Source organism: uncultured Tenacibaculum sp., from assembly GCF_947495995.1.
GTDB lineage: Bacteria > Bacteroidota > Bacteroidia > Flavobacteriales > Flavobacteriaceae > Polaribacter.
This window is the reverse complement of the sequence record NZ_CANMAX010000002.1, coordinates 1-115,343: the sequence shown is the minus strand read 5'-3', so window position 1 is coordinate 115,343 and position 115,343 is coordinate 1. Positions and strand designations below refer to the sequence as shown.

Here is a 115,343-nt window from a genome sequence, read left to right as displayed (position 1 = left end):
TGAAAACTTATTCTCTTTCGATAAGAGTAAATATGAAAAAATGGGTTATTTAATAGACTAATCCAAAAGACATAAAAAAGTAAAAGCCTCATAATATTATGAGGCTTTTTTTTTGATTATGAAAATTCAAAAAAATACGAGTCCTCTCACTTAGCTTTTGAAAACCTATAGTTATTACCCCTAATAACTATAAAAATAGATCCCACTACCAAGCTTAAAACCAAGATTGAAGACTCATAATCATCAATTTTTTATAACATGAATTTGTTATATAGTTTTTCAGTTTTGGTATACCATTTAATACCGCTCAAATATATTCTTTGACAAGATTGATTTATCCCCTGAAAACAGTGATAAGTTTTTAATTTTTGAATTTCTTTAAATTCAATTTTAAGAATGATTAATAATAATTTGTGAAATTTTAATTTTTCAATTAACAAAAGTTTTTCTGTTTATTACAAGTAAGCTTGCTACATTTGCAATAGTGAAAAGATTAGATAGATACATATTAAAAAGTTTTCTAATTCCCTTTTTAGCGACCTTCTTCATTATACTATTCGTATTAGTAATGCAAGCTTTATGGTTGGCTTTTGATGATTTAGCAGGTAAAGGAATTAGCATGTTCATTATTTTAAAATTCCTTTGGTATACAACCCTAATTGTAGCTCCACAAGCACTTCCAATCGGAATTTTACTTTCATCTATTATGACACTTGGTAGTTTATCTGAAAATTATGAATTTGCTGCTGCCAAATCTGCTGGTGTTTCTTTACAGCGTATGGTAAGACCATTGGTTTTCTTTGCTGTATTTATGAGTGCTATTAATTTCGTGTTTCTCGATTATGTATATCCTTACGCAATTATGAAACAAATCAATTTAAAAATTAATATTCGTAAAAAACAACCAGCGTTAGCATTAGTTCCTGGAAGTTTTAATACTGAAATTCCGAACTATCAGATTAAATTCGACTCAAAGTATGGAAAAGACGATAAACTTCTTAAAAACGTCTTAATCTATGATTTATCAGCAAATAGAGGAAACAACAAAATAATTTCTGCTGAAAACGGAGAGTTCATTTCTGAAGAAGGTAGTAAGTATTTAACTTTAAAATTAAAAAACGGTCACTTCTTCGAACATCATGTAAAAAATAGAACAGCATATAAAGAACGTTTTCGAATGAAATCTTCCAATGCTGATTTTGATGAATATGTCATTAATATAGATATTTCTTCTTTTGCTGATGATGACATGGGGCAAACTAAACATAAAAATAATTTCAACATGTTAAGTTCGAGTCAACTGAAAGACACCTTACCTAAGTTGAAAATAGATTATGATCAATATGTAAAAGATAGAGCTCGAAGTTTGTATTTAAATACAAATGCAAAAAAACTATATGCATATCAAGATTCTGTTCGATTAAAAGATGTTGAGCCTAATATTCTTGATAATTTCGATTTAGATTCTAAACTTGGAATTATTAATGATGCCATGTCTAAAATTGACAGAACTATTAATAACTTCACGGCAAATAAAGGTCAGTTTAAACACCGAAGAAAAGTAATGAACCTTTACGATATTGAGTTTTATAATCGTTTTGCGTTTTCTTTATCTTGTTTATTACTATTCTTTATTGGAGCTCCTTTAGGATCTATTATTCGTAAAGGAGGAATGGGACTTCCCATGATTTTAGCAATTGCCATATATGTTACTTACTTCTTCTCTAATACTTTCGGAAGAAATATGGCAGAAGAAAGTTCAATATCTGCTATTGGAGGTTCTTGGTTAGCTGTTACATTAATGTTACCTTTGGCAATAATTTTAACAACAAGAGCAACACAAGATAAAGGCCTATTCGATATTAGTGGTTTATTTGCTAGAATAGGTAGATTCTTTAAAAAAGTCTTCTTACGAAAAGAAGAAAACTAACACACATGACAACAGACACCAAAACAACAATACAACTCGACAAAATTGAAGATGCAATACAAGATATAAGAGCTGGAAAAGTTATTATAGTTGTAGATGATGAAGACAGAGAAAATGAAGGTGATTTTGTAGCTGCTGCAGAAAAAGTTACTCCAGAGATGATTAACTTTATGGCTACTCACGGAAGAGGTTTAATTTGTACTCCTTTAACAGAAAATAGATGTAAAGAATTAGAATTAGGAATGATGGTAAATAATAATACCGATCCTATGGAAACTGCATTTACTGTATCTGTTGACTTAAGAGGAAACGGAGTTACTACAGGTATTTCTGCCTCTGATAGATCTAAAACTATTGAAGCTTTAATTAATAACGAAACTAAGCCTTTTGATTTAGCAAGACCAGGACATATTTTTCCTTTACGTGCTAAAGAAGGTGGTGTTTTAAGAAGAACTGGACATACAGAAGCTGCCATTGACTTTGCTCGTTTAGCTGGTTTACAACCTGCTGGAGTAATCGTTGAAATTATGAACGAAGATGGAACTATGGCTCGTTTACCTCAATTGATTGAAGTTGCGAAAAAGTTCGACCTAAAAATAGTTTCTATTGAAGATTTAGTGGCTTATAGAATGGAACACGATTCTCTTATTGAAAAGAAAGAGGATTTTACGATTCAAACTCGTTTTGGTGATTTTAGATTAAGAGCTTACCATCAAACAACAAACGATCAAGTACACATTGCTTTAACTAAAGGAACTTGGAGTAAAAATGAACCTATTTTAACTCGTGTAAATTCTAATTTAGTTAATAATGATATCTTAGGAACACTAACTAACGATGCTGAACATAAATTAGATCGTATGTTTAAAGTGATTAACGATGAAGGACGTGGTGCTATTTTATTTATAAATCAGCAAAGTCAATCTTTAAACTTATTAAATAGACTAAGAGGTTTAAAAGAAAATCAGGCAAATGGAGAAATGAAAGCTCCTAGAATTAGTTTAGACAATAAAGATTTCGGAATTGGAGCTCAAATTTTACATGATTTACATATTCATAAATTAAAATTAGTTTCTAACAGTAAACAAGAAAAACGTGTAGGTATGATTGGTTACGGTTTAGAAATTGTAGATTATGTAAATTTCTAAAGAAAATAAAAAGCATAAAGATAAAAAAGCTTAGAACTATAGTTCTAAGCTTTTTTTATGTCGTTACAGCGATATTAAAGACTTGTAAACTCAGTTTTTAATACTTCGTTATATTCTGTAATAATTTCATTTAAAACTTCTGCAGCAGGCTTTATTTCATGTATTAAACCAGCTATTTGTCCGATTTCTAATTCTCCTTCATCTAAATCACCTTCGAACATTCCACGTTTAGCTCTTGCTCTTCCTAATAATTCTTTTAAATCATCTATAGAAGGATCTTTTTGATATAATTCTTGTACATCGTTAAAAAACTTATTTCTAACTAAACGAACTGGCGCTAATTCTTTAAGGGTTACATAAGTATCTCCATCTTTGACTTTAACAATAGTATCTTTAAAATTGTCGTGAGCAGAAGATTCAATTGTTGCTGCAAATCTACTTCCAATTTGTACTCCATCTGCACCAAGAACTTTAGCAGCTAACATTCCTCTACCCGATCCTATTCCTCCAGCTGCAATTACAGGAATTTTTACCTGTTCTTTTACCATAGGAATTAAAGTAAATGTTGTTGTTTCTTCTCTACCATTGTGTCCTCCAGCTTCAAAACCTTCACAAACTACAGCATCTACACCGGCAGCTTCAGCTTTTAAAGCAAACTTAACTGAACTTACAACGTGAACAACAGTAATACCTTTTTCTTTTAAAAAGCTCGTCCATGTTTTTGGATTACCAGCAGAAGTAAATACAATCTTTACACCTTCTTCCACTATGATATCCATAATTTGTTCAATATCTGGATATAACATTGGCACATTTACACCAAAAGGTTTGTCTGTCGCTTTTTTACATTTTTGAATATGTTCTCTAAGCACTTCAGGATACATAGATCCTGCACCTATAAGTCCTAAACCTCCTGCATTAGAAACTGCTGAAGCTAATTTCCAGCCAGAAACCCATATCATTCCACCTTGAACAACTGGATATTTAATATTAAATAGTTCAGTGATGTTTTTTATCAAAATTTAATTATTTAGTTGATTAAATATAAAAAGAGTCCGAGAAAAGAAAGTGAAATGCAAAAGAATATTATGAAAGGAAATTTTGCGATTTTAAATGTAAAATCTATAAAACTTTCTAAGCTTCTCGAAGTTGCTATAATTGTTTTAATGTAAGATGTAAGAATCTTTTTATTGTCTTCTATAGGTTTATCTACATAATCCTCAATATTCTCTCCTTGAAATTCTAATTTATCAGAAACTAGCGTTAGCACACGTTTTACAACACTACTAGCTAAACTTCCAATGAAAGGCATTTTACTGGTTATTACTTCAGAAAATAAAGGAATAGTTACAACATGAATAATTCCTTTAAATAATAAGGATAATACATCTTTCTTGTTCTCTTCGGTAATTGTATTGTTGATTTTTGATACATCTTCAACAGACAATTTGAGAATATCTAATGAATAATCTACGATTTCCCAAATGTCTTTCTTCATTTTAAACATCAATGAAAGAAAACCAAATGCAATACCAAAAACTAAGAATAATACGAAACCAATAATAGCATATAATACATATTCTATATGTACTAAATCAAGAAAATAGAACCCAAAAAGATAAAGAAAAAGAGCAACTAAAATAGGCCGTATTACCCAAGAAACAATATAGGTTGGTATTAAAATTAGTTCAACAAAATTAGTAACTACTTCCTCGTTTTTGTATTTACTAACTTCTATTCCTAATTCTACCTTTATTTTCTCTTCAAGTTTCTTTACGTCTTTCTTAGTTCGTATTTTCATATAGCGCTAACTTAAGAAATTACTCCCGAACCTAAAAGCTCTTCCTTAAAATACCATGCTACAAATTGACCTTCTTGAATTGCTGATTGTGGATTACTAAACTCTACAAATAATCCGTTTCCTACTTTATATAATGTTGCTTTTTCTAATGCTTGACGATAACGAATTCTAGCTTCTACTTCCATTGTTTCTCCAACAGCTAAAGCTAAATCTTCTCTTACCCAATGTAATTCTTCATTTGAAACAAACAACACATTTCTATATAAACCTTTGTGTGCTTTACCTTCACCTGTATAAATTACATTCTGATCTACATCTGTTTCTATTACAAAAAGAGGTTCTTTTGTTCCTCCTACTGCTAAACCTTTACGCTGACCTTTAGTAAAGTAATGTGCTCCTTGATGTTTTCCTACAGTTTTACCATCAGACATTTCGTAACTAAACTTTTTAGATTTGTAATCTAGTTCAGCTATTTTATTATCAAACTCTGGTAAAGCTTCATTATATGCAGCAAAAGAATCTGGAATTTGAACAATAACACCTTCCTTTGGTTGTAATTTTTGCTGTAAAAAATCTGGTAACCTTACCTTCCCTATAAAACATAACCCTTGTGAATCTTTCTTCTCAGCTGTAATTAAATCAGCTTCTTTAGCGATTGCTCTTACTTCTGGTTTTGTAAGTTCTCCTATTGGAAATAATGCTTTTGATAATTGTTCTTGAGATAATTGACAAAGGAAATATGATTGATCTTTATTATTGTCTTTTCCAGCCAATAACTTATAAACCATTTTTCCATCAATCTCTTCTTCTTCTTTTCTACAATAATGACCTGTGGCTACATAATCTGCACCAAGACTTAAAGCGATATCCATAAAAACATCAAACTTTATTTCTCTGTTACAAAGTACATCTGGATTTGGAGTTCGACCTTTTTCATATTCATCGAACATATAATCTACAATACGCTCTTTGTATTGTTCACTTAAATCTACTGTTTGAAAAGGAATTCCTAATTTTTCAGCAACGATCATAGCATCATTACTGTCTTCTAACCACGGACATTCATCTGAAATAGTTACAGAATCGTCGTGCCAATTTTTCATAAACAAGCCTATAACATCATAACCTTGTTCTTTTAATAAGTAAGCCGTTACACTACTATCAACACCTCCAGAAAGCCCTACAACAACTCGTTTCATATCTTGCATAATTTAGGCTGCAAATTTACGAAATTGTTATGGATCTTAAGATTGATAAATTTGATGAGATTATAATAAGATCTTATTGATCTTTTTTCTTCTTTTTTATGCTGTAATCAGGTCTTCCCTTCTTAGAAATTTCTCCATCGATGTAAAACTCCCATTTTCCAACACGCTTTCCATCTTTATAGATTCCTTTCTCTTTAATTACACCATTTAAATCGTAGTATTTTGCTTCTCCTTCTAAAACACCATTAACATAAATTACATCTTCTATCATTTTACCTTCTTCGGTGTAAATTTTAGACGATCCATGTTGTTTTCCATTCTGATATTCCGAAGCTTCGGTAACATTACCATTCATATAGTAATTCTTAAGCAAACCATCTAGTTTACCGTCTGTGTAGTTTTCTTCTGAAAAAATAGTTTTTCCATCAGAGAAAAAGTAAGTCCACTTTCCTACTCTTTTCTTTCCAACCATTTTTCCTTGAGTTTTTACTCTAGTTTTGTTGTAAAACTTCACTACAGCTGTATCTGATGTAGCAGAAAATGTTTTTATAATTGAAGGATAAACTCCTCCTTCTTCAAAGAAATAAAATTTCCCTACTTCTTTTCCGTTTTTAAATTCTCCTTTATAGCGTATATCTCCGTTCTTATAATATTTACGCCAAATACCTGTTCTTTTTCCATTAGCATCTACTCTATTAATTTTCTTATTCTGAGCCGAAACAACTAATGTAAATAACATTGTAAATACAAAACTTAAAACAACATATTCTCTTGCTTTTACCATTGCTACCTCTTTTGTTTTTATATTTTAGTAAATATTTCTGTAAAAGTACATAAACCGTACCAATATGAATATAGATTTTTTAATTTCTACGCTTAATAACGTTGAAAACCCCAAAAGAGTAAATCGTAATAAAGCTGCAAATATTGTATTAGAACACCCTGAATTGGTAAAACATCTTGTAGATTTAACATTTAGAACTGATGATAAAATATCTATTAAAGCTTCTTGGATACTTGAATGGATATGTACTCACGACGGAATTCAACATATACTTCCTTATATTGATGTGTTTACTGAAAACATTAAAAATTTAAAATTTGATGGTGCATTAAGAACAAGTGCAAAAATTTGTGAGCATTTAGCTACTGATTACGATCGTAACCCTACATCTGAAACTAAAAAAAAACTTACTAACTCACATATTGATACTATTATAGAAACTGGTTTTGATTGGCTAATTACAGATCAAAAAATAGCTGTAAAAGCTTACACGATGACTACTTTGTTTCTTTTCGGAAAATATAGAGATTGGGTACATACTGAACTTGAACATATTATTAGAACAACAGTGATTCATGAAAGCAAAGGTTGTGAAGCTAGAGGAAAAAAAATTCTTACTTTGATTCATAAAAGGAATAATTCTTAGTTGATTTTTAATCAAACTTATAACACTTTCGAAAACTAAAATCTTCCGTTCGGAAATTATTAGTCTTAAATTTTATTGAATACCAATACATTCATGATGAATTAAAAATAATCAATCATGAAAACAAACATTTTAAATTTTGGTAAAGCTTTAAGTAAAAAAACTCAAAAAAGTATTTCTGGTGGTCAAGGTAGAAGAAACATTCCTTGTTTTGAATGGTGTGCTTTAGATTTACATACACAAAGTATTATTCCGAAGCCTCTTTTTTGTAATTGCAATACTGGTGGTACTGGTTCTGGAAATACAGGTGGTGGCGGTAACAACAACGGACCAATAGATAAAGTATAATCGTACCTCTATTAAATTCAATGTATTATGAAGCGAGCTAAATTTTAGTTCGCTTTAATTAAGCTCGTTGTATGCTAAATGATAGTTTCAGAAGTTAACATGTTCTTTTCAGAAAGATTGCGAGATATAGCTCAATAAATACTGATAACTTCAATCTGAATTTAAAACTATTATCCATGAAAAAACATCTGAACTGACATGTACCAATTATGTTGGTCCTTCTAAACTTATGAAAAATTAACCACCTCTATTAAAATTCAATAAATTATGAAAACAACAACAAGCAATATTTGATAATTCCTACACTGAATTGATCTAAATACTCGGAATTAAATCATTCAGTACTTCCTCTAAATACATAAGAATTCGTTTTTTTCCTTTTTAATTATCAAGAAAAAAACATAGTTAAACTAGTATAATTCCTAACAAAAAAATTTGTTAGCGAATATACATTGCAATCAAATTATTAATCAATAAAAACAGTAAACATGAAAAAAAGTATTTTAAACTTAAAAGGAGTGGAAAAAATTTCAACAAACGATCAAAAGAAAATCAACGGTGGCGGCGGTGGTCATGGATTTGGAAATCCTATTGACACTACTCCAATTGATCCTGTTGGACCAACTTTACCTAATTGGCAATGGATGTGTTATTCTTCGGGAACAAAACCTTATAACAAACCACAATTTTTTAAATCTGAAACTAACTTAAGCTTGACAGACTGGAGATACAAATGCTTCAAATTATAATTTCATAAAAAAACGAGCTTTTCAGCTCGTTTTTTGTTTTTATAATTCTTCTAAGTTTGTCGGTTTTCGATATCCTTGAAATGGTTGCTTTAATAATTCAACCAGATTAGAATTCTTTTCTTCATCAGGAAAAGTATCGACTCCATACACAATTTTATCTCTATCTAATTCCATATATGTACCTAATAATCTATCCCAAATAGAAAATATATTTCCATAATTAGAATCTGTATATGGTAATAAATTATGATGATGAACTTTATGCATATCTGGAGAAACAAATAAGTAACTAATTGCTTTATCTAATTTTCGTGGCATTTTTACATTTGCATGCGTAAGTTGTGTAAAAACTACTGATAACGATTGATATAACATAATGATATAAAAAGGTGTTCCAACAAAGAATACTCCAATTAACGTAAATGTGAATCTGATAACACTTTCTATTGGATGATGTCTGTTACCTGTAGTTGTATCTACCTTATGATCGGAATGATGCACTAAATGTACCATCCATAAAGGTTTAACTTTATGTTCTACTCGATGCGCTAAATAAGCTCCAAAGAAATCTAAGAAAAGAACTCCTACTATTATATAAGCCCACAGAGGCATTTCTGGTAACCAATTAATTAATCCGAATTGATTTTTTTCTACCCAAAAAGATGTTTTTAATAATAAAAATGCTAAAACAAAATTGATTACGATTGTTGTTGCTGTAAAAAACAAATTTGGCAAAGCATGTTTCCATTTGTTGTATTTAAAGTTAAATAACGGTAATCCACTCTCCAAAATCCAGAAAAAAGCAATACCTCCAACAAGCAATGCGCTTCTATGTAACGTTGGCATATTTGCAAAATATTCTTTTATAACCTCCATATTATCTAGTCTTTAATTGTTTACGATAACAATGTTACTAAAAAAAATAGGTTGGAAAATATACCTCTGTTAAGAAAACTACGAAATTGGTAATTTTCTTCACTAAAAATTACAATATACACACAATTACAAGTGTAAAATCAATAGAATATTAAATTCTTCTTAGTGCAAAATGTGATCTAAAGTATTTTGTTTCTCCTAAATTATTGGTGTATTCTACTAAATACCAATAATCATTTGAAGGTAATCTTTTACCATTATACATTCCGTTCCAAGAAGGTGACGATGGAGTTAAACGAGCTAATTCTTTTCCAAACCTATCATAGATATAAACAATATAATCGCATGAATTAAGCATTTCTAACGACCAACTGTCGTTATATCCATCATTATTTGGTGTAAAAAAGGTCTTCGTTTTAAAACATTCTATTTCATCAGGAACACAGATTATATTCAAATCTGGTAACGTTTTATTACAACCTGTATCAACATCCCTAATAAATACATTTTCGTAGATCCCTGACTTTAAACTAGAAATTAGAAGTTCTCCAAAATTATCAGACTGAATTCTTAAGTTTTCATTATTTCCTTCAAACTCAAAAGACACCTCAAAAAACTGATTGGCAGACAGATTAGAAAATACAATTGAACCATCGTTAACTTTACAAGATGAAGAATTTGTTGCGTAAACAGACGGAGAAAAAGATATGGTATTTAAATCTACAACTACTATTTCATCAGTACATGAATTAGCTATATCAGTTATTTGTATATTTTGATATCTACCTGATTCTAATGCTGAAAGTGTAATTTCTCCTACCGAATTTGAGCTGTAATTGTTATTAACCCGCACTCCGTCTTTTACATAAGAAATATTATATAAGGTATTTGATAATAATCTTGATATTGAAATAGTTCCATCTGATACTGCACATGAAGTAGGATCTGTTTTTTCAAATTCAATTTGAAAATTTGCTTGTTCTATTTCAACATTTCCTAACATTTTAGAACAACTAGCACCTCGTTGATTCACTTCTATGCTTTCATAATTACCAGATGATAAACCTATTAACTCAATTTCTCCCTGTGAATTCGATTGCTCTTCTACTGTAATATTATTAGTATTAAAGCTGTAATTAATTACATAAAAAGTATTTGGTGTTAAGTTAGCGATTTCTATTTGTCCATCGTTTAAACCACAAAAGGACTCATTCGAAGAAGTTACAGTCGCATTTAATTCAGTAGTTGTTAATTCCATAAGTCCCAAACCATCTGAACAAGGTGTGGTTGTACCAATGATCATGATACGCTCATATCTTCCTGATGATAATCCTGTTAAAAATACTTCTCCAGCAGAATTTGCTGTATAGTTATTACGAACTAAAACACTATTCAAATAATAATCAACTACATAAGTTTCATTAGGAGTTAGTTTTGATATTTCAATAACACCATCAGCAGTACCACACGAAGTTGGATCAGTTTTATTATATTCTGCAATAAAATCAGCATTATGTATCTCAATAGGATCTAAAGTACTTATACAAGTAAAACCTATTTGACTTATTTCGATATTTTCATATTTACCTGCTGATAGTCCAGTAATTTCAGTTTCTCCTTGTGAATTCGATTGCTGTTGAATTGTCGTTACTACACTATTTAAACTATAAGATATACTATAATTAGTATTCGCTAACAATTCAGAAATTGTAAAACTTCCGTCATTTAAACCACATAGCGAAGTATTTTCAAAAGAACTTTTATATTCTTTTTTATCGCCCAACTCTAAAATCCAAATCGCTCCTTTTCTTCCTCCATTTTCTCGATCTCTATATGCACCCACAGCAAAAGAAATATTTCCAGAGGTATTATTAAGTACAGATACAGAACCTCCGAAAAAATCTCCATCTTCTAAATTCCCTGTGAAGCAATTTTCTCCATATGTATATAAAAAATCTTCTGAGACAGTTCCATCTCTATTTAATTCTATAATATAAAAACCACCAGTTTGAGTAGATGAAACATTATTTCGTTCGCGCAATGCACCAACTATTATTTCTATTTTCCCATCATTATCAATATCAGTAACTCCATCTATCGACTCACCAAACAATGCATCTGCTGATACTGTATTAGACAAACCTCCACTTAAATTAGAAATCTTTGTGTGATTTTTTACTGTTCCATCTGTATTTAGAAAAAGAATATAAAAACTTCCTGAGTTTGTTGATAGATCATCATCTCTGTAAGCTCCAACTGCAATATCGGTAACTCCGTCACCATCTAAATCACCAATGTTAGCGACAGAACCTCCAAAGAAATCTTCAAATTGCAGTGTTCCAGAAAAATTACCTTGTGTACTACTAATTTTTTGAAAACCTTTTACAGTTAAATCAGCATTCATAAATAAAATCCAAACTGCTCCTCTTCTCGATCCTCCATCTCCATCTCTCCTAGATCCAACTGCTAAATCTTGTATTCCGTCACCATCTAAATCACCAATATTTTCTATATCAGTTCCAAAAATTGCATCTCCATTAATAAAACCAAGAAAATTACCTTGCGTATCACTTATCTTCCTATGCGAATTAACAGTTCCATCATTATTAAGACTTAAAATCCAAACAGCACCATGCCAAAATCCACCATCACCATCATAATCTGCGCCAACAGCTAATTCTATTAATCCGTCATTATTTATGTCTCCTAAATAAGATACAGCTCCACCAAATCTATCATCATTATCTAAAACACCTGTAAAACCTCCAGAAGTGTTACTAATTTTAGTATGAGAAATCACTTGATTATCTGCATCTAGAAATAAAACCCAAACAGCTCCTCTACTAGAACCTCCATCGTCATCACCAAATGCACCTACTGCAATATCATTAACACCATTTCCATCTAAATCACCAATATTGTCAATTGATATTCCCCAAGAATCGTCAATATCCAACATTCCTGTAAAACCTCCATTAACTTCATTTATTTTCTGAAACTTTGAAACAGAATATCCTTGAGCCTCTAAGAAAATAGCATGTACAAGTAATAGTAAAAAAAGTATTTTTTTAATTTTCATAGCATTTATAAAATTCATGTAATATCTAACTAAAAAGTTAAGACTGTGGTAACCTCTTCTTTAACTCTTCTAAAATTCTGTATGTAGCAGGACAAACTTCTGTGTTTTTTATGGTAATATTTGCTAATTGGATGAACTTTTTTCTATTGGTATGAGGATATTCTGCACAAGCTTTCGGGCGAACATCGTAAATAAAACAAGAATTATCATTTAAATCTAAAAACGGACAAGGAGAAGTTTGTAACACATGAAAATCATCTTCATCAATACGTAAATATTGTGCAACAAAATCAGCCACTTTCATCTTTAAATGCTTCGCTATTCGTTCAATGTCTTTATAAGTAAACATCGGACTTGTAGTTTTACAACAATTTCCACAATTCAAACAATCTGTACGTTCAAACTCTTCTTCATGTATCTCTTGAACAACTAAATCTAGACGTTTAGGAGTACGCTTTTTTAGTTTCTGAAAGTATTTTTTATTCTCTTGTAGCTTTTCTTGGGCTAATTCTCTAAGATTTTCAAGGTCTTTATCCATATTGCAAAACTACAGTAATATGACCAGAAATGAGCCAAATAAACCAATAAAATTATGTAATTTTGCTACTCGATTTAAAAGAAATAAGTCAACTAATGAGCATACAATCGTTACTAGAAGCGAAGGTTAAAGAAGGGTTTGAAAAATTATACGAAACTGAAATTCCATCTGTTGAATTTCAAGCAACCCGAAAAGATTTTGAAGGAGATATAACTGTAGTAGTTTTCCCTTTATTACGATACAAAAAAGGAAATCCGGTTCAAATTGGAAACGACTTAGGTAATTACTTGGTAGAAAACGTACAAGAAGTATCTAGTTTTAATGTTGTAAAAGGATTTTTAAACTTAGTTATTGATGATAGTTTTTACATCAATTTCTTTAACGAAATTGCTACTAACGAAAGGTATGGCTTTGTAACTTCTAGTACAGATGCTAGAATGGTTGAATATTCTTCACCAAACACTAATAAACCTTTACACTTAGGTCACGTTCGTAACGTATTGTTAGGATATTCTGTTTCTGAAATCTTAAAAGCTGCCGGACATAAAGTTTACAAAACTCAAATTATTAACGATAGAGGAATTCATATTTGTAAATCGATGTTAGCTTGGAAACGTTTTGGTAATGGTGAAACTCCAGTATCAACAGGTTTAAAAGGTGATAAGTTAGTTGGAAACTACTACGTAAAGTTCGATCAAGAATATAAAAAAGAAATTAGTGACTTAGTTGCTAATGGCATGAGTGAAGATGACGCTAAAAAACAAGCGCCTATTTTCTTAGAAGCTCAAGAAATGTTACGTAAATGGGAATCTGGTGATGAAGAAACTGTTGCACTTTGGAAAACAATGAACGGTTGGGTATATGAAGGTTTTGATGTAACATACAAAAACATTGGTGTCGATTTTGATAAATTATATTACGAAAGTGATACGTATTTATTAGGAAAAGATGTTATAGAACAGGGATTGAAAGATGGAGTGTTCTTTAAAAAAGAAGACGGTTCTGTTTGGTGTGATTTAACTGAAGATGGTTTAGATGAGAAATTGGTATTGCGTTCTGATGGAACTGCAGTATACATGACTCAAGATATTGGAACTGCAATTCAGCGTGCTAAAGATTTCACAGATTTAAACGGAATGGTTTATACGGTTGGTAACGAACAAGATTACCACTTTAAAGTACTGTTCTTAATCTTAAAGAAATTAGGCTATAACTGGGCAGATCAATTATATCACTTAAGTTACGGAATGGTTGATTTACCATCTGGAAAAATGAAATCTCGTGAAGGAACTGTTGTTGATGCTGATGATTTAATGAATGAAATGACGAACACAGCTCGTGATATTTCTCAAGAATTAGGAAAATTAGAAGGATACTCAAACGAAGAAAAAGAATCGCTATATAAAATTATCGGATTAGGAGCTTTAAAATATTTCATATTAAAAGTAGATCCTAAAAAGCGAATTTTATTCGATCCACAAGCTTCTGTAGATTTCCAAGGAAATACAGGTCCGTTTGTACAGTATACTTTTGCTAGAATCCAATCTATCTTAAGAAAAGCAGATTTTGATCATTCTAAAACTGTCTCAGGAATTGATTTACACGAGAAAGAAAAGGAATTAATCAAACAATTAGAGTTATATCCAGAAGTAATTCAGCAAGCAGCGAAGAATTATTCTCCTGCAGTAATTGCTAATTACACATATGACTTAGTTAAAGAGTTCAATTCTTTCTATCAAAATGTTTCTATTCTTGGAGAAGAAAATGAAGATAAAAAGATTTTTAGAGTACAGTTATCTAAGAAAGTTGCAGATACTATTGCCTCTGCATTCCGTTTATTAGGTATCGATGTTCCTGAAAGAATGTAATTCTAACGAATGAACGTTGTAACTAAAATAATTTTAAAAAGTATGCTAAAGCTTATACTTGGTGGATTACTTATTGGTTTTTTCCATCAGTATGATCTTATTTTAGCCATACTTTTAATTTTAAAAATTACACACTCATTCGTAAAAAACATAAGAAACAAAACATTTAATAGTAACCTAGTTTTTGGTTTTCTATTAACTGCTATTATCGGATATACTTGTGAATATTTTGGCACAAAATATCAATATTGGGAATATCACGATGTAGCTACAGAAATACCCAAATGGGTGTTTTTTGCATGGGGAGCAGCTTTTATTTTAATGTATCAAACAGAATTGGAAATCAATAAAAAAGCTTCACATATATCATCAAAAATAAAAAAATGGTTAGTGCTTTTTATGGTTGCCATCTTCCCTACTCTTGGTGAAATTATCACCATCAATTTAGGAACATGGAGTTACGATATGCCTTATAAAATTTTCGGCGTACCTTTAGCAGCTGTAATTGCATTAATTATCATCCACTATGCTGTAAACGCATTATTGGGTGTTACAAGTAAGAAATTCGGAATTAAAGACCTTGTTTTTAATCCTTAATTATAAATAAACAACTAATAGATAAAACACGAATTATGAAATATGATATCATAGTAATTGGATCTGGTCCTGGAGGTTATGTAACTGCCATTAGAGCTTCTCAATTAGGTTTTAAAACCGCTGTGGTTGAAAAGGAAAGTTTAGGTGGTATTTGTTTAAACTGGGGATGTATTCCTACCAAAGCTTTATTAAAATCGGCTCAGGTATACGATTACTTAAAACATGTTGACGAATACGGTTTAAAGGCTGAAGCTATTGACAAAGATTTTGATGCTGTAATTAAAAGAAGTCGTGGTGTTGCTGACGGAATGAGTAAAGGTGTTCAGTTCTTAATGAAGAAAAACAAAATCGATGTAATTAACGGCTTTGGAAAAATTAAAACTGGTAAGAAAGTAGATGTTACTGCTGAAGACGGAACTGTAACTGAATACTCCGCAGATCATATTGTAATTGCAACTGGAGCTCGCTCTCGTCAATTACCAAGTTTGCCTCAAGACGGTAAAAAAGTAATTGGATATAGAGAGGCAATGACATTACCTCAACAACCAAAATCTATGATTGTTGTTGGTTCTGGTGCTATTGGAGTTGAGTTTGCTCACTTTTACAATGCAATGGGTACAGAAGTAACTATTGTAGAATATATGCCAAATATTGTTCCTGTTGAAGATAAAGATGTTTCTAAACAAATGGAACGTTCTTTCAAAAAAGCTGGAATTAAAGTAATGACTAACTCTTCTGTTGAATCTGTTGATACTTCTGGTGATGGAGTAAAAGCTACAGTAAAAACTAAAAAAGGAGAGCAAGTTTTAGAAGCTGATATCGTTTTATCTGCTGTTGGTATTAAAACAAACATTGAAAACATCGGATTAGAAGATGTAGGAATTGTTACTGATAGAGATAAAATCTTAGTAAACGATTGGTACCAAACTAATATTCCTGGTTATTACGCTATTGGAGATGTAACTCCTGGTCCGGCTTTAGCACACGTTGCTTCTGCTGAAGGAATTACTTGTGTTGAAAAAATCGCAGGTTTACACACAGAAACTATCGATTACGGAAACATTCCTGGATGTACATATGCAACTCCAGAAATCGCTTCTGTTGGTTTAACTGAAGAAAAAGCTAAAGAACAAGGTTACGATATTAAAGTTGGTAAATTCCCATTCTCTGCTTCTGGTAAAGCGAAAGCTGCTGGAACTCCAGAAGGTTTCGTAAAAGTAATCTTCGATGCTAAATACGGAGAGTGGTTAGGTTGTCATATGATTGGTGCTGGTGTAACTGATATGATTGCTGAAGCTGTTTTAGGTAGAAAATTAGAAACTACCGGTCATGAAGTATTAAAAGCTATTCACCCTCACCCAACAATGAGTGAGGCTGTTATGGAAGCTGTTGCTGATGCTTATGACGAGGTAATTCACTTATAAAAAGATTTTATAACAATTTGATATAAAAAGACCTTGCATTTTTGCAAGGTTTTTTTTTATATTTAAGACAAATAAAATTTATCAAGATGAAAGCAAAATATCAAAGTGTTTTAAACTTAGGAGAACAATTAGAAATTAAAAACGGAGATGTTAAAGAAGAAAACGGTGTCTTACACATTTCTGGTACAGCAAAAAATCAATACGAAAAGAACCTTATTTGGGATGAAATTAAAAAGGCTGGTGGTGAATCACCTTCTGATATTGTTGCTGATATTTCTGTAGAAGATACTTCTGTATATGCTAATCACACTGTACAAAGTGGAGAAACTCTAGGTAAAATTGCTAAGCATTATTATGGAGATGCAATGAAATACAAAGAGATTTTTGAAGCGAATACTAATATCTTAAAGTCTGCTGATTTAATTCACCCAGGACAAGAATTAGTAATTCCTAATCTATAACAAAGTTTAAAACGACTGACTACTATATAAAAAACCTCGCTGTAAAGCGAGGTTTTCTTTTTATATAATCTAAACACAGATAGATTAAATTTATCAATTTACTTTAAATACTCAAATGTGTTAACCATTTTGTATTTCGGACTTCTACTCATAAAATCTCTAAAAAATGCAGTGTGACTTGCTCCCATTAAGATAAAAACTCTGTCTTCTTTTGTTAACTTAATTCTGTTTAAATTAGAATACATTCTTAAGTTTCTTTGGTAATATTTTGCAGCTTCATCGGCTCCTTCAAAACCATTTTTTGTTCCTGCATGTGTTAACATATCTGCATTCACAGTAATTAAGAAATCTAAATATAAATCGTGATTAGAAAGTTTTAACTGATTTAGTAAACTCAAATTATCTCTATCTACTTTAATGCTTGTATGATAAGGAATCGGATTTTGATAATATTTATACAACATTTCTTTATCGATCTCATTATTTATCTCTGCACCAATTTTATAGTTGTAACTCATTTTATGATCAATTCCATAAATTCTCTTTGTTCCAGATAGTCTTCCTAATTCATAAGCTAATAATTCTACTTCATTAGGGTTTTTAAACTTCATATCAGGATTCTTAACATATTGTTTGTATAACGATTGTAATTTTTCATCGTTCTCTGGTCTAGTTTCTACAAGAATAACAGTTGGTTTAAACTTTGCTAACATCTCAGCAATTTTATGAACCGCCTTTTGATTTTTTTTATCATTCTCATCAAACTCAGTTTTATTTTCATCAGAAGTTTCTCCCATATGAAATGTACCAAAGTTTAATACTTGTATTTTCTGTACTTTACTTTCTATCTCTTTTTTATCAGCTTCAAAATCGATTTGCTGACCAAATGCTAATGTTCCTAATAATAATTGACTAATGGTTAAAATTTTAAATAGTTTCATCTGTTGTATGTTTTTGTTTTTATGTTTTATTGTTTGATTAATTCTTCTAAAGTTGTCATGTTAAAATCTACTGAAGCATTTGCGAGAAAGTTTAATATTGGTAAATGTCCGGCTCCAATCAATACGAAAACTTTGTCTTTTCCTGGTGTATTTATATTCAACATGTTTTGAAATATTCTTAAGTTTCTGCTATACCACCATATGGCTTTGTCTGCGCCGTAGTAATCATTTTTCTCTCTTGCTCCCATCTTAAAATCACCAATTAAATAATGTCCGTGACTATGATTTACTACATCTTTATTATTAAGTACTCTAAAGAATTCTAATAAACTTACTTCTGTTTTTAACTTATCTTCTTTCTCATATAAACTGAAATAAGTTTTATCGATCGTCATTTCTCTTTGCAATACCTCTGCTCCTGCTCTATTGATAAATTCACCTTGTTTCTTTTTATGATCTTCTTTAGTCAAATCACTTTTAAAGTTTCTTGCTGAAGCATCGATAGCATATATTTTTTTGTGTCCTAGCAATTTTCCCAATCGGAAGCCTATTTGATATACTTCATTAGACTTTAACTCAAAATTTCCTTTTAAATACGCATTATATAAAGAATCTAATCGATTTTGTTTTGTTGCTTTCCATTCCACAGCAATTTTTGTTGGTGCAAACTTTTTAATCGTATTTATTACTTCTTTAAGCTCTGCTTGTTTCTCTTTAGAAAATATATTTACTGAATGTTTTTGCTTGTATGTATCTAATCCAGGATTAGCAAAATGAAAAGATCCTAAGATGAATACATCTGAAGTAGCAATTTCTTTAAAATGTTCATCGATTTCTTTTTTCTGACTGAATATGGTTTGACTTAACAAACAAACCGTAATAATGAAGATTCTGATATACATGACATTTGATTTTTTAAATTCAACACTTCAAAAGTAGTATCGATTCAAGCCTAATATTTTCAGATTCCACCAAGTGTAAATTCTAGATTACAAACACCTTGTTTTTTTATACTTTCTGTTTCGTTGTGTAGTTTTCGGTGTTTGTCCTAAAAAACAGGAATTAGATGGTAAACTCACTTTAAGGAGTAACTTTAATAGCTACATTTGAAGTATGGAAATAAAGAATAACTTAAAATATCACTTTCTCTTTGGTTTTGTTCTTGTGTTTATGAACATATTTAGAAAGTATGTTACTATGGGACACGAAATGTTTGTAAAACAGTTTAACATTTTTGGTGTTGTACTAACTACAACATACTTTATCACATTTTTTTGTGTTTATGCCTTGAATATAAAAGTGATTAGTCCAAAAACTTTAGCTAAGAAAAATCTAATTTATTTCTTTTTAGGTCAGATCTCTTTATTTTTTGTTTTTCCAGCAATACGATATTTTTTAGAGGAAGTTGTCGTGTATTCAATTTCTGGATATCATAACTATTCAGATAGCACTAGAACTTTCTGGTATTACATTTTCGATAATTCTTATTATAGTTTAAAGGTTATTCTTTTCAGTACATTCATATACTTACTCTTCGCTTTTTTAAAGAATAAGAATAAAATTCATAAGTTAGAATTAGAACAACAAAAAGCCGAATTAGGTGCCTTAAAAACACAATTAGAACCTCACTTTTTATTTAACACATTAAATGTTTTTTACTCAGAATTAGCAGAAACACAACCTAAAACAGCCAAAGGAATTCATAAACTATCAGAACTTTTGCGTTACCTAACTTACGAAGCTCAAAAAGATTACATGCCTTTACAAAGTGAAATTAAGTTTGTAAAAGACTATATGTATTTTTATGAAAAGCGCTTTGAAGATAATTTGTTTGTTGATTTAAAAATTGAGGGTGAAATTGGTATGCAAGAAATACCATCGTTAATGCTTATTCATTTTATAGAAAACATTTTTAAACACGGAATAGTTAACGATTCAAGTTTTCCTGCTGAAATACATATTCAAAGCACAGAAAATCATCTTATCTTAAAAACTAGAAATAAAATTTCACTAGTAAAAAACTATAGTTCTAAAGGTATCGGAAGAGAAAATTTAAAAAAGCGTTTATCTCTTTTATTTGATAATAATTATATTTTTGACTTCAATGAAAATGATGTTGAATACAGTACTCATTTACAAATACCTTTAAAGAAGTAACAGCTATGGAAAAATTAAGATGTTTATTGGTTGATGATGAAGCTCCTGCGATTAGATTATTAGAATCTTATGTAAAGAAAGTTCCGTTTTTAGATTTAGTGGCCGCAACAACAAATCCTATTGAAGCTTTAGGTATTATTGAAAAAGAGAATTTAGATGTTATATTTCTTGATATCCAAATGCCAACTATCACAGGAATTCAGTTATCAAAAATCATAAAAGATAAAGTAAGTGTTATTTTTACTACTGCTTATCCTCAATTTGCTATAGAAAGTTATGAGTTAAATGCTGTAGATTATCTTTTAAAGCCTTTTGAGTTTGAACGCTTTTACAATGCCATTTTAAAAGTTAAACCGAAAGAAAATACAACTCCTATAAGTAATAGTGATGAGTTTACGTTTATTAAAACTGATGGGAAAAATAACTTTGAACGAATTTACACAAAAGACATCATTTACATTGAGAGCTTAAAGAACTACGTTTCTATTCACACTAGAGAAAATCAAATCATTACCTATAATACCTTAAAACACTTTGAAAACGAACTATCAGAAAAGAAGTTTGTAAAAGTTCATAAATCATATATTGTAGCTTTAGAACATGTTGTTAAAACAGATTCTTTAACAGTGTACTTATCTAATGGTAATAATCTTCCTATCGGAGATACTTATAAAAAAAACTTCTTTGAAAGTATAAATAAATTTATGCTTTAAAAAACTCTTGTATCGAAACGATTTCAACCGTAAAAAACAAGATAACTATCTTTAAAAGTGATAATTAAACATTATCAACTTTATAGTGTTTTTTAATAAACAACATTGATTCTTTATTTTTTTAGCTTTTTTACAAGAAAAAAAATTATAAAATAGATTTTCGGCACCATTCTTGTTAACATATATTTAACTAAAAACTATATTACAATGGAAGTATCAACTACTATTAGTCTAGAGGGGGATATTGCTATGAAAAACTAAGAAAAAGATTAAGAAACTTAAAAACCGAAACATATGCTAGTGTTTCGGTTTTTTATTGATCCTAATTATATTTCTATCATAAAAAAACCACACTGGTTAAAGTGTGGCTTTATTCTATATCGTATTTAAAATTTATTTTATCTTCTACTTCTAACATTTCTAGATCTTGAAGTATTTCCTTTTGATCTGTTAGAACTTACACTTCTTGTAGCTCTTGTTTTTGATCTTGTAGATGTACTTCTTGATTTATATCTATTGTTTTTAGCTCTTTTTGTTGAACTCACCGATCTGTTAGAGTTCACTGATCTATTATTTCTAGAATAACTTCTTGTTTTTTGAGCCTGACTGATTCTTGAACCTCTATTATTATTAGCTGCTCTAGTATTAGATCTATTTACTGTAGCTCTATTTCTTGAATTTGCTTGTACTCTGTTTCTAGAAATATTTCTAGTTGCCGATCTATCTCTTGAAACTGTTCTCGTTGTTCTAGTAACCGTTCTAGTTCTATTAGCGTTTCTATTACTAGCTACTCTAGAACTACTTCTATTAATTCTACTGTAATTACGATCATTTCTTTGATACATTGTTCTTCTATTATCTCTAGATCTGTATCTTACATTTCTAGCACTAGCTACTCTTCTTCCTCTGTTAAAGTTTCTCACAGTAGCTCCTGGTCTACAATACGTACGGTTTCTGTATGATCTGTGATAATATCCGTTATAATAATTGTTTCTATATACAGAATAAGAAAATCTATAAGGAGAATAAAATCTTCTGTAAGGACGATCCCAAACAATACATCTATCTACTACTGGTACTGAGAAATACCTATGATATGGTCTGTATACATAACGTCTATTAAATCTATTAATATAACCTGAACAGTTTATGAAATTACCGTAACTATTATAGTGAACAAATAATCCTCCAACTCTAGAAACTCTTCCCCAGTGATTATATCTTATGAAAACATCACCTGCCTGAGTAATTCTTCCGAAGTGATCATAAAAGATTGGAATATCTTCAATTTGTACTACTGCTCCATAGTCATCATATTGTACAAACGGATCGTAATTAAAACCTGAATTAAAACTAATATTTACACCTGGTCCATTAATATTTACGTTTACACCCCTTCTTGGTCCGTCAAGGTAAAAATCGAATTGTCCGTCTGGATAAACTGAAAACTCTACACCACCTTCTGTAAAGATGAATGACTTACCATAGTTATAGTAACGTGCTGTTGCATTTGTACTTGTTGCCGATGCGTTAGCTGAAAAGGTAGCTAATAAAAGTCCTGTAAGTAGTAAAACAAATTTTTTCATACTATTTGATTTTAAATGCACATCATTTTTTTGATATACACTTAGATGTTTGCAAGTAGCGTGCCAAAAATTTTTAAGACGACTTTTAGAGCGTTAAAATAATACAGTTCAACATGACTATACTAAACAAAAAAGAAGAGTAAATTACTCTCTTTTTTTAAAAAATTATTTCTTCTGATTATCTGGAGGAATTCCTCCGTTATCACCATGATCCATTGGTGAAAAGTCAAATACTGATCTGCCCGAATTGTCAGCAGGAACACCTTGGCTATCGCCATGTAAACCTCCGTAAATATGTAATAGGTTATCTAACTTAAATTTTTTGAATTGTGCTATCATAATTTATTTTTTTGATTTTATTGAAATTATAATTAATCTTCATAAACTGGCGTTAATCGACGAATATTATCTAATGAAATATTCAAGGGTAAAGTATCTTTAACTTTAGCATTTGTTTCTAAATACGATTTTACTACTTGATGTAATACTTGTTTAAAGGATTGCATTGTAATACTATCTTCAAATTCAAATGAAAGTACTAAATCTCTTGGAGATGTTGAATAATTTTTAATCTTGTTATAATTCAATACATCTTTTTCATAAACTTCTTTAAGCTTATGTATTGCGTGTACTTCTTTAGCATATTGATATGCAAAAGGCTTAACAATGGAATCTTTATATATGTATAATGTGTTTTTATTTTTCAATGGATAGATAGATGAACATCGATCTCTTATACTTTCTAAATTAATTACGTATTCATGATCATCTATGAACAAAGACGTAAGAAATGCAAATTCATGTTTCTTAATTGTTTTATTTCTAGCTTCTCTAAATTCCCCTAAAGTCTTATACGTATTTAAATCGAAAATAGTATCAAAAGTTAAATCTATTGGATCATTAAAACTTGATTCAATTACGATACGTTTCTCCTTTGATTGATTACAACCTATCAATATTAGTAAAAATAGCAATGTGTAAATGGTATTTTTCATAGCATAAAAAAAGTCGAGAAAAATTCTCGACTTAAAAATTAATGTATTTTCTAAAAATTATTTCTTGAATAACTTTGTAACATCTTCAGCTGTTAATAAACGAGATACTTTTACATTTTCTTCAACATCTACAGGGTTATCACCGCTTGTCATTTGAATTTGTAAGAAAGCTTCTCCGTCTTCTCTAGAATACTTTAACCAAACAATTTGTCCGTTTGCTTTCATTTTTAATGGATCTCTTGGTACAGATTCAAAACCTCCCATTAACCCCATATATAACTTATCTAAGTCGTTATCTAAGTTTTTAAAACTAAAGCTTACATATTCGTGACCAATAGCATTTATATTCTTAAAAAAGAAGTTATAATCGTTTTCGCCTACTTTCTCTAAATACACATAACTAATTTTTCCAACAACTTCGCTTTGGCTTGTTTCGATAAATTCGATTTGTGAATACACAGATCCTGAAACTACTAACAATAATAACAATAAAGCTTTTCTCATAATTCTATTAATTTTAGGGATTCGTATTTTTAAATAATTACTTTAATAACGCCTAAAAATAGAATTATTATATCAATTTTACTATTTTTCGGCGAATTAAAAATGAATAATGAAAGTTTGTATCGCCGAAAAACCTAGTGTTGCAAGAGAAATCGCTAACATTTTGGGTGCCAATACGAAACATGATGGATATTTTGAAGGAAACGGTTATGCCGTTACTTATACTTTTGGTCATTTGTGTACACTTTTAGAACCAAAAGACTACAAACCGCACTGGAAAAGCTGGGATTTGAACAATTTACCCATGCTTCCAGATAAATTTGGTACCAAAGTAACAGCAGATTCTGGAATCCAAAAACAATTCAATATTGTAAAGTCATTATTCCAAAAAGCCGATGTGGTTATCAACTGTGGGGATGCCGGACAAGAAGGAGAATTGATTCAACGTTGGGTAATTAATCAAGCGTCATATAAAGGAAAGGTACAACGTTTATGGATTTCTTCTCTTACTGAAGAAGCTATAAAAGACGGTTTTAATAATCTTAAGGAAGAAGAAGATTATAACAATTTATATTATGCTGGCTATTCGAGAGCAATTGGAGATTGGTTATTAGGTCTAAATGCTACTCGTTTATATACCGTAAAGTTTGGTGGTTACAAACAAGTATTATCGATAGGAAGAGTACAAACTCCAACCCTAGCAATGCTTGTTAAACGTTATTTAGAGATTCAAAACTTTAAGCCTCAACCTTATTGGGAATTACAAACTACGTATAGAAATACTTTATTTAATTGTGAAGAAGGACGATTTCTAAAAAAAGAAGATGGTCAAGCTTTTGCCGATAAAGTAAAAACTGCTGATTTTGAAGTGGTATCTGTTACAAAAAAGAAAGGAAAAGATTACGCTCCTAAACTTTTTGATTTAACAGGTTTACAGGTTTATTGTAACAATAAATTTGGTTTTTCTGCTGATGAAACTTTAAAAATAGTTCAGAAATTATATGAAATGAAGGTGGTTACTTATCCTAGGGTTGATACTACTTTCTTACCAAACGATATTTATCCTAAAGTTGCAGGAATTCTAAAAAACTTAACTAATTATGCTGAAATTGCTCAGCCTTTATTAGGTAAGAAAATAAAGAAATCATCTCGTGTTTTTAACGATAAGAAAGTAACCGATCACCACGCGATAATTCCAACTGGAGTTCAAACGAATTTACAGTACAATCAACAACAAGTGTACGATATTATTGTGCGTCGTTTTATTGCTGTTTTTTATCCTGATAGTGATATTGCAAATACTGCTGTAATTGGAAAAGCAGATGATGTATCATTTAAAACCACAGGAAAAGAAATTTTGACCAAAGGATGGCGAGTAGTTTTTGAATTTAATGAAGAACCTAAAAAAGTAACTTCTGACCAAAGTTTACTTCCAAATTTTGAAAAAGGAGAAAAAGGTCCGCACGAACCTAGTTTCTTAGAAAAGGAAACAAAACCTCCTCGAAATTATACCGAAGCTAGTTTACTTCGTGCTATGGAAACAGCAGGTAAACAAGTTGATGATGATGAAATGCGTGAATTAATGAAGGAAAACGGAATTGGTCGTCCTTCTACACGTGCAAGTATTATTGAAACACTTTTTAAACGTAAATATATTGAACGTCAAAAAAAGCTAATTTTACCAACAAAAACAGGAATAGACCTTATTCAGTTAATTGATAATGAATTATTAAAATCTGCTGAATTAACAGGACTCTGGGAAAAGCGTTTGAAAGAAATTGAACGAGGAGAATATCATGCCAGTACATTCATTAAACAGATGAAACAAATGGTAGATCAATTGGTATATGAAGTTCGTTCTAGTAAAAAAACTGTGCGTCTTTCCGCAGAAAACAATAAGGAATTGACTCCTAAGAAAAGTCAGAAAAAAGCATCTAGTAAAAAAACTGTTACAGGAAAAGAATGCCCGAAATGTAAAAAAGGGAATTTATTAAAAGGTAGTACTGCTTACGGATGTTCTAATTATAAAAATGGTTGTGATTTTAAACTTCCATTCACTTTCCTTGACAAGAAAATTTCAGAAAATCAATTAATTCGATTATTAGATAAAGGTTGTACAACAAATTTAAAAGGTTGGAAAACTGATCAAGGAAAAGCAGAAGGTTTGGTTCGTTTTGATGATAATTTTAATTTGAAATTAGAAACTAAACAAGGTGGAACAACTAAAACTAAAACTATACCAGATAATATCACTTGTCCGAAATGTAAAAAAGGAACAATTCTAAAAGGTAAATCTGCTTATGGATGTTCTGAACATAAGAACGGTTGTACGTTTGTTTTTCCTTTTTCAAGAATTAAAGAACTCGCAAATGGAAAAGATATTACCAAAGCAATGGTGTATGATTTTTTAACTACGAAGTTTGAATAGTATAGTAAAAACCAAAGCTATTCACATAAATAATCAATAGGAATTAAATAATTTATTTAGGGGAAGGAAATAAACTTTGGTTTTTTAAATTAAACACAAATCCTAAAATTATCTTAGGATTTGTATTTTTTTATCCACTCTAAAGATTTCTCTGTTAAATCTTGAATTCTTTCATAATCGAACTCTCCTTTAGCATTTTTTACAATTAGTTTCGATCCCATTCCTAAACAAACAGCTCCGGCTTTAATCCATGATTTAATATTATCTTCATTTGGAGAAACTCCTCCTGTGGGCATAATGCTTGTCCATGAACACGGGCCTTTAATAGCTTTGATAAAACCTGGACCGTAAATACTTCCTGGAAATAATTTTACAATTTCACATCCAAGAGCTTCTGCTTTAGAAATTTCAGTAAGTGTTCCACAACCAGGAGACCATAATACTTTTCTTTTATTACAAGTAATTGCTATTTCTTCTTGAAATACTGGTGTCACTACAAAGTTTGCTCCTAATTGCATATATAAGGCCGCTTCTGCTCCGCTAGTTACAGAACCAACACCAAGAATCATATCACTATATTCTTTACTACAATATTTAGAAAGCTTACCGAAAACTTCATGTGCAAAATCTCCTCGTGCAGTAAACTCTAATAAACGAGCACCGCCTTTATATAAAGCATCTACAATCTTTTTACAGGTTTCTATGTCTTCATTATAAAAAAGAGGTACTAAACCCGTTCTATCCATTGCTATAATCACTTGTATTCGTGAAAACTTAGCCATAATATATCTTTTAAATCTATCTAGAAACTTTACCAGATGTGTTACCATCTACCATTTGTAAAACTTCTTCTTTAGTTGTTAAATTAAAATCTCCTGAAATCGTATGCTTCAAACAACAAGCTGCTACAGCAAAATTTAATGTTTTCTGTAAATCAAAATCAGGATTAATTAAACCATACAATAAACCGCCCATAAAAGCGTCACCACTTCCTACACGATCTACTACAGGAGTAACATCTCTAGTTTGTGCTTTCAAAACTTTTGTTTTATCATACAACACTCCTCCTATTTTTTGATGAGATGCACTAATAGAATAACGTAAAGTAGTAGCTATAATATCTAAGTTAGGACAACTTTCTACAACCAAATTATACTGATTTGCTAATGTATCTAGATTTTCATAATCTGGATTAACCTTCGTTTTCCCTAGCATGAAAAGTGCTGTATCGATGTCTCCTAATATGATATTACTATACTTTAATAATTCTGGCATAATATCTTTCGGATCTTTACCATATTTCCAAAGTTTAGAACGATAATTTAGATCTGAAGAAATTGTAATGCCTTTCTCATGAGCTTTTTTTACAGCTCGTAAACATTCATCTGCTGCATTCTGAGAAATAGCGGGAGTTACTCCACTCCAATGAAAATGCGTAGCATTTTCAAAAACTTCATCCCAATCAATCTGACCAGCTTGAATGTTGGCTATAGCACTATTTTCTCGATCATAAATTACCTTACTTCCTCTAGTACCAGCACCCGTTTCTAAAAAATAAATTCCAATTCTTTTTCCACCGAGTGCTATATGGTTAGATCCTACATTTCGTTGTCTGATTTTTTCTATGGCGCAATTACCAATATCATTATTTGGTAAACAGGTTACAAAATCTGAAGTAACACCATAGTTTGCTAGAGAAACCGCAACATTAAACTCTCCTCCTCCATAAGTTACATCGAAGAAATTTGCTTGAGAAAAACGTAGGTGTCTTTCGGTTGCTAAACGCATTAAAATTTCACCAAACGCTACAACTTTACTCATCTATTTTAGTTTAATGTGATTTTATACTATTTCTTATTAAATACCTAAAGCTTGTCCGCCTCCAATTTGTACAGTTTCAGCAGTTATAAAAGCTGCATCTTTACTAGCTAAGAAAGAAACCACACCTGCTACATCTTCTGGTTGACCTAATCTTCCTAACATAATGTTGTTTGCCCAAGAAGCAAATACTTCTGGTTTTGTAGACTTAATTTGTTTGTGAAAATCTGTATCAATAGTACCAGGAGAAACAGCATTTGCTCTAATTCCGTACTCAGCTAAATCTTTTGCTAAAGCTCTAGTTAACGTGTGTACAGCGGCTTTAGAAGTTCCGTAAATTCCAGCTCCTGGTCCACCTGCATTCCATCCTGCATTTGATGTATAATTGATGATTGATGGATTATCACTTTTCTTTAAAAATGGAATAGCTGCTCTAGATGCGAAAAATGCTGAATCTAAATTTAAAGCCATTACAAAACGATAAAAATCTGTAGTCATTTCTTCGAAACGTTGACGACCACCTAAACCTCCAGCATTGTTTACTAAAGTATCTATTTTACCGTATTTCTCTCCTATTTTAGTTATATTTTCAGTAACCGCTACTTCTTTAGTGACATCAAAACCATAATATTCGGCAGTGATTCCTTCAGCAGTTAACTCTTCTACTCTTTTAGCTCCCATGTCATCTTCAATACCATTTAAAATTACCGTATATCCATCTTGCCCTAACCTTCTTGCTACAGCAAAACCTATTCCTCCTGTTGCTCCTGTAATTACAGCTATTTTACTCATCGTTATTTGTATTTTTTAATTATTTGTTTCTTGTTTTATTTCTAGTTTTTTCTTCCTTGAATTCGTTCTATTTTCGGACATAAAACCCAAACACTTATTAAGGAAACTGTTGCTAAAATTGCTCCGATAATAAATACAAGTGTATAATTTCCTCCTTTAGTTAACCATGGAATGAAAAATGTTAATCCAGCTGCTGCTAATTTTGCCGCCATTCCTGAAAAACCTGCTAATGTTCCTACTGTTTTTCCACTGAATAAATCACTTGGTAATGTTTGAATATTCCCGATTGCTGTTTGAAATCCGAATAAAATAACAGCCATTATTAATACTGCAGTTGTTGGTCCTCCTGGATTAGCCAATGCTAATAATGATGGTAACATAATTACACAACCTAAAGTGATTACCATCTTTCTAGTTTTATCAACACTCCAGCCAATTTTTAATCTATTTTGAGCTAATAAGCCTCCAAACCAAGCACCAAACATTGCCCCTAAATATGGAACCCAGCCATAAATACCTATTCCTTTCACATCCATATCATATACTTCGAATAAGTAAATCGGAATCCATGATACAAATAGCCACCAAATTGGATCTATAGCTGCAGATGAAATAATTACTCCCCAACTTTGTTTGTGTGATAATAATTTTGAAGTATCTGGTGTGTATTCTTCTACTGAAGTTTCTGTATTTGTTTCAGTATCTTTTTTCTGACCTTTTAAAATATAGTTACGTTCTTCTTCAGTAATCCAAGGATGCGATTTTGGTGGAGATTTTACTACAATTATCCAAGGAATTAACCATAATAATCCTAATAAACCTACAATAATAAAAATCGTTTGCCAGCTAAAATGGCTTGCTAAAAAAGCAATTAAAGGAATCGCAATTGTACCACCAATTGCTGCTCCAGAATTAAATAGTCCTTGAGCAAAAGCTCTTTCTTTAGTAGGAAACCATTCTGCATTTCCTTTTGAAGCTCCTGGCCAATTTCCCGCTTCAGAAATTCCTAAAATAGACCTGAACAATGCAAAACTTGCAAATGAATTTGCTAATGCATGTAATGCTGTAGCTACAGACCACACTCCTATAGATAAAACAAATCCTAATCGTGTTCCAATCCAGTCAAAGATTTTTCCAAAGATTGCTTGACCGAAAGCATAGGAAAACATGAATACAATTGTTATCCAAGAATAAATCTCTTTTCTTTCGTCTGCATTCTTATCTGGATATAATTCTTGGGCAATATCTGGCCATAAAACAACTAAAGTTTGTCTATCTATATAATTGATTATCGCAGCTAGTGCTATTAAGCCTATTACCCACCATCTGAGTCCTTTAATTTTCATTTCTTACTTTAATTTACAACGTATTTGGTCTGGGCTCATAAAATTGCATTATGAACCTTTATTGGTTTTATAAGTCATAATTCTTAAAACTGTTACTTAAGTTTTATGACTTTCGATATGTTTTTGTTTAATCTTTACTTACTCTGATTGATCTATTAAACACCTAAAGAAATCGTTACTTTTCTGAATTTGAATTATAACAATATTGATATAGCACACTGAAATGATCTTTCATTTTTTGTTTAGCTAATTGGGGATCTTGATTTTTTATTGCTTCATAAATGTCATAATGTTCTTGAATTCCTTTTTGTGCTAAGTTTTTATCACATACATGGTACTTTTCAAAATTGGTGATAATACCAGGTGTAATCATCAACATAAATGTATTTATCGTAGTATTTTTACTTGCTTTAGCAATAGCCAAATGAAAAAGTAAATCTTCTTGTACTGCATCTTCTCCTGCTTTTACTTTATTCGTATAAGCTTCAAGAGTTTCTGCCATCGCTTTTAAATCATCTTCTGTTCTTCTTAATGCTGCTAATCTTGCTGTTTTAAGTTCTAACAGAATTCGAGTTTCTACTAGTGATTTAAAATCTGGATCTTCTAAACTAAGAATGTCTTCAATCATTCCGTTAAGAGCAATTACTCCAATATTCGCAACAAAAGTTCCGCTTTGAGGAATTGATTTTAATAATCCATAGAATTCTAATTTTTGGATTGCTTCTCTAATATTTCCTCTAGAAACTTCAAATTTTTCTGATAGCATTCGTTCAGAAGGAAGTTTATCTCCTGGTTCTAAGTTCTTATAGTTAATTAAATCTCTAATTTGAGAGATAATTTTCTTTTGAACATTTTCGCTATCATTTGTTGTTAATATTTCTAATTTCATTTACTCTTGTTATAATTGGTTAACCAGTTACGATTTACGAATTTAATAAATTACATCTGTTAAATTTTATATTTGATTATTAATTTTTAAAATTTTAAAAGGTTTAATGTGATACTTCTAGCTTATAATATTTAACTTTTGCAAAGGCATCTTTGTCTCTGGTTTGAAAATAGTTACCTGCTTTAAAATAGTTTTCAAAAATGCCCCAACGTTTCATGTGAATGTTTTCGTAAACTTTAAATTCACTATTATTTAAAATTACTACCATTTTTCCGTCTGAAACTTTGACTTCTAATGTGAACTTTTTAAAACCTACTTTCTGTTTAAATGTAAAACCTTCATCATCTCCCCAAGCTTCTTTATGTAACAATTCTGTGTTTGTTGCAGACTTGTTTTTTAAAACCTTGGTCTTTACACGTACTTTACCATTTTTCCAATATATTTTTAAAATTGGTGGTGCATTATTATCTTTTTGACCAATAAGTTTTTTCTGATCGTTAGTTAATCTTCCATGAATTTGCATGATTATCGTTTTATGATAATTGCCTTTTTTATCCCTAGAAATATCAGTAACCGCTAATTGTCCTTTCATTCTTCCACCTTGCTTGAAAGTCCAGTTTACATTATTGTTTCCTGGATCCATCTGCTCTCTTAATTCTGATCGAGAATACTTAGTATTTGCTGTTGTTATTTTTGGTTCAGCATAAAAAACTATAGCTCCTTTTACAGAATCGTTGTACATATATTTTTGTAACAACTCGTTGTTCGCATAATCAAAAATTTTTGGAGGACTAACTTCAAAAGGTCGTCCTTTGTCATTTCCTTCAGGTATTGTTACTTTCCAATGTGAAAGATCAATTTTAGGAAGTTTAACTTTCTTTCGTCTTCGTTTCTTCCTTTTTTTCTCAGTTTTATCACTCGAGTCTGAAACGCTACTATGCTGTGCATTACAGGTAGCGTTTGCAAACAAGAGTATAATTACAAAAAGCCCTATTATATTTTTTAGACTGCTCTTCATTTATGTTTATAAATTAATAGCTGTAATAATTACCGAATCTAATCTAATTTCTTCGTCTCCACTGTTGTAACCGAAATCACCACCGCCACCGCCAGTAGCTGGTCCACCAATTCCTCTAATAAATAAAGCAACACTATTATTTGCTCCAGAATTGAACGTGAATGTGTATGTGATATAACTATCATCATCAGGATTACTTATTGTTTCTGATAAAAGATTGTTGGTATCGTCTTCTACTTGCGCGATAGAAGTGTATCCCCAGTTTTCTTGTGGAAAATCTGTAGTTTCTGTAAAATATATTGGAGTATAACCTGAAACAAAACCTGTACCTGATAACACACGTACATCTAACATGCTTGGAAAAGACCCACCACTTAATTCTTTAAAAGATGCAACCAATTCGATTGTATAATCGGCATTTGGAGTTACTTCAAACTCTTGGTATACGTGATCTGGTTCGTTATTATCTAATTTTACAACATTATCTGAACCTCCGTTACCAGAACTTGATTCACCTTGATCTCCTAAGTCTTTATTAATCCAAGCTGAACACGCACAATCTGAACCTGAAGATTTTGGTAATTTGTTAAAATCAGCATTTACTAAAACAGGATCTGCTATTGCTGGAGCTTCAGGTTCAACAACTTCAATAGTTTGACTTACTGTACTTTCTACTCCTAAAGCATCAGAAACAGTAAGAGTTACTGTAAAATTACCTTCACCAGGAAATTCGTTCACTCCATCTTTATCTGTAGAAGTATTTCCATCACCAAAATCCCACTGATATTGTGTAGCACTTGTAGACAAGTTTGCGAAATTGTATAATCTAAAATTATCTACATTTTGACTTGCTTCAAACGCAGCAGAAGGTGGTGTTAAATCTTCAATTGAACCTTCTTCTGGAAGTTCAAATTCAAAATTACAAGCTGTAAAAGCTAATATTCCTACAAAAGCTAAGACCTTTGTTATTAATGTTCTTTTTATTGTAAATTTGTTATTTTTTCTCATGTTGAAAAGGTCTTTTAATTAATAACCAGGATTTTGATTTAAAACTCCACCACCTAAGTTTACTTCTCTTTGAGGTATTGGAAGTAATAAATCTGTAGCACTAAAACTAGCTCCAATACTACTAGAAAATGCAGATAATGTTTCTTGTGCTTTGTTAAATCGTAACAAATCAAAAAGTCTATGATTTTCAAAAGCTAACTCTACTCTTCTTTCTAATAATAAATCATCTTTTGTAATTGTAGTTACAGGAGTTGTTAATCCTGCACGATTTCTAACCAATTGAAAAGAAGCTAATGCAGCTGGTACACTTGTTTCTGTAGATGCTCCCATGATTGCTTCTACGTGAAGTAACAATACATCTGCGTAACGTAAAACTATCCAGTCGTTTCCTGCTTGTGTAGGATTACTAGATGTTGGGTCTATACCTAAGGTTGCATCTCCGTCAGGAATATATTTCACTACTTGAAATCTTGTTGGTTGTGCTTGATCTACTCGATAAGAAAATTGAGTTCTATCTCCACCAAAATTATCTAAAGCAGCTTTTGCATCTGGAGTTACATAATTTACACCACTAGTTCTTCCAACAGCATTTAACCATTCTGCTGAGAAATTCTGACTATTTTGTGCGTCGTCTCCAATATATCCAATAGAGAAAATTATTTCATTATTTCCTTCATTAAAAAAGATATCTTTAAAGTTAGATTCTAAACTGAATCCTGAATTCATAACTACTTCACAAAGTTGTTGTGCTTCTAAATAGCGTTTGTTTTCTGTAGTCATGTAAACTTTAGCAAGTAAAGTCTGTGCTGCAGCTCTTGACGCTCTGTTTTTTGAACCGTTTTCTAACGTTTCAATAGCTCTATTTAAATCTGACTCTATTAAATTGTAAATATCACTTTTTGGTCTTCTAGTAAATTGTACTTCTTTATCTCCTGGTGCAATTACTCCTTCAATTAAAGGAATGTCACCGTACAATCTTACTAAATTAAAATATGCATAAGCTCTAACAAATTTAGCTTCACCTTCAAATCTTGATCTGTTTGCTGCAGTTGCGTTATCTAAATTCTCTAAAATGATATTTGCTCTAAAAATTATATTGTAAAAACTACGATAGTAATCTTCTACAATTCCATTATTTGCTTCAATTGTATAATTTTCAAACTGTGCAGCTTCACCTTCACTACTTTTAGTTTGCGTATTATCGCTTCGCATTTCAGTTACATAAAACTCAACTTGTATCGAATGATTGTCGTTAGAACTTGTTGAATTTATTCCTTGAATTCCATCGTACATGTTTATCACTCCTAACTCAAGTTCATCGTCATTTGAGTAAAAAGTTTCACCATTTGGTGTTCCAACAGGTGCTGGTTCTAAAAAATTATCACTACATGAATACGTCATTAACATGATAATTACTAGTATGCTTATATATTTTATCTGTTTCATGTTCTTCTTTTAAAATTCTAAGTTTAACCCTAATGAAATAGTTCTAGCAATTGGAGAACCTGCTCTTTGATATCCGAAAGTTAACGGACCTGTACGTTCTACGAATTCAGGATTGAAACCAGTATAATCGTCGGCTGTAAAGTATAATAAGTTTTGACCTGTTACATACACTCTAGCCTTTGTAAAAAACTCAAAAGTTTCTGGTAAATCATTCGAGAAATTGTATCCGATATTTACGTTACGTAATGAAATGTATGACGCATCTTGGATAATCGAATTTGTAAAAATCTTCTGCTTAATAAATCCTTGATCTGGAGTTGTAGCTGGATCGAAATCTTGTGAACTATTGAAGTGATTAAATAAATATTGATCTCCCATATTTCTAACTTCTGCTCCATGACTACCTTGCCACATAAAGCTAATGTCCAAATTTTTATACCTAAAACTGTTAGAAAAACTCCAAACTAAATCTGGATAAGGATCACCAAGAATAGTTTTATCATCGTCGTCGATTAATCCGTCTCCATTTAAATCTTTTACGTAAACATCTTGTGCTTCTCCACCAACTGGGTGAAAAGGATCGTTAATAAATTCTAATGGAATTTCACGATCTACAACCCAACCGTAAAAAGAAGCTACCGGATTTCCTACTGAGTTAATCCATTCTGCCGCTCTTTTAGAATCTACATTTAAAATTTGACCATCTGAATCTCCAAAATTGATTAATTCATTTTCATTCATTGAAGCTAATATTGTAGATGACCAACTAAAATCTTCTGTGACTATGTTACGTGTTTGAAATTCTAATTCAATTCCTCTGTTCTCAACTTCTCCTAAGTTGACTAAAGCTTGAGCAAATCCGGTAGTTACTGAAACTGGGTTAAATAATAGTTGTTTGTCGTTATTTCTTTGGTATACATCAACTGCACCTCTAATTCTATTATTAAAGAATCCGAAATCTATACCTAAATTTACTTCTCGTGATTGCTCCCACTGTAAATCTGGATTTGGAAGATTTAAAGGATCGAATGCTGCGATTACATTATTATCTAAAATTGTTGAAGTTGCTTGTAATAATGCAATTGAAGGATAGGTGTCGATTAATACATCTCCTGTATTTAATCTGTTATTACCACTTAAACCGTAACTTGCTCTAAACTTTAAATTACTTAAGAAATCACTATCTTCTAAAAACTTTTCGTTGCTAATTATCCATCCTACAGAAGCAGCTGGGAAATCACCAAACTTAGAATCTGGACCGAAAATTGAACTACCATCACGCCTAAAACTTAACGATACTAAATACTTATCATCAAAAGCATAATTCACTCTTCCGAAGAAAGACATAAATGTAGTTTCGTATTGTAAAGATGTTTTATCTGAAATATTTGTTGCCGCATCTAAAGTTTGCGATAAATCTGAAGTAAAACCAGTTCCCGTAATCGATTTCGTTTTCGTATCAAAAGTTTCAGTTGAAAAACCTGCAACAGCGTTTAAACTGTGTTTTTCATTGAAAACATGGTTATATGTAAAATAATTATCAGAAACTAAGTGAATTCTATTTAAATCTGACGTCGTTAAAAAAGCTGCATCTGCACCATTTCTATTCGCTTCTACTCCAGAATAACGGAACCCATTTCTTTGTTCAAAATCTCCTGAAAAAGAAGTTCTAAACTCTAAATCATCAATAATTTTATAGTTTAAGTATACAGAACCAAATAATCTAAATCTCTCTTCTGTTCTATTTCGTTCTAAAACTTTTGCAGCCGGATTCGTATTTGATGAATTACTAATATCTGTTCCACCTGTTGCAATTGGTTGACCCGTTGCTAAATCATAATCATCAAACATTCTTTGTACAGCATAATCTCCAATTTGCACATTAGCCCAACGACCATTATCTCTTAATCTGTTTACATATTGAATGTTGTTTTCATCAATAAATAAAGGTAACCAAGATGGTTGTCTTAAAATATCATGTACAGAACCGTCGAAACGTCTTCTCTCTGTTAATGTTGGTGTTAAGCTAAATCCAACTTTAAACTTCTTAGATAATTTACTATCTACTTTTAATTTTAAATTATATCTCTTAAAATTATCAGTTAGTAAAACTCCTTCGTCTTTTAAAAATCCTAAACTAGCACTAAACTTTGTTTTTTTAGTACCACCTCTTACACTAAACGAATGATTTGTAATTGTACCTCCATCAAAAATTACATCTTGCCAACTTCTATCTGTTCCGATTAATTGTTTGTATCTAGTTCTATCAGATAAAGTTCCGTTAAAAGCTAATTCAGCTTGTGCTGTTCTTGCTACACTAAAAGTATATGCATCTGATCTTCTTGCCTCTTTTAAACCTGTAAACGTGTTGTATGAAAATCTAGTTTTCCCTTCTTTTCCAGATTTAGTTATGATTTGAATTACACCATTTCCTCCTCTAGATCCATAAATAGCTGTAGACGCAGCATCTTTTAATACATCAAAAGAAGCAACATCACTCATATCTAAAGAACCTAAAAATTCGTTATCTACTACTAATCCATCAACAACAATTAAAGGATCTGATACACCTGAGATAGATCCCGTTCCTCTAATTCGAATTGTAGGAGCAGAACCTGCTTCTCCTTCTGTTGCTTGAATATTAACACCAGAAACCTGACCAACTAAAGCGTCGTCTACTCTGGCTACACCAATCTGTTCTAAATCTTTGTTTACTAATTTAGATACAGCTCCGGTTACATTTGATTTTTTCTGAGAACCATATCCTACGACTACTACTTCGTTAAGTACATTTGATTCTTGTTGTAATACAATAGTTAAAGGTTTATCATTTTCTACTGTAATTAATCGGTTTTTATAACCGATACTTGAAATTTGTAAAACTTCTCCTTTCTTAACTTTCAATGAAAATTTACCGTCAAAATCTGTAGAAGTTCCTTTAATGGTACCGAAAATAACAATATTAGCTCCTGGTATAGGAAGATTATCTTCTTGAGCTAACACAGTACCACTCACCGTTAAGGTTTCTTGGGCAGTTATAGCAAGACAACAAAAGAGCATTGCTATAAAGGTTAATTTGGTTTGTAAGTTCATAATGTTTGTTTGTTGTTTGATTTCTTGATCTTACCTTAACACTTAATTGCTAACCAAATTTTGGCATTTCTTAATTCTTTAGTATTTTTGCCGTATCGATTGCTTTGTGCTTTTGATATTACTTCGGTTCCAAGAGAAGTAAATAGAAAAGGATAGGTTGCGTGAAAATCTGTCCTTTTTTTAGATCAAAAAAAATTGGTTTACCAATCTGGTTTACCAAATATATATTATTTTTTGATTACTAAAAAATTATTTATCAGTTATTTCCATAAAGTCTTCTCGTATTGGACTAAATACATCGATAAGTACTCCTGCTTCTTTACAAATAGCTCCATGCATTACATGTGGTGGAATGTAAAAACAATCTCCTCCTTTTAATAATTTTGTTTCTTCTCCTATGGTTAATTCAAAAGCTCCACTTTCTACATAAGTAACTTGAGAATGATAATGCTCATGCATTGGACCTACACCTCCAACTTCAAAATGTACTTTTACCAACATGATTTTGTTATCATATCCCATAATTTTTCTTTTTACCCCTTCTCCTACTACTTCCCATTCAATTTCATCTCCAAATAGAAACTCTTTACTCGCTTCAAATGTTTTCATTAGTGTTATATTTAATTATTAAAATAGTAAGCACCCGTCCAATTATAGTGCTTATTTTGTATTGTTAATTCGTGTTTTTTATGTTCTGAGGAATCTTGATTAGCTATAATTACAATGCAGTTTTTTTCATTGTTAAATGTTAATGATAAAGCTGTATAATCAGTTTTATCGTATATCACTTTTACTGATTTGATATTGCTTTTTGCTTGAATTGAAGATTCTGAAACCGTATCGTATTTACCATGAGATTCTAAGATATTTACAAATAAGGCATCTGATTCATTTGTTTTTCTTTGAATGAAAACCGGATCTCTTCTTAAGTTAAAGTTTGGATCATTTGCTCCGATTCTTCCAAAAATAAACTCATCTTTATTCGTAGAGATTGATGATAATGTATAAAATCGTTGATTGTGTAACCAAGTCAACTGCGTTAGTTCTTTATCTGAATTTCCTGAAGCTTCTTTCCATAAATGTTGATATCCATGTTTTTTACCTAAAGGTTTGATTTCAGAAAAAGAAGTAACATCTAAATTAGAATCTATAATTTGTCCGAAATAATACAATGGTAAATCGTAAGTATGTTCAGCTTCTGAAGTTACTTTGGTAATATCGATAACAAATGGAGTCGTTAGAGTTGTATCTGAAACCATTAGCATCGTTCTATGTAATTGTGCTCCTTCGTAAGCATTATTTTCTTTAGCACTTACAACTTGAACCTTTTCATTCTTAACATCAAAAAGATACTTCTCTGCATGGTGTTTACTACTTGCTTTATATTTTCCTTTGAACTGGGAACTTTCATCTACCACAATTGTATTGTGTGCAATTGTTTGTTTAGCCCAAGTTTTATTCTCTTTTAAATAGCCTCCTCCATTTTTTTGCTCAACATTTACAAAACGTGCTAAACCATAATCTTGAATTACTTCTTCTCCGTTTTCATATAGTGAAAATGACAACTTATCGAAATGCCCATGACTTAATCCGTGTGCAGAGTATTTCATTACCAAAGTTAACTTTTGATCGTTTTGCTGAGCTCTAACTATTCCGATAGCTCCTTCGTCTCCATTTGCTCCATCTGATAGTTCAATTGACTCTTTTTGAAATGGTTTTGCTTTACCTTCTTTTACGGCTAAAGCAACTGCCATTCCTGTTTCATCAAGTTGTACCTGGTTTTGTTCTTTAGCAACTGACAATAAACCTTGATCTTGTTTTCCAAAAAAGTAAGCGATGTCTACGGCAGAAATTAAAGATTGATTGTGATAAGACATTCCTTTTTGTCCGTCATTCAAAGGAAAAAATTCTCCATCTTCATCTGTTAAATTTAAAATCGCTGATACAGATTTTAAAAGAACTCCGTTCTTATATTCAAAAATCTTTAATTCTGGCTTTTTATTTTGTAAAGCTTGCGCGAAAATCAAAAACGGATATAATGCATATCTATGGTAATACGGACCTTCTGTATAATAACCGTCTGGCGAAAATGGACTATCTAAGTTTGCTAGAAATCCAGATTTATTTCCTTTAGATTTAATTGTGCCACCATCATCATCTATTGCTTCAGAAGAAATGCCGTCATTTTTAACTCCATACAAAGCTCTTTGAATTAACTCTTCATCGTTCATCACTAAACCAATCATCCCTACAGCTACACAACCCCAAGTACTGTGATTGTGAATTCTATTGAAAAATTGTGGTGTTTCAACTGACAGAAAATCAGCATAAGGTCTAAATAAATTCGTTTCTAAAAAATCACGTTCTTCTTTAGTTAACCAATTGTAAATACTATCATAAGCCTGACTTGTATATACTAACCAGTTTGCATCATTTAAACATTGCCAAAACAACTTTCCTCTTGCATAAGATCTTGTTTCTGGATGACGAGATAATGTTGGAAATAAATTGGCATATCCCATAAGCATTTCTTTAATGTACAATGCATATTTTTCATTATCTAATAATTGAAACAGCACACCTGCTTTTTGCATTGTAACATAATTAATTTTATGCTGCGTATGACTGTAACCTCCAGCCATATCTTTGGGAATTGGTATTGATATTCCTTTTGATATTTGTTTATCAACTTCAGATTTAGTTAACGTTAGAGAATGGTCAAATAAAGGAATTGTACCGATATTCTTTTTTATATTCTCTACACCTTTAGCAGTAAGAATTAAGTTTGGATGCGAAGCAATTTCTACTGAATTGTTTTTTACATTTTGTTTCTTATCACATGAAAATAAGAAGATCAGTAATGATAAGTTTACTATTTTGAATGCTAATTTCATGAAATACTTAATAGATTAACTTTTGAGATAAGTTTTCTTGAACTTTTAAAACACCAGAGTTTTCGATCGTATTATTAACTCCTTTTTGTCCTTTTGCTCCCCATAAAATTGTAACATATTTTACGGGATTATTTTTAAAGGTATTTCCTTCAAAAATCATATTTACAATCCCTCTAGTTTTAATTAAAATATGTTCTTGATCTGATTTACCACAGTTAGTAAAAGAGTTGTTTTTCAGTTTTAAATTACCTCCAATTGTAGATTCATCATAACCGCCACGATAATAGTTCACAACTTCATTTTGAATGTTTGAAAAAGTAGAATTTTCAATAGTTAAAAACTCTACGTTATAATCTCCTTTATCATTAGTTTCTTTATTTAAAAGAATACCTGTTTTACAATCTTTCAATACTGAATTTTGGATTGTAATTTCATTAGCAAAAGATCCTTTAGAAACTTCTAAAATTGTTTTGAAGTTTTTAATTTCTGCATCTACAATTTCTAAATTATAAGGAAAAGACATGTCTTTTTCTAACGTCGTAAATGCTTTCTGAACATTAGTCCCAGTTACAACAACATTATTCAATTTTAAATATGACTTTGGATGTAAAACGAAACCTAAAGCACCAGTTTTAAATACTAGTTTTGATTTTTCTGATGTATTTTTTGAAGTAATTTTTATATCATTTTTGATAGCAATATTTTCTTTAATCTCATACGCTTTAGCTGTTAAACTTATTACAGTTCCATCAATTGCTTTTTCTATTGCTGATTTTAATTCTTCTGTATTTGCTACTTCTATTTCTGTAACTTCTAAATTTTCATCTTGAGAATTATACCAATCTGTACCATACTCTTTAATGTTGATTTTTCCTGTTGCATTCTCCTTTGCAGAGATGGCTCCAATACTATTTCCTTGTCTTAAATTCCCAAATAAATCGTGTGTTATATTTCGATTAAAATCAAAACCATCGTAAGCTTTAGTATTTAAATTTTCAGGAATTTGAAGCCAATCAGAAATCTTTTGCATCGTAATTTGCTTTGTTTCTAAGCCTTCTGGTTTTATACTACCTGTATTAGAATAATTGATCTCATTTTTATGAAATGCAACTCCATCTACTTGATCATAGGCAATTATTGGTACGCTTGTTCCTGTTTCATTATAAATAATATTATTAGCTACTACTACTCGTTCTGGTCTTGCTGATCTAATTTCTGAAGCTGGTAAAACTTCACGTTGTTCTAAATTCGCTCCAACACTAAAATGAAATGGAGAAACACAATTTACCCAAGAATTATTTGCGACTACAACATCTGTAACTTGATTGTATCTATTTAATGGTGATTTAGGAATTCCATTCATTACGGCTAAAGGAGCTCTAAATTCATTTCCTTTTAAGTTGTAGAAGTAATTATTTGTAATCCAATGCCCTGTGTTTATCACACGAATTCCTCCTATAAAATTAGATTTTTCATTACCAATAAAAATGTTTCCATTAATCTTATTGTAATTTCCATGACGTAACACTAAAGATCCTTCACATTCGAAAAATATATTGTGATTAAATTCATTAAAATTAGATTTACTTGATATGATTTCTACTTCACCATTACATCTCTCAAAGTAGTTATTTTCAACTTTCACATAAGCAGGTGTCATAGAAGTATAACTATCACCTATTTGCATTGTTTCTGCCTTTGGTCCACCTTTTCTAGGTCTTGGTCCAAAATGATTAGAAACTATTTTATGATGCGTATTAATATTTTCGTTTCCTTTTAAAAATACTCTAAGTGTCGGACCTTGATTAGCTTTACCTGTAATGTAACAATGATCAAGCTGATTATGTTGACCCCAAAACTCAACCCAATGATCTTTTTTATTTCTATCTGGTTGTGAAAAACCTTCAATAACACAATTAGTTACAGTACAATTATTTGCAATTTTATTATTATCAATTTTAAATCGTATTAAGGCTTTATCTGGTGTGTATCCGTCTTTAAAATATAATCCTTCAACTCTTAAAAAGTTTCCTCCTAGTTTTAAAAATGATTTTCCGGTTACAATTACTTTTCCATTATGCTCTGCTTTTAAAACAATTGGAGCTTTTTCTGTTCCATTTCCATAAAACTTTAATGTAAGATCTTTCCATTCTCCATCTTTCATCACAATTACATCTCCTGGTTTTGCTTTTTCTACAGCTGTTTTAAGCGCTTCTTTATTTTCAACTAGGATTTCATTTTTTACATTGGATTTACAATTAAACAACAGAATAATTGAAAATAAAAGCAGGAATGTTTTTTTCATTTTTAAGAAAAAGGTTTGTACTAAGATTGATTGTTTCTATTTGATATGCTTATCTTTTACTTTTCAGTAAAAACAACTGGTTTACCAGATTGGTTGACCAAACATATAAATAAATTAAAACATTACAAAATTTTAGCTCTCTTTTTTAAAAACTTAATAAATAAATGAGGTAATCTTTGGCAAGTACGAATTATAAGTTAAACTGAGTAAACCTTTATAAAAAAGAAAACTTTACTATTACTTCTGATGTATTTGCAGATAGCATAGTAAAGCTTTTATAAAATTGTATGAAGTAAATTATTTACTTTTTATTTTCTAAAAAGAAATTTTTGTATTTATCTACATTTTTAATGGATTTCTCAATCCATTCTGAATAAATCTCTAATTGTTCTTGTTCTGTTAATTTCCAATCTAACTCAGATTTACGCAATCTTGTTGTTACATCTTGTAGAACTATAGCCGCAGCTACAGATATGTTTAAACTCTCAGTAAAACCAACCATAGGTACTTTTAAATATCCGTCTGCATTTTCCATCATAAAATCTGAAACTCCTTCTCTTTCTACTCCAAAAACAAATGCTGATTTTTTACTGATATCAAAATCTGAAAGATAACACGAATCGTTATGTGGTGTCGTAGCGATAATTTGGTATCCTTTTTCTTTTAACGCTGAAAAACATTCTTGTGTGTTACTTACTTCAGATTTAAAGCGATAAAAATCTAACCACTTCTGACTTCCTTTTGCAATTTTTTTAGATACTTTATTTAAATAACTATTCTCTATTGTATAAACATCTTGAATACCGAAAATATCACAACTTCTTACTACAGCACTGGCATTATGTGTTTGAAAAATATTTTCCAATACTACCGTAAAATGTCTGGTTCTATTGGATAAAACTTCTTTAAAAGTTGCTTTTCTATTATCAGTTACATAACTTTCAAGGTACTTCAATAATTCTTCATCTATCATACCACAAACTTAAAAAATTATTACTTTAGACATATGAAAAAAATAGTTGTACTTACAGGAGCTGGTATTAGCGCAGAAAGTGGTATTAATACGTTTAGAGATGCCGATGGTTTATGGGAAGGTCATGATATTATGGAAGTTGCTTCACCTATAGGATTTAGAAATAATCCTGCTTTGGTTTTAGATTTTTATAACCAGCGAAGAAAACAACTTTTTGAAGTAGAACCTAATTCAGCACATTTCAATTTGAAAAAATTAGAAGAAGATTTTGAAGTACATATTATTACTCAAAATGTTGATGATTTACACGAAAGAGCTGGTAGTACAAATATTATTCATTTACATGGTGAACTTTTAAAAGCTAAAAGCTCTATTACTGATGATTTTATTTGTGAATGGACTAAAGATATTACTTTAGGTGATAAAGCTGAAGATGGTTCTCAATTAAGACCTTATATCGTTTGGTTTGGAGAAGATGTTCCTATGATACCAAAAGCAGTTGAAATTGTAGAGCAAGCTGATATTCTAGTAATTATTGGTACTTCTATGCAAGTATATCCTGCGGCTAGTTTAATTAATTTTATTCAAGAGAATACACCTATTTATTTTATCGATCCAAAACCTAGTGTAAATAAAAACGCCTTTAATAATTTGACAATTATTAAAGACGTGGCTTCCTTGGGGACAGAAAAACTATTAGAATTACTTAACGTAAGTAATCATTAAATTATCGTCTGCGTTCTCTAAATCCTCAACTAGCTCAACAATAAGCTTGTTCTCAGTGATCTCTATTACTCTATGAAAAATAGTTTCCTCACCAGATAGCTTAATCATTTTTTTGGTCTTATCGTAAGTCCATGAAAATGTTTTAGAATCACCAAAGTGATTTTCTTCAACTTTTCCGTCCTTAGAAAACACCATCCATTCATCATTTTTGTTTGATGATAGTTCAGGTTCTTCACCTTTCTCTTGTATAGACTCTATAAACCACTTTCCAGAGGTTAAGATATTCTCTACTTCTTGAGCTTTAACAGTGAAAGCGAATAAACCTAAAAATAATGCTAATACTAATTTCTTCATTTTGATAGATTATGTTTTTAATCAAAAATAAACAAAAGTTAGACCAAAATGGCAATTGTTAATAATTAACTTATAATTTTATCAAAAAAATTATACAATTCTCCATTTGAAATGGCGCTACCCTTTTCTATTAAGTCGAATATTTCAATGTTTCTTTCCGAATTATAAGTTTTTGTGCCATTAAATAACTCAACTTCTTTCGATTCATAATTTTCCAGTAACCAATTATAATCATTTTGTTGCAATAAATCAACTTCTTTATGCACTTTAATTACTATTCTTGACATTTTTCCTTCTTCACATTTGAAAAGATTGATCGTTTTTTTTGAAAAATGTTCTAGATATTCAGTGCGTTTTAAAACATCTTCCCAAACAATATCACTGAATAAGTTTAGTTCATTTTCTGCTAAATTCGGTTTTTCATCTTTTATCTTCTTCCATTCCTTAAAATCTACTCCTTGTGTTGCTAAAAACTTAGAAAATTCTTCATGCAAACTCTCAAACTGCTCTTTTGTAAGTTGTCTATATTTCATTTGGCAATTTTAATAGTAAATTTGGGTTTGGGCAATTTTGTTTGTAAAATTCTACATTATTTTTTGAACACACACCAGGATAATCACCAGAATTTCCTTGTAAATCTTTAATTAATTGAAAATGTAAATGCGGAGCATAATCTCCATTAACCTCATTTGTACCTAAAGTTCCAATTACTTCTTCTTTCTTAACTTTCTGCCCTACTTCTAAATTTTCTATTGAAAATAAAGATAAATGTCCATAAAGTGTGTAAAATTCAACTCCTTCTATTTCATGTTTTAGTATAATTGTTGGACCATAATCACCATGATTCAAATTATTTTTAAAACTGTGAACTTCTCCATCTAAAACGGCTAAAACTGTAGTTCCTGCATCGCACCATAAATCTAAACCTAAATGAATATTTCTTTCATTTTCATCGGTTGAATTAAAATAAGTACTGCGTTTATAAATATCTCTTTGTTCAATGTAACCTCCGAAAGCTACTTTTGCATTTTTCGCTTTTAAATAAGTATTTAAATATGTAGACCATTCATTAGAAGAACCAACATCAAAAGTAGTTAAATCTTCATTTTTAGTAGATATGGATATAGGAACGAAGTCGTTTATTGAGAAACTAGGATCTATTACTTTTAAACCTGTTTCAGATATAGAATTCAAGATTTCTTTCATTTGTTAAAAATAAAAAAGTGCAGTAAAAACTGCACTTTAAAATCACTAATATTTTATTGTTTTTTTATCTAGTTACCGTACCCATAATAGCTTGTACTGGACCTGCTCCGATATTTAACACAGTATGATCCATTGCCATAGCTGGAATACCTTGAGCTAATGGCTTTAAAGTAAATGGTGCTGGACTGTTATCTGGACTTGGTTCAACAGAAATTACTACTGTACTTCCTCTTAAATCTAAAGGAAAAGCAATACTTCCAACACTTCCCATAACATAATCTTCACCAGGATAACCAGGACCGTTACTAGTTGCTCCTTTAAACGGAGAAGTTGCTGCGTTATCGTCAGCTGCTGCTGGATCTGTAAAAGTACCTGTACTAATAGGAGTACCATTAACAACTACCCAACCTTCGTATTTCCATCCTGCAGATAACATAGGTAAATCTAATCCTGCGACTGGAGCAGCTCCTGAATTATCTAAAAACCAAACTCCACTATATTCATTAGTATCATCCATATCAGTAGGAGTTGCTAAAATATATTTACCTGTAGAACTGCTAAAATCTCCAACAATATTTGAAGAACTTACAGTTGCAGAATTTCCTGAAAAGTCACCTGATAATATCTTTGTGTCTGCTGGGGCTGGATCTGGATCAACAGCTGGCTCTATAGATAATACAAATGCTGTAGCTGCATCTAAATCTGCTTGCTTTACATAAAATTCAGTTTGAGATAAAACTCCTGAATCATCCACTGTGAAAACTCCAGTAGTAACAGGTGCTCCATCAACAATAACCCAACCTTCATATTTAAAATCGGCTCCTAAATTCTCTAATCCTGTAAAATTTAAAGTTACAGTAGCTCCTTGAATTCTATCTACTTCTATATTGTTAGATAAATCAAAATTTCCAGAAAGGTTATTTGCATTTTGCCCCATTGCTAAACCTTGTACATCTGCTTCATATGCAATATGCCATATAAAACATTTCCCTGCACCAGCATCATCAAAATTTACACCTTCTAATGCTGCGATGTCTCCTGGCAAACCAAGAATCATTCCTGCTTCATCTGTTACTATAAACGAAGTACTAGCTCCTTGAATATTCCCTTCAACCGAAATACCCGAAACATTGTCTGCCATTCCATCCACTAGAAAAGAAAACGGTCCTCCTGTTAAAGTTCCCGCCTCTGTGATTGTTACTGGCTCATCATCGCTACATCCTGTAAACGCTAATGTAAAAGCTAAAGCGACTGCTCCATAAATGAGTTTTTTCATTATATATTAGATTTTAGTTAATTAGCCACTTTGTCGATCTTCTTTTTCTATACTTACAAAAAAACTCCTGATTTTTTAATCAGGAGTTAATTTAATACCGAATAAAGTAAAAATACTTTAAGCGTTTTGCTTTTTAATTAAATTTAATGCAGAACCTTCATTATACCATTCTATTTGACCTGCATTATAGGTATGATTTACTTTAATTTCATCTTTTGATCCATCTGAATGCACTATTTCAATCGTTAATTGTTTACCTGGTGCAAACTCGTTTAAATCTAAGAAATTGAAAGTATCATCTTCTTGAATTAAATCATAATCTGATTCATTAGCAAAAGTTAATCCTAACATTCCTTGTTTCTTCAAATTCGTTTCATGAATACGAGCGAATGATTTTACTATTACTGCTACAACTCCTAAATGACGTGGTTCCATAGCTGCATGTTCACGAGAAGAACCTTCACCATAATTATGATCTCCAACTACTACAGTAGGAATTCCTTCTGCTTTATATGTACGTTGTGTTTTAGGAACAGCATCATATTCTCCTGTTAATTGACTCTTTACAAAATTTGTTTGCTTATTGTAAGCATTTACAGCTCCAATTAAACAGTTGTTAGAAATATTATCTAAATGTCCTCTATAGCGTAACCAAGGTCCTGCCATAGAAATATGATCAGTTGTACATTTACCAAAGGCTTTAATTAAAAGTTTTGCTCCTTTAATTTCGTTTCCAATAGGTGTAAATGGCGTTAATAATTCTAAACGTTCAGAATCTGGATTTACAACTACTTCTACTCCACTTCCATCAGCAACAGGTTCTAGATATCCATTTTCTTTAACTTCAAATCCTTTTGGCGGTAATTCCCATCCTGTAGGTTCATCTAGTTTAACTTCTTCTCCATTTTCATTAATTAATGTATCTGTAATCGGATTAAAGTCTAATCTACCAGCAATAGCAATTGCTGCTACTAATTCTGGTGAAGCAACAAAAGCATGTGTATTTGGATTTCCGTCTGCACGTTTGGCAAAGTTTCTATTAAAAGAATGCACAATACTATTTTTAGGAGCATTTTTTGGATCTTCATAACGTCCCCATTGTCCAATGCATGGTCCACAAGCATTGGTAAATATTTTAGCATCTAACTTTTCAAAAACTTGTAAAATACCATCACGATCTGCTGTATAACGAACTTGCTCTGAACCTGGATTAATTCCAAACTCTGCTTTTGTTTTTAATCCTTTATCTAAAGCTTGCTGTGCAATTGAAGAAGCTCGAGATAAATCTTCATAAGATGAGTTTGTACAAGAACCAATTAATCCCCACTCAACTTTTAAAGGCCAATCATTTGCATTTGCTTTTTCTGTCATTTCAGGTCCAGCTGGCGTAGATAAATCAGGCGTAAAAGGTCCGTTTAATAATGGTTGTAATTCTGATAAGTTGATTTCAATTACCTGATCGAAATATTGTTCAGGATTTGCATAAACTTCAGCATCAGCCGTTAAATAATCTTTTATTTCATTTGCTGCATCAGCTACATCAGCTCTATCTGTAGCACGTAAATAACGCTCCATAGAGTCGTCGTAACCAAAAGTAGAAGTTGTTGCTCCAATTTCTGCTCCCATGTTACAAATCGTTCCTTTACCTGTACAAGACATTCCTGTTGCTCCTGGTCCAAAATATTCAACAATAGCACCAGTTCCTCCTTTTACAGTTAAAATTTCAGCAACTTTTAAAATCACATCTTTTGGAGCTGTCCAACCCGATAATTTACCAGTTAATTTTACTCCGATTAATTTAGGAAACTTTAATTCCCAAGGCATACCCGCCATAACATCTACAGCATCGGCACCACCAACTCCAATGGCAACCATTCCTAATCCACCTGCATTTACAGTATGTGAATCTGTACCAATCATCATTCCTCCTGGAAATGCATAGTTTTCAAGAACTACTTGATGAATAATTCCAGCACCTGGTTTCCAGAAACCAATTCCATATTTATTTGAAACTGATTCTAAAAAATTAAATACTTCATTACTTATATTTAATGCATTTTGTAAATCTGTACTCGCTCCTTCTTTTGCTTGAATTAAATGATCACAGTGTACAGTCGTTGGAACAGCTACTTTTTCTTTACCTGCTTGCATGAATTGTAGCAACGCCATTTGAGCTGTTGCATCTTGACAAGCAACTCTATCTGGTGCAAAATCTACATAATCTTTACCTCTTTGAAAAGCTTTAGATGGATTACCATCCCAAAGGTGTGTGTATAATATTTTTTCTGCTAATGTTAATGGTTTACCTGTAATCTTTCGAGCAGCATCTACTCTTTCAACTACTTTAGCATAAACCTCTTTTATCATATCAATATCGAAAGCCATGAACTATAAGTTTTAGTTTGTAGACTAATTTACCAAAAAAACGTAATAGAAATTCGTAACCTATTTTAATTATAATGAGTTTAAATAAGGTTTTGTAATAAAAAAAGCCCAAGTAAAAACTTGGGCTCTATAATATGATATAAAAGTTGCTAATTAAACAACTAATAACTTTTGTGATGGCTTGAATTTAGTTAACACAATACCTTCAACAGCTGCTTGATATTCTTCTAATGTTGGAGTTCTTCCTAAGATTGAAGATAACACAACTACTGGAGTTGATGATAATAATGATTCTCCTTTTTTCTCTTTAGAATCTCTTACCACACGACCTTGGAATAAACGAGTAGAAGTTGCCATTACAGTATCTCCTGGCTCAGCCTTTTCTTGGTTACCCATACATAAGTTACATCCTGGACGCTCTAAATATAATACGTTTTCATATTTAGTACGCGCTGCTCCTTTTGGTGCATCGTCATCAAATACAAAACCTGAATATTTAGCTAACACTTCCCAATCTCCTTCTGCTTTTAACTCATCAACAATGTTATATGTTGGAGGTGCAACAACTAACGGTGCGTTGAATTTAACTTCACCTTGTTGAGCTTCAATATTCTTTAACATTTGAGCTAAAATCTTCATATCTCCTTTGTGAATCATACAAGACCCTACGAAACCTAAATCAACTTTCTTAGTTCCTCCGTAGAAAGATAATGGTTGAATATTATCATGTGTATAACGCTTAGAAACATCTTCGTTATTTACATCTGGATCAGCAATCATTGGCTCAACAATCTTGTCTAAGTCAATAACAACTTCAGCATAATATTTAGCGTCAGCATCTGGTCTTAAAGCTGGTCTGTTTCCAGATTCTAATTCAGCAATACGATTGTTAGCTTTATCAACTAAACCTTGTAATACTTGCTTTTCATTATCCATTCCTTTATCGATCATAATTTGGATACGATCTCTTGAAATTACTAATGATTCAATTAATGTTTCATCTTCAGAAATACAGATAGAAGCTTTTGCTTTCATTTCTGCAGTCCAATCTGTAAATGTAAATGCTTGATCAGAAGTTAAAGTACCAATATGTACTTCAATAATCTTCCCTTGGAATACATTTTCTCCTTCAAATTGATCTAACATTTGTTGCTGTGTAGCATGTACTACATCACGGAAATCCATATAAGGAACCATGTTTCCTTTAAATGTTACTTTAACAGACTGAGGAATTGGCATAGTAGCCTCTCCTGTTGCTAAAGCTAATGCTACTGTTCCCGAATCAGCTCCAAAAGCAACACCTTTTGCCATTCTTGTGTGAGAATCTCCACCGATAATAACATCCCAATCATCAACAGCAATGTCATTTAATACTTTGTGAATTACATCAGTCATTGCATGGTAAACTCCTTTTGGATCACGTCCAGTAATTAATCCGAAGTCATTCATAAACTTCATTAATCTTGGAATGTTAGCTTTTGACTTATCATCCCATACAGAAGCTGTGTGACATCCTGACTGATAACCAGCATCTACGATTGGAGAAATAATAGTTGCAGCCATCATTTCTAACTCTTGAGAAGTCATTAAACCTGTAGTATCCTGAGATCCAACAATATTTACTTCTACACGAGTATTTGATCCTGCATGTAATGTAACTCCTGGAGTATTTCCTACTGCATTTCTATTAAAAATCTTTTCAACTGCAGTTAAACCTTGACCTTCAATAGAAATCTCTTTAGAAGGTGCATAAACTTGAGGCACATCAATACCTAAAGCTTTACATGCAAAAGTTTGTAATTTTTTACCGAAAACAACAGCATAAGAACCTCCTGCTTTAATAAACTCCATTTTTTGAGGAGTTAACGCAGTAGAAATATCTTTTAATTCAGTATCTCCGTTATATAATTTCTTTTCTTTAGTATTGATTGTTAAAACTGTACCTGTTTTAACTGAATATACTTCTTTTAAGATTGGATCACCATCTTCATCTACGATAGTATTTCCATTTTCATCCTTTTGCTTCACCCAGTTTTTAAGGTCGATTCCAATACCTCCTGTAACACCAACTGTAGTTAAAAAGATTGGCGCAATACCATTAGTTCCTGCAATTACTGGAGCAATATTAATAAATGGTACATATGGACTAGAAGAAATACCTGTCCATAAAGCCACGTTATTTACACCTGACATTCTTGAAGAACCAACTCCCATTGTTCCTTTTTCTGCGATTAACATTACACGCTTATCTGGGTGTTCCTTTTGTAAAGCTAATAATTCGTTCTGCATATCTTTATTATGCTCGAACATAGATTGACCGTGTAATTCACGATCTGATCTAGAGTGTGCATCTGCACCTGGAGAAAGTAAATCTGTAGAGATATCTCCAACCCCTGCAATGTAAGTTACCACTTCAATTTCTTCATCAACTTCTGGTAACTCAGTAAAGAATTCAGCTTTAGCGTAGCTTTCGATAATACCTTTAGCTAAGCTATTACCATCTTTCATTGCATTTTCTAAACGCTGAGTATCAGCCTCATATAAGAACACTTGTGTTTTTAAAACTTTCGCAGCTTCTTCAGCAATGCTAGAATCGTTTCCTAATGCTAAATCTAAAAGTACTTCAATTGAAGGACCTCCTTTCATATGTGATAACTGCTCAAAAGCAAAAGTAGGTGTAATCTCCTCTACTACGGATTCTCCTAGGATAATCTCTTTTAAAAACTTTGCTTTAACGCCAGCTGCACTTGTTGTACCTGGTAATGTATTATAAATAAAGAAATTAAGAGACTCTTTTCTGTGCTCGTTATTTACATCTTTAATTTGTGAGATAATTTCACTAAGCAATTCGCTGCCATCAATTGGCTTAGGATGTAAACCTAGCTCTTTCCTTTCTTCAATCTCTTTTAGGTAATCTTGGTAGTTCATAATAGAAAAATCTTTTCAATGTTAAAGGCAATTTTATCAATTAGTTGTTTACACCTAATCTTACTTTGCCATAGTTAATTGTAACAATGTCGTTTGTATAGTTGCATATCATCTGCAAGACTATTCTAGTTTAATTGTCCTATGTAAGTTCTATTAAATAAGACTCAATTTTTATGAGTTGCTTACAAACAAAAATTACACAGTAAATGTTTATAATTTTAAGTCTGGCGAATTTACTAATTTTCGTTCATATTTGAAAATAATATAACGTTTTCGATTAAACATTAAATATTATCTAACAAAAACCATTTTAAAAAGATGTTTTTTATCAATTTACTAAAAAAGAAAACGTAAATTATCAAATTCACAATTTTAAATATGAGATTTTGAGATATTAAAAAATAATTTAGAAGAAAAAGCAGACCAATAAGCCGGATTCTGTAACTTTTTAATACAAAAAAGCCCTTATCATTTATCTAGTTAGAGCATTACTGCAAAAATCTATCTGCCTACCCCTTAGAATCGTGCGAGTAACACTCGAGCTCTAATATACGTGGCATTGCACCGCATAGAGTTTACCTGATTTCACTACAGCATTACCTGTACATTCTTTCTGTTGCACTTGTCCTCAGCTTTCACTGGACGGATGTTATCCGCTATGCTTACTCTTTGGTGTCCGGACTTTCCTCTAAGAAAATAAATTCCTAGCGATAAGGCTGGTCTGCTAATTTAATTTTTTACTTGATAGCTTTCATAAAAAAACCCACTCAAAGATTGAGTGGGAAAATTGCTATGAAAAAGAAAAAGTATCTAGAACGTCTTCTAGACACTACAAATATATAACTTTTTTTAACTTCCCACAAAAAAAAGTAAAAAAAATTATTCTTTTTATGAAAACATATCTTTCACCCTATCAAAAAATGACTTATCTGTTTTTTGAGGATTTGGTGAAAAGTTATCATCTACTAACATAGACTCAAAGAACTTACGTTGTTCTTTTGTTAATTCTTGTGGCGTCCACACATTAATATGAATTAAAAAGTCTCCTGTTCCGTATCTTTCTATACTTGGTAATCCTTTACCTTTAAGTCTTAATATTTTTCCAGATTGAGTACCTGCATCAACTTTAATTTTAACCTTACCAGTTACAGTTTCTATTTCTTTAGATGTTCCTAAAACTGCTTCAGAAAAATTAATATATAAATCGTAATGTAAGTTACTTCCTTCTCTTTTAATTGTTTCGTGCTCTACTTCTTCAATTAACACTAATAAATCACCTGGAATAGAATTTTTACCTGGAGCTTCGTTTCCTTTACCTCCAACTTTTAATTGTACTCCTTCTGTTACTCCTTCAGGAATATTAATAGTAACTGTTTCTTCTTTAACAACCATTCCCTGCGCATCTGCATCATTTGGTCGTTTATCAATCATTTCTCCAGCTCCTTGACAAGTAGTACAAGTAGTTGCAGTTTGCATTCTACCTAAAATCGTATTAGTAACACGCATAATTTGCCCGGTACCATTACATGTACTACATGTTTTATAAGTTACACCTTCGGCTTGTACTTTTCTACGAACTTTTACCTTCTTCTCTACTCCGTTAGCTATTTCTTCTAAAGTAAGTTTTACACGAATACGAAGATTTCCTCCTTTAACTCTAGCTCTTCCACGGCCTCCGCCTCCGAAGCCTCCGAAACCACCACCAAAGGCACCTCCGAAAATATCTCCGAACTGACTAAAGATATCATCCATATTCATTCCGCCTCCGCCGAAACCACCGGCTCCACCTTCAAATGCAGCATGACCAAACTGATCGTAACGAGCTTTCTTTTGCTCATCACTTAAAATTTCATAAGCTTCTGCACAAAGTTTGAATTTCTCTTCAGCTTCTTTGTTATCTGGATTTTTATCTGGATGGTATTTAATAGCCATCTTACGATATGCTTTCTTTATCTCTGCTTGTGTAGCAGATTTTGCTACTCCTAGTATTTCGTAATAATCTTGCTTTGCCATGTTTTTTCAATTATCAATAAACAATTAACATTTACTACTGAACCATCAATATTTAAAATATTTGACTAATGTTCAATATTACTGATAATCGCTTACGCTTGTCCTACTACAACTTTAGGGTGACGAATAATTTTATCTCCTAGTTTATATCCTTTTTCAACACAATCGATAATTTTTCCTTTTAAATCATCTGACGGTGCTGGTATTTGTGTAATTGCTTCATGAGTATCTGCATCGAAAACATCTCCTTGATTTACTTCAATTGCTGATAATCCTTTCTGTTCTAGTGTTTTTAATAATTTCTGATAAATTAATAATACACCTTTTCTTAACTCTTCTGCTTCTTTATCTTCTTCTATATGTGCAAGTGCTCTTTCAAAATCATCCAAAATTGGCAGTAAAACTGTCATTAATTCCTGACTTGCAGTTTTGAAAAGCTCAATTCTTTCTCTGGTTGTACGTTTTTTATAGTTTTCAAACTCTGCAAACAAACGTAAATACTTATCTTTCTCTGCCTGTAAAAGCTCTTCAGAAGTAGATTTATTTTCTTCTTCTTTTACATTTTCCTTATCATTTTCTACAGATAAAGCCTCAGATTCTTTCTGCTTTGCATCAAATTCAGCTCCTTTGATTTCATCATTTAATTCATCTTCCTTAGTATATTGATCTTTACTCATTGTAAATCGCTTCTTTAATTTTTAGTTTGCTAACTACAAGCAAGAATACTGCCAACACTGTAAAAAATGTCATTATGACATTTTGTTAATATTCGAAATATTATTTTCTCTTTTTAATCGTTATATTGCAAATTAAATAATCCCAAAACACCCAATTATGAAATTATTATCAAAATCAATCTTAGTTTCTTTAGCATTAGTTGCTATTTCTTGTAAGAAAAACCCTGCTGAAAGTCCAGAGCATAAAGCTTTAGTTGCAGAGCATGAAGTAATGATGAAAACTCATGAAGAAATAGAGAAAAAACATGCAACTATGAATGATGATCATAGTGCTATGGTTGCTTCACACAAAGATTTAGAAAACGATTCTCTTCATGTGGTTAATGAAAAAAATCATGCAGCTATTTTAGGTTCTCATACTTCTTTAGTTGAGAAGCATAAAAAATTAATCGCAGAGCACAAAGCTTTAGAAGAAAAACATTTAACTGGTGAAATTTCTTTAGAACAAATGGTTAAAGATCACGAAGATTTAAAGAAGCAACACCAAGAAATGTTAGACGAGCATAACAAAATGGTTAAAGACCACGAACAAGTTAAAGTTGAAGATGCAAAAATGGTGACTGAAGACGCGAAGAAAGAAACTGAAGAGGAAGCTAGCACAGAAGAAAAGAAATAAACTTTTTAGTTTTTCAAAATAAAAAAACTACCGTTTTCACGGTAGTTTTTTGTTTTATATACACTATACATTAAATCTTATTTAGGAGCATTGATTATTTCGCATCCCTCTGGAATTGAAAAATTAGCTTCCTCTAAAAATTTGATATCAGACAAATTTACTTCTCCTATTTGAGTGGTATATCCATCTTTTAAACTCCACATATGAAATGTCCAATTTGTAGCAAAAGGAATTCCTTGAACAGTAGTATAGTTGTTATATTTTATTGCATGAGGCTCTTTTTCTGCTGCTTCTTTTCCTTTACCAAAACTAACTATATAAGCAGCTCCAGCTAAAGTGTTTTTATCTGTTTTATAAACTACATACCAATCATCTGGTGCATCACCGGTTCCAGATTCAAATGCTAATTTACCTGTATTTAGCTTTTCTTTACCCCATTTATTTGGAACAAAATCTGACCAAATCGTTCCTGAATCGTTTAATTTATAAGGTAAACCTAAAAAGTAAGACCATGTAAAAATATCAAACCTTGCACCACCTTTTGCTTTCGCTGGAACTCCTTTTCCATAAACATTAGTACCATCAAAAATAATAGTGGTTCCATCTGGTTTTTCAATTTTAATTTTTCCGCCACCTGTTTCTTGCGTGATTAATCCTTTCATATAATCTTTTCCACCAAATTTTATATCTATTGTATAAGAGATATATTTCTTGGCAGAGAAACTTTCCTTTTGATGTGCCTTTTCTATACTAGATGTAAATTGTTCAGCAGTATTTTGTGCCAAAACTGTAGAAAACGATGCAACAAGTAATAAACTTAAAATAGCTTTTTTCATAATGAGTTAGATTGTATTGTTTTATTTGATTTAATTCTTTAGGTCGGTAAAAAGTTAAATCCTTACTTTTTAACATAAAATATATTCTACTTCATTTTTATTTTATCTAAATTAGGAACATAATTAACCTTTTAACCTTTACTATGAAAAACTTATTGAATGTCAATGGTGTCTCTGTGCTTACCAAAAAAGATCAAAAAACATTAACAGGAGGAATTCTTCTTATTGATTCTAAATATTGCGGATGTGATTGTGCTGGTGGTGTTACTGGTCCGAAATTCTGCGAACAAGTAATTGCTTGCCCACAAGTATATACTTGTAATGAATCGAGTTAAACTTTATTTTATTTACAATAAACAAATTGATAATAGCTTTTAAAGACTATTATCAATTTGCAACTATTCAAAACATTTGAACTTATTTCAAGTTCCATATACTTCATTTACAATTATTCTCAATATTTCAATAATTATCATAAACAATTTTAAAAACATTTCATTAAAACCAAATAGTTTTAATTTATTATTAAAAACAATAAATTAAATTACAATTTTAACAAATATTATTTCATTTAGATATAAAATTTAAATAATTTTAGCACACATTTAATCAAATTATTAATTTTTTAAAAGTCCTCAGGAATAATGAAAAAAAGTTTTTTAAGTATTCAAGGTGCTAGTACTTTAAGTAAAGCACAACAAAAAGAAGTTAACGGTGGAATCTCTTTCGGTAAAGATGTAGACTTAAGTAAATGTGGATGCGATTGTGCAGCTAGAGTTACTGGTCCTTTATATTGCCAGAAGTATATTGCTTGTCCAGCCGTTTATACTTGTGAAGAAACAATGTAAAATATTCTTTCATTTTACGAGAAAGACATCTTTAATAAGATGTCTTTTTTTATGCCTAAAAAAAGCAGTTACTTAGTAACTGCTTGATATATTTTAATAAACTAAAAGTTGATTTTATTCAATTCTTTCAATTTTAGCTCCGATAGATTGTAAACGTTCTACAATACGCTCGTAACCTCTATCAATTTGCTCAATATTATGAATAATACTAGTTCCTTTAGCAGAAAGAGCAGCTATTAATAATGAGATTCCAGCTCTAATATCTGGAGAAGTCATTTTCGTAGCTTTTAATTGTGATTGGCGATCATGACCAATAACTGTTGCTCTATGTGGATCACATAAAATTACCTTTGCTCCCATATCAATTAGCTTATCCACAAAGAATAATCTGCTTTCAAACATTTTTTGATGTATTAATACAGTTCCTTTGGCTTGAGTAGCTACAACTAAAACTATACTTAATAAATCTGGAGTAAAACCTGGCCAAGGTGCATCTGCAACAGTTAATACAGAACCATCTATGTAATTTTGTATTTCGTAACTTTCTTGGGCAGGAATATAAATATCGTCGTCTCTTCTTTCTAACTTGATTCCTAACTTTCTGAAGACATTAGGAATTTGACCTAAATCTTTCCAACTTACATCTTTAATTGTAAGTTCAGATTTTGTCATAGCAGCCATTCCAACCCAACTTCCAATCTCAATCATATCAGGTAAAATGCGATGTTCACATCCTCCTAATTCTTCAACTCCTTCAATAGTTAAAAGATTAGAGCCAACACCTGTAATTTTAGCTCCCATACTATTCAACATCTTACAAAGTTGTTGTAAATATGGTTCACAAGCAGCATTGTAAATCGTAGTCGTTCCTTTAGCTAAAACTGCAGCCATAACGATATTTGCAGTTCCTGTTACAGAAGCTTCATCTAAAAGCATATCAGTACCAACTAATCCAGTATCTGTTTCTACACCATAGAAATATTCTTCTCTGTTATAACGGAATTTTGCTCCAAGATTAATAAAACCTTCGAAGTGAGTATCTAAACGACGTCTTCCGATTTTATCTCCTCCTGGGCGTGGAATATATCCTTTTCCGAAGCGAGCTAATAAAGGACCTACAATCATAATAGAACCTCTTAATGAGCTTCCGTCTCTTTTAAATTCTGCGCTTTCTAGATATTCTAAATTAATTTCATCTGACTGAAAACTATATGAGTTAGATGATAACTTTTCTATTTTAACTCCTAATTCACCAAGAATAAATATTAATTTATTTACATCGATGATATCTGGAATATTATTGATTACTACTTTTTCAGCAGTTAATAAAACTGCACAGATTACTTGTAAAGCTTCATTTTTTGCTCCTTGAGGTGTAATCGTACCTTTTAATTGATGTCCTCCTTCTATTTTAAAAGATGCCATTTATTTTTTTCTGTTTTTAGAATTTTTATTGTGAGTTGATTTCTTTTTCCCTTGAGAACTACGTTGTTTCAATAATATTTTTACTTCTGCTAACTCATCTTCTTTACCTCTATAATCGATTTTACCATCTGAAAGTTCATATAAATGATCAAAGATCACCTCATCATCAACATTATCTTTATTCCAGTTTAGGTAACATTTTTTCATATGATTAGCAATCGTATATACTAATGCTTCTTTCATCTCACCATCATCCCAAGTTAACGCAACATCGATCATAGTTTGGATGTTAGTTCCGTAAAATCTATATTTTGAAGCTGACTTCGGATAAGGCATTGACTGAGGCTTCCCTTGTAATTCTTCTTGAGAAGGCTTTTCATATGGAGAATCAACATCAAGCTTAAAATCTGCCATGATGTGTAATTGATCCCATAGTTTATGTTTAAAATCAGGAACATCACGTAAATGAGGTTGTAAATTCCCCATTACATCTATAATAGCTTTCGCCATTGTATTTCTCTCTTCTTTAGTTGGAAGACTAATACAATGATCTACCAGTTTTTGAATATGTCGACCATATTCTGGTATAATTAGCTTAGTTCTTCCTGAGTTATATTCTAGATCAAACGTCATTTCTTGTTTAAATATTTAGTGCAAAGTAAGGATTAATTATGATTTAATAACTATGTTAAAACAGTAATCAATATGTGATGTGCAAATACGATCAACATTTGATTATTGTAGATTAACGATTCATTATTTACCCTATTACTTTTAGCTTTGCATATTGTAATAATAATTTTTTCTTTCCAGCAGTAGCAAATTGAATTTCTGCTTTTTTATTCGGTCCTTTTCCTTCTAAACCAACAACTTCACCTTTTCCAAATCTATTATGTTCAACAATATTACCCACAGTAATATCTCCATCAAATAGATTCGCTTTTGTACTAGAAACTTCAGAAACTTTTTTCATTTTTCCTTTCTTAGGAGCTAAGTCCCCTGATTTCTTATCCATGAACTCTTTTCGCTTTTTCTGAATAGGTTTTTGAAAACGTATTTTCTTTGGAGCATCTCCAAATAAATCAGCGTCAATAAATCTATTTGCTCTTGGTTCTGGAAGCTTTGGTGTAATATATTCTAAGAATTTATCATCTATCTCTTCTAAGAAGCGACTTGGTTCTCCATCTGTCAGTTTTCCCCAACGATATCTTGTCTGAGCATATGTTAAATACGCCTGTTTTTCTGCTCTTGTTAAAGCTACATAGAATAATCGTCTTTCTTCTTCTAATTCAGATCGAGTGTTCATACTCATTGCTGAAGGAAATAAGTTTTCTTCCATACCAACAATATAAACGTATGGAAACTCTAATCCTTTAGCCAAGTGAATTGTCATTAACGATACACGAGGAGTTTCATCTTTTTTATCACTATCAAAATCGGTAGCTAAGGCAACATCTTCTAAGAAAATTGGTAATGAAGCATCTTCGCCTGCTTCGATTTTATCTGTAATAAAATCTTTAATACCGTTTAATAATTCTTGAACGTTTTCTACTTTACTAATCCCTTCTGGTGTTCCGTCTTTTTGTAAATCTTTTACTAACTGCGTTTTCTTTACCACTAAATCTGCCACTTCAAAAGCATTTTTAGTTTGCGATTCAATTTGAAAACGCTGAATCATATTTGCAAAATTTTCAAGCTTAGTTTTTGTTCCTGCATTTATTTTTAAATCTACAGAAGACATATTTAAAATAACCTCGAAAATTGATTTTTTATAATGATTTGCAGCGATTGCAAGCTTATCTACAGTTGTTTGACCAATTCCTCTAGCAGGATAATTGATCACACGTTTTAACGCTTCTTCATCGTTAGGATTAATTAACAAACGTAAATATGATAGTAAATCTTTAATCTCTTTTCTCTGATAGAATGAAATTCCACCGTAAATTTTATATTTAATATCTTTTTTACGTAACGCGTCTTCCATAGCTCTCGACTGTGCGTTTGTTCTATATAAAATGGCAAACTCGTTATTTGTTAACTGGTTATTCATTTTATTATCGAAAATCGATTGCGCTACAAACCTTCCTTCTTCTCCATCAGAAATGGTACGCATTACTTTTATATATCCACCAGACTCGTTGGCTGTCCAAACTTCTTTATCTAAACGTGTTTTATTTTTAGCGATTACAGAATTTGCAGCATTAACAATATTACTTGTTGAACGATAATTCTGTTCTAACTTGAATGTTTTTACATCTGGATAATCTTTCTGGAAATTTAAGATATTCTGAATATTTGCACCACGGAAAGCATAAATACTCTGAGAATCGTCTCCTACCACACAAATATTCTGAAAACGATCAGCTAAAGCACGAACAATTAAATACTGAGAATGGTTGGTATCTTGGTACTCATCTACCAGTATATATCTAAAACGATCTTGATATCTAGCTAAAACATCTGGGAAACGCGCTAATAATTCGTTCGTTCTTAATAATAAATCATCGAAATCCATTGCTCCAGATTTAAAGCAACGATCTACATATTCTTTATAAATATCTCCAACTTTTGGTCTGCTTGCCATTAAATCTGCTTCTTGCAAATCAGAATTATTAAAGTAGGCTCTAACAGTTATTAAACTATTTTTAAATGAAGATATTCTACTTAAGATCTGTTTTGGTTTGTAACGATCTTTATCAAGATTCATTTCCTTAATAATCGTCGTAATTAAGCGAACAGCATCTTGTGCATCATAAATTGTAAAGTTTGATGGATATCCTAACTTATCTGCTTCTGCTCTTAAAATTCTTGCAAAAACAGAGTGAAATGTTCCCATCCATAAACTCTTGGCTTGACTGTTACCTACAACCTTACCAATCCTCTCTTTCATTTCACGAGCTGCCTTGTTTGTAAAGGTTAATGATAAAATATTAAAAGGATCTACTCCTTGCTGCATTAAATAAGCAATCCTGTAGGTTAACACTCTTGTTTTTCCTGAACCTGCTCCAGCAATAATAATCATTGGTCCATCTTTCTGCAAAACTGCAGCCCTTTGAGGTTCGTTAAGTTGTTCTAAATAATTATTCAATGAAATTGTATAATAGGTTGTAAGTAATTAAGTGCTAAATTAAACCATTATTTCTTCTTTTTCTAGTAGAGTTTCTCAAATTTATTCACAATTATTTAGAGTTTATAAAAAATATATAATTGTATATTTACGCTAGCGGATTTATCTATTCGGAGACTTTTCAAACTCAAATTTCAATATGAAAAAAACAATATTAAGTTTTATTTTCTTTAGTATATCGTTTACAATTTTCTCTCAAGATTTTACTGAAGACTTTAAAGCAATTGAAGATAAGGTAATTCAATGGAGAAGACATTTTCATGAAAACCCTGAACTTTCTAACAGAGAATTTAACACTGCAAAAACTATCGCCAAACATTTAAAAAGTCTTGGTATAGAAACAAAAGAAAATGTAGCTAAAACCGGAGTTATAGGAATTTTAAAAGGAAATCAACCTGGAAAAGTAGTTGCTCTACGTGCAGATATAGACGCTTTACCAGTAGTTGAACGTAATGATTTACCGTTCAAATCTACAGTTAAATCTAACTATTTAGGAAAAGATGTTGGTGTAATGCATGCTTGTGGTCATGATACACATACTGCTATTCTTATGGGTGTTGCTGAAATTCTTTCAAAACATAGAGATCAAATTAAAGGAACAGTAAAATTTATTTTCCAACCTGCTGAAGAAGGAGCCCCTGAAGGAGAAGAAGGTGGTGCTGAACTTATGGTTAAAGAAGGTGTTCTTAAAAATCCTGATGTTGATGCTATTTTTGGATTACACATTTCTTCTGGACTTGATGTAGGTAACATTAGTTATAAACCTGGAGGAATCATGGCTGCATCACAAAGTTTTAAAATTAAAGTTAAAGGAAAGCAATCACACGGATCGAGGCCTTGGACTAGTATTGATCCTATAATGATTTCAGCAAAAATAATAGATGGATTGCAAACGATAATAAGTAGAGAAGCAGATTTAACTAATGAAGGAGCCGTAATAACTGTTGGAAAAATAGATTCTGGTGTGAGAAGTAATATTATTCCTGAGTCTGCTGAAATGATCGGTACTATTCGTACGTTAGATTATGGAATGCAAAAACAAATTAACAATCGTATGAAAGAAATGGTTCCAGCTATTGCTAAAGCTTATCGAGCTGAAGCATCAATAGAAATTGAAAAAGGATATCCTATAACATTCAACAATATTGAACTTACTAAACAAGCTTTACCTACTTTACAGAATGTGGCAGGAAAAAATAATGTGAAACTTATTAAAGCAATTACCGGAGCCGAAGACTTTTCTTTTTTTCAAAAAGAAATACCAGGCTTTTATTTTTTCTTAGGAGGAAAAACAATAGGTAATGATAATCCTTATCCACATCATACTCCTGATTTTATAATTGATGAGAGTGGAATGCTTTTAGGAGTAAAAACAATGACTCAATTAGCTTTAGATTTTTTAAATAATTAACTGAATACATGGAAGACAAATTAATTGAAGGACTAGCATATGCATTACCAGCATTAGTAGCAGGTGGTGTTGCTTATTTTATGTTTAGTGCTTTTTTACAAAGAGATGAAAATGAAAAAAAGTTAGAAGCTTTAATTTCTAAAAAGCGTGAAAGCTTACCAATGAAACTTCAAGCTTACGAACGATTATTACTTTTCTGTGAACGTTTAAGTCCGCCTAAATTATTAACAAGAGTAAACCCTATTGGCGATGACGTTAATAGTTATGTTCATTTGCTTTTAGGAAATATAGAACAAGAATATGAACATAACATGGTACAACAAATTTATGTTCATGATGATGCTTGGAAAGCAGTTGTAGGCTCTAAATTAGCAATAACAAATAAGATTCGTAACACAGCAGAAAATTGTGAAACTGCAAAAGAATTAAGAGAAAATCTACTTATCGATTATTCTCAAATCGAAAGTCCAACAGAAACTGCAATAGCTATTATAAAACAACAAGTAAAGAAGTTGATTTAAATAAAAAGGTTACCTAAAATTAGGTAACCTTTTCCTTTTTAGAAAAAAAGGACTTCTATCTACAGAAGTATTTCTTAGTTAAAATATATTTTTGAAGCTCCTAATGGTGCATCGAAAGTATTCGTTTTCTCGTTAGATGATAAATCGAAAATATTTACTTTACTTATATCAGAGAAGCTAGCATCTAACGCATATAATTTTCCATTTTTTACTGCCATACCGTAAAAGAAACCATCTACTGCAGTTAATAAAGTAGTAGTTGCAGCATTAGTAGCTCCAATAGAAACGTTATAAACATCATTACCTACTGAATAATAAATACTATTATTGTTTAATGTCATAAGAGATGGGTGAACACCATCTGCAAACACTAACTCAGAAGTAACTTGTAAAGAGTTGGTATTTATAGTTGCAATAGCAGCTTTTGTCTCATTTCCTGTCCAAGGCTCATTACCTCCAGAAAGTACAATTAAATCTCCATTAGAACTAAATTCCATTTCATCTGGTTTAGATTTCACCTCAATTGTAGACACGTTTTTAGTATTAATATCTATTACAGAAATAATATTGTTAGTTGTAAAACCTCCTTTATGACTCACAAATAATTTTCCGTCTTTCTCAACAATTCTTTCTGGTCCATTTCCTACAGCAATCTTTTCAATAAACTCAAAAGTAGTTACATCAACAACTGCAATAAAATCATCTGTTTCGTCACTCGTATCGCCCCAGTTTGTTACATAACCTCTATTACCTATTACAGCAATATATCTAGGCTTTGATAACTCCTCTGTTATTTTTCCTAATTCTTGAAAAGTATATCTATTTACTACCGAAATTGTATTTTGATTATCAACAACTATATATGCATTATCTCCTTCTAATGTCATTGACTGTAAAAAAACACTAAGATCAGTACCATTTACTTTATTGTATATTTTACTTTCTACCGTAGTATAATCGTTAGAAATAAAAGAAATAGTTCCTCCAGCTGCTGCACTAGCTCCTTCTCCTGAAATTAATATTCCATTTTCATAATCACCTCTTGGTTCTTGCTGCTCAGTATCATCACTACATGATACTAATACTAAAATACTAGCAAAGAATAGTGTTTTGAATATAAAATTGATTTTTTTCATTTTTAAAATTTATAGTTTACGTTGAAATTATAGTTAATACCTGGCATTGGTCTAGCTCGAATAATAGTGTAATCTTCATTCAAAATATTATTGACTTTAAAACCAATACTTAAGTTTTGTTTTTCTCTTTTTAAAATGTTGTAGCTCCCTCCGATATTTGATATAAAAAACTCATCAACAACAAAGTCTTCTCTATTACTCTGAGTAGTGTATGTTTTACCGTTAAATAAGAACTGATAGAATATCGAAAAACGATTATAATTCATTCTAACATTAGTATTTGCAACATGTTTAGGAACAAATGGAATCGCTGTTTTCGTAGCTTCGTTAATTGCATCTACATAGGTATAGTTTACAGAAAGATCTGTTTGAATATTATCAAAAAACAAACGCTTGTAATTTGCAGCAAATTCAATTCCTTGATTTGTTGTTTCATCTAGATTAATTGGCGTCCAAATTCCTGGTCGATTCGGATCACCATTTGGCGTCCAAATAATTTTATCTTTTGAATTAATATTGAAATATGCTACATCAACAAATAATTGATTCGATTTAAAGCCAATTCCAAATTCACCTTGTAATGAGTTTTCAGGAATTAAATTTAAATTACCTTGACCTGGCCAAAATAAATCGTTGTATGTAGGAACTCTGTAGTTTCTTGATGTATTCGCTCTAAAAAAGAAACCTTTGTAAGGAGTTAACTTAAAACCAAAAGCATAACTCAAAGGCACATCAAAATCTGAATTATAATCTTTTCTTACCTTAATATCATAAGAAAAAGAACTCTTTACTTTATGATTAAGGATTAATGATTGCGAAAATTCTTGTCTATTTCTTTCTGTAATTTGATCAGTTCTTCCGTTTACACTTTCAAATCTTGTATTCGATGTTACCGTAGCATTAAGCTTTTGAAAAGTATAATCGGCAGTAATATCTGTATATAAACGGTTAGAACTTCCGAAGTTAAAAACATCAGAATCTTTATCATCAAAATATTTATACTTCTGAAACAGATAACCAACTCGAGTATTTAATCTGAAATTATTACGTTTAAACTCAAGAGACAGTAAATTCCTCTGATTTATATCTTGATACTTATCATCTGCTGAAGTTGGATTAGGTAATTCACCCGAAAGTAATCTATCACCAAAATAATATGTTGTGAAAAACTGTAATACTAATTCATCAGAAAATCGATATGCATTAGAAAAATTGATCGCATAGTTCTCATAATCACCATTTGAATTTCTGAAATCTGAGTTCAAAAACGGATAATCATTATCTGACCTGTTATAAGAAATTCCGAAGTTAGCTGTATATTTTTCTGAACCATATTTCAATTTATACAAACTATTTATAGTACTAAAACTTCCTACAGCACTTACAATTTGATTTGTAAACTCTTTATTTTCTCTGAATTTTAATACATCGTTTAAATGAACGGTTCCTCCAATTGCTCCAGAACCATATTCTATACTTCCACCACCACTTCTTACATTTAATTCATCATACAATCCTACCGTTAAAGAATTGAATCCCGTTTGTCCGTTGTTAATAGAATTAATATTAATCCCATTCCACATCACAGCTGTATTTGAAGCACTGGTTCCTCTAAAACTTGCAGAACTTGTTCCTCCTACTCCATGCTCGCGTAAATAAATTGCAGTATTAAAACGTAATAAAGAAGTAAACGATTCTAAATTATTTGTAATAATAGAATCATTCAAATTGACAACCTTTAACGATTTAGAATTCATTAAAAGTCTCTTATTCGCCTGAACTACAACTTCGTTCAAACGATTCTGTATCGTATCTTTTTGTGCATTAACTTTTAAAAAGATGCTACAAAAACAAATAACCAAAAATAAAACTTGCTTCATTATATACCCCTGTAAAAACCTTTATCCCGAAGGTTTGTTATCAAATAAAAATTTGGCAGGTCTCCTGGCTTGCGTCTTGTAACTTACCTTCCCGCTTTCGCAGTGGTTAAAAAGTAATTAGTTACAAGCTTTATAGCTTACAGTTGCGGGAACAGCTTCGGTTTTACACCGAATTCCCTTTTAATTTTCTCCAATTGAAAGTTGAAGAAAAACCAAAATTTTCGGCAAATGTATTGTTTAATTATAAATTAGTCACTAATAAATCGTGATAATTTGCGAATTTAACGTTTAAATCTTCTGAAACTGAGTAGTATTCTGGGTGAATCATAGCGGCTAAACATTCAATTCCGTCTACTAAAGTTCCTGCAGAAGATTGTGTAAACATGGCAAAATTTGCGATGTAAACATTCTTATTTTTCACAGCTCGTAATTCGTTCCAACCAGCTTTATTTGTTAAAAACTCCATGTCTTCTAGAGTTCTTTCTATTCCATAACCACAAGGCGCAATAATTAGAACTTCTGGATCATATTTTACTATTTTATCCCAAGAAATTACTATACTATCTCCTGAAGGATGTGACAATAAATCGATTCCACCAGCATAACCGATTTGATGAGGAATCCAATGTCCGCAGTTAAATAAAGGTTCAATCCATTCTAATAACATAATACTTTTAGATTGGATTTTATTTTCACGTTGAACATCAACTACAGCCGCAATACGATCTCGTAATTTTTGAATATAATTAATTCCTACTTCTTCTTTTCCCATAGCTTTAGCTACAGTTAAAGCACTATCAAAAACATCTTCTAAAGAATTTGGTGTAATTGAAATTAACTCAGGAATCTTTGGTAATTTATAAGCTGATTTTGCTACAGATTCAGTATCGATTTGACAAACATCACATACATCTTGGGTAAAAATTAAATCAGGAGCAATACTTTCTAAAACTGGTTCATCTACATAATATAAAGTTCCTCCTTCAGCTTTGGTTTTCGAAAAAATCGTATTGATTTCTTCACTAGTAAGCGTTTGTCCTTCTAACTTATATTTTACCACAACTTTTTTCTCTTCTAAAGCCACCGCAGGACATTCGAATGTTATTCCTTCTAAGTATTCTTGCAACCCCATATCATAGATCATTTGGGTTACTGCAGGCATAAACGACGATACTTTCATACTATTCATTTTAACAGCACAAAAATACGGAGTAATAAATTATATTTTCTTTTTCTAAAAAATCTTTATAATCTTTGTTTTCAAATTTTCTTTGATTATGATGCATTATATCTCAGGAGGAGAACGATCTGGTAAAAGTAGTTACGCACAACAACTTGCTGAATCTTTGTCTGATAATCCTTATTATTTAGCAACTTCTAGAATATGGGATGATAATTTTAGAAATCGTGTACAACGTCATATTTCTGAAAGAGACGAACGTTGGACTACCATTGAAGAAGAAAAAAATATAAGTACTGTAATTCCTGCTAAAAGTACTGTGGTAATAGATTGTGTGACTTTATGGTTAACAAACTTTTTTATGGATACCGATAGTAATGTTGAACTTTGTTTACAACTTGCTAAAGAAGAAATTCTAAAACTTTTAGAAATTGATGCTACTATTATTATTATTTCAAATGAAATAGGAATGGGATTACACGCGCAAACTAAATCTGGAAGACAGTTTACTGAATTACAAGGTTGGGTAAATCAGTTTATTGCAAAAAAATCTGATACCGCAACTTTTATGGTCTCTGGCTTACCTTTAACTTTAAAATAAAACTAGATGATTACACCAATCTCTACTACGTTAATTAACGATATACAGAAGAAAATAGATTTTAAGACTAAACCTATTGGTTCGTTAGGTGTTTTAGAAAAAATCGCATTACAAATTAGTCAGATTCAAAATACATTAACTCCAGAACTAAACAATCCTGCAGTTGTAGTTTTTGCTGGTGATCATGGAATTGTAAAAAACAAACCTGTAAGTCCGTATCCACAAGAAGTTACGCAACAAATGGTTTTAAACTTCACCCAAGGTGGAGCAGCAATTAATGTATTTTGTAAACAAAATAATATTGACTTATACATTGTTGATGCTGGTGTAAATGGAACTTTTGAGTACAGCGAAAAACTTTTAAATCATAAAATTGCTAATGGAACTTCAGATTATTCTGAAGGAAAAGCAATGTCTGAAAATCAATGTAAAGCTGCTTTAAAGGCTGGTAAAAAAGTAATTCAAAAACTACATAACCAAGGAACAAATATTGTTGGTTTTGGTGAAATGGGAATTGGAAATACTTCGGCGGCATCTTTATTAATGAGTTATTTTACTAACACACCAATTGAAAAGTGCGTTGGAAAAGGAACTGGTTTAGATGATAATGGTGTAAATACTAAAGGTGAAATTTTAAGAGCTGTATTTGATTTACATAAAAACAATATTCACAACCCGATTGATGTTTTAACTAGTTTTGGTGGATTTGAAATTGTTATGTTATGTGGTGCAATGTTGGAAGCAGTTCGATTACAAATGACAATTTTAATTGACGGATTTATTGTTACTTCTGCCCTACTTGCTGCTCAAGCTATAGATAAAAATGTTTTAGATTATTGTATTTTTTCTCATACGTCAGGAGAACAAGGCCATGAAAAAATGTTGTCTTACTTAAACGTAAAACCAATTCTTAATTTAGGAATGCGATTAGGTGAAGGTTCTGGTGTTGCAGTTGCCTATCCTATAATTAAATCGGCAGTAAACTTTTTAAATGAAATGGCAACGTTCGAAAGTGCTAATGTTTCTGAAGCAGAGTAAAAAGAATAGTATAAGAGACTATGAAAAAAGTAATTAACCTTTTACCAAATAGACAAGAATATTGTTTATTAATTAAATCTGCTTTCGATACTAGCTTTTGTGATAAAATCATAAATACTACTAAATCTAACTTTAAAAAAGCTATAACTCACTACCCTACTTCTTATAGAAATAATGAAAGACAAGTTATTGATGATGAAACATATTCTACATCATTATTTAATGAAATAAAAAATTACATTCCAAATAACATCAAATATTCAGGAATTAGTAAAAAAGAATCTGGTGAATGGATTTTAAAGGCTTTAAATTCAAGAATAAGAGTATGTAGGTATTTACCAAATCAATACTTCAATAAACATCTAGACGGCGTTCATTACATTTCTGATGACATGCAATCTAAGTTAACATTCATGATCTATTTAAATGGTAAAGAAGATTTCTCTGGAGGTAAAACTCTATTTTTTGATACTAAAAATTCAATTCATCCATTTAAAAAATATACTCCTGAAAAAGGCGATCTAATAATTTTCGACCACAATCTTTGGCATTCTGGTGAAATAGTTCTTGATGGTATTAAATATGTTTTAAGAAGTGATATTATATACCAAAAGATAAACTCCTCGATTACAAGAAAAGAAATTCCTTTTTCTGAAGGACATTTAGGCTATATATGGAACATCACGAAGTTCAATGATAATTTAATCACTTCTGGAAGAGATAAAAAAATAAAAGTTTGGTCTAATAAAGGTGAAAAGAGAACAGAAATTGCTGAACACAAAAACTCTATTCTTAAAGTAATAGTCTTAAATAAAAATACAATTGTAAGTGCATCTAGAGATGCAACTATAAATATTTTGAAACTTCATCAAAATGATTCTTTTGAATTATTTAATAAAATAAAACATCATAAGTCTACAATACTTTCACTGTGCAAAATTGATGATAGTTCTTTCTTTTCTGCAGATGCAGAAGGAATCGTTAATCAAATCGACGTAAATGGAAAATTAATAAAATCATTAAAAGCTCATAAAGAATGGATTTGGGATATTAAGATTATAGATGAATCTTTTTTTATTACTATTAGTGAAACTGGCTCTTTAAAAGTTTGGTCTTGTGATAGTTTCAAATTAATTTCTGAATGGAAATATCTTGAGCCTTTAAACTCATTAACCATTAAAGAAAATATTATTTACGTTGGAACTTTTAATGGCTACCTTATTAAACTTCAATTCGATTACAAAAAGCTAATTATCTCTGAATTATATAAAGAAAAGATCCATTCTGGAATAATTAGAAGAATTAAAATACATAAGAGTTATTTACTTACTGCTAGTGAAGATAATTTTTTAAAGATTCATAACTTAGCAACATTGAAAACAGTTCAATCTTATGACCATAAAAACTTTGTTCAAGATTTAGAAGTTTTAGATGATAAAATTATTTCTGTTTCATATGAAGGAGAAATACATCAATTTCAGCTTCCTATCCAAGATACTATTTCATGAAAAAACAAATCCATTATTTTTTAACTGCTGTATTATTCTTTACAAGAATTCCTTGTCCGAAATGGGTAGATCATTCTTCTGAAGCTTTAAATAAAAGTAGTCGCTATTTTTCATTGGTTGGAATTGTAGTTGGTAGTATTGCTGCTGCTGTGTATTACGCAAGTTCTTTTATTTTCTCCACTGAAATTTCTCTGGTTTTAAGTATGGTAAGTTCTATTTGGATTACAGGTGCTTTTCATGAAGATGGTTTTGCTGATAGTTGTGATGGATTTGGTGGTGGATGGACTAAAGAAAAGATTCTTACCATAATGAAAGATTCTCGCTTAGGAACTTTCGGAGTTATTGGTTTACTCAGTATTTTAAGTTTAAAATTCTTGAGTTTAAAAGAACTTTCGAGTCAAATTAATATTCCATTAGTTTTAATTTCTGGTCATGCAATCAGTCGTTTTATAGCAACTATTTTACTCTATACTCACGAATATGTAAGAGATTTTGATAGCTCTAAAGTAAAACCAACTACAAAACAAATGAGTACAATATCACTAGTCATCTCTGCTATTTTTGGTGTACTACCATTATTCTTTTTTCAAAAACCAATTGTATTTATTAGCATTTTCCCTTTGTTAGTTGCTTATTTATATATGGGGAATTTCTTTAAAAAATGGATTGGTGGTCAAACTGGTGATTGCGCGGGTGCTTTACAGCAAGTTACTGAAGTTGTTTTTTACATTTCTTTAATTGCCATATGGAAATTATTATAGTACGACATACAACTCCAAACATAGAAAAAGGAATTTGTTACGGACAAGTAGACATTGATGTTACTGCTACTTTTTCCGAAGAATTACAACCCATATTGAAAGAATTAAAATCAATTGATTTTGACCATATATATGCTAGTCCGTTACAGCGTTGTAAAAAACTAGCTGAAAAAATTAGCACAAATATTACTTTCGATAATAGATTGAAAGAATTAGATTTTGGTGATTGGGAATTAAAAAAATGGGATGATATTCCAGCTGAAGAGATTAATCCTTGGATGGAAAATTTTGTTGAAGTTCCTGTAACTAATGGAGAATCGTACATCGACTTAAATAATCGTGTCGTGAATTTCTTACAAGAAATAGAAAAATTAAACACTAAAAATATTGTTATTGTAACTCATGCTGGAGTTATGCGTTGTATTTGGGCACACTACAATAATATTCCGTTAGATAAAACTTTTGAATTGAAATTGACTTATGGTCAAATCTTAAAAATATCAACCGATAAACTCAATGATTAAAAAAGCTGTCTTCATATCGTTATTTTTTATCTCAATCGGAAGTATTCTATCTCAAGTCTCTAGTCAAGTATCTGAGTTATCAAAAAAGTTAGAAACTATTCATTATGCAGAAAGTAGTCATGTTGGTGTTTCTGGAAGACCAAGTATAATCTATTCTGATTATAGAAAAATTGATTCAATAGCAACAAATGAAGAGCTATTTCATTTTGCAAAAAATGGAAGTAATTCTCTCAGATTTTACTCTTTAAGGTCACTAGTTAATCGAAAAGACATTGATAAAGTTATTTGGTTATATGAGTTCTATTCATCGTATCCTATGAAAGTTTCTTATCAAAGTGGTTGTGAAGTTCAAGCTGTTAGTTTAAAAGAGGTAATCAAAAGACAATTTCAATTAATTGAGAAAATAATTGAAGAGAATCGAGTGGATGTTATTGATAAACAAATTGTATACTACAAGAAAGAATTATTGAATAAGAAAATAACAAAGAACAAAAAGATAACTTTAACCTATGAAGGATTCATTAAAGATTTATACAAAGAAAAAGAGAGTTTAAAAGTATTATCTAAATGGAATCTAAAAGAGTTATCTCTAATTTTAAATAAACTAGAAAGTATTGATAAACTAGAAAGGTAAAATCATTAACATTAAGTGCAACAACGTTTATAATTAATTGTGACTGAATTTTATCTAAAAAAACACTTTCAATTACTTTTTAAAAATATCAACCGATAATGACAACTAAATTATCTTACATCTATACAATCTTAAGTCTTTTTCTTTTTATTCGATGTAAACAAGAAAAAGCCAAAGAAAACATTCAAAGTCAGAACACTTCGACAATTAAATATGCTAAAGGATTTGATATTATCGAAGAAAATGGAAATAAATATCTACTTATAAAAAAAGTTTTTCAGAACGAAATAAGCTCTTTTAAATACTTGCTTTCAGAAAAAAATGACTTTAAAAATAACGAGATCAAAGTTCCAGTAAATCGATTAGTTGTTACAAGTACTACTCATATTCCAATGATTGAACTGTTAGGTGCAGAAGATCGAATTATTGGTTTCCCAAATACTAAATATATTTCTTCAGAAAAGACAAGAAAACGTATCGAAGACGGATTGATTACTGAACTTGGCTCTGAACAAAGTATGAATACAGAAATCTTAATTGATTTGGTTCCAGATTTAGTTGTTGGTTTTTCATTGCATCCGAATAATAAATTATATAATAATATTACTAAGTTAGGTTTTCCTGTTGTTTTTAATGGTGAATGGTTAGAAGAAACTCCATTAGGAAGAGCTGAATGGATTAAATTTTTCGGTGTTTTATTAGGTAAAGAAAAAGAAGCTAAAAAGGTTTTCGAAACTATTGAAAAAGATTATTTAACAGTTAAAAAAATAGCTCAAAGTGTTGATAAATCACCAAAAATAATGTCTGGTAGTTTTTTTAAAGACATATGGTATGCTCCTGCTGGGGAAAGTTTTATTGGAAAATTTTTAGCTGATGCCAACTTAGATTATTTGTGGAAAGATTCTAAAGGAACTGGTAGTATACAGCTGAACTTTGAAAATGTTTTAGAAAAAGCTCAAGAAGCAGAATATTGGATTGGATGTGGTATACATGAAACCAAATCACAATTGTTAAGTACGAACAAGAATTTCGATCAGTTTACACCTTTAAAAACTAATAAAACATATACTATTGGTGCTGTAAAAGGAAAATCTGGAGGAATAAAGTACTTTGAATTTGCACCTATTCGTCCAGATTTAATTTTAAAAGACTTAATAAAAATTACTAATCCAGAATTATTACCAGATTATCAACTGTCTTTTTATAGATTAGTTGAATAAAAGCTTACTCAACTGTGGTTAATTTATTTAAGGCATTTGAAATTTTATTCAACAATTCATCTTTGCCTTCAATATTATGTCTTTCTTTTAAATATTCAGGATTATTGTATGTGATAAATACTTTTCCTGCCTCTTCGAAAATCATGATTTTTTGAGGAAGATCAATAGCTAAAGTTGGCGCTACTTCCATTAATGGAGTACCTAAATTTGGATTTCCAAATATTAGTAATTTAGTTGGTCGCAACGATAATCCTTTTTTACTCGCATTTTCACTATGATCTAATTCAAAAATGAGTTTTAAATTCGGATTACTTTCTATATTATTCTTTACTTTCTCGTACGTAGCTTGAAAACTTAACGGACTCTCTTTTTTTATAAAACTATCTGACATCTTTTTGTTTTTTTCTTTCTGTTGACAAGAAACAAAACCCAATACAGCACATAAAACAATTATATATTTCTTCATGTTTTCTTTCTTTTAATGACGCGCGTTTTCTTTTAAAAGCGTTGGAAATCTTTTCTTGAATCTGTTTAATCTAGGAATAGATACATTTTTCACGTATGGATTATTAGGATTCAAACGCTCATAGTTTTGGTGATAATCTTCAGCTTCATGGAATTTTTTAATCGGTAATACTTCTGTAGCAACTTTACCTTTGTATACCTTATAGTTTAATGATTTAATATATTTTTCGATAATATCCTTTTCTTCATCATTATTATAGAAAGCAATTGATCTGTATTGAGTTCCATAATCTGGATGCTGACCATTAACTGTTGTAGGATCGTGAGAACCGAAAAACGCAATAACTAAAGTTGCAAAATCAACTTTTTTAGGATTATAATACACCGCTACAGTTTCTGCATGTCCTGTTCTACCAGTTCCAATACTTTTATAAGTAGGATTTTTAGTATGACCTCCTGCATAACCAGAAACAGCTTCATTTACTCCTTCCATACTTTCAAAAATTGCTTCTACACACCAAAAACATCCACTAGCAAAATAAGCTACTTTTTGATCTTTTTGTGCTTTTACTGATGTTCCTATTATTAAAAACGCTATTACTATTAAATTTTTCATTATTAGATTATTTTCTTTTATGTCGTTTAAAAATACGCTTTCATACAAAAAGCTACCCGAAGATACGGATAGCTTTTCAAATTATAAACTAACAAAATTCAATAGAGACTCCTACTGAATGCTTTTATCACCTACATTAGGATTGTACACATAGTTAAATGAGTAGTATCTAGCATTATCTGCTTCTGTAGGATCATTATCTTTATAGTAATTTAAAATTTCAATTTTTGCATAATTACCATCTATAGTTCTTACAATAATTACTTTTCCTGCTAAAGGACTAATTAAGTGTGTTGGTGGTCCTGCGTAATTATACCATCCATTATCACTTCCTGTAGGTAATGCATAACTTCCTGCAGCATCTTGTGCAAAAGTAACTTCACTTGGTACAGTAGTTATGTTACCAAAAATTCCATTTTGTATAATTAAACCTGCATTTCCTGTTCTTTCTGGTTCATCAGACAGACTTCCTATTTTAGCACCTCCGTTTACTAAAATTGTAGTTCCTCTAAACGCAATATCCCAACTATCATCAGTTACTTCTCCTCCAGCTTTAAAACTAAACTTTGTAAAACTTCCTGTTGTTACTGGAGGATTTTGTGTGAAATCTGTGTCTTGTAATGCTGCTAAGTTTGTAATTGTTTTAGATTCTACTGGTGCAGTTGGTATCGTATTATCTTCATCGTTACAAGATGTGGCCACAAAACCTATGACTAATAATGCTAAAATTAATTTTATTTGCTTCATGATTATTATTATTGATTGTATTAAAATTTATATACGTTCCTATAAGTTAAATTGTATTCTTGTGTAAAAAGTTCGGCCTAAACGTAATGCTGAATCTTGACCAGGAAAATCATCTAGGTTTTCTGTTCCTCTGCTATCAAATACATTATCTACTCCTAATTGTACACTCATCAGATTAAAGAATGTCTTTTGTAATGCGGTATTAACTTGAGTATTTCCTGCTATAAAAGCATCATAATTGTCGATAATCCCACCACTATTATTTGTATCAAACAATGCATATTTACTTCTATATAAAACCCTCACATTTGCTGAGAAATCGTGTTCGAAGTTTTCGTAAAATAGTTTTGCGTTTACAATATGTTTAGATCTGTTCGGTAAACCGAAATATTGACTTGTAGTTAATATTTCTGATGGAGAACTTGGAGTTCTTCTAAAGAATACTGTACCTGATTTTATTGCATCTAATTCTTGTTTATCTCCGGTATCCAGAAATTGATAACCTGTTGAAAATCTTAAATTATTATTGATCTTGTAATTCACATCAACTTCTACTCCTTGCGTAAATACTTCTGCTCTATTTTCATATGAGAACACTGAGACTCCAGGAAGATCTGGAAAGTTTCCTCTAGTTACAGCAAACGTATTGATTAAGTCTTTGAAGTCGTTTCTGAAGAAATTAATGTTTAATCTTACACCACGCAGCGGTTTTAATTGAAAACCAAAATTATAACCAATAGAACTTTCTGGTTTAAGTTCTTTATCTAGATTTTGAACTTCTGGTCTGTCTCCATAAAGATCTTCTAACACATGTGTTCCTAACACAATGTAACCACTAGCTGTATTTCTGAAGTTGAAAAATAAATGTCTGAAATCTGGAACTTTATAACCAAAACCGACAGAAACTTTAGTAGTTAACCAATTATTTATTTTATAATTTGCTGATAGTTTTGGGCTAAACGCAGATTTGAATTTATTGAATGTATCGTATCTAAATCCTAAGATTACATTTAGATCTTTTCCAATATTTGTATCATATTGTCCAAAAAGATACTTGGCATTGTATTGCTCGTTTCCTTCAAAGAAAGTACGTTCTAGTCCATCAAAATTCCCTCCTGCTCCAGCAATAATATTTCCGAAAGAAAAATCAAACTCTGCTTTAATTTCAGGTCTGTATAATGTTCTATCAAAAACAGAAGTGGTTCCATTAAAAACACTTTCCGTCTTAAAACGCGTACCAAACAATAGATAATCTATTTTTATTGCATCTGTTAATTGATGTGATACATTTATTGATGAATAAAAATCTGTTTTTTCACTATCGCCTGCAGCTTCAAAAACTTCTTCATTTAAATATCTAGCATCCGTATTTATTTGTAATTGATCTGAAAGTTCATAAAACAAACGTAAATTCCCAGTAAAATTCTGATATGGTATACCTGTATTTCCAGGAGTTTCTGGTGATAAATCGTAAGCTCCGCCTGAATTTAAATTAACACTCGCATCTAGTCCTAACTTATTTTTTTGATGCGTAAGATTAGCATTTAAGTCTAATTCTTCACGAGCTAAAAATCGAGTCATAAAACTAACATTACCAGATGTTTTATCTTTGTCAGGCGTTTTAGTTATGATATTGATAACACCACCTAAAGCTTCTGATCCGTATAAAGAAGAAGACGGACCTTTAACAATTTCAATTTGTTTGATATTGTTTACCGAAAGTCTATTCAAATCAATATTTCCCGAGGTTCTTCCAACTAAAGGCAAACCATTTATTAAAATTAGAACATAATCGGCAGCAACACCTTGCATTTGTACTCCTTCTGAATTTCCTACATCAGAAACAATAATAATTCCTGTTTGTTCAGCGATAATATCTCTTAAACGAGTAGAACCCGTTGCTAAAATTTGTTTTTTAGAAATTAAAGTTACCGGCATTGGTAAAGAAGATAACTGTCTCTTCGTTCTTGTTGCAGTTACCACAACTTCATCTAATCTATCATCTATCGTATCTTTTACTACTTTCTTTTCTTGTGAAAAACTATTCAAAGTAATCAAGCAAATTAAAAATCCGAAACACTTATTTAGAAACATTCTTAATAATTTTGATGCAAATATATATTTTATTTTTAATTGATCTAAATAAATTATAAATTTGTCTCGAATTATTTAATCAGACATAAAATGAAAAAAGTAGTAACTGTTTTAATGATTAGTTTCATTTTGATAGCTAATGCACAACAAGACAAAAAAGCGCAAGATTTAAAAGCTATTAAATCTATGAGCGGATGCTTTGAAGTAGGATTCAATTTTGCTGAAACCTTCAATTATTCTAAAGACAGTTTATATAAACCATCTAAAAAGAAACATGACAAAGCTTTAGAATGGGTAGAAGTAATTACTGACAAAAAGAGTAAAATTCAGATGCAACATTTACTTATAGTTGGACCAAAAGAAAGGCCACATATTGTAAAACATTGGCGCCAAGATTGGTTGTACGAAAACCAAGATTTATATCTTTTCCATAAAGATAGTCATTGGAAATACAAAAAGTTAGATAAAGAAAGCGTACAAGGGCAATGGACGCAAAAAGTTTATCAAGTAGATGATAGTCCGAGATACGAAGGAACTGCAACTTGGGTACATGTTGATGGAAAAAGTTTCTGGGAAAATACTGCTGATGCTCCTTTAGCAAGAAGAGAATTGACAAAAAGATCTGACTATAATGTTATGTTAAGAAGAAACAGACATGAGATTACAGAAAACGGTTGGATTCACAATCAGGATAATGATAAAATAGTTAGAGAAGATGGTAAAGAAGATTTCTTATTAGCTCAGGAAAAAGGGTTTAACACTTACAAAAGAGTTCCTGATAATAAATGTATTGCAGCTCAGAACTGGTGGAAAAACAACCATGGCTTATGGAAAAAAGTTCGTAAAAGATGGGATAAAGCTTTCGATAATGATAAAGATATTGCTTTACAAGCTAAAGTGAATAATAAAAAATTATACTCGCATCTTTTTAAATTAAAAGCAGGTGCTTCTAAAAAACAAGTAAATGAGATTATAGATAGTTTTATCAAATAATTTCGTTCGTTGTTGTAATTTGTTATGTTATATTTATAAAAGCCTTACTTTAAAAAGTAAGGCTTTTTCTTTTCAATTTATCTATACAATCCTAAGTATAGTAATGTTAACGCTATTGTATCGTGAAAACCATGCATAATTACTAGTAAACTTAAATTCTCTTTATTTTTATAAAAAATGATCGAATATATTAACGCTAAAGGAAATATTTGTACAACTCCTGTTATTCCTTGGTAAATATGAGAAACACTAAAATATAACGAGACAATTACAATTCCTAAATACCAAGCCTTCTTTGTATTTCCGAATAAAGCAACTAAACCTTTTAAGTAAAAGCCTCTAAACAAGAATTCTTCTCCAAAAGCTGCGAAAATCCAAATTACAATTAAAGTAATTATATAGTTTATAAAGTTTCCTTCTATTCCTGCTAATGACGATAGGTTTGCTTTTCCTAAGTAACTTTCTATAATTGAATCAATAGGAATAAAAATTGCATATAAAATTGATGCATAAATAATTCCTCTCACTATTGTTCTTTTATTGATTTTCTTACCGAAACCAAATAGCGACCAATTGTATTGGCTCGACCATAATAATAAACCTGCTATTGTTAATCCGAAAAAGTAACTAAAGTTTCTATCGAAATATCCTAAAAAAGGAGCTATGATCATTACTAAAACTACGATGTAAGATTTACTTAATTGTGTATATATTTTTGTTTTCATTTGAATTAAATTTTTGAATTGATGATATTTTTATTGCAAGAATTTGTGTTATTTATTAACTGTTCATTTTTTTGCTTGTCCAAAAAAACGAACCAAAAAAACGACACTTCTTCTAGGTGTTTTTAGCTTTATAAAGGGTATTGTTTTCCGTTGTGTAGAATTCTATAAAAGGTTTTATTTTCAATTAATAATCCTTCTGATTTTTTATTTGGTAACATAGATATATAATCACTCGGATGTTTTACATCAATAGCATACACTTTTCCTTCATACATTTTATTGACTTTCCATTGTAATGTATGTCCGACTACAATGTTTTCTGCATTGAATTTTGAAATGCCTTTTGCTACTTCTTCTTGCGATAATTCATTTTTAAAATATCCTCTGTACCAACAAATCCCAGTTTTAGTTGATAATACTTTATCTTCTACAGTTTTGTTAGGTTTAGGAAAATGACGTTGATAGTAATTCGTTCTGTTTATTCGATTGATATCATCTAATGTTAAATTAGTTTCTGCTATTTCGGGATGAATTCCTCCGTGAGCAAATAAAGTTCCGTTGATAGATTCAATTGTGTTTTTACTTGACATCCATCTGCCTAAAACAGAATTTTTACTATATAAATCATACTGTTGTTTTCCTAAAATTGAAGCTACTGCGTAGTATTTTTGTTCTGCTGATTTATACTGACCTTGCATATTCTTCAGCTCATGATTTCCGATAATAAAATGTACTATCCCACCTTTTTTCTTAGCTTCTTGTTCTAGTTTGTAAATAAACCAAAGTACTTGGGTTGTAGAAAACCCTCTATCTACAAAATCACCAACTAATACTAAATGACCTTTACCGAAAGTCCAATTTAAATTCGCATCGATAACTTTGTTTTGAATTAAGAAATCTCGAAATGTTTTGTAACCACTTTCAATATCTGAAATTGCTAAAATTTTATTTCCATCATTATATATAGATTTTGGAGTTTCAAATGCTGTTTGTAAGTCAAAAGAAAATCGTGAGGAATCCAAAGGAAAGAAACAAGTTAACTCTTCTTCAGCTTTAGTATCATATGTTTTTCTATCTACATAGAAACCGTCATTTTTATTTCCTTTTACATATTCAACACTGACTAAACTATCGTTCTTATAAAAAATATACGGACCTTCTTCTTCTAGATTGTAACGTAAACTATTCTGATTATAATTTAAAGTTCCGTTCATTGCGATTATAATTCCGCTTCCTACTAAAATCAATACAGTTAGTGTTACAAAAACATGTTTTACATAGCGAAAGATTCTTTTTTTCATCGGTTAAAGTTTTAAGTTTCCTCAAAAGTATTTTAGCACTTTAACCTTTTAAAACTATTGGGATAAACGACTCTTAAGTTGTATTAAAATCTTCAATTCTTCTTGAAAAGCACCTTTATTACGAGTTATTGTCTGTTTATTATGAGTTAATGAACGTTTGTCTTCTTTATTTGTAGAATCCTAGTCAATCTTTAATTTAGCTGTATGATACAATGGTTCAAACAAAACAAAAGAATATTTATACTTATTAGTTTTATTTCTATCGCTATTCCGTTACTATGGCTTAGTTATAAAATTATTGGTACCGATAAAGATTCTTTTATTATTACCGTAGATTGGCCTTCAAGCGTAGTTTTTATTTTATTAGGATATTATATTCTTCTCATATTAACTATTCTTGGAATCGCTATACATTGGTTGGTTCAGCAAATAAAAACGATCATCGATTTAAAAAATGAAAAGAAAAAAACAGAGTTAATTCATCTGCAAACTCAGGTTAATCCGCATTTCTTTTTTAACATGCTGAATAATTTATACGGACTTATAGATCGTGATTCGGAAAAAGCTAAACAATTGGTTTTAAAACTTTCTGATATGATGCGTTACAGTGTTTACGAAGGTTTAAAAGACTCTGTTTTTATTCAAGAAGAAATCGATTTTATTCAAAACTTTATCAGTTTACATCAAATGCGTTACAAGAAGAATATTGATATTTATTTTAAAACAAACATTAAAAATAATAATGTAAATATTGTCCCGCTTCTGTTTATTATTCTTGTAGAAAATGCTTTTAAACACGGCGTTGAAGTACTACGTAATGAAGCTTTTGTTTCAATTGAATTGACAACTACTAATTCAGAATTTAAGTTTACAATTAAAAATAATTTTGATCCCACGCATGTAACTCAAAAAGGAATCGGATTGGAAAATTTAACACGTCGATTAGAACTTACCTATCCGAATAACCATACATTTACTACTCGTACAGTAAATAATACTTTTGAAGCATTTTTAAGCATTACAATATGACCAATTATTTAATTATTGATGATGAATATATTGCTCACGATATTATAAAAGGATATTGTGATTTGTTACCGAATTATAATTTGGTGAAAAGTTGTTACGATGCTATTGAAGCTTTAGAATGTTTGAAAAACAACTCGGTAGATTTAATCTTTCTAGATTTAAATATGCCTAAATTAAAAGGTTTTGATTTTTTAAAAACCTTAACCAATCCGCCTAAAGTGATTGTTACTACCGCATATAAAGAATATGCGCTAGAAGGTTATGAACTTAATATTGTAGATTATTTATTGAAACCTTTTAGTTTCGAACGTTTTGTAAAAGCAATACAAAAAACAGAAGTTGTTCATACTCCAAAAACAGTTTCAGCAACAGTACCAGAAACTACTGGCGATAAACATGTTATTATAAAATCGAATAAGAAGTATTATCAAATCTTATTAGACGATTTATTATATATTGAAGCGGTTGGGAATTATTGTAAAATCGTAACCGAGCAAGAAGAACTCACCATACGAGAGAAAATCTCAGATTTACTAACGTTATTTCCAAAAGATCATATTCTACAAGTACATAAATCTTTTTTAGTAGCTAAAAGGAAAATCAAGTCTGTAGAAGGGAATCGAATTTTTATTAATCATCATATTATTCCTATCGGAAAAGTCTATAAAATTAATGTAAAAGAGTTTTTGAGTTTGTAAAAAGCTATTACTTCTTTCTTTGTCTTGATACAAAGAAGCAAAAATCAAGATTTAGGATAAGAATTAAAAAATACTACGGTATTACCTGCCAAAGATGAAAAGAACTCGCTTTGCTCAAACAGCTTTTCATCTAACCTCCACCTCTGCTACCTTGATTTTTTGTAATTCTTATCAAAGATCAAATTTAACGGCTATCGCTCCACTATTTTTATTCATAACACGCTATAATTTTCTATTGGTTTATATATGTAATAATAATCAAAATGAGGTTGGTAACTTTATGCTTTATTTTTATGATAAAACATTGTTAGAAACTTTGTTTGTTTCTAGTCTTAGTCTTTGCTACATTTGCTATATAATTCACAAGATCGAATGGAACATTTTATAGTATCGGCACGAAAATACAGACCTCAAAACTTTGAGGATGTTGTGGGTCAACAAGCGATTACAAATACGCTTGAAAATGCTATTAAAAATAACCATTTAGCTCAAGCTTTATTATTTACAGGTCCGCGTGGTGTTGGTAAAACATCGTGTGCGCGTATTTTAGCAAAACGTATCAATCAAGAAAGTTCAGATAGTGCAGATGAAGATTTTGCATTTAACATTTTCGAATTGGATGCGGCTTCTAATAACTCTGTAGATGATATTCGTAACCTAACCGATCAAGTTCGAATTCCGCCTCAAACAGGAAAATATAAAGTTTATATTATTGATGAGGTGCACATGTTGTCTCAAGCAGCTTTTAATGCTTTTTTAAAGACTTTAGAAGAACCGCCTGCACATGCTATTTTTATTTTAGCAACTACTGAGAAACATAAAATTATTCCAACGATTTTATCACGTTGTCAGATTTTTGACTTTAAACGTATTGGTGTTTTAGATGCTAAAAATTATTTGAAAGTAATTTGTGAGCGTGAAAATATTACTGCAGATGATGATGCTTTACATATTATAGCTCAGAAAGCAGATGGAGCGATGCGTGATGCGTTATCAATCTTTGACCGTGTAGTTAGTTTTTCTGGAAATAATTTAACTCGTGAAGCTGTTACTCAAAACTTAAATGTTCTGGATTATGAAGTGTATTTTAACATGACGGATTTATTACTAGAAAATAAAATTCCTGAAGTGTTAATGGCTTATAATGAAGTATTAGCAAAAGGTTTTGAGGGACAACATTTTATTAGCGGATTGGCTTCACACTTTAGAGATTTGTTAGTAGCAAAAGACGCTGCTACAATTCCTTTATTAGAAGTTGGAGATACTACTAAAAAGAAATACTTAGAGCAAGCCAACAAGGCTGCCATGCCATTCTTATTACCGGCTATTGATAAGGCAAATGATTGCGACTTAAAGTATAAAGCAAGTAAGAATCAACGATTGCTAGTTGAGCTGTGCTTAATGCAAATTGCCTCTATCAATTTTGATGGAGCAAAAAAAAAATAGCAACTTTATAATTCCTGCTACTTTCTTTACTTCGTTAGCTCCTACCAAAAAACAAGTGGCTGACGCGATTTCATCTGTACAACAATCTAAAGCTGTTCCTCCTCCTCCAAAAGCTCCAGTAGCTAAACCACAAGAAGAGACAAAACCTTCAATAAAAAACATTAAACGAAGAACTTCTGCGCTATCTTTTAAAGGATTAAAGCAAAAGAAGGAAACTCAGGTTGTTGAAGTTGAAGAAGAAAACTACGACAATCACCCTAGAACTCCGTTTACGCAAGAGCAACTAGAAGAAGCTTGGAAGAAATATTATTTTAAATTACAAGAATTAGGTGAGAAAAATACAGCCTCAATCTTATTAGCAGGACAACCTAAATTGCATCAGAATTTCGAGGTTATTGTAACACTTCCTAATACTTTAATGAAGAATCAACTTGAAAAAAGTAAACCTGCTTTATTAAAGTTTATCCGTGTACGTTTAAACAACTACGGACTTGTAATTAATATTAAAGTAAGTGAAACCGTAGAGAAAAAGTTCGCTTATACTCCGCAAGAAAAATACGCCAAGTTACGTGAGAAAAATCCGCTTCTAGATAAGTTGAAGCAGACGTTTGGGTTGGATGTCTGACTTCGAGAACCTCAGTCACCAAACTTCGAGAACCTCAGTCACCGAGCTTCGACAGAGCTCAGCTACCGAACTTCGATAAGCTCTCAACCACTTATCATTAATTAATTAAATCATAGGATTTTTAACGTGACTTTCAAAATCTCAGTTACCTAACTTCTACAGAGTTTAGACTAAACTCTCCCAACAGGTTTCGATTTTTCAATTACAAGGTTCCTGAGGTTCTCGAAGGACCGTACTTAAAGTACAATACGATTTACAGCTAAAAAACTTTGCATAAAAAAATCCTGAAACTAGTTCAGGATTCGTTTTTATATTTTTATGTTGTTTAAGCTGCATTTCTATGAGATTGACGGTATTTTAACCATTCTCCTACTCCACCTAACTTCTTTGCTTTATAAAAGTTACCTTCTTTTTTTATACAGTTTTTAACTGATGAAGTATCTACTGTTATGAATCCGTAAATGATAAGTTTGAAAACAGCATCTTTTATACCATTATATATAAATTCATCTGCTTCATTACTTTTCATCACTTCTGCTATAAAGTGATCTATACTTGTGTATTTCTTTTTGTTTGCTAATGTTTTAAAAACGATTTCTTCCATATCTATTCCCCTTTTAATTATATGTACAAAACTAATAGACAAGTATTTGATAAAAAATGTGATTTCTGCAGAAAAAAATGTGGATTTCCGTGGTTTCGACTATGTTTAGTTACTCAACAGTAAGAATAAAAAAATCCTTGAAGTAATTCAAGGATTTTATATTGAGTTATTTTTTGTGATGATTATTCTATCTCTTCACCTACATAAACAATGATATCATTCTCTTTGATGTCTTGTGAGGTTACTTCTGCCAAGATTTTAATAGTTTTATCTGACTTCAAGAATAAAGGAATTGAGTTATCTCTTTCATTCATCACTTCTACTTTAGCTGTGAAATCTTCTGGTGAGCTTACTTTTAGTTCATTAACTTGTGGGAAATCACGAACAATTTCAGTTACATTAATAAAATCGTCTTTGGCTGTAAATAGAACATCTGTATTTTCTAATTGCTTAGATGCTACTTCTCTTGATGTTGCTAAACGATAGGCTCCCATTTCTCCATAGATATCAGAAAAACGTTCTAATGCGTATTTATTAATTACATCACTTCCTGTCATTGCAATTAAATATCCAACATCATTCAGTTCAACATTATCATCTAAATTGTCATTATAAATATCAATATTAAATGCTTCAATTCCCATTTCTTTAGCATCATTCACATAATCTTTATTGCTATCTAATAAAATTACTCGACGATTGTTTTGCTTTAAATAATCGGCAATTAATCGTGCTGAACGTGACGCTCCAACAAATACAATTGCTTCAGACTTTTTAAGAAATACACCAATCATTTTTGCTAACATTCTTGCGGTAGTGGCGTTTAATAATACGGTTCCTAAAACAATCATAAATACTAGTGGAGTAATGTATTCTGCTCCAGGTACATTTTGCTTCATTAACTTGGTTCCGAATAAAGAAGCAATACCAGCCGCTACAATACCTCTTGGTCCTACCCAACTGATAAATATTTTTTCGTTTAACTGTAAAGTAGATTTGTGAGTACTTAAAAATACTGCTAGTGGACGTACAATAAAAACTACTAAAGCAAATAATACTACTGTTTTCCAATTGAAAATTAGCATTAACTCCGACATATTCATATTTGCAGCTAGTAAAATGAATAGTATAGAAATTAATAATACAGTTAGTGATTCTTTAAAGTATAATAGTTCGTCGAAACTTTTTAATTTACTATTTGCAATTACCATTCCCATTACCACTACAGCTAATAAACCTGATTCGTGTGCTAATAAATCTGATAGTACAAATACTAACAACACCATAGAAAGTGATACAACATTTAACAAGTAATGTGGAACGAATTTTCTATTAACGATGAAGATTAATCCTTTAGCAAAAATGAATCCTAGAGTGGTACCAAATAATACAATTTTGAAGAATTCGATTAGAGCGGTTTGTGTAAATCCGCTATCGCCTCCAACACTAATAAATTCAAAAACTAAAACGGCAACTAAAGCTCCGATTGGATCAATTAAAATTCCTTCCCATTTTAATACTGCTGCGACATCTTTTTTTAATGGAATGTTTCGAAGTATCGGAGAAATTACTGTTGGTCCTGTCACAATAATTAATGATGAAAACAACAAGGCCATTTCCCAACTTAAATCGAAGATATATTTAGCAAAGATTCCTGCTCCGAAAAATGTTACTACAGAACCTAAGGTGATTAACTTTGTAATAACTGGACCAACGTTTCTTATTTCACTCTTTTTTAAGGTCAATCCACCTTCAAAAAGAATAATACTAATAGCTAAGGAAACAAAATAGAATAAGCCTTCACCTGGAAATAATCCTTTTTTACCGTTCCAAATTGGTTCAATCCATTTACTACCTTCATTGAAATATTCTGCAGCAACTGGACCTACCAATAATCCTATTAAAATTAAAGGTAATATGGCAGGGATTTTTAATTTCCATGCAAACCACTGCGCTAAAATCCCTAAAATGATAATTCCTGCTAATTCTAACATTTTTATTTAATTATTACCTGTAAATGTATGCTATTTTTAGTTCAAATTAAAACTTTGATGCAATTCTGTTGCTGATTGTTCAAGCGCTGTTCATCTGGTGTTTTTTGTGATCGTTTTAATTTGTTGATTTACTGATTTCTGACTTCGACGTAGCTCAGTCAACAAACTTAGATAAACTTATTCTCCAAGTTTCGGCAGAACTCTATCTCCAAATCCATACTACTTAATTTTGATTGCAAAGGTCCCTGAGGCACTCGAAGGGCCGTATTGACTTCGATAAACTCAGTCACCAGACTTGACTTCGGCATAGCTCAGTCACCAGACTTCGATAAACTCAGTCAACACTATAAACTCAACTTAATTACACTAATAAATCTCTATAAATCGTTTTACTTGATTTCCTGCATTATCAATTACTGTAATTGTGTGTTTTCCTTTGGAAGGTTTTATTGGCAGTTCATGATAATCTTCTGTAACCTTTATGAAAACATCATCTAAATACCAATAGACTTTTGCTTCAGGATTACTATGCGTAAGTTTTATCAATACTGGATTTACAACTCCGTTACTGTCTTTAGTTAACGACATTTTTGACTGAATTGTTGTTGGATATACAAAATCGATCGTGTTTTTTTCTATAGTTGAACATCCTACTTTTATATCAGGAAGCTTTCTATATTCGGGATTTTTTTGTTTGTAATAATAGCCCATTAATGGAGGCAATACAAACCAAGATTTGGTAATCATATTGTTAATCGATTCACAATCGGAATTTACTCTAAAACTTTCTGAACGATCTAATAAAACTTCACGATGGTATACACATGAAGTTCCTCTTACTCCGTTTTTTGAAACTCTTTTCTTTACTGAAGGACAAATTGGTAATGCTATACAACCACTTTGTTTGCAGATCTGTACTTCTTCTAAATCTTCAAAAGGCTCTAAAAACCACGTTGCTTTTGGTAAAACATCAAACACAGAAAACATTAGCGGCGCTGCACTTCCCACTCCTGTTAAGTCAGGTCGCCCTTCTCCATCGGAATTTCCTACCCAAACTCCTACAACATATTTTGATGTAGTTCCAATTGCCCAAGCATCTTTGTTTCCGAAACTTGTTCCTGTTTTCCAAGCAATCTTTTGAGAAGAATCGTAATATTTCCAAGCTTGATCTGATAGTGGTCGATTAACATTTGTTAGTGTTTCTAGAGTAATATATGCCGATCCAGCATCAATAACATTTTGATTTTTGATGATATTACCAAAATCTACATCTGTATTACTTTGATAACTCGGATTTAAAAATTCATTACTGTAATAATTATGTTTCAGTTCTTCAAAATGATTAACTGCTCCTGCATAACCTGCGAACACTTTACATAAATCCCACAAACTTGCTTCTGCTCCTCCTAGAATAAGAGATAAACCATAATAGTCTGCTGATTTATTAATGTGTGTGATATCGTATTCTTTTAAATGATCTCTAAATTTTTCTAATCCGTATTCTTGTAACATTCGTACAGCGGGAATATTTAACGATCGTGTTAAGGCTTTATCTGCTGGCACAGCTCCATCAAATGATAAATCGAAATTTTTAGGTGTATACCCTGAAATTTCCGTAGGAATATCTTTTACTAACTGACTTGGTAATAGATCTCCTGATTGTAGCATGTGTGCATATAAAAAAGGTTTTAATGTACTTCCAGTACTTCTAGGAGAAACTACATTATTTACATCTTTTTGATGCTTTTTATCTGTTGGCGCATTTCCGACATAGGCTTTTACTTTTCGAGTAGTTACATCTAAAACTAGTACTGCTAAATTGTAGACTTCGTTTTGTTTCATTTGCTCGTAATGTAACTTTGCTAAGTTATTTACTTGCTGCTGTAAATTGATATCTATTGAACTCTGTAATCGTTGTCCGTTATGCTCTTTTTTTATTTCTTGCACAAAATGCGGAGCAATATTTGGAAGTTGATGTGGACGTTGTGGTAATTCTTCTTCTATCGCTAAACTATAGGTAAGACTATCGATTACTTTTGAAGTATAAAGCTTTTTTAATAAACGATTTCTTTTGTTTTTTAATCGTATTTGATTCTTCCCTGGATAAATTAAAGATGGAGCGTTAGGTAACACTGCTAAAGTGGCACTTTCGGCCCATGAAAGTTGATGCGGTTGTAGTCTGTAATATCGCCAAGCAGCCATTTCTAGTCCGACTACATTTCCTCCAAAAGGTGCATGAGATGCATATAATTCTAGTATTCTTTCTTTAGAATAACGAAACTCTAATCGTGTTGCTAGAATAAGTTCTTTCAACTTTTCTATATACGATCGTTGCTGATTCTTTCTTGATAATCGAATAACTTGCTGCGTTAAAGTACTACCTCCACGAACTACTCTTTTAGCTTTTAAATTTTGACCTAGTGCTTTTACAATGGAAACAGGATTGAATCCGAAGTGTTTATAAAAGTGCGCATCTTCAAACTGAATAATGCAATGTTTGAATTTAGTTGGTACAGAATCTAACTCAGGAAAACGCCATTGACCGTCACTCGCAATTGTTGCTCCTAATAATTCGTTATTACTAGAAGTGACTACTGTAGATGTTGGATTTTTAAATAATTCTTTGGGTAATGAAAAATAATATGCAATTAGCAATATGAAGAAAACTATAGTTTTCTTCTTGTGTCTTTTAAAAAACATGATATATATTTCCCTATTCAATTGCATTTTTCTGTAAAAGTAACTAGAAAACAGTTTAGTTAGTTACCAAACATTTTCCTGTTTTTAAATTCTTAATACTAGGATTAAACTTATTGTATCTTACATCAAACTGTTTTAGAAAAACTTGCTCATCTATACTTTTAAAAAAGGTATCTAATGCACAATAATCATTCAAGTTTGTGTTGTAACGAATACTTAAACTTCCTATAGTTTTTACATTTTCTAAGCCTTTAAGATTTGTCAATACTCTATTCTCTGCAATATGTAGCTCACCTCCTACTTTTACTAAAGCTGTAAGTTCTGATAAAGATGTTAAACTTTCATTTAACCAGATATCTAAATAATCAACAACCTTTTCTAAGTTCTGAAGTCCTTCAAGAGAAACTAAAGCTGAATTTCCTCTAATCAAAATTCCTTCTGTAATAGATTTCAAATTATCTAAACCTTTTAATGTTGTAATACTTTTATTACTCGCTAGCACAATATTATCAACTGTTTTTATTTGTTCTAAACCCTGTAAAGATTGAAGTTTATAATTGTTTTTGATACTTAAAACGTTGCCTATTCTTTTCAGGTTTAAGTCAGATATACTTTCTAGACTCTCGTTATCATCGATACTGAAATTTGTTTTTACATCAGTCAACTGTTCTAAACCTTTACATTTTTTCAAATTCTTATTTAGGAACAACTCAAACTCTCCCACTTTTTTCAATTTATTGAATCCTTTAAAAGAAGTTAGTGAACCATTATGAGTGATTTTACATAATTCTTTAATCTCTGTTACATTATTGAATCCTACAAAATTTTTCAATCCTGAATTTGCTGTGATTTCTAGCTCTAAAATACTGGTTAATTTTTCAAATCCCTGTAATGATTTTAACTCTGGATTATTAAATATATAGATTCCTCCTTTGATATTGGTAATCTTAGAAAACAATGCAACACTTTTGATATTACTTAAGTTTGCTCGATCTCCAATAATAAGATATCCTTCTATACTTGTTTTATTTTTGAGTATTCCTGTAGCGCTAAATGCTTTGTTGATTTCTTCTTGAGTTTTAAATTGTAAACTCCCTTTATACAGCTGCGCATTGATCTGAATTGAAAAAATCAAGATGCAGCAATAACTTAAAACGACTTTCATATTCAACTTACTTCTTCTTAGATCTCTTTTTATCATACACGTACTTCTTTCCATTCCAAACAAATATTTCTTCACACTCTAACACTAAATCATGTACATTATTTGTCTTTGTGTTTAAAATTCCTATTCTCTTTGAAGAGCTTAATGCTTCATTCTTTAATCCCTTGCCATTCATAATGATTTTAATTTCATGCAAAACTCCCCATCTACCAAAGTAACCACTTTCTATTCTGTCTTTAATTCCATTATTATCTATATCATATTCAATAGCATTTATTTTATCAACCTCCTCGATATTAAATGGTTCAAAATCTTCTGATTTTATTTCCAATAATGCTTTTCGCTTATGTTGTTTTTTAGTTTTTATTAATTTAAGTTGAGCATTTTCAAAAACATATGTTTTTTCTTCATCTTCACACAAAGTAGTATTTCCGTGTCCGATATGTTGTTCATCTACAATAAACTGCCTGACTTTATTCTTATCGTAATTCAATTTTATACCATCAAAATCATATCCCACTTTTTCAGTAGGTACAAATTCTTTTCCGTTGTAAGAATATATCATAATAGAATTACCACAACAATTACCTCCACAAGCATCTAACTCTAATAATATTTCTTCTACACCATCGTAATCGTAATCTTTTACTTCTAAAATACTGAAACATTGCTCATCGTCAATACTTAGAATTTTAATTTCTTTGGTGTTAATCTTTGCTACTAAACCATCATATAATTTTCCTTCTTCTTTATACGTACTATACTGAATATCTATATCTGAAAAAGGTTTTAAAAAACCATTAAACACATACGCTTCTTTTAGGTTTTCCTTTTGTATTCTTACCCAATACCCATTAATGTTTTCTGTAGTGAAAGAAAAATCAGTTTGCGCTATTATAGTTATTTTTTCTCCGTAAGTTAATTTACCTATTCGATCCCCTTTTATACTTGGTTTGTTACGGATTGAAAGTCCACTTTTCGCTGTAACTACATATTGTTTCTGACTATAAACAACGCATGTAATACTGATAAAAAGTAATAATAATATCTTTTTCATATGAAATCTAAATTTACTTCTCAATTAAACCTTTAGCTTTATCGAAAAGACTTTTACCTTTATCTTTTAATTCTTTTCCGGCTTCTTTTAAACCATCAGCAGATGTGTAAGTACTTAGATTTTCTAAAAAGTTTTTGAAATTATCTATTACAACAAACATTTCATCTGTATGCGGAACATTATTGTCTTTCAAAAGTTTTTGCCAATCAACTTTTGACAAAACCGAAAACATATATTTTGTTGCTATTTTACTTAAGAAAAACTTATCATAAACACCGTTTAAAAGTTTACCTGAATCTCGATCTTTTAAATAGGTAATAGATTCTTCGATCTTTTCTTTCTCTCTTGTAGATAATAATGCACTTGTTTTTAACTTTTCTAAAGAAACAATCGCTTTTTCTTTTTCTTCAGTTTTTAAATACAGGTAAGTTTCTATCGACCAAGTAATTTCATTATTCAATCCAATGTTATTAGCATCTTTTAAAAAAGCTTCAAAATCTTCTAATGCACGTTTTTCGTCGATATCACGCTCCATCATCAATCTATCAAAACCTCTAAATAGATGATTTAACGCATGAAAACCTATATGAGTTTGTTCATTACTTAAATTTCCCCATTGAAACATCGCTCTGGTGTAAGGTAAATCAATCCCTTCATTTTTATCTAACCATGCTATATTTCTGGAAATCTCATCTTCTGAAAGGTAATACAGTTTCTTTTCAAAAAATAAAAAACCTCTAAAATAACTAAGCAAAGCTTTTAATTCTGAATCTGGTAAAACATTAGGATCTGTTTTAGAGCATTCGTACAAAGAAACTTCTTTTCCTAAGTCTTTACTCAAGATTACTATTGCACTAAGTACAGCATGTTCTAAACCTTCTACAATCTTTTTATTATTTCCTGAAACATATGGTAATTTTCTTGAAATAGAATCGGCATAAGTAACTCTTAACGCATCTACAAGTGTTGGAAATATATCTTCATCAGTTTTCATGATAAAGTTTTCCATCTTTTTATAATCACGATAAATACTCAAATAATCTAACACTGAAAGCTTATCTGGATTTGACAAATCGTGACGCATTAAACGTTTTGATATTTTATCTAGAGTTGTTTTAAATTTCTGATATTCTTCTGAAATAGTATCTTTTGTAACTGAAGATCGTATTGCAATTTTTCCGAATTTATACGGGAATATTTTATAAGAATCTAGACTTTTCTCTAACTTCTTTTTATCTAATTTTAATAATGCTGCATCTGTTTTTTCTTCACTAGAACAACTTATTAATACTAGTGTAACTAGCAATAATATTAGCTTTTTCATATTATTGATTTAATTGATCATAACAAAACTAATACAATAGTACTCATTTTGATTTTGACAATCTCTTTTTTATTGTTTTCAATTTATTTCTGTAGGCCATGATTCTTTATTTGACAAGCCTCTAAATGCACCTTAGTTGCTTTTTAATATTAAAACAATGATTAACAATACAAATCTGTAAGTAAAATCTCTCCTTCTATTTTCATTAAGTAATAACATTGTTAAAAAAACAGGAAAAACACTGTAAAACAGAACAATATATAAAAAACATTTCGTTAATTTTATGTTAATTAATTAACCTAAAAACCCTATTTATTATGAAAAAACAATTACTCATTGTGTTTTTCCTATTATCTATTGTGGCTATCTCACAAGAAAACAAACCCTTTTATCGTGGAAAAATTTCTTCCGTAGAATATGTAGCTCCTCTGGCTTCAAGATCTGCAGACTTGGTTCCTTTTGTTGATGTTAAAAAAGAAGCAAAAGACAAAAGATCTATGGGAAGTATTATTGTTCCAAGACAAGACCCGCAAAAGCAAGATGACTATTTCAAATTGAATAGACATCCACAAGAACAAAGTAGAAGAATGGCAAATGCCGGATTAGTTTTCGACACTTATTCTTCTAGTTCACAGCCTACCGACCCTTCTTTAGCTGTTGGTCCAGATCATGTTATGGTTGTATTTAATACTGGATTTATGATTTACGACAAACAAGGAAATGAATTACTTGGAGAAACTGCTCCAAATCCAGCAATTTTCCCTTCTGGTGGATGTTGTGATTTAACCGTTTCTTACGATAATGCTGCCGATAGATGGGTATTATCTTTTTTAGGATCTGGTGCTCAAATCGCAGTTTCTGATGGACCAAACCCTTTAACTGCTGGTTGGTATATATACAATATTAATCAGATACAAGATTATCAAAAATTATCAGTTTGGAGTGATGGATATTATTTGACTGATAATACTAGTGGTTCTAATAGAGTTTGGGCTTTAGAAAGAAGCGCTATGTTAAATGGAGATGCTAATGCTGGTATCTTAGGATTTAACTTACCAAACATTAGAACAAGTGGATTTTACAGTCCGCAAGTTTTAAATGTAACAGATAACAATTTACCTGCCGATGGTGGAGCAACAGTTGTGTACATGCAAGATAATGCTTGGACTGGAGTTTCTACAGATCATGTAAAAGTATGGACTATTGATGTAGATTGGGCGAACACAGCTGCTTCAACAGTTTCTAATCCACAAGAAATTACAGTAACTCCGTTTATTGGTGTTTTTGATGGTGGTAGTTTTTCAAATTTACCACAGCCAAATGGTGGAGCAACAATTGATGCTTTACAAGCTACAATTATGAATCAGGCTCAATTTAGAAAATTTGCTACTCATAATTCAGCTGTATTTAACTTTGTAGTAGATACAGATGCTTCTTCTGGTAAATTAGCTGGTGTTCGTTGGATGGAATTTCGTCAAAGTGGCGACAATCAGCCTTGGTCTTTATATCAAGAAGGAACTTATAATGCTCCTGATGGAAGACATGCTTGGAATGCAAGTTTAGCAATGGATGCTAGTGGGAATATTGGTATGGGATATACTTCTTTATCTGGACCAACCACAACAACAACTACAAGAGTAAGTTCTTATTTTACAGGAAGATCTAACGGAGATCCTTTAGGAACAATGACAGCAATGGAAGGTTTAATTGCTAATGGTAATCAAAACATTCCTGGAACTCGTTATGGTGATTATAGTAAAATTGATGTTGATCCTTCTAACAATAGTACATTCTGGTATATTACTGAATATATGAACAATGGAAGAAAAGGTGTTATCGGTACTTTTGAAATGCAACCTGCAGGTCCACCAGATACTCAAGCGCCAACAAATCCATCAAACTTAACAGTTTCTAATATTACATCAAGTGGTGCTTCTTTAAGTTGGACAGCTGCTACGGATAATGTTGCTGTAGCTAGATATTTAATTTCTATTGACGGAAACCAAGTAGGAACTTCTTCAAATACAACTTTTGATGCAACTGGATTATCTCCAAATACACAATATACTGCTGCTGTAGTTGCACAAGATGCTGCTGGAAATTCTTCTGGTAGTGTAAGTACTACATTCACAACTACAGACGGACCGTTACCGTATTGTGATTCAACAGGAAATAATGTAAATGATGAGTTTATTAGTAATGTTACTTTAAACACAATTAATAACAATTCTGGAGCGCAAGGATATTCTGATTTTTCAGGTATTTCAACTAATTTAAGTGAAGGACAAAATTATACGATTACAGTAACTCCTACTTGGACAGGAACTGTTTATGCTGAAGGTTATGCTGTTTGGATTGATTATAACAACAATGGTGATTTTGATGATTCTGGAGAATTAGTTTGGTCTAAATCGCCATCTAGCGATCCTACAAACTCTGGTACTTTTACAGTTCCAAGTAATACAGCTCAAACTGCTGTAAGAATGAGAGTTTCTATGAAATATAATGGAATTCCAACTTCTTGTGAAACTTTTACTTATGGTGAAGTTGAAGATTATACAATTAACTTAGAAGCTGGTAACGGCGGCGGTGGAGGAAATCCTGGTGTTATTGCTGGATTTAGCTTTGAAACTGGACTTGAAGGTTGGAGTGATCCTGGTAGTGATTGTGCTCGAGTAAATAACGCAGCTAGATCTTATGATGGAAGCTTTTCTATGCGTTTAAGAGATGATACTTCTACTTCAAACACTGAATCTCCAGACTTAGATCTTTCTGGAAATTCTGAAGTTACTTTCGAGTTCTTCGCTTTTATCAATAGTTTTGAAGCTGGTGAAAATTTCTTAGTTGAATTCTTTAACGGATCTTCTTATGAAGTTATCGGGCAATATACTGTTGGTGTAGATTATAATAATGAAGAATTCTTTACAGATATTATTACTTTAAATGCTGCTAATTTCAACTTCAATAGCGCAAACAAATTCCGTTTCCGTTGTGATGCTAGTGGAAATGCAGATCGAGTATATTTCGATCAAATCACTATTAGCGGTGATAATGTAAGAGCTCCTTATGTTCATGATACAAAGAATGAAAGTACTCCACGTGAAGAATTAATAGACTTTACAAACAACTCATTAAACAATATTAAAGTATATCCAAACCCAGCTGTTAATAGCTTAAATATTGAGATCTTAAATGGTAACTTTAATGAAATTTCTATTTACTCTATTACAGGAAAAATGGTTTACACTTCTAATAAAGAAATAGAAGAGAAAACTACAATTGATATTTCTGAATATGCTGCAGGTACTTATTTCGTGAAATTTGTTTCTAATGGTAAAGCCGTTACTAAACGTTTCATTAAAAAGTAAACAAACTGCTTAAAAAAATAAAAAGGTCACTCAGAAATGAGTGACCTTTATTTTTTATTACTTCGTAAAACTTTTTACTTTACTACTTTAATCCATTGTCCTTTTGTTCTAGAAATGTAATCGTTATCATACATTGCTTCTGCTTGAACACCTGGTAAGTAATAATCTCCTAAGTAAGAAGCATTCAATAAAACTCTAAATGTTTTAGATTTATATCCTTGTAATGTAAAGTAGTTACTAATACTTGCATCTCTAATATCTGTAAAGTCAACAGCTGCTGAGTTTGTATTGCTACCAAACTCTGTAAAACGCGTATTTACTACTTCCCATCCAGAAGGTAAATATTGCGTTAATGCGATATTTTCTACTTTCTCTCCAGTAGCATTTCTAATCGTAATTTCTGCTACAAAGTTTGTTCCTTGCGATAAATTACTAACATCAATTCTATTATTATTCTTGTCTTTATAAGTTATTGTAACATCAAAGTTCTTTTGAATTACTTTTTCTTCACCAACTGGTAAAATTCCTCTGTTGTACACTCGTACATACAACGGACTATTTGAATTGTTACTCATTACAAACTTATTCTCTTTCAGTAATCCTTCTAAATCTTTCACAAATAATGATTTAGATGTACTTACATTAGCTTTATTACCATTCCAAGTATAATTTGTATTAATTCCAGCATTTTCACCATTCTTAAGTGCGTATTGCGCTATCGCCAATAAACTATACGATGTTGTTTGAGTACTCATCCACTCACTACTAGACAATCGTTCTGCAATATCTTTTGCTAATTTTATAGCTTTTACCTCGTCTCCAATTAAAGTATAAGTCTCTAAAGACATTGCTTTATCACGAATTTCAGAACCATAATTATAATAATATCTATTTGAATAATCGTTGCTGTTGATTGTACTTAAAATAGATTGTGCTATAGATTTCTTACCAATTAAAGCATAAGCTGCTGCTAAACGTCTCTTCGATAAATTTGAAATTCCAGATGTTTCTCTTAATCTATTCATAGAAGCTAAATCTGGACTATTAGCTAAACTCAATGTATATAATCGATATGCTTGAGCTAACTCATTATTATAATACTTCGAAGAGTTTCTCCATCTTCTTGCTTCATTCTTTTGATAGTTTAACCATTTCGCTTTAAATCCGATTGGTAAGGCATACCCTCTTTTTGCTGCTTCTAATAAGAAATGACCAGCATATGATGTTCCCCAACTGTTAGAACTTCCTGAACCTGGCCAATATGAAAGTCCACCATCAGATTTTTGGAACGTTGCTAATCTTTTAATTGCTGCTTTTATATTTCTTTCTATCGATTGCTTTCTTTCTTTTGGAAGCTCAAATAACTCTGGGAAATATAACTGCGGAAATGCTCCTGATGTTGTTTGTTCTACACAACCATGAGGATAACGAATTAAATATTCCATACGGCTTGTAAAATTCATTGGTGGCAATGTAGATAATTCTACACTTGCAGTATTCGTTCCTTTTGTTCCAAATGTTGTAAAATCTATAGTTTTCTCTTCTCCTGATTTTAATACTAAATCTTTAACTTCAGTTGTAATTGGATTCGGATTTAACACATCAATTTCTACTTCATAAAAAGCTTTTTCACTTCCAGAACTTGCTTCTACTCTAACTTTTCCTATACCTTTAAAATCGTTTACTTTTAATGTAAAATATGCCATTTTTTCATCTGGCTGATCGAAACGAATAGTTTGTGTTTGGTCTCCAACAATACTGTAAGATGGATCTGGTTTTACTGTAACTTTTACGTTTTTCACATTTTCTTTCATAGCAAAAACCGTTACAGGTAAAGTCACTGTTTCTTTAGGCGTGATTTTACGTGGTAACGATGCTAATACCATTACTGGTTTACGAACAAAAGCATTTTTTTCATCACTACCATAAGCTTCTTTATCAATATTAGAAGCAACCACCATTGCACGAACAGAACCTACATAATTTGGTATTTTTATTTCATGTGTTTTTACTTCACCTGAACCTAATTTAAACGGACCTAAAAACGAAACCATTGGTTTAAAACGATTCGCTTTTTTATTCTTACTTCCAGCTTTAGCTTCATCTCCACCAATACTTAGAATCTGATTTACTTCTCCTCCGTAAGCTCCGATTACATCGTCAAAAATATCCCAAGTTTTAACTCCTAAAGATTGTCTCCTATAAAATGAACTCCACGGATTTGGTGTTTTGAATCGAGTTAAATCTAATAAACCGTCGTCTACTAAAGCAATTGTATATGTCATCGCTTTTGCATTCTTTTCTTTTACTCTAATCTTTGCAACACTTTCTGGTTGTAATTCGTCTGCTAATTGAATTTCTGGTGCAAGCTTAGTTGCAGGATCATTTACTAACATTGGAATTGCTCCATACATACGAATTGGTAAATCGTTCTTCGTTTGAGCATGTTCTTGTAATAATGAAATATTTACAAATACATTAGGTGTATATGTACTTAATACAGGGAAACTAAAGTCGGTTTGTTTATCTTGAGTTTCTACCCAAAAATGATCTAATACTTCTGTTCCGTTTTCTATAGTAATTAAAGCTCTTCCACCAGCAGATGAAGGAAATTTAACTGTAGCTTTTTCATTAACATTATATTCATCTTTGTCACTTGAAAAAACTAACATAGTCGCGTTTGTTTTATCCTGATTACCTCTTTTTGTTCCGTACCAAGAAGGCCAATCAAAATATACTACCGCAGAAGTTACGTGTTTACTTTTCTTGTCTTTTACTTTAATCAAATATCTTCCCCAATCACCTTTATCAACTTTTAATGAAAATGAACCTTTACCATTTGCATTAGTAGTAACTCGTTTTGTTTCATAAGAAGATCTTTCTGAAGAACCATCATAATACGATAATCCATCATCTGAAGAACTCCACCACCATCTCCAGTTCAGTTTGTATACTTTAACTTCTAAATCATTCGAAATTCCTTTACCTTCTTCATTCACAGAAGCAACATTAAATGCATATTCTTGATCTGTGAAAAGATAATTCTTAGATTGTTGCTCTTCTGCTAAATTTAAACCTGCGTAAGATTTATATGGAGACACTTTCATACTATAAACATCGGTACTAAAATCTCCTCCGTTTTCATATACTTTAGTGATAAAACTAGCTCTAACCATACCAGGAACACGATTTCCTAAATCTGTTTTCTTAGTAAAAGAAACCTTTCCTTCATTATTTAAATTTCCTGAAGCAACTACACTATTACTTGTTCTTAAACTTCTTGTTACATCATCAAACACGTAATTATCGTATTTAGGGAACGCTGTTTTTGTTGAAGAAAACTTAGACTCAATATCATATTTAAGTCCTCTTGCAATTGCTCCATGTAACCACTTTACTTCTAAATCTCCGTTAATTGGTTTTCCGTATTTTACAAACTCTTCATAAGTATTTACTTTAATTTTTAAACGATTAGGTTTAATCGTTTCTACTTTTAGTTCTTTATTAAAATTAGCTACACCAACATTTACACGTAGTTTCCAATTTCCTGTAATTGCTTCTGCATCTGTTTTTGGTGTATAAGTGTATACATTCAACTTATTTTTTTGAACTATTTTACGGTCAATTATTTTTCCTTGCGGATTAACCAATTCGAATTTAATTGGATGTTCTTCTGGAATTGGATTGGCTTTATCGTTCAATACAAAAGTTAAAAACATTTGATCTCCTGGTCGCCAAACACCTCTTTCTCCATAAATATATCCTTTAATTCCTTTCTGTAACTTAGCTCCAGAAACATCGAATTTACTCATCGACAAAGCGTTTCCGTCGTTTAACTTTACGTAAGTTGTACTTTCATTGTTAGATACTTTAGCGAAATAAGCTCCTTGTACGCTTTCAAAAGATGCTACACCTTCTGTATTTGTAGATGCGGCAACAATTGTTTGTTGTTGTAAATTAATCAACTCTACTTTTGCTGCATTTACAGGATCTGTAGTTAGTAAATTTGTAACAGCGACAAAAGTATTATCGTTATTTCCTTTTTTAACTATAACCCCTAAATCTGAAGCCAAGAAATTTCTACTGATCTTTTTATTTCTGTAGTATGATTTTTTACACGGATCTTTTCTTTCATTCCAGTTGTAATCATCATAATAATCGTCATTGTAATAACTGTAACCGGCACGATCAAATCTACGCGTGTCTACTTCTTTTTTTCCGAACACAATCGTACTTGTATTTTCTTCTCCATCACAAGAATAGTTTGAATATTCTTTATGGTAAGATAATTCTACACGATACACTGCTCCATTTTCAACATCAACCAAATCAGATAAATCTACAGCAAAAGCATTAGGTTTTCCTAAACTTAATCCTTGATTAGATAAGTTTACAGTGTATTTTGCTGTTGGTCGACCTACGTATCGAATGTTTCCTTGGTTATTTAAATTATTCCCCTGTAAAAATTGTAAGACGTTGCTTTTATATATTTTATAAACTGTAGCATCTACAGCTTTTAAATTTACAGCCGTAAAGTTTACCTTTAAATTATTCGAATTGGGAAGAATTGTCCCGCTTTTAATAAAGCTTAACTCTGGTTTTAATTGTTCGAAGTATAATGTTCGTATTACATTATTCTTTAAAGTATATCCTGCTTTGTTTTTAATTCCTTTAAAAACTTCAATATCTACTTTACTACGAATTGATGATTTCGGATATACACTAATAACATTGTTCTTAATTTTAGTTGTAAAGTTTTGTTTCTGAGTATTTACAAACTGAATTAATCCTTTTAAGTTTTGATTACTATTTATAGGATCTGAAAAATTAATATCTATACGCTGCTTGTTATCATTGAAAACATCAAAAGACAATACTTTAAAATTAGATTTTCCTGTGATAACAATCTCTCTTTCTCCTTTTGACTTAGAATTTATAATTCCTCCATCCCAATTTACTTTTACTGTTTTATCATCAGCAAAACGTTGTAAACTATCTATTTTAAAGCGTACAAAATTGGTGTAACCATCTGAAGAAACATCAAACTTGATTTTTTGTGCAGCTCCATTGTAATTTGCTTTTACTAACTCTGCAACTTTTTGTTCTTCAATTACATCACTTGCATTTAAACTTCCTTCTACATAATACCAATCTTTATCGTAAATAGATGGTGCTTGTAAAGCTAAACTAAATTGTAAAGGTTTGGTTTTTAATAAAATTGTAAAATCTTCTAACGATTTGTCTACATTACTGTATAATTTATCAAGATGAAGCGTTAACGAATACTCTTTATTACTTTCTAACTTTTCATCTGGAACAAAAGATAAAATAGAATTATTGATTTCTACCTTTCCTTTTACTTTTGGATTCATCGTAATAATGTCATCTCCTAACTCTTCCACATCAACTTTTTTATTTAAGTAAAAATCGAGTTTTGGAGCAATGGAAATTAGCTTTTCAGGATACACGCTAATGTATTCTGTAAAAGTTGTTACATCACTTATTTCTTTTGTTTCTTTTTTCTTACATCCAGATACTAGTAGCAATAGTACTAGAACGCAGTACGACAGAACCTTTTTCATAATTTTATTTCCTTTAGTGTAGATTTAACGATTTCAAAACTAATAAAATAAGTCTGAACAACGATAGGAATTTAAAAATTTGATACCATCTGTCAAATATTCGTTTGAGCTTTTGTTAAATTTGCATTTTAATAAGAAAATTATAAAACCACGGTTACAATGCTTGGATTACACTTTGATACAGAAACTTCTTGGGTAGATGTTGCTAAAAACGGATTACAACAATTATTAACTGATCATGCTTTTGCTGAACAAAAAGCAGCTAGTAATGCCGTATCAATCATTATCAATTACTCAGAAGAAACTGAGCTTGTAAAAGACATGAGTGATATAGCCATTGAGGAAATGGAACATTTTAGAATGGTACATAATTTAATGGTAGATCGTGGAATGGTTTTAGGTCAGGCTACTAAGAACGATTATGCTTTAAAACTACAAGGTTTCTTTCCTAAAACTCAAGACAGAACAGAAGCTTTAGTACATCGTTTACTTGTTGCTGCTTTAATCGAAGCTAGAAGTTGCGAACGTTTTAAGGTTTTTTCTGATAATATGTCTGATGAACAGTTATCTGAGTTTTATAAAGATTTAATGATTTCTGAAGCAAATCACTATACTTTATTTTTAGGTTATGCTAGAAAATATATGGATAGAGAGATTGTTGATCAAAAATGGAATGATTTATTAACTTTTGAAGCTCTAATGATGAAAAATAGAGGTACTTCGGCTAAAGTTCACGGATAATTCAATAATCAATAACTGATAATTCATGTTTAGTAAAGAAGAATCTGCAAAAATCAGAAAAGAATTCTGGACAAGCTTCGGAAAGTCTTTCCCTAGAAAATGGTTGTTGTACAACACTAAAATCAAAGGTTTTTCTTTTAAATTTCAAGCGGATAGAAAAAAGGCTTTTGTTTGTTTAGACTTTGAACATCCTGAGGAAATTGCTAACGAATTGTTATACGATCAGTTAGTTTCTTTAAAGAAAATTTTAGAAACTGAATATCTACCAGAAGTAATTTTCGATAATGCTTTTCAATTGGACAGCGGAAAATATATTCAAAGAATATACGTTTTACATGAGAAGAAATTTAGTATTCATAATAAAAACACTTGGCGTGATTGTTATGAGTTTTTTGTAGAAACTATGACGCAGTTTGAACTGTTTTATTATGAATATGAAGATTTTATAAAACAAGCCATATAATTATTAATCCCATTCATTCCCCTAAAATGAAATTATTAAAATCCCTACTTTTAGTTTGTTGTTTAACTATTTTATCTTGTTCTTCTAATGAAGAAAATGTAGATACTGATATTGATGTGAACACAGAAAATCCAACAAACGAAATTGATTACGAAAATCAAATTTTAAATCTATTAAACGATTATAGAGCTAATAAAGGTTTAGCTAGATTAGATGTTTTAGATATTATTAAAACTCAAACAGATGAACATACTGATTATATGATTCGTCAAGGAGATATTTCTCATGATAATTTTAGTAGTCGTAGTGCTTATTTACAACAAAATGCTGATGCTAGAAATATTGGTGAAAATGTAGCTTTTGGATATAACAATGCCCAATCGCTAGTTAACGGATGGATAAATAGTGACGGGCATCGTAGAAATATTGAGGGAAATTTTACACATTTTCATCTTACTGCAAAGCAAAATAATAATGGTACTTGGTATTATACCAATATTTTTATTAGAAGATAATTACACCGATACAAATTCGAGTTTTCGTTTACAATATTCGTAACTCTTTTCGTAAATAACACTTAGTTTATCTTTATCTAACACCTTAAATTCGTTAAGATATTGATGATCTAACATGTAATCGCATTGGTTAAATTTAGGCTTTGCTCTTTGGTAACTATTAATTGCAAATAATCTGTTTAATAGTTGTTGCACATTATTTTCTAAATCTGTGTGATATGGTGTCATAGGAATTGCGTAGCTTCCATAAATTACATCACATTTATCTTGTAAAGGAGCCACGTGAAAATTATCGAGCAAAGCACTATCAACCAAATGTTTTCCTAAATATTCAACAGGCTTAAAAAAAGTAGACAACGCTACAGATGCTTTTAAAGCCTGTTTTAAATCTCCGGAGTTGTAGGTTACAACTTCACCTGAATTTATATCTGTTGCAGAAATAAAAACATTCTCTGACTTAAAAGTTTCTGGCAAATAGTTCTTGAAACCTTCAAACATATCGTTGATATCTAAGATTCGTTTTTCTTTCAACTTTTGAAAAGGAACAGCTAACCATTGCTCTTTTGATATAATTTCTAGAATATCTTCTACACTATATTCATACGCATATAATGTTCCGATTAATGCACCTGCACTATTTCCAGAAAAATGTGTTGGTTGTATACCTTGTTCTTCTAAAACTTTTAATAAACCTAAATGTGCTGTTGCTAATGCTCCTCCACCAGAAAAAACAACTCCTATGTTCTTCATTATTCTTAGTTTACTCCGTTAGTTAAAATATAGTTTGCTATTTTTCTTCGTTCTTCTTTCACGTTAGCATGCGGTAATTTCATGTATTTATCCCAAGCTTTAATGATAGTTGTGACATCTTTTTCACTATCAAAAGAAACTATCAATTCATTAATTGTATTAGATACTTTCGTAAACACATCAAATCCTATAGTTTTTAAAATAGCGATGTGATATTCTTCGTTTAGCTTACGTAATTCTTTAAGTTTTTTAATTCTAGAAAGTGTACTTTCTAACACATAAAGTTGAATTAATAAATCTGAAATATGCATTGCTATTTCTTGTTCTTCTTCCAATTGTGTCATGAACTTTTGTAAACAAACTCCTGAAATAAAAACAGCAATTGATTTTAATCTGTTTACAAACTCTTGATATTGATCTATAACATCATTATTAAAATCTGCAATGTCTTCCTCAAGTTCTTCAGCAATTTTAGTAAAGCGAGAGAAAATATCTAGCTCTCCTTTCATTCCTTTTTTTACGAACTCTTTTATAATTACAAGTCTGTTTATTTCATTAGTTCCTTCGTAAATTCTACTAATTCTTACAGCTCTGTATAATTTTTCAACTGGAGATTCAGCAGAGAATCCCATACCCCCATAAATTTGAACAGCTTGATCTACAATATAATCTTGTATTTCCGATCCGTAAACTTTTACGATCGCACTTTCAATACTAAATTCTTTTAGTGAATTGATTTTAGCTTCAGAAAAATCTTTTCCTTCTTGTTGAAATTCTTCTCTAAGTTCATCAATAGCATTTCCTAATCTAAATACAGCAGACTCGTTAGCAAAAATGTACGCTTGCATTCTAGCAATTTTATCTTGAATTGCTCCAAAACTACTTATAGATTTTCCGAATTGTTCGCGTTGTTTTGCATAATCAACAGCATGAAATAATGCCTTCTTCCCTACTCCAATACAAGAAGCTCCTAATTTAATTCTACCTGTATTTAATGTATTTAAAGCTATTTTTAAACCTTTATTTCGTTCTCCTAATAATTGTTCTTTAGGCACTTTTACATTTTCGAAGAAAACCTGACAAGTACTCCAACCTGAAAACCCCATTTTATGCTCTTCTGGTCCGATTGTAATTCCGCCAAAATCTTTTTCTACAACAAAAGCAGATAAATTTTTATCGTCTTCTACTTTTGCGAAAACAATAAATAAATCAGCAATCCCTGCATTAGAAATCCAAGCTTTTTGTCCGTTTATAACATAATTCCCATCACTATCAATCGTTGCTTTTGTCTTTCCTGCATTTGCATCACTTCCGGCATTAGGTTCTGTTAACGCAAAAGCTGACAATAATTTACCTGAAATCATTTCAGTTAAATACTTCTCTTTTAAATACGATGTTCCGTATAAAAAAATCGGTGCAATACCAATACTAGTTTGTACTCCTAAGGCTCCGGTAAAAGAATAACCTCTACTCATTGTCACCGTAAAATGCAGTACATCTTTGAAGGATAAATCTAATCCTCCGTATGCTTCAGAAACTTCTAATCCTAAAAAACCATACTCACCACACTTCTCTAATAACTTAGGAGTTTCGGTAATGGCTTCTCTAGTTTCCATAAATTCTAAACGACTTTCAATCTCATTGTCTAAAAAAGATTCTCCAGCGTCTTTCATCATTTTTGTTTCCTCAGAGATTAACTCTGGTATATAATATTCTTCTGTTTTTACATCGTTCAGTAAAAAATCTCCACCTCGTTTTGGAGTTAAAATTTCATTCATTTTTATTCGATTAAAGATTAATTAGGCATTTATACCTAATTCAAAAGTATAAAAAAATTTTAAAAAATAGGCTAAAAAGCCTAATTTTGAAATTATGACAACTAAACAGAAAATTTTAGAAGCCTCTTTACAGCTATTTAATGAAGAAGGTTATGCGAATACTTCAAGTAAAACTATAAGCGAACATATCGAAATTAGTTACGGGAATTTATGCTATCATTTCCCTAAGAAAGAAGATATTGTAATTCGATTACATCAAAACTTCATGGATGAATTAGATGAATCGTTACTAAATTTAAAAGGTGAAATTTTTGAATTCGATTTTATGTTAAGAAGTTTAGAGAATATGATGAACTTAACATATAAGTATCGTTTTTTCCTATTAAATGGCTATGATATTACCTTGAAATATATCAAAATAAAAGAAAAAACAATCGAACGTTCAAAAGTATATAGCAGTATCATTCTTAAAATTTCTCAATTTTTGATTGAAAATGGATACATGAGAGAACTCAATGAAAAACAATTGAAGTTAAAGATTCACGGATTACTAATCATATTCAATTCTTGGATTTTTGATAAAACTATTTTTTCAATGTTAGATTCAGGTATAAAAACAGATCATACCAAATATTACATAGAACTTCTTTTCTCTATGATAAGTGCTGCTTTGACTAAAAAAGGTGTAAAAGCTTTTGCAAATGCCTATGATAGAATAATTAAAGCATAAAAAAACCTTCATAAAAATGAAGGTTCTTTGTGTATAACTATTTATGCTGTTTAGTGTATAAAACGCATACTAAACGGATAATTAGGTTCTTCGTTGTTTGTTGCTTTTATTGCATTTATAATTGGAAATATGAAGTAAAAAATTGCTAATAAAATATATCCTAAAATTCCTAATCCGAAGAAGAAAATTAACGGAATACATATTAAAGCATAAATAAACATCGAAATTCTAAAGTTAAGAATAGCCTTACCGTGCTCATCCATTCCTTCAACTTCATCTTTCTTAAGAATCCATATAATCAAAGGCGTTACAAAACCTCCGATAACGGTAATTAGATCTAATAATTGACTTAAATGTGTAATTGCTAATAATTCTTTATTTCTCTGCATTTTTTGTTGTTGTTTACACTTATTAGACGCAAACAAATTCGTTTTGTTACAAAAAATTTAATGTTAAAAATAAAATCAACATTTCTGATAAATCTTAAAACTAAGATTGTAATTAACTGTAGTATATTTGCATAAAAAATACGATTTGCAAGCACTTATTAACGATACCATTGTTGCCTTAGCTACTCCTTCTGGAGTTGGAGCTATTTCTGTAATTCGACTTTCTGGAGAGCAAGCCATTGAGATTGTCAGTAAATTTTTTAAATCTGTTCGTAAAAACAAACAATTAGCTGATCAAAAAACACATACAATTCATTTAGGACATATTATTGAAAACAATAGAATTATAGATGAAGTTTTAGTCTCGATATTTAAAAATCCGAATTCTTATACGGGTGAAAATGTTGTTGAAATTTCTTGTCACGGTTCTGTGTTTATTCAGCAAGAAATTTTACAATTATTCTTACGTAATGGTTGTAGAATGGCCGATAATGGAGAGTTTACCATGCGTGCTTTTTTGAATGGAAAAATGGATTTAAGTCAGGCTGAAGCAGTTGCAGATGTTATTGCTTCAAACTCTGAAGCCTCGCATCAAATGGCAATTCAGCAAATGCGTGGTGGTATTACTAATGAGTTGAAAGAATTACGCGGACAACTTTTAGATTTTGCAGCTTTAATAGAATTAGAATTAGATTTTTCTGGTGAAGATGTAGAATTTGCAGATCGAACAAAATTCCGTGAATTAGTAACTAAAATTACTTCTGTTTTAAAACGTTTGATTGATAGTTTTGCTTTTGGAAATGCCATGAAAAATGGAATTCCGGTTGCTATTATTGGTGAGCCAAACGTTGGAAAATCTACACTTTTAAATGCTTTATTAAACGAAGAAAAAGCAATTGTTTCTGATATTGCTGGTACTACAAGAGATGCTATTGAAGATGAAATGATTATTGATGGTGTTGCTTTTCGTTTTATTGATACTGCTGGAATTCGTGAAACTGAAGATGTAGTTGAAAGTATTGGTATACAAAAAGCTTACGAAAAAGCGGATAAAGCACAACTTGTTATCTTTTTAGTAAATGCAGAGGAAGCTATCATAAAATCCTCTAAACTACTTTCTGAAATCACTAAAGTTAAAGATCGCTTTTCTCATAAACGTGTACTAACTATTGCTAATAAGATTGATAATATTTCGGAAGACAAACTATCTGAATTAAATTATTTACTTCCTGATGCTCTGTTGTTATCAGCAAAACAAAAAATTGGTGTAGATACTTTAAAAAACGAATTGACTTCTTTAGTAAATACAGGAGCTTTAAGTAATAATGAAACTATTGTAACAAACTCTCGTCATTTTGAAGCTTTAAACAATGCTTTAGAAAGTATTCAATCTGTTGATAATGGAATTGAACTAGGAATTTCTTCTGATTTATTTGCTATTGATATTCGTGAATGTTTACGTCACCTTGGAAATATTACTGGTGAATATGATGTAGATAAAGATATTTTAGGACATATTTTCTCTAACTTTTGTATTGGGAAGTAATCTATTTAAACAAATAAAAGACGGTATATAATTTAGAAATTATATATCGTCTTCTTTATTCCCTAAAAATGAGCATTGGGATAAGGGGATTACCCAATGCTCGAAAGGTACATGGAAATGAGCACAGAAAGCTTCCATGTATGTAGTATTGTTAGCTTTTAAGCTTTTCTTTTATTGAATAAAGGCTTTAAAATTGCTCTCCTTTTCCAATATTTGGATTTAAAACATTATTGATATCGATATTCTGAACTTGTCCGTTCATATCTAAATCGCCTTTGTTGTATCCAGAAATTCCTAATAACTGAATTACTGAGTTGGTATCTATATTTTGTATTTGTCCGTTTTCATCAAAATCACCAGAAATCATGGCGAAAATTCCGTTTCCCATATTTACTACTGAATTTGTTCCTCCAAATACCGAAATTGTTGTATCACTAAGATTAACAGTTGTAGCCGTTGTTGTATTTAAAGCGACTGAATTTGCACTCATTACTCCTAAATGATTTCTATGATTTATTGCGATATAATAACTTTCTGTAGGAACACTAATTTCTACAGGAGAACTTCCATCTACATCAACAATATCTCCATCTGCTTGTAATAATGCAGACTGACTTGCTATTATAATCGATTTATCATTTTTATCACGTAAGGTAACCCAAACCCAATCGATAATAGCATCGTTTCCTGTGTTATCAAAAACTGAAGTTTCACACGTTAAACCATCGGAATATGGACTCTTAGTTGGTAATAAACTATTGCTACGTAAACTATCATCCATAGTTGTTGTTCCTGATGTTGTTAACGGACCTTGTAAAAAAGCAATTGGAGAAAGCTTAACTTTAAGAATTATTGTTTCTTGATGAAAGCCTTGGTTTACTGCTGCTGTTCCGTTCGAGTATGTTGCTACCGCAAGTTCACCAACAGTAAAGTTTATACTTCCGCTAACATTACTTAATGTTGCTCCGCTTGATCCAATTACAGTTCTTTCTATTGTTTGAGAAGACAAAGAAGATGTAATCAGCAATAATATTATGAATAAAAATTGTTTCATACTCTGATTATCTTTTACCAACGATATTTACAATCGTCATAGCATCTGTTTCGGAATTATTATTTTCACTTTTAACCTTATAGGTTACTTTTCCTATACCAAGCGTTATGATTTGACCAATTCTAGTTCTTGCTGTAGTTGAAAGACACGTAATTGTTACTGCTGGTATATCTGAAAAATGATTATTGTAATTGATGGTATATGTTTCATCACTTAAAGAAGTTGTAATACCACTTGAACCTGTAACATTTGAATTAATAGAACCATCTGCACTTATAATTAGCGATATCATTTCTACATTATTAGCTGCACCAGCGGCTCTAAGGTCATCACCATCTTTATCGATAATTACATTCCCATCAGTTTCTATATTTTCATCTACTTTTAATTCTCCTTTTACTTGTAATAAATCATTATCAAATTCTCCATAAACTAAATCTCTAATATGTAATTGATTAGAAAATGTACCACCTGCTCCTGCTGCTGTTCCAATCAATACATTAGAATCTCCATTTAAATTATATCCGGCAAAGTATCCAATAACAACATTACTTCTTCCTGATTGTGCACCTTCTGCTGCTTGATGTCCTATAATTACATTTCTATCACTAAGATTCGAAAGGTTACTTGTATCATTGTATGATCCAAAGATTTGGTTTTCTGTAGTAGTTGTTGTTAACATACCATCAAATTCAAAATTTCCAGTTGTTTTTACATCTCCAGAAACGTTTAACAATCCATTCGAAATATCAACTTAAGAAGCTCCATTGGTAACAAAATGAATTTCATCAGCTTTTCCAAAATTATTATCTCCTCCAACAGCAATCATTGTTGGTGAACTGTCACGTTCTCCTGGTGCTTGTATAGCCGATGTATAAATCCATGGTGTAGTCATGTAACCTTCATCTTTTTGGTTAGAAGCATTCTGAGTCGTACTTTGAGAACCAACTGCAATATTTCCAATAACTGCAGTATCTGCGACATCTAAGCTGGTTTGCGGATTTGATTCTCCGATTCCTACGTTTCCATTAGCTAAAATTGCAATTCCTTCATTATCTCCATCATTAGAAATCCAATTATCACTTAATTTTAAGTTTCCTCCTAAATTAGTATTTCCATTAGTATCAAACTGAATTCCTTTATTATCGGTTCCATCACCATTAATCCAGTGTGTATCTAAATTAATATTACTTCCAAGAAATAATTTATTGGAAGTTGTTACTCTCCCTGCATCTCCTATTATCAAACCTTCATCATCTCCGTCATTAGAAATCCAGTTACCTCCAATTTTTAAATTCTCTGTTAGCGTGTGGTTTCCTAAATTGTCAGCTGTAAGATTAGCGTCAGCATATTCTTTTGTTATTAAAGCTTTATCGTCTGTAATTTCAGCTAGATCAAAAGATGGAGCGATTATAGTTCCGTTCTTTAAAATGGTTAAGGCGTTTGATTTACTCGTAGTACTTGTTCCATTTCCTACTTCTAATAAAGCATCAGTATCTAACCAACTGTCTGTTGTTCCGCCCCCTACGTTGTAACGTCCTAGTACAAAACTATTATAAGCATCCGATGTTGTGTTATTACCTAAGCTGTAACTATAGTCACCATTTGATGTTACAAAATTTCCAAATGCAACAGAATGTGTACCAACTGCATTAGAAACAGAACCTGAAGCAAAAGATCCCTGACCTTGTGCCGTTGCATTAGAGCCAATTGCTTTAGAATCTAAACCTGAAGTATTGGCTAAACGACCTATTGCTAAACTATTAATTCCTGTTGCCGTAGCGTTAGGTCCTATTGCAGTAGCATCACTTGTTGTTGAAGTTGCATAATTACCTATGGCAATCGATTGCTCTTTTTGAGCACTTGCATTTCCTCCTATGGCAATACTTCTAGAACCTATTGCTCCGTTGGTTGTACTTGCATTAGTTGATATACTTAAGTCAATGGAAGAATTACCAATATTACCATAATTACCAGAATTAGAATCAATTAAACGCCATCCTGTTCCGTTTCCTTCATCTATCGCTTCTAAACCAGAAACATTTTCTGCTGTAGTTGAGCTAGCTGCATGTAAAGCATAAGGAACACTTAATAATTGAGTTGTTCCCATACTTACATAAGTTGTTCCTCCAGCTGTATCGATACTTACTTCTAAAAAGTGACTATTAGATGCCCAATCTATTGTTGAAAAAGTATCTGCTGTTGTTCCTTGCCCTACTACTAAACTAAAAACTCCATATGCATTTGTTGTTGGCGTATGTGTTTCTGTATAAATCACTGTTCCATCTGCTGTTGCTTGATGTAACTTAAACTGCACCCCTATTGCAGTATTAGCGATAATATTTCCTGATGCATCTCTAACTACAGATTGATAATTAAAACCTTCTGGTGTTTGTGCGAAAGCATGAATACCTACAAAAAGAATTAATGCTTGAAAAAGTAACTTTAATCTCATTTTTTAAATTTTTAATTTACTGTGCTCTTAATTTGAAAATTATTATTACAATTAATTTTTACGGTTTATTATGTTTACTGAAACATTTTCTGACACATTTCAATTACCGATTAATGATTAATCCTTTTGAAGTTTTTATGACTGTAAAAAGGTAAAACATTGCATCATGTTAATTTTTGTTTTGACGTAAACACAATGCAATAGTATTTCTTTTTGGGTTTCAAAAAAAGAAACCAAAGGGTGCAAAAAGGGGTGCAAAAAAATAACCCCTTGTTTTAAAAGGGGTTTGGAAAGAATTTATCTTTATTTCTATTTAGCAACAAGTTGTTTTTTGGTTTGTATTATCATTAAAAAAATAACCACAACATTTTTAAAAATGTTGTGGTTAGTATATTTAATTATTGTTTTTGCTTACTCATACTTGGCACCCGAAAAGATTCGGGCGCTAGCGGGGGAAGAGTATTCTTTACAACAAGACATATTTTCACTACAAAGTCTAGCGAAAAAGTTTACTTGGAAAAGTAATATTGAACACATTCTTTCTAAGAATTCTTTTGAAGCTTTAATTCTAACGGATATCGATAGAAATATTCTTTGGGTAAACGATGGTTTTTCTAAAATGACTGGTTATCCTAAAAATTACGCAATACGTAAAACACCTAATTTCTTACAAGGGAATGCTACTTCTGATACTGTTAGATCCAGAATTCGCAAGAAATTAGCTTTAGGTAATCCTTTTAAGGAAGTAATTATAAACCATAAGAAAGATAAAACTCAATATAAATGTGAGATTCATATTTTCCCATTAAAGGATAAAAATGAAGTTACTCACTTTTTAGCTTTAGAAAGACAAATTGCTTAGTTTTAAGTAATCACAACACATAAAAAACTTTGAAATTCTGTAAATGAATTTCAAGTTTTTTTTTTGGATGATGAGTAACTAGTTTCCTTAATATATTATTGTTGATTGCAAACGATTCTCTAAAAACTAAAAACCACAACACCTTTTAAAAATGTTGTGGTTAGTGTATTTAATTATTATTCTTGCTTACTCTTACTCTGCAATCTAAAGGATTCGAGTGACTAAATCTTACTAGTTAAAAATCCAATATGGTCTATCGTTAAAATTGTATGG

General features: G+C 31.0%; 96 protein-coding genes, 1 other RNA gene, 1 pseudogene and 1 riboswitch (1 of these 99 running past the window's edge). Of the genes and pseudogenes, 37 read left to right on the top strand and 61 right to left on the bottom strand.

The window, feature by feature from the left end; translation table 11 throughout:
• The 3 genes from Q1A15_RS05585 to ribB form a co-directional block, all read left to right on the top strand.
• Positions 1–61: the 3' end of an outer membrane lipoprotein carrier protein LolA gene (locus tag Q1A15_RS05585; protein ID WP_299620095.1), read on the top strand. The gene continues 593 nt to the left of window position 1, outside the view; 61 of the gene's 654 nt are visible here — the last part of the coding sequence; its start codon lies off the left edge, out of view; its stop codon occupies positions 59–61.
• 423 nt (positions 62–484) lie between these two features.
• Positions 485–1,930, top strand: a complete 1,446-nt coding sequence (locus Q1A15_RS05580) for an LptF/LptG family permease (protein WP_299620092.1) — start codon at positions 485–487, stop codon at positions 1,928–1,930.
• Between the two features lie 5 nt (positions 1,931–1,935).
• The gene (ribB, locus tag Q1A15_RS05575) at positions 1,936–3,078 is read left to right on the top strand and encodes a 3,4-dihydroxy-2-butanone-4-phosphate synthase (protein ID WP_299620089.1); all 1,143 of its coding nucleotides are present in this window, start codon (positions 1,936–1,938) and stop codon (positions 3,076–3,078) included.
• Positions 3,079–3,152: 74 nt separating this feature from the next.
• On the opposite strand, the gene Q1A15_RS05570 is transcribed toward ribB, so the two are convergent.
• The 4 genes from Q1A15_RS05570 to Q1A15_RS05555 form a co-directional block, all read right to left on the bottom strand.
• Positions 3,153–4,094 carry a nitronate monooxygenase gene (locus Q1A15_RS05570; protein ID WP_299622120.1) on the bottom strand — a complete coding sequence of 314 codons (942 nt, stop codon included), beginning with the start codon at positions 4,092–4,094 and terminating at the stop codon, positions 3,153–3,155.
• A gap of 14 nt (positions 4,095–4,108) precedes the next feature.
• A complete protein-coding gene (locus Q1A15_RS05565; protein WP_299620086.1) occupies positions 4,109–4,879 on the bottom strand; it encodes a hypothetical protein in 771 nt (256 codons plus the stop codon).
• Between the two features lie 11 nt (positions 4,880–4,890).
• Complete coding sequence (gene mnmA, locus Q1A15_RS05560) at positions 4,891–6,078, bottom strand: tRNA 2-thiouridine(34) synthase MnmA (RefSeq protein WP_299620083.1); 1,188 nt, start codon at positions 6,076–6,078, stop codon at positions 4,891–4,893.
• Positions 6,079–6,160: 82 nt separating this feature from the next.
• Positions 6,161–6,871, bottom strand: coding sequence for a toxin-antitoxin system YwqK family antitoxin (locus Q1A15_RS05555; RefSeq protein WP_299620080.1), 711 nt, complete (start codon positions 6,869–6,871; stop codon positions 6,161–6,163).
• A gap of 64 nt (positions 6,872–6,935) precedes the next feature.
• On the opposite strand from Q1A15_RS05555, the gene Q1A15_RS05550 reads away from it, so the two are divergent.
• The 3 genes from Q1A15_RS05550 (at position 6,936) to Q1A15_RS05540 (ending at position 8,614) form a co-directional block, all read left to right on the top strand.
• Positions 6,936–7,517: an adenylosuccinate lyase gene (locus Q1A15_RS05550; protein WP_299620077.1), complete on the top strand. Its 582-nt coding sequence runs from the start codon at positions 6,936–6,938 to the stop codon at positions 7,515–7,517.
• Positions 7,518–7,634: 117 nt separating this feature from the next.
• A complete protein-coding gene (locus Q1A15_RS05545; RefSeq protein WP_299620074.1) occupies positions 7,635–7,865 on the top strand; it encodes a hypothetical protein in 231 nt (76 codons plus the stop codon).
• Positions 7,866–8,353: 488 nt separating this feature from the next.
• Complete coding sequence (locus tag Q1A15_RS05540) at positions 8,354–8,614, top strand: hypothetical protein (RefSeq protein WP_299620071.1); 261 nt, start codon at positions 8,354–8,356, stop codon at positions 8,612–8,614.
• Positions 8,615–8,653: 39 nt separating this feature from the next.
• Here the strand turns inward: Q1A15_RS05540 and Q1A15_RS05535 are convergent, their stop codons facing one another.
• From Q1A15_RS05535 to Q1A15_RS05525, 3 genes are all read right to left on the bottom strand, one after another.
• On the bottom strand, positions 8,654–9,490 hold the full coding sequence (locus Q1A15_RS05535) for a sterol desaturase family protein (RefSeq protein ID WP_299620068.1): 837 nt from the start codon (positions 9,488–9,490) through the stop codon (positions 8,654–8,656).
• A gap of 151 nt (positions 9,491–9,641) precedes the next feature.
• A complete protein-coding gene (locus Q1A15_RS05530) occupies positions 9,642–12,569 on the bottom strand; it encodes a T9SS type B sorting domain-containing protein (RefSeq protein WP_299620065.1) in 2,928 nt (975 codons plus the stop codon).
• A gap of 37 nt (positions 12,570–12,606) precedes the next feature.
• Positions 12,607–13,107: a YkgJ family cysteine cluster protein gene (locus Q1A15_RS05525; RefSeq protein WP_299620062.1), complete on the bottom strand. Its 501-nt coding sequence runs from the start codon at positions 13,105–13,107 to the stop codon at positions 12,607–12,609.
• 95 nt (positions 13,108–13,202) lie between these two features.
• Here Q1A15_RS05525 and argS point away from each other — a divergent pair, with 95 nt between their 5' ends.
• The 4 genes from argS to Q1A15_RS05505 all read left to right on the top strand — a co-directional run bounded on the left by argS (position 13,203) and on the right by Q1A15_RS05505 (position 17,457).
• A complete protein-coding gene (gene argS, locus Q1A15_RS05520) occupies positions 13,203–14,975 on the top strand; it encodes an arginine--tRNA ligase (RefSeq protein ID WP_299620059.1) in 1,773 nt (590 codons plus the stop codon).
• Between the two features lie 42 nt (positions 14,976–15,017).
• A complete protein-coding gene (locus Q1A15_RS05515; RefSeq protein ID WP_299620056.1) occupies positions 15,018–15,572 on the top strand; it encodes a hypothetical protein in 555 nt (184 codons plus the stop codon).
• 35 nt (positions 15,573–15,607) lie between these two features.
• Positions 15,608–16,996 carry a dihydrolipoyl dehydrogenase gene (gene lpdA / locus Q1A15_RS05510; RefSeq protein WP_299620053.1) on the top strand — a complete coding sequence of 463 codons (1,389 nt, stop codon included), beginning with the start codon at positions 15,608–15,610 and terminating at the stop codon, positions 16,994–16,996.
• An 86-nt stretch (positions 16,997–17,082) separates the two neighbouring features.
• A complete protein-coding gene (locus Q1A15_RS05505; protein ID WP_299620050.1) occupies positions 17,083–17,457 on the top strand; it encodes a LysM peptidoglycan-binding domain-containing protein in 375 nt (124 codons plus the stop codon).
• 98 nt (positions 17,458–17,555) lie between these two features.
• On the opposite strand, the gene Q1A15_RS05500 is transcribed toward Q1A15_RS05505, so the two are convergent.
• Both Q1A15_RS05500 and Q1A15_RS05495 read right to left on the bottom strand, forming a co-directional pair.
• The gene (locus Q1A15_RS05500) at positions 17,556–18,398 is read right to left on the bottom strand and encodes a DUF5694 domain-containing protein (protein WP_299620047.1); all 843 of its coding nucleotides are present in this window, start codon (positions 18,396–18,398) and stop codon (positions 17,556–17,558) included.
• A 26-nt stretch (positions 18,399–18,424) separates the two neighbouring features.
• Positions 18,425–19,300: a DUF5694 domain-containing protein gene (locus Q1A15_RS05495; protein ID WP_299620044.1), complete on the bottom strand. Its 876-nt coding sequence runs from the start codon at positions 19,298–19,300 to the stop codon at positions 18,425–18,427.
• A gap of 211 nt (positions 19,301–19,511) precedes the next feature.
• On the opposite strand from Q1A15_RS05495, the gene Q1A15_RS05490 reads away from it, so the two are divergent.
• Together Q1A15_RS05490 and Q1A15_RS05485 are read left to right on the top strand one after the other, a co-directional pair.
• A complete protein-coding gene (locus tag Q1A15_RS05490; protein WP_299620041.1) occupies positions 19,512–20,555 on the top strand; it encodes a histidine kinase in 1,044 nt (347 codons plus the stop codon).
• 5 nt (positions 20,556–20,560) lie between these two features.
• A complete protein-coding gene (locus Q1A15_RS05485) occupies positions 20,561–21,268 on the top strand; it encodes a LytTR family DNA-binding domain-containing protein (protein ID WP_299620038.1) in 708 nt (235 codons plus the stop codon).
• 398 nt (positions 21,269–21,666) lie between these two features.
• On the opposite strand, the gene Q1A15_RS05480 is transcribed toward Q1A15_RS05485, so the two are convergent.
• From Q1A15_RS05480 to Q1A15_RS05465, 4 genes are all read right to left on the bottom strand, one after another.
• Positions 21,667–22,854, bottom strand: a complete 1,188-nt coding sequence (locus tag Q1A15_RS05480; protein ID WP_299620035.1) for a hypothetical protein — start codon at positions 22,852–22,854, stop codon at positions 21,667–21,669.
• Between the two features lie 165 nt (positions 22,855–23,019).
• On the bottom strand, positions 23,020–23,193 hold the full coding sequence (locus Q1A15_RS05475; protein WP_299620031.1) for a hypothetical protein: 174 nt from the start codon (positions 23,191–23,193) through the stop codon (positions 23,020–23,022).
• Positions 23,194–23,225: 32 nt separating this feature from the next.
• The gene (locus Q1A15_RS05470; protein WP_299620028.1) at positions 23,226–23,849 is read right to left on the bottom strand and encodes a hypothetical protein; all 624 of its coding nucleotides are present in this window, start codon (positions 23,847–23,849) and stop codon (positions 23,226–23,228) included.
• Positions 23,850–23,906: 57 nt separating this feature from the next.
• Positions 23,907–24,353 carry a hypothetical protein gene (locus tag Q1A15_RS05465; protein ID WP_299620025.1) on the bottom strand — a complete coding sequence of 149 codons (447 nt, stop codon included), beginning with the start codon at positions 24,351–24,353 and terminating at the stop codon, positions 23,907–23,909.
• Between the two features lie 109 nt (positions 24,354–24,462).
• On the opposite strand from Q1A15_RS05465, the gene Q1A15_RS05460 reads away from it, so the two are divergent.
• Entirely contained in the window at positions 24,463–26,781 is a 2,319-nt protein-coding gene (locus Q1A15_RS05460; RefSeq protein ID WP_299620022.1) for a type IA DNA topoisomerase, read from the top strand.
• 113 nt (positions 26,782–26,894) lie between these two features.
• On the opposite strand, the gene Q1A15_RS05455 is transcribed toward Q1A15_RS05460, so the two are convergent.
• The 13 genes from Q1A15_RS05455 to Q1A15_RS05395 all read right to left on the bottom strand — a co-directional run bounded on the left by Q1A15_RS05455 (position 26,895) and on the right by Q1A15_RS05395 (position 44,363).
• A complete protein-coding gene (locus tag Q1A15_RS05455) occupies positions 26,895–27,563 on the bottom strand; it encodes a bifunctional 4-hydroxy-2-oxoglutarate aldolase/2-dehydro-3-deoxy-phosphogluconate aldolase (RefSeq protein WP_299620019.1) in 669 nt (222 codons plus the stop codon).
• 16 nt (positions 27,564–27,579) lie between these two features.
• Positions 27,580–28,602, bottom strand: coding sequence for a sugar kinase (locus Q1A15_RS05450; protein WP_299620016.1), 1,023 nt, complete (start codon positions 28,600–28,602; stop codon positions 27,580–27,582).
• Between the two features lie 36 nt (positions 28,603–28,638).
• Entirely contained in the window at positions 28,639–29,391 is a 753-nt protein-coding gene (locus Q1A15_RS05445; protein WP_299620013.1) for an SDR family NAD(P)-dependent oxidoreductase, read from the bottom strand.
• 41 nt (positions 29,392–29,432) lie between these two features.
• The gene (locus Q1A15_RS05440; RefSeq protein WP_299620010.1) at positions 29,433–30,737 is read right to left on the bottom strand and encodes an MFS transporter; all 1,305 of its coding nucleotides are present in this window, start codon (positions 30,735–30,737) and stop codon (positions 29,433–29,435) included.
• 175 nt (positions 30,738–30,912) lie between these two features.
• Positions 30,913–31,626 (bottom strand): FadR/GntR family transcriptional regulator, encoded by a 714-nt coding sequence (locus tag Q1A15_RS05435; protein ID WP_299620007.1) that lies wholly within the window; start codon positions 31,624–31,626, stop codon positions 30,913–30,915.
• A 103-nt stretch (positions 31,627–31,729) separates the two neighbouring features.
• The gene (locus tag Q1A15_RS05430; protein ID WP_299620004.1) at positions 31,730–32,644 is read right to left on the bottom strand and encodes a polysaccharide lyase family 7 protein; all 915 of its coding nucleotides are present in this window, start codon (positions 32,642–32,644) and stop codon (positions 31,730–31,732) included.
• A 6-nt stretch (positions 32,645–32,650) separates the two neighbouring features.
• Positions 32,651–33,652: a PKD domain-containing protein gene (locus Q1A15_RS05425; RefSeq protein WP_299620001.1), complete on the bottom strand. Its 1,002-nt coding sequence runs from the start codon at positions 33,650–33,652 to the stop codon at positions 32,651–32,653.
• Between the two features lie 18 nt (positions 33,653–33,670).
• On the bottom strand, positions 33,671–35,098 hold the full coding sequence (locus tag Q1A15_RS05420) for a RagB/SusD family nutrient uptake outer membrane protein (protein WP_299619998.1): 1,428 nt from the start codon (positions 35,096–35,098) through the stop codon (positions 33,671–33,673).
• Positions 35,099–35,107: 9 nt separating this feature from the next.
• Entirely contained in the window at positions 35,108–38,191 is a 3,084-nt protein-coding gene (locus Q1A15_RS05415; RefSeq protein WP_299619995.1) for a TonB-dependent receptor, read from the bottom strand.
• Between the two features lie 249 nt (positions 38,192–38,440).
• Positions 38,441–38,800 (bottom strand): cupin domain-containing protein, encoded by a 360-nt coding sequence (locus Q1A15_RS05410; protein WP_299619992.1) that lies wholly within the window; start codon positions 38,798–38,800, stop codon positions 38,441–38,443.
• Positions 38,801–38,811: 11 nt separating this feature from the next.
• On the bottom strand, positions 38,812–41,085 hold the full coding sequence (locus tag Q1A15_RS05405; RefSeq protein ID WP_299619989.1) for an alginate lyase family protein: 2,274 nt from the start codon (positions 41,083–41,085) through the stop codon (positions 38,812–38,814).
• A 7-nt stretch (positions 41,086–41,092) separates the two neighbouring features.
• Positions 41,093–43,390: a chondroitinase-B domain-containing protein gene (locus Q1A15_RS05400; protein ID WP_299619986.1), complete on the bottom strand. Its 2,298-nt coding sequence runs from the start codon at positions 43,388–43,390 to the stop codon at positions 41,093–41,095.
• Positions 43,391–43,691: 301 nt separating this feature from the next.
• Positions 43,692–44,363, bottom strand: coding sequence for an RNA methyltransferase (locus Q1A15_RS05395; RefSeq protein ID WP_299619983.1), 672 nt, complete (start codon positions 44,361–44,363; stop codon positions 43,692–43,694).
• 33 nt (positions 44,364–44,396) lie between these two features.
• Between Q1A15_RS05395 and Q1A15_RS05390 the strand changes: the two genes are divergently transcribed.
• Positions 44,397–45,089, top strand: a complete 693-nt coding sequence (locus Q1A15_RS05390; protein WP_299619980.1) for an NAD-dependent deacylase — start codon at positions 44,397–44,399, stop codon at positions 45,087–45,089.
• Here the strand turns inward: Q1A15_RS05390 and Q1A15_RS05385 are convergent.
• The 9 genes from Q1A15_RS05385 to Q1A15_RS05345 form a co-directional block, all read right to left on the bottom strand.
• The gene (locus Q1A15_RS05385; RefSeq protein WP_299619977.1) at positions 45,066–45,443 is read right to left on the bottom strand and encodes a lipocalin family protein; all 378 of its coding nucleotides are present in this window, start codon (positions 45,441–45,443) and stop codon (positions 45,066–45,068) included. The genes Q1A15_RS05390 and Q1A15_RS05385 overlap by 24 nt on opposite strands.
• A gap of 65 nt (positions 45,444–45,508) precedes the next feature.
• On the bottom strand, positions 45,509–45,976 hold the full coding sequence (locus tag Q1A15_RS05380) for a DUF6495 family protein (protein ID WP_299619974.1): 468 nt from the start codon (positions 45,974–45,976) through the stop codon (positions 45,509–45,511).
• Positions 45,966–46,649: a peptidoglycan DD-metalloendopeptidase family protein gene (locus Q1A15_RS05375; protein WP_299619971.1), complete on the bottom strand. Its 684-nt coding sequence runs from the start codon at positions 46,647–46,649 to the stop codon at positions 45,966–45,968. Before Q1A15_RS05375 ends, Q1A15_RS05380 begins: the two co-directional genes overlap by 11 nt.
• A 64-nt stretch (positions 46,650–46,713) precedes the next feature.
• Entirely contained in the window at positions 46,714–47,925 is a 1,212-nt protein-coding gene (locus Q1A15_RS05370) for an anti-sigma factor (protein WP_299619968.1), read from the bottom strand.
• Positions 47,926–48,042: 117 nt separating this feature from the next.
• A complete protein-coding gene (locus Q1A15_RS05365; RefSeq protein WP_299619965.1) occupies positions 48,043–50,310 on the bottom strand; it encodes an aconitate hydratase in 2,268 nt (755 codons plus the stop codon).
• 153 nt (positions 50,311–50,463) lie between these two features.
• A complete protein-coding gene (locus Q1A15_RS05360) occupies positions 50,464–53,238 on the bottom strand; it encodes a bifunctional aconitate hydratase 2/2-methylisocitrate dehydratase (protein ID WP_299619962.1) in 2,775 nt (924 codons plus the stop codon).
• 411 nt (positions 53,239–53,649) lie between these two features.
• Positions 53,650–53,966: RNase P RNA component class A (rnpB, locus tag Q1A15_RS05355), an RNA gene on the bottom strand.
• A 160-nt stretch (positions 53,967–54,126) separates the two neighbouring features.
• On the bottom strand, positions 54,127–55,251 hold the full coding sequence (gene dnaJ / locus Q1A15_RS05350) for a molecular chaperone DnaJ (protein ID WP_299619959.1): 1,125 nt from the start codon (positions 55,249–55,251) through the stop codon (positions 54,127–54,129).
• A gap of 92 nt (positions 55,252–55,343) precedes the next feature.
• A complete protein-coding gene (locus tag Q1A15_RS05345) occupies positions 55,344–55,928 on the bottom strand; it encodes a nucleotide exchange factor GrpE (RefSeq protein ID WP_299619956.1) in 585 nt (194 codons plus the stop codon).
• Positions 55,929–56,085: 157 nt separating this feature from the next.
• Between Q1A15_RS05345 and Q1A15_RS05340 the strand changes: the two genes are divergently transcribed.
• On the top strand, positions 56,086–56,604 hold the full coding sequence (locus tag Q1A15_RS05340; protein ID WP_299619953.1) for a hypothetical protein: 519 nt from the start codon (positions 56,086–56,088) through the stop codon (positions 56,602–56,604).
• 77 nt (positions 56,605–56,681) lie between these two features.
• Here the strand turns inward: Q1A15_RS05340 and Q1A15_RS05335 are convergent, their stop codons facing one another.
• Entirely contained in the window at positions 56,682–57,440 is a 759-nt protein-coding gene (locus tag Q1A15_RS05335) for a heat-shock protein Hsp90 (RefSeq protein WP_299619950.1), read from the bottom strand.
• 143 nt (positions 57,441–57,583) lie between these two features.
• On the opposite strand from Q1A15_RS05335, the gene Q1A15_RS05330 reads away from it, so the two are divergent.
• Together Q1A15_RS05330 and Q1A15_RS05325 are read left to right on the top strand one after the other, a co-directional pair.
• A complete protein-coding gene (locus tag Q1A15_RS05330) occupies positions 57,584–57,775 on the top strand; it encodes a hypothetical protein (protein ID WP_299619947.1) in 192 nt (63 codons plus the stop codon).
• A gap of 309 nt (positions 57,776–58,084) precedes the next feature.
• Positions 58,085–58,288 (top strand): hypothetical protein, encoded by a 204-nt coding sequence (locus tag Q1A15_RS05325; RefSeq protein WP_299619944.1) that lies wholly within the window; start codon positions 58,085–58,087, stop codon positions 58,286–58,288.
• Positions 58,289–58,402: 114 nt separating this feature from the next.
• Here the strand turns inward: Q1A15_RS05325 and murA are convergent, their stop codons facing one another.
• From murA to Q1A15_RS05310, 3 genes are all read right to left on the bottom strand, one after another.
• Positions 58,403–59,713 (bottom strand): UDP-N-acetylglucosamine 1-carboxyvinyltransferase, encoded by a 1,311-nt coding sequence (murA, locus tag Q1A15_RS05320; protein WP_299619941.1) that lies wholly within the window; start codon positions 59,711–59,713, stop codon positions 58,403–58,405.
• On the bottom strand, positions 59,714–60,346 hold the full coding sequence (locus tag Q1A15_RS05315; RefSeq protein WP_299619938.1) for a DUF4290 domain-containing protein: 633 nt from the start codon (positions 60,344–60,346) through the stop codon (positions 59,714–59,716).
• A 127-nt stretch (positions 60,347–60,473) separates the two neighbouring features.
• Positions 60,474–62,801, bottom strand: coding sequence for a UvrD-helicase domain-containing protein (locus Q1A15_RS05310; protein ID WP_299619935.1), 2,328 nt, complete (start codon positions 62,799–62,801; stop codon positions 60,474–60,476).
• A 178-nt stretch (positions 62,802–62,979) separates the two neighbouring features.
• On the opposite strand from Q1A15_RS05310, the gene Q1A15_RS05305 reads away from it, so the two are divergent.
• A complete protein-coding gene (locus Q1A15_RS05305; RefSeq protein WP_299619932.1) occupies positions 62,980–64,251 on the top strand; it encodes an amidohydrolase in 1,272 nt (423 codons plus the stop codon).
• A gap of 8 nt (positions 64,252–64,259) precedes the next feature.
• Positions 64,260–64,772 (top strand): hypothetical protein, encoded by a 513-nt coding sequence (locus tag Q1A15_RS05300; protein ID WP_299619929.1) that lies wholly within the window; start codon positions 64,260–64,262, stop codon positions 64,770–64,772.
• A gap of 74 nt (positions 64,773–64,846) precedes the next feature.
• Here Q1A15_RS05300 and Q1A15_RS05295 read toward each other — a convergent pair whose 3' ends face one another.
• The 3 genes from Q1A15_RS05295 to Q1A15_RS05285 all read right to left on the bottom strand — a co-directional run bounded on the left by Q1A15_RS05295 (position 64,847) and on the right by Q1A15_RS05285 (position 68,968).
• A complete protein-coding gene (locus tag Q1A15_RS05295; protein WP_299619926.1) occupies positions 64,847–65,908 on the bottom strand; it encodes a DUF5074 domain-containing protein in 1,062 nt (353 codons plus the stop codon).
• Between the two features lie 2 nt (positions 65,909–65,910).
• A complete protein-coding gene (locus tag Q1A15_RS05290) occupies positions 65,911–67,788 on the bottom strand; it encodes a TonB-dependent receptor (protein ID WP_299619923.1) in 1,878 nt (625 codons plus the stop codon).
• Between the two features lie 36 nt (positions 67,789–67,824).
• Positions 67,825–68,020: riboswitch (cobalamin riboswitch) on the bottom strand.
• Positions 68,021–68,029: 9 nt separating this feature from the next.
• On the bottom strand, positions 68,030–68,968 hold the full coding sequence (locus tag Q1A15_RS05285; RefSeq protein WP_299619920.1) for an ABC transporter substrate-binding protein: 939 nt from the start codon (positions 68,966–68,968) through the stop codon (positions 68,030–68,032).
• Between the two features lie 97 nt (positions 68,969–69,065).
• Between Q1A15_RS05285 and Q1A15_RS05280 the strand changes: the two genes are divergently transcribed.
• The 7 genes from Q1A15_RS05280 (at position 69,066) to Q1A15_RS05250 (ending at position 75,254) form a co-directional block, all read left to right on the top strand.
• Positions 69,066–69,569, top strand: coding sequence for a bifunctional adenosylcobinamide kinase/adenosylcobinamide-phosphate guanylyltransferase (locus tag Q1A15_RS05280; protein ID WP_299619917.1), 504 nt, complete (start codon positions 69,066–69,068; stop codon positions 69,567–69,569).
• Between the two features lie 6 nt (positions 69,570–69,575).
• Positions 69,576–70,607: a nicotinate-nucleotide--dimethylbenzimidazole phosphoribosyltransferase gene (gene cobT / locus Q1A15_RS05275; RefSeq protein ID WP_299619914.1), complete on the top strand. Its 1,032-nt coding sequence runs from the start codon at positions 69,576–69,578 to the stop codon at positions 70,605–70,607.
• Positions 70,608–70,627: 20 nt separating this feature from the next.
• On the top strand, positions 70,628–72,115 hold the full coding sequence (locus Q1A15_RS05270) for a 2OG-Fe(II) oxygenase (protein ID WP_299619911.1): 1,488 nt from the start codon (positions 70,628–70,630) through the stop codon (positions 72,113–72,115).
• A complete protein-coding gene (locus Q1A15_RS05265; protein ID WP_299619908.1) occupies positions 72,112–72,876 on the top strand; it encodes an adenosylcobinamide-GDP ribazoletransferase in 765 nt (254 codons plus the stop codon). The genes Q1A15_RS05270 and Q1A15_RS05265 overlap by 4 nt, the downstream gene beginning before the upstream one ends.
• Entirely contained in the window at positions 72,861–73,400 is a 540-nt protein-coding gene (cobC, locus tag Q1A15_RS05260; RefSeq protein WP_299619905.1) for an alpha-ribazole phosphatase, read from the top strand. The genes Q1A15_RS05265 and cobC overlap by 16 nt, the downstream gene beginning before the upstream one ends.
• Complete coding sequence (locus Q1A15_RS05255) at positions 73,393–74,034, top strand: hypothetical protein (protein ID WP_299619902.1); 642 nt, start codon at positions 73,393–73,395, stop codon at positions 74,032–74,034. The genes cobC and Q1A15_RS05255 overlap by 8 nt, the downstream gene beginning before the upstream one ends.
• A gap of 98 nt (positions 74,035–74,132) precedes the next feature.
• Positions 74,133–75,254 carry an ABC transporter substrate-binding protein gene (locus tag Q1A15_RS05250; protein WP_299619899.1) on the top strand — a complete coding sequence of 374 codons (1,122 nt, stop codon included), beginning with the start codon at positions 74,133–74,135 and terminating at the stop codon, positions 75,252–75,254.
• 4 nt (positions 75,255–75,258) lie between these two features.
• Here Q1A15_RS05250 and Q1A15_RS05245 read toward each other — a convergent pair whose 3' ends face one another.
• The 4 genes from Q1A15_RS05245 to Q1A15_RS05230 all read right to left on the bottom strand — a co-directional run bounded on the left by Q1A15_RS05245 (position 75,259) and on the right by Q1A15_RS05230 (position 79,176).
• Entirely contained in the window at positions 75,259–75,720 is a 462-nt protein-coding gene (locus tag Q1A15_RS05245) for a DUF302 domain-containing protein (RefSeq protein WP_299619896.1), read from the bottom strand.
• Positions 75,721–75,732: 12 nt separating this feature from the next.
• Positions 75,733–76,335: a peptide-methionine (S)-S-oxide reductase MsrA gene (gene msrA, locus Q1A15_RS05240; protein ID WP_299619893.1), complete on the bottom strand. Its 603-nt coding sequence runs from the start codon at positions 76,333–76,335 to the stop codon at positions 75,733–75,735.
• A 111-nt stretch (positions 76,336–76,446) separates the two neighbouring features.
• On the bottom strand, positions 76,447–77,082 hold the full coding sequence (locus Q1A15_RS05235; protein ID WP_299619891.1) for an HmuY family protein: 636 nt from the start codon (positions 77,080–77,082) through the stop codon (positions 76,447–76,449).
• A 39-nt stretch (positions 77,083–77,121) separates the two neighbouring features.
• The gene (locus tag Q1A15_RS05230) at positions 77,122–79,176 is read right to left on the bottom strand and encodes a TonB-dependent receptor (protein WP_299619888.1); all 2,055 of its coding nucleotides are present in this window, start codon (positions 79,174–79,176) and stop codon (positions 77,122–77,124) included.
• 90 nt (positions 79,177–79,266) lie between these two features.
• On the opposite strand from Q1A15_RS05230, the gene Q1A15_RS05225 reads away from it, so the two are divergent.
• Positions 79,267–80,169: a DUF6607 family protein gene (locus Q1A15_RS05225; protein ID WP_299619885.1), complete on the top strand. Its 903-nt coding sequence runs from the start codon at positions 79,267–79,269 to the stop codon at positions 80,167–80,169.
• 77 nt (positions 80,170–80,246) lie between these two features.
• On the opposite strand, the gene Q1A15_RS05220 is transcribed toward Q1A15_RS05225, so the two are convergent.
• Both Q1A15_RS05220 and Q1A15_RS05215 read right to left on the bottom strand, forming a co-directional pair.
• Entirely contained in the window at positions 80,247–80,894 is a 648-nt protein-coding gene (locus tag Q1A15_RS05220) for a type II CAAX endopeptidase family protein (RefSeq protein WP_299619882.1), read from the bottom strand.
• Positions 80,895–81,022: 128 nt separating this feature from the next.
• Complete coding sequence (locus tag Q1A15_RS05215) at positions 81,023–82,195, bottom strand: metallophosphoesterase (RefSeq protein ID WP_299619879.1); 1,173 nt, start codon at positions 82,193–82,195, stop codon at positions 81,023–81,025.
• A gap of 204 nt (positions 82,196–82,399) precedes the next feature.
• Between Q1A15_RS05215 and Q1A15_RS05210 the strand changes: the two genes are divergently transcribed.
• The 3 genes and pseudogenes from Q1A15_RS05210 to dnaX all read left to right on the top strand — a co-directional run bounded on the left by Q1A15_RS05210 (position 82,400) and on the right by dnaX (position 85,993).
• Positions 82,400–83,224: a histidine kinase gene (locus Q1A15_RS05210; protein WP_299619876.1), complete on the top strand. Its 825-nt coding sequence runs from the start codon at positions 82,400–82,402 to the stop codon at positions 83,222–83,224.
• Positions 83,221–83,922, top strand: a complete 702-nt coding sequence (locus Q1A15_RS05205; protein WP_299619874.1) for a LytTR family DNA-binding domain-containing protein — start codon at positions 83,221–83,223, stop codon at positions 83,920–83,922. Before Q1A15_RS05210 ends, Q1A15_RS05205 begins: the two co-directional genes overlap by 4 nt.
• Before the next feature lie 372 nt (positions 83,923–84,294).
• Positions 84,295–85,993: pseudogene (gene dnaX / locus Q1A15_RS05200) on the top strand (DNA polymerase III subunit gamma/tau).
• 325 nt (positions 85,994–86,318) lie between these two features.
• Here dnaX and Q1A15_RS05195 read toward each other — a convergent pair.
• From Q1A15_RS05195 to Q1A15_RS05170, 6 genes are all read right to left on the bottom strand, one after another.
• Positions 86,319–86,597: a hypothetical protein gene (locus tag Q1A15_RS05195; RefSeq protein ID WP_299619871.1), complete on the bottom strand. Its 279-nt coding sequence runs from the start codon at positions 86,595–86,597 to the stop codon at positions 86,319–86,321.
• A 182-nt stretch (positions 86,598–86,779) separates the two neighbouring features.
• Complete coding sequence (locus Q1A15_RS05190; RefSeq protein WP_299619868.1) at positions 86,780–88,591, bottom strand: sodium:proton antiporter; 1,812 nt, start codon at positions 88,589–88,591, stop codon at positions 86,780–86,782.
• A gap of 366 nt (positions 88,592–88,957) precedes the next feature.
• Positions 88,958–91,291 carry a penicillin-binding protein 1C gene (pbpC, locus tag Q1A15_RS05185; RefSeq protein ID WP_299619865.1) on the bottom strand — a complete coding sequence of 778 codons (2,334 nt, stop codon included), beginning with the start codon at positions 91,289–91,291 and terminating at the stop codon, positions 88,958–88,960.
• A 55-nt stretch (positions 91,292–91,346) separates the two neighbouring features.
• Positions 91,347–92,426: a hypothetical protein gene (locus Q1A15_RS05180; protein ID WP_299619863.1), complete on the bottom strand. Its 1,080-nt coding sequence runs from the start codon at positions 92,424–92,426 to the stop codon at positions 91,347–91,349.
• A gap of 37 nt (positions 92,427–92,463) precedes the next feature.
• Complete coding sequence (locus tag Q1A15_RS05175) at positions 92,464–93,513, bottom strand: SH3 domain-containing protein (protein WP_299619860.1); 1,050 nt, start codon at positions 93,511–93,513, stop codon at positions 92,464–92,466.
• Positions 93,514–93,526: 13 nt separating this feature from the next.
• Positions 93,527–94,837, bottom strand: coding sequence for a short-chain dehydrogenase (locus tag Q1A15_RS05170; protein WP_299619857.1), 1,311 nt, complete (start codon positions 94,835–94,837; stop codon positions 93,527–93,529).
• 317 nt (positions 94,838–95,154) lie between these two features.
• Here Q1A15_RS05170 and Q1A15_RS05165 point away from each other — a divergent pair, with 317 nt between their 5' ends.
• Entirely contained in the window at positions 95,155–98,205 is a 3,051-nt protein-coding gene (locus Q1A15_RS05165; RefSeq protein ID WP_299619854.1) for a GEVED domain-containing protein, read from the top strand.
• 74 nt (positions 98,206–98,279) lie between these two features.
• On the opposite strand, the gene Q1A15_RS05160 is transcribed toward Q1A15_RS05165, so the two are convergent.
• Entirely contained in the window at positions 98,280–103,787 is a 5,508-nt protein-coding gene (locus tag Q1A15_RS05160) for an MG2 domain-containing protein (RefSeq protein ID WP_299619850.1), read from the bottom strand.
• A 159-nt stretch (positions 103,788–103,946) separates the two neighbouring features.
• Here Q1A15_RS05160 and Q1A15_RS05155 point away from each other — a divergent pair, with 159 nt between their 5' ends.
• The 3 genes from Q1A15_RS05155 to Q1A15_RS05145 are packed head-to-tail and all read left to right on the top strand — an operon-like array spanning position 103,947 to position 105,506.
• Positions 103,947–104,528: a tRNA-(ms[2]io[6]A)-hydroxylase gene (locus Q1A15_RS05155; RefSeq protein ID WP_299619847.1), complete on the top strand. Its 582-nt coding sequence runs from the start codon at positions 103,947–103,949 to the stop codon at positions 104,526–104,528.
• A 25-nt stretch (positions 104,529–104,553) separates the two neighbouring features.
• Positions 104,554–104,991: a DUF4268 domain-containing protein gene (locus Q1A15_RS05150; protein ID WP_299619844.1), complete on the top strand. Its 438-nt coding sequence runs from the start codon at positions 104,554–104,556 to the stop codon at positions 104,989–104,991.
• A gap of 26 nt (positions 104,992–105,017) precedes the next feature.
• Complete coding sequence (locus Q1A15_RS05145; RefSeq protein WP_299619841.1) at positions 105,018–105,506, top strand: CAP domain-containing protein; 489 nt, start codon at positions 105,018–105,020, stop codon at positions 105,504–105,506.
• Here Q1A15_RS05145 and Q1A15_RS05140 read toward each other — a convergent pair whose 3' ends face one another.
• On the bottom strand, positions 105,507–106,256 hold the full coding sequence (locus tag Q1A15_RS05140) for a patatin-like phospholipase family protein (RefSeq protein ID WP_299619838.1): 750 nt from the start codon (positions 106,254–106,256) through the stop codon (positions 105,507–105,509).
• A gap of 5 nt (positions 106,257–106,261) precedes the next feature.
• Entirely contained in the window at positions 106,262–108,034 is a 1,773-nt protein-coding gene (locus tag Q1A15_RS05135) for an acyl-CoA dehydrogenase family protein (RefSeq protein ID WP_299619835.1), read from the bottom strand.
• Between the two features lie 94 nt (positions 108,035–108,128).
• Here Q1A15_RS05135 and Q1A15_RS05130 point away from each other — a divergent pair, with 94 nt between their 5' ends.
• Entirely contained in the window at positions 108,129–108,764 is a 636-nt protein-coding gene (locus Q1A15_RS05130) for a TetR/AcrR family transcriptional regulator (protein ID WP_299619832.1), read from the top strand.
• A 50-nt stretch (positions 108,765–108,814) separates the two neighbouring features.
• Here the strand turns inward: Q1A15_RS05130 and Q1A15_RS05125 are convergent, their stop codons facing one another.
• Positions 108,815–109,153 carry a DUF4870 domain-containing protein gene (locus Q1A15_RS05125; protein WP_299619829.1) on the bottom strand — a complete coding sequence of 113 codons (339 nt, stop codon included), beginning with the start codon at positions 109,151–109,153 and terminating at the stop codon, positions 108,815–108,817.
• A 145-nt stretch (positions 109,154–109,298) separates the two neighbouring features.
• On the opposite strand from Q1A15_RS05125, the gene mnmE reads away from it, so the two are divergent.
• Positions 109,299–110,699 (top strand): tRNA uridine-5-carboxymethylaminomethyl(34) synthesis GTPase MnmE, encoded by a 1,401-nt coding sequence (gene mnmE / locus Q1A15_RS05120; protein WP_299619826.1) that lies wholly within the window; start codon positions 109,299–109,301, stop codon positions 110,697–110,699.
• A gap of 187 nt (positions 110,700–110,886) precedes the next feature.
• Here mnmE and Q1A15_RS05115 read toward each other — a convergent pair whose 3' ends face one another.
• The 3 genes from Q1A15_RS05115 to Q1A15_RS05105 are packed head-to-tail and all read right to left on the bottom strand — an operon-like array spanning position 110,887 to position 114,208.
• On the bottom strand, positions 110,887–111,753 hold the full coding sequence (locus Q1A15_RS05115) for a hemagglutinin protein (RefSeq protein WP_299619823.1): 867 nt from the start codon (positions 111,751–111,753) through the stop codon (positions 110,887–110,889).
• A gap of 7 nt (positions 111,754–111,760) precedes the next feature.
• The gene (locus tag Q1A15_RS05110; RefSeq protein WP_299619820.1) at positions 111,761–112,489 is read right to left on the bottom strand and encodes a hypothetical protein; all 729 of its coding nucleotides are present in this window, start codon (positions 112,487–112,489) and stop codon (positions 111,761–111,763) included.
• Positions 112,490–112,507: 18 nt separating this feature from the next.
• A complete protein-coding gene (locus tag Q1A15_RS05105; protein WP_299619817.1) occupies positions 112,508–114,208 on the bottom strand; it encodes a hypothetical protein in 1,701 nt (566 codons plus the stop codon).
• A gap of 376 nt (positions 114,209–114,584) precedes the next feature.
• Here Q1A15_RS05105 and Q1A15_RS05100 point away from each other — a divergent pair, with 376 nt between their 5' ends.
• Entirely contained in the window at positions 114,585–115,070 is a 486-nt protein-coding gene (locus tag Q1A15_RS05100) for a PAS domain-containing protein (protein ID WP_299619814.1), read from the top strand.
• The last annotated feature ends 273 nt before the right edge of the window (positions 115,071–115,343 follow it).

What these genes read in the sequence shown, in the direction of transcription:
- ribB (WP_299620089.1), top strand. Translation starts at nt 1,936, where the DNA reads ATGACAACAGACACCAAAACAACAATACAACTCGACAAAATTGAAGAT.
- Q1A15_RS05565 (WP_299620086.1), bottom strand. Translation starts at nt 4,879, where the DNA reads ATGAAAATACGAACTAAGAAAGACGTAAAGAAACTTGAAGAGAAAATA.
- mnmA (WP_299620083.1), bottom strand. Translation starts at nt 6,078, where the DNA reads ATGAAACGAGTTGTTGTAGGGCTTTCTGGAGGTGTTGATAGTAGTGTA.
- Q1A15_RS05555 (WP_299620080.1), bottom strand. Translation starts at nt 6,871, where the DNA reads ATGGTAAAAGCAAGAGAATATGTTGTTTTAAGTTTTGTATTTACAATG.
- Q1A15_RS05550 (WP_299620077.1), top strand. Translation starts at nt 6,936, where the DNA reads ATGAATATAGATTTTTTAATTTCTACGCTTAATAACGTTGAAAACCCC.
- Q1A15_RS05545 (WP_299620074.1), top strand. Translation starts at nt 7,635, where the DNA reads ATGAAAACAAACATTTTAAATTTTGGTAAAGCTTTAAGTAAAAAAACT.
- Q1A15_RS05540 (WP_299620071.1), top strand. Translation starts at nt 8,354, where the DNA reads ATGAAAAAAAGTATTTTAAACTTAAAAGGAGTGGAAAAAATTTCAACA.
- Q1A15_RS05535 (WP_299620068.1), bottom strand. Translation starts at nt 9,490, where the DNA reads ATGGAGGTTATAAAAGAATATTTTGCAAATATGCCAACGTTACATAGA.
- Q1A15_RS05530 (WP_299620065.1), bottom strand. Translation starts at nt 12,569, where the DNA reads ATGAAAATTAAAAAAATACTTTTTTTACTATTACTTGTACATGCTATT.
- Q1A15_RS05525 (WP_299620062.1), bottom strand. Translation starts at nt 13,107, where the DNA reads ATGGATAAAGACCTTGAAAATCTTAGAGAATTAGCCCAAGAAAAGCTA.
- argS (WP_299620059.1), top strand. Translation starts at nt 13,203, where the DNA reads ATGAGCATACAATCGTTACTAGAAGCGAAGGTTAAAGAAGGGTTTGAA.
- Q1A15_RS05515 (WP_299620056.1), top strand. Translation starts at nt 15,018, where the DNA reads ATGCTAAAGCTTATACTTGGTGGATTACTTATTGGTTTTTTCCATCAG.
- lpdA (WP_299620053.1), top strand. Translation starts at nt 15,608, where the DNA reads ATGAAATATGATATCATAGTAATTGGATCTGGTCCTGGAGGTTATGTA.
- Q1A15_RS05505 (WP_299620050.1), top strand. Translation starts at nt 17,083, where the DNA reads ATGAAAGCAAAATATCAAAGTGTTTTAAACTTAGGAGAACAATTAGAA.
- Q1A15_RS05500 (WP_299620047.1), bottom strand. Translation starts at nt 18,398, where the DNA reads ATGAAACTATTTAAAATTTTAACCATTAGTCAATTATTATTAGGAACA.
- Q1A15_RS05495 (WP_299620044.1), bottom strand. Translation starts at nt 19,300, where the DNA reads ATGTATATCAGAATCTTCATTATTACGGTTTGTTTGTTAAGTCAAACC.
- Q1A15_RS05490 (WP_299620041.1), top strand. Translation starts at nt 19,512, where the DNA reads ATGGAAATAAAGAATAACTTAAAATATCACTTTCTCTTTGGTTTTGTT.
- Q1A15_RS05485 (WP_299620038.1), top strand. Translation starts at nt 20,561, where the DNA reads ATGGAAAAATTAAGATGTTTATTGGTTGATGATGAAGCTCCTGCGATT.
- Q1A15_RS05480 (WP_299620035.1), bottom strand. Translation starts at nt 22,854, where the DNA reads ATGAAAAAATTTGTTTTACTACTTACAGGACTTTTATTAGCTACCTTT.
- Q1A15_RS05475 (WP_299620031.1), bottom strand. Translation starts at nt 23,193, where the DNA reads ATGATAGCACAATTCAAAAAATTTAAGTTAGATAACCTATTACATATT.
- Q1A15_RS05470 (WP_299620028.1), bottom strand. Translation starts at nt 23,849, where the DNA reads ATGAAAAATACCATTTACACATTGCTATTTTTACTAATATTGATAGGT.
- Q1A15_RS05465 (WP_299620025.1), bottom strand. Translation starts at nt 24,353, where the DNA reads ATGAGAAAAGCTTTATTGTTATTATTGTTAGTAGTTTCAGGATCTGTG.
- Q1A15_RS05460 (WP_299620022.1), top strand. Translation starts at nt 24,463, where the DNA reads ATGAAAGTTTGTATCGCCGAAAAACCTAGTGTTGCAAGAGAAATCGCT.
- Q1A15_RS05455 (WP_299620019.1), bottom strand. Translation starts at nt 27,563, where the DNA reads ATGGCTAAGTTTTCACGAATACAAGTGATTATAGCAATGGATAGAACG.
- Q1A15_RS05450 (WP_299620016.1), bottom strand. Translation starts at nt 28,602, where the DNA reads ATGAGTAAAGTTGTAGCGTTTGGTGAAATTTTAATGCGTTTAGCAACC.
- Q1A15_RS05445 (WP_299620013.1), bottom strand. Translation starts at nt 29,391, where the DNA reads ATGAGTAAAATAGCTGTAATTACAGGAGCAACAGGAGGAATAGGTTTT.
- Q1A15_RS05440 (WP_299620010.1), bottom strand. Translation starts at nt 30,737, where the DNA reads ATGAAAATTAAAGGACTCAGATGGTGGGTAATAGGCTTAATAGCACTA.
- Q1A15_RS05435 (WP_299620007.1), bottom strand. Translation starts at nt 31,626, where the DNA reads ATGAAATTAGAAATATTAACAACAAATGATAGCGAAAATGTTCAAAAG.
- Q1A15_RS05430 (WP_299620004.1), bottom strand. Translation starts at nt 32,644, where the DNA reads ATGAAGAGCAGTCTAAAAAATATAATAGGGCTTTTTGTAATTATACTC.
- Q1A15_RS05425 (WP_299620001.1), bottom strand. Translation starts at nt 33,652, where the DNA reads ATGAGAAAAAATAACAAATTTACAATAAAAAGAACATTAATAACAAAG.
- Q1A15_RS05420 (WP_299619998.1), bottom strand. Translation starts at nt 35,098, where the DNA reads ATGAAACAGATAAAATATATAAGCATACTAGTAATTATCATGTTAATG.
- Q1A15_RS05415 (WP_299619995.1), bottom strand. Translation starts at nt 38,191, where the DNA reads ATGAACTTACAAACCAAATTAACCTTTATAGCAATGCTCTTTTGTTGT.
- Q1A15_RS05410 (WP_299619992.1), bottom strand. Translation starts at nt 38,800, where the DNA reads ATGAAAACATTTGAAGCGAGTAAAGAGTTTCTATTTGGAGATGAAATT.
- Q1A15_RS05405 (WP_299619989.1), bottom strand. Translation starts at nt 41,085, where the DNA reads ATGAAATTAGCATTCAAAATAGTAAACTTATCATTACTGATCTTCTTA.
- Q1A15_RS05400 (WP_299619986.1), bottom strand. Translation starts at nt 43,390, where the DNA reads ATGAAAAAAACATTCCTGCTTTTATTTTCAATTATTCTGTTGTTTAAT.
- Q1A15_RS05395 (WP_299619983.1), bottom strand. Translation starts at nt 44,363, where the DNA reads ATGATAGATGAAGAATTATTGAAGTACCTTGAAAGTTATGTAACTGAT.
- Q1A15_RS05390 (WP_299619980.1), top strand. Translation starts at nt 44,397, where the DNA reads ATGAAAAAAATAGTTGTACTTACAGGAGCTGGTATTAGCGCAGAAAGT.
- Q1A15_RS05385 (WP_299619977.1), bottom strand. Translation starts at nt 45,443, where the DNA reads ATGAAGAAATTAGTATTAGCATTATTTTTAGGTTTATTCGCTTTCACT.
- Q1A15_RS05380 (WP_299619974.1), bottom strand. Translation starts at nt 45,976, where the DNA reads ATGAAATATAGACAACTTACAAAAGAGCAGTTTGAGAGTTTGCATGAA.
- Q1A15_RS05375 (WP_299619971.1), bottom strand. Translation starts at nt 46,649, where the DNA reads ATGAAAGAAATCTTGAATTCTATATCTGAAACAGGTTTAAAAGTAATA.
- Q1A15_RS05370 (WP_299619968.1), bottom strand. Translation starts at nt 47,925, where the DNA reads ATGAAAAAACTCATTTATGGAGCAGTCGCTTTAGCTTTTACATTAGCG.
- Q1A15_RS05365 (WP_299619965.1), bottom strand. Translation starts at nt 50,310, where the DNA reads ATGGCTTTCGATATTGATATGATAAAAGAGGTTTATGCTAAAGTAGTT.
- Q1A15_RS05360 (WP_299619962.1), bottom strand. Translation starts at nt 53,238, where the DNA reads ATGAACTACCAAGATTACCTAAAAGAGATTGAAGAAAGGAAAGAGCTA.
- dnaJ (WP_299619959.1), bottom strand. Translation starts at nt 55,251, where the DNA reads ATGGCAAAGCAAGATTATTACGAAATACTAGGAGTAGCAAAATCTGCT.
- Q1A15_RS05345 (WP_299619956.1), bottom strand. Translation starts at nt 55,928, where the DNA reads ATGAGTAAAGATCAATATACTAAGGAAGATGAATTAAATGATGAAATC.
- Q1A15_RS05340 (WP_299619953.1), top strand. Translation starts at nt 56,086, where the DNA reads ATGAAATTATTATCAAAATCAATCTTAGTTTCTTTAGCATTAGTTGCT.
- Q1A15_RS05335 (WP_299619950.1), bottom strand. Translation starts at nt 57,440, where the DNA reads ATGAAAAAAGCTATTTTAAGTTTATTACTTGTTGCATCGTTTTCTACA.
- Q1A15_RS05330 (WP_299619947.1), top strand. Translation starts at nt 57,584, where the DNA reads ATGAAAAACTTATTGAATGTCAATGGTGTCTCTGTGCTTACCAAAAAA.
- Q1A15_RS05325 (WP_299619944.1), top strand. Translation starts at nt 58,085, where the DNA reads ATGAAAAAAAGTTTTTTAAGTATTCAAGGTGCTAGTACTTTAAGTAAA.
- murA (WP_299619941.1), bottom strand. Translation starts at nt 59,713, where the DNA reads ATGGCATCTTTTAAAATAGAAGGAGGACATCAATTAAAAGGTACGATT.
- Q1A15_RS05315 (WP_299619938.1), bottom strand. Translation starts at nt 60,346, where the DNA reads ATGACGTTTGATCTAGAATATAACTCAGGAAGAACTAAGCTAATTATA.
- Q1A15_RS05305 (WP_299619932.1), top strand. Translation starts at nt 62,980, where the DNA reads ATGAAAAAAACAATATTAAGTTTTATTTTCTTTAGTATATCGTTTACA.
- Q1A15_RS05300 (WP_299619929.1), top strand. Translation starts at nt 64,260, where the DNA reads ATGGAAGACAAATTAATTGAAGGACTAGCATATGCATTACCAGCATTA.
- Q1A15_RS05295 (WP_299619926.1), bottom strand. Translation starts at nt 65,908, where the DNA reads ATGAAAAAAATCAATTTTATATTCAAAACACTATTCTTTGCTAGTATT.
- Q1A15_RS05290 (WP_299619923.1), bottom strand. Translation starts at nt 67,788, where the DNA reads ATGAAGCAAGTTTTATTTTTGGTTATTTGTTTTTGTAGCATCTTTTTA.
- Q1A15_RS05285 (WP_299619920.1), bottom strand. Translation starts at nt 68,968, where the DNA reads ATGAAAGTATCGTCGTTTATGCCTGCAGTAACCCAAATGATCTATGAT.
- Q1A15_RS05280 (WP_299619917.1), top strand. Translation starts at nt 69,066, where the DNA reads ATGATGCATTATATCTCAGGAGGAGAACGATCTGGTAAAAGTAGTTAC.
- cobT (WP_299619914.1), top strand. Translation starts at nt 69,576, where the DNA reads ATGATTACACCAATCTCTACTACGTTAATTAACGATATACAGAAGAAA.
- Q1A15_RS05270 (WP_299619911.1), top strand. Translation starts at nt 70,628, where the DNA reads ATGAAAAAAGTAATTAACCTTTTACCAAATAGACAAGAATATTGTTTA.
- Q1A15_RS05265 (WP_299619908.1), top strand. Translation starts at nt 72,112, where the DNA reads ATGAAAAAACAAATCCATTATTTTTTAACTGCTGTATTATTCTTTACA.
- cobC (WP_299619905.1), top strand. Translation starts at nt 72,861, where the DNA reads ATGGAAATTATTATAGTACGACATACAACTCCAAACATAGAAAAAGGA.
- Q1A15_RS05255 (WP_299619902.1), top strand. Translation starts at nt 73,393, where the DNA reads ATGATTAAAAAAGCTGTCTTCATATCGTTATTTTTTATCTCAATCGGA.
- Q1A15_RS05250 (WP_299619899.1), top strand. Translation starts at nt 74,133, where the DNA reads ATGACAACTAAATTATCTTACATCTATACAATCTTAAGTCTTTTTCTT.
- Q1A15_RS05245 (WP_299619896.1), bottom strand. Translation starts at nt 75,720, where the DNA reads ATGAAGAAATATATAATTGTTTTATGTGCTGTATTGGGTTTTGTTTCT.
- msrA (WP_299619893.1), bottom strand. Translation starts at nt 76,335, where the DNA reads ATGAAAAATTTAATAGTAATAGCGTTTTTAATAATAGGAACATCAGTA.
- Q1A15_RS05235 (WP_299619891.1), bottom strand. Translation starts at nt 77,082, where the DNA reads ATGAAGCAAATAAAATTAATTTTAGCATTATTAGTCATAGGTTTTGTG.
- Q1A15_RS05230 (WP_299619888.1), bottom strand. Translation starts at nt 79,176, where the DNA reads ATGTTTCTAAATAAGTGTTTCGGATTTTTAATTTGCTTGATTACTTTG.
- Q1A15_RS05225 (WP_299619885.1), top strand. Translation starts at nt 79,267, where the DNA reads ATGAAAAAAGTAGTAACTGTTTTAATGATTAGTTTCATTTTGATAGCT.
- Q1A15_RS05220 (WP_299619882.1), bottom strand. Translation starts at nt 80,894, where the DNA reads ATGAAAACAAAAATATATACACAATTAAGTAAATCTTACATCGTAGTT.
- Q1A15_RS05215 (WP_299619879.1), bottom strand. Translation starts at nt 82,195, where the DNA reads ATGAAAAAAAGAATCTTTCGCTATGTAAAACATGTTTTTGTAACACTA.
- Q1A15_RS05210 (WP_299619876.1), top strand. Translation starts at nt 82,400, where the DNA reads ATGATACAATGGTTCAAACAAAACAAAAGAATATTTATACTTATTAGT.
- Q1A15_RS05205 (WP_299619874.1), top strand. Translation starts at nt 83,221, where the DNA reads ATGACCAATTATTTAATTATTGATGATGAATATATTGCTCACGATATT.
- Q1A15_RS05195 (WP_299619871.1), bottom strand. Translation starts at nt 86,597, where the DNA reads ATGGAAGAAATCGTTTTTAAAACATTAGCAAACAAAAAGAAATACACA.
- Q1A15_RS05190 (WP_299619868.1), bottom strand. Translation starts at nt 88,591, where the DNA reads ATGTTAGAATTAGCAGGAATTATCATTTTAGGGATTTTAGCGCAGTGG.
- pbpC (WP_299619865.1), bottom strand. Translation starts at nt 91,291, where the DNA reads ATGTTTTTTAAAAGACACAAGAAGAAAACTATAGTTTTCTTCATATTG.
- Q1A15_RS05175 (WP_299619860.1), bottom strand. Translation starts at nt 93,513, where the DNA reads ATGAAAAAGATATTATTATTACTTTTTATCAGTATTACATGCGTTGTT.
- Q1A15_RS05170 (WP_299619857.1), bottom strand. Translation starts at nt 94,837, where the DNA reads ATGAAAAAGCTAATATTATTGCTAGTTACACTAGTATTAATAAGTTGT.
- Q1A15_RS05165 (WP_299619854.1), top strand. Translation starts at nt 95,155, where the DNA reads ATGAAAAAACAATTACTCATTGTGTTTTTCCTATTATCTATTGTGGCT.
- Q1A15_RS05160 (WP_299619850.1), bottom strand. Translation starts at nt 103,787, where the DNA reads ATGAAAAAGGTTCTGTCGTACTGCGTTCTAGTACTATTGCTACTAGTA.
- Q1A15_RS05155 (WP_299619847.1), top strand. Translation starts at nt 103,947, where the DNA reads ATGCTTGGATTACACTTTGATACAGAAACTTCTTGGGTAGATGTTGCT.
- Q1A15_RS05150 (WP_299619844.1), top strand. Translation starts at nt 104,554, where the DNA reads ATGTTTAGTAAAGAAGAATCTGCAAAAATCAGAAAAGAATTCTGGACA.
- Q1A15_RS05145 (WP_299619841.1), top strand. Translation starts at nt 105,018, where the DNA reads ATGAAATTATTAAAATCCCTACTTTTAGTTTGTTGTTTAACTATTTTA.
- Q1A15_RS05140 (WP_299619838.1), bottom strand. Translation starts at nt 106,256, where the DNA reads ATGAAGAACATAGGAGTTGTTTTTTCTGGTGGAGGAGCATTAGCAACA.
- Q1A15_RS05135 (WP_299619835.1), bottom strand. Translation starts at nt 108,034, where the DNA reads ATGAATGAAATTTTAACTCCAAAACGAGGTGGAGATTTTTTACTGAAC.
- Q1A15_RS05130 (WP_299619832.1), top strand. Translation starts at nt 108,129, where the DNA reads ATGACAACTAAACAGAAAATTTTAGAAGCCTCTTTACAGCTATTTAAT.
- Q1A15_RS05125 (WP_299619829.1), bottom strand. Translation starts at nt 109,153, where the DNA reads ATGCAGAGAAATAAAGAATTATTAGCAATTACACATTTAAGTCAATTA.
- Q1A15_RS05115 (WP_299619823.1), bottom strand. Translation starts at nt 111,753, where the DNA reads ATGAAACAATTTTTATTCATAATATTATTGCTGATTACATCTTCTTTG.
- Q1A15_RS05105 (WP_299619817.1), bottom strand. Translation starts at nt 114,208, where the DNA reads ATGAGATTAAAGTTACTTTTTCAAGCATTAATTCTTTTTGTAGGTATT.
- Q1A15_RS05100 (WP_299619814.1), top strand. Translation starts at nt 114,585, where the DNA reads ATGTTGTGGTTAGTATATTTAATTATTGTTTTTGCTTACTCATACTTG.